Origin of the sequence: Acetobacter ascendens, from assembly GCF_001766235.1 — a bacterium.
GTDB lineage: Bacteria > Pseudomonadota > Alphaproteobacteria > Acetobacterales > Acetobacteraceae > Acetobacter > Acetobacter ascendens.
Map to the genome: position 1 here is coordinate 2,505,599 of NZ_CP015164.1, position 115,343 is coordinate 2,620,941.

A 115,343-nucleotide genomic window follows, 5' to 3' on the forward strand; every position below is an offset into this window, starting at 1 on the left:
TCGCCACCGGCAAAATTTCAGCTTATGGTGAGCGTTCGAGCTATCAGCTTGTTGTAGAGCGGATGGAATATGCGGGCGAAGGCGCTTTGCTGGCCCGTATTGAACGTTTGCGCATCAGGCTGGCGGAAGAAGGGCTGTTTGATACAGCCCGTAAAAAAGCCATCCCGCTTTTGCCGCGCGTGATCGGGGTGGTAACATCACCGCAAGGTGCCGTGCTGCATGATATCTGCACAACCTTGCAAAGGCGTTTCCCGCGGCCTGTGATTGTCTGGCCCGTACCCGTACAGGGTGAAGGGGCAGCAGCCCGCATTGCAGCGGCTATTGATGGTTTTTCTCAGCTTGATGGCCAAGGCGCAGTGCCACGGCCAGATGTGCTGATTGTGGCGCGTGGCGGCGGATCATTAGAAGACCTGATGGCTTTTAATGATGAAGCCGTGGTACGAGCTGCGGCTGCGTGCACAATCCCGCTGATTTCTGCCGTAGGGCACGAAACAGATACAACCCTGATTGATTTTGCATCAGACAGGCGCGCGCCAACACCAACAGCCGCGGCAGAAATGGCCGTGCCAGTGCGCACGGAACTTCTGGCAGATATAGAACATCGCAACGCGCGTGCACTGGGTGCGCTTTCTCGCCTGCTGCAAACCGCACGCTTAAGGCTGGATCGTGCATCTTCTGCCATGCCGGATCTGCCAAGCCTGTTGCAGACAGCGCGTATGCAGTTGGATGACAGAGGCCGACGATTAGATGTTGCCCTGCCCGCTTTGGTGCAGCGGCGGAAAGCCGATCTGGTTGCTATTGAACGCCATATGCCTGCGGTTGAAACCTTATTGGCAGGGCGGCGCACCCGTTTGGCGGTGCTGGCAAACATGTTGCAGGCCAGTATGGCGCATACTTTCCAAAAGCAGGATGCCCGGTTGGGTCGTCTACGGATATCTCCAGCTCCATTGCAGGCATTGGTGCGGGAAAGGCGGACAGCTCTTGCAGGTATTGCTGGGCAGTTGGAAGCTGTTTCTCCCCGCGCTGTGTTGGCCCGTGGGTATGCACTTGTTACGGCGGAGGGGCGGCCAGTTACCAGTGTTGAACAATTACGTGATGGCGAACGTGTAGAACTGACATTCGGTGATGGTGCCCGCCCGGCTGTGATTGGCGATGGCACGCGTCAACCCAAGCAAGGCGTGCTGGAGCTGTAACACGCCGAGTTGAGCTGCAACGCCAATCAGGTTTATGATCTGCCAATATAAATCACGCGGGCGGAGGGGCCCGCGTTGTCAGGAAAGAAGAAAGCGCATGTCCATCCGTTTTTCTGTTGGTGTTGTCAGCCTGTGTTTGGCGGGAGGGCTGCTGGCAGGGTGTGCGCCTCAGCAGGGACATCGCATTCCCCCGCAAAGCTTTGCTCCGGGCCTGACAACAGAGCCATCTGCAACGAATGATAGCCATTTGACCAATGACCCTTCCGCACCGCTGAACACACCACTGTGCGGAACCGCTGCGCGTGAAAATATGGCGATGGGTGTGCAAAATTACCCGCAACCGCTTTCTTCTGGCAATTCTTGCGTGCAGAATGCATGCTTTGATACCCAGACAGGCACCTATATTGCCTCTGACGGTACAAAAAGAGTGTGCCGATAAAGCATGCATGCCTCTTTTCCCGGCGGCAATTTGCTGATAGGAAAAGGGCCACGCTGCGAGAGTGACGGAATTGGTAGACGTAGTCGACTCAAAATCGACCGCCCGAAAGGGCTTAGGGGTTCGAGTCCCCTCTCTCGCACCAGATTTCTTCTCCCCCTATTCTGGCCAAGGTTATGACAGCCGCTTCCTTATCCGTTCTTCCTCGTCCGGCCAGCCGTCCCCTTAATCCGTGCTTTTCTTCTGGCCCGTGCGCAAAGCGGCCGGGTTGGAATGTATCGGCGCTGGCAAATGCGTTGGTGGGGCGCTCGCATCGCTCAGCAGAAGGGCGTGCACGGCTGAAAGAAGTTATTGACCGTTCCTGTGCCATTTTGGGCGTACCAGAAGGTTGGCGTGTAGGTATCGTGCCTGCTTCTGATACCGGTGCGGTGGAAATGGCCTTGTGGTCCATGTTGGGGGAACGCCCGGTAGATGTGCTGGCGTTTGAAAGTTTCTCAGCACTATGGGCGCAAGATATTGTCACTCAGCTTAAGCTGGAAAACACACGGGTTCTGAAAGCCGAATACGGCAGCCTGCCAGATATGGCGCAGGTTGATTGGAACCATGATGTGGTGCTGGCATGGAATGGCACCACCTCTGGCGTGCGTATTCCCTCAGCAGATACCATTCCAGCACAGCATGAGGGGCTGGTGATCTGTGATGCCACCTCTGCTGCGTTTGCAATGGATCTGCCGTGGGATCGGCTGGATGTGGTGACATGGTCTTGGCAGAAAGCTTTGGGGAGTGAAGCCGCCCACGGCATGATCGCCCTTTCTCCCAAGGCTGTGCAGCGGTTGGAAAGTTTTCAGGCACCACGTCCTCTGCCCAAAATCTTCCGCATGACCAACAAGGGTGCTTTGATTGAAGGTATCTTCCGGGGAGATACCATTAACACGCCTTCCATGCTGTGCGTGGAAGATGCGCTAGATAGCCTGAAATGGGCCGAAGGTGCTGGCGGTTTGGAAGGGCTGAAAGCGCGCAGCCAAGCCAATCTGGCTGAAGTAACCATGTGGGTGGAAAAAACGGACTGGGTAGAGTTTCTGGCTCAGAAGCGTGAAGAACGTTCCTCTACAGCTATCTGCCTGCGTATTGTGGCTCCGTGGTTCTTGGCCCTTGAGCGCGAAGGTCAGACCAAAACAGTCAAGAAGATGCTGGCCATTTTGGCAGAAGAAGGCATTGGGTTTGATCTGGCCAGTTACCGTGATGCCCCTGCGGGCCTGCGTATCTGGGGTGGTGCTACGGTAGAAGCAGCAGATGTGCGCGCCTTACTGCCTTGGCTGGATTGGGCTTTTGCGCAGGTCGCACCGCAGTAATTAAAAATTTTTACCGTTACACAGTATAAAAAAGGCGGAGGGGAATTTCCCTCCGCCTTTTTTGTTGGATTGAACCGCGCCTATTAGAACGGTGCGTCAATGTCCACAATATCGATCAACTTGGTGTTGACGAATTCTTTCAGACCAAGGTCAATCAGTTCATGGCCAAAGCCAGAACGCTTCACACCACCAAACGGCAGGTCAGCTTTCACCATTGTCGGGTGGTTGATGTACACCATGCCGGTGTCCATCTTACGGGCCAGTTCAGCAGCTTTTTCTTCGTTCTGAGAGAAGATGGAACCACCCAGGCCGTATGGGGAATCATTGGCGATTTCTACAGCATGGTCTGCGTCTTTCGCGCGGAACAGCATGGTAACCGGGCCAAAGAATTCCCAACGGCGTGCCGGGTTACTTTCATCCAGATCTGTCAGAATAACAGGGCGGAAGAAACAGCCTTTGTTGGGCATTTCCAGCGGAACTTCTTCTGCTTTTGCTCCGTGTGCCACAGCTTCAGAAACCTGCTTTTTCAGGTCTTCCACAGCCCCGCGGGAAGAAAGAGGCGGCATGGTGGTGTTGGGGTCCATCGGATCACCCATACGCAGGGCGCTTACGCCTTTGCGGTACAGCTCTACAAACTTGTCGTAAACACCGTCTTCCACAATCATGCGCTTGGCGTTAACGCACACCTGCCCGCCGTTCCAGTGGCGGCCAAAAACAGCCCATTTGGCGGCTTTTTCAATGTCTGCATCGTTCAGCACGATCAGCGCATCGGAGCCACCCAGTTCCATGGTGCACTTTTTAAGTGCGCCACCGGCTGTAGCCGCAATTTTGGCACCTGCGCCTTCAGAGCCCGTAAGGGCAACACCGCGTACGCGTGGGTCCTGAATAACCGTGGCAAGCTGTGAGTGGGACAGATACAGGTTGATAAAGCCACCTTCTGGCAGCCCGGCGTCCAGCATCAGTTTTTCCATGGCGGCAGCACACTGCGGCACGTTGGAGGCGTGCTTCAGAATAACCGTGTTACCAGCGGAAAGCTGAGGAGAGATAATGCGGGCAACCTGATAGAACGGGAAGTTCCAAGGTTCGATCGCAACAATGATTCCCTGCGGTTCATACACCAGTTTGGCGCGACCTTCCTGCGGGTCTGCTACGGGCAGATCCTGCGGCTGCAGCAGCTTTTCAGCGTTCTTGGCGTAGTATTCGAAAATAGCGGCGGACAGTTCCGTTTCTGCCTGAGCTTCAGCAAAGCGCTTGCCCATTTCAAGGGTCAGCAGCTTGGAATACTCATCCAGATTTTCGCGCAGCAAATCAGCTGCTTTCTGCAGAATGCGTGCACGATCCGCATGGGAGAAGTTTTTCCATTTCTGGAAAGCGGCATCAGCCTTGCCAACCGCTGTTTCAATTTCCGCATCTGTGGCGGTGGGGAATGTCTTCACCTGCTCTTCGGTGAAGGGATTGATTGTTGCATAAGCCATCAGAATAACCCTTCTTTTGTTTCTGAGATTAGGAGTTGCTCAGTTGCGGAAGTCCAGAACCACGCGGCCTTCCACCCGACCGTTCTTGAGCGCATCAAAAATTGCGTTGATGTTATCAATCCGATCCGTTGTGGTGACAGATGTTACCTTCCCTTCCGCAAAGAAGGAAAGAGCTTCAATCATGTCCAGCCGTGTGCCTACTATGGAGCCGCGAATGGTAATGGCATTCATGACCATGTCAAAGATAGAAATTGGGAAATCACCCGGCGGCAGCCCATTTAGCACCAAAGTGCCCCCTGCCCGCACATAACCCATAGCCTGAGAAAATGCTTTGGTGGAAACAGCGGTGATCAATCCACCGTGTACGCCACCAACTTTTTCCTGCATAAATGCTGCCGGATCTGTATTTCTGGCGTTAACAGTGTACGTTGCACCAAGCTTTTTGGCGGTTGCCAGTTTTTCATCATCAATATCTACCGCCACAACATTCAGCCCCATTGCTACGGCGTACTGCACAGCCATCTGGCCTAACCCCCCAACGCCGGAAATGGCAACCCAGTTCCCTGCCCGCGTGTCTGTCATTTTCAGGCCTTTATAAACGGTCAGGCCTGCGCACAGTACAGGAGCAACTTTTACGGGGTCTACGCCTTTGGGAAGATGAGCAATGTAGTTAGGGTCTGCTACCACGTATTCGGCAAAGCAGCCGTTTACGGAATAGCCAGTTTCTTCCTGCTTTGGGCAAAGAGTTTCCCACCCTGCCAGGCAATGTTCACAATGGCCGCAGGCAGAATACAGCCAAGGCACACCAACAACATCGCCTTCCTTCACCCAGTCCACTTCGCTGCCAACCTGTACAACCGTGCCAACGCCTTCATGGCCGGGAATAAATGGTAGATGTGGTTTTTTGGGCCAGTCTCCGCTGGCTGCATGCAAATCTGTATGGCACACGCCGCAGGCAATCATTCTAACCAAAATCTGGGTGGGTTTAATGGTGGGAATGTCCAGTTCTTCAATGGTCAGTGGTTTGCCAAATTCATGAACCACAGCGGCTTTCATTTTTCCGGACATGTTATGCTTCCTTCATTTTACAAACAGATATGAGAAATAAAAAAGGGCGAGGGGTAAGCCTCGCCCTTGTCATGCTCAGGAGCCGCCAAGACTTTTGACAGCTTCAACCATTTTGGAAAGCACGGCCTGTGCATCTCCAAATACCATTGTGCAGTTCTTCTGGAAGAAGAGCGGATTCTGCACGCCAGAATATCCAACGCCTGTACCACGTTTAATGACAAAGACCTGATGCGCCTTGTAAGCATTCAAAATAGGCATGCCATAAATGGGAGAGGATTTATCGGTCAGGGCTTCTGGGTTCACCACATCGTTCGCGCCAATAACCAGCGCAACATCCGTTGTGGCGAAACTATCATTTATGTCATCCATGTCATAAATCATGTCATATGGCACGCCAGCTTCGGCCAGCAGAACGTTCATATGTCCAGGCATACGGCCAGCAACGGGGTGGATGGCAAACTTAACATCTACACCATCGGCAACAAGAATTTTGACAAATTCGTAAAGTTTCTGTTGTGCCTGTGCCACGGCCAGCCCGTAACCGGGAATAATGATCACGCTAGATGCATAACGCATGGTGGTGGCAGCATCTGCTGGATCAACAGAATGCATTTCACCTTGCGGGCCTTTGGCGCTGCTGGTGCTATCACCAAAGTTGCTAAACAACACGTTGGTGAGTGAGCGGTTCATGGCCTTGGCCATCAGCACAGTAAGCAACGTGCCAGCAGACCCTACAACCATGCCTGCAATCATCAGGGCGGGGTTGTTCATCACATACCCTTCAAGCCCAACAGCCAGCCCGGTAAATGCGTTGTAGAGCGAAATAACGACCGGCATATCGGCGCCACCGATAGGCAGTGTCATGCACACGCCAAATAGCAAAGCCGCCAGGAAGAACAGATCCCGCGGGAGTTCCCCCATCGGTGTGGCATACTGCATGACCGTAAGTGCGCCCAACACCAGAGCAATAAGAAACACCCCGGCATTGAAAATGCGCTGACCACCAAAGCGAACAGGCTTTTTCATCCGCCCGTCCAGCTTGGCCCATGCGATAATGGAACCGGTAAGTGAAATACACCCGATAAGCGCACCCAAAACGGTAATGGTGAGGTGCAGGGGGGATGTTGGATCATCGCTTAAAAGTTCTACAGCCGCCAAGCATGCAGCAGAACCACCGCCCATACCGTTAAAAATTGCAACCATCTGCGGCATGGCTGTCATTTGCACAGTACGGCCACGCCAACCAGCCCATGCGCAACCCAGAACCAGAGCCAATACAGCCAGTACCAGATTTACCAGAAGGTGCGGTTTTGCGGCTTCTGTTACGTTAAATAAATTTAGAAAAGTTGCTGTAATAACAAATATCATACCGTAACCGGCTGTAACAATACCAGATACAGCCGTAACGGGGGAGGACATGGCTTTCAGCCCGTAAATAAACAGGCCGGCAGCAATAAGGCCACTTAGGCCCACAATGTATTCAATAAACATTTATTGCTGTTCCTTCTTGGCGGGGACCGGTTTTTGGCTGGGCCGGAACATGGCAAGCATACGGTCTGTTACCACATAGCCACCCATTACGTTGCCTGCGCCTAGAAAAACCCCAATAAAACCAATAATCTGTCCGGAAATGCTGGTTGCATTAAACAACGCATCCAAAGCACCAACAACCACAATACCGTGGATAAAGTTGGAGCCAGACATCAGGGGCGTATGCAGAATGGATGGCACGCGGCTGATCACCACATACCCGGTAAAGGCCGCCAGCATGAAAATGTATAAAGCGATAATAAAGGTCATGGATGTTGCGGTAATCATGATGCTTTCTCCACCGGAGCGCTTTCGATAAACTGTTTGATGGCATCATTGGTTATTGCGCCATCATGCGTAAGGGTGGTGCCTTTAATGACATCATCCGTAAAATCAGGTTTTAGCGCGCCGTCATGCACGACCTGTTCTAAAAGATTGTAAATATTCTTGGCATAAAGCTCACTCGCCTGTGCAGCCAGGCAGGATGGAAGGTTGGTTGGTCCCACCAATGTTACCGGCCCAACTTTAATAATTTCTCCGGCTTTTGTGCCTTCACAGTTTCCACCATTGGGGGCGCCCATATCTACTACAACAGAGCCTTCCTTCATGGCGGCCAACTGGTCTGCATCAATCAGGCGTGGTGCATGTTTGCCGGGAACGGCTGCTGTGGTGATAATCAGATCAGCCTGTGCAATATGTTGGCTGAGTGCAGCACGCACTTTTGTTTTTTCTTCAGGTGTCAGTTCACGGGCGTAGCCACCAGCGCCTCGGGCATCCACGCCGGTATCTACAAAGCGCGCACCAACGGATTCAGCTTCTTCCTTGGTTTCGGGGCGCACATCATAGCCTTCGCACACAGCGCCAAGTCGATGCGCTGTTGCCAAAGCCTGCAAGCCGGCAACACCCAACCCCATTACCAACACACGTGCAGCTCGGAGCGAGCCAACGGCAGTTGTCATCATGGGCAGAATTTTCTGCATATGCACGCAGCCCAGCAGAGGTGCGTAATACCCGGCCAAGGCTGCCTGGCTGGAAAGCGCATCCATGGCCTGTGCCCGGCTGATGCGCGGAATAAGCTCCATGGCAAATGTGGTAATCTTGCCATCGCGCAAAGCTTTGACCAGATCGGGCTGTGTTTTGGCGTAAATGAAAGATACCAGCAGGCTGCCGGGCTTCATTTTTTTCACCGTATCCACGCTGGGTGGCTGCACAGCCAACACAATATCTGCATCTCCCAGAAGTTTCTGCTGATCCGCTTCTGTGGTGACGCCAGCCTGGGTGTATGCTGCATCCGTATAGGTTGCAGCGGCCCCTCCGCCCTGTTCCAGAACCAGTGAGGCTCCAAGTTTGGCAATGCGTTGGGCGACTGATGGAATCATGGCAACCCGTCTTTCATCGGCTGCCGTTTCCTTCAGAATTGCAATTTTAAGTGTCACGGTCTGTTCCAAACTCTGTTGTAAAAGTTGGGCAAAGGTCAGAACAGGTTTTGCATCCTGCCTGAGGCACAAAAGTCATGATACTACGGCGCGCAGGGAGGCTGCAATGATGTGTATCAAAAAATATAGTCATAGTGTTCAAGTAATTTATTGTATTTTTGTTTAGCGCTGGCCTGCCCCTTGTTCCGTATGTCGTGCGCTTAAACGGCTCACCATGGCAGTGGGTTTCTGTTTCGGGTGGGTATCAATGTTTTGGGGTGTGCAGAAAAAAGCCGCGGGGCGTGCAATCACCGGGGCAGCTGCCCGTGGCAGGCAATTCCATTTGGTTGCGTAATGGTCTAGGGTCTGCCGCCATCAGGCCATATATATGGCCGACATATATACAAGATCAAAAGCAGGTGGATTATGGGATATCGGGTTGCTGTTGTAGGCGCGACTGGAGCCGTGGGGCGTGAAATCCTCAAAACACTGGCGGAGCGGGAATTTCCGGTTGATGAAATTGTGGCTCTGGCCTCGCCGCGTTCTGCCGGGCGGGAAGTTTCGTTCGGAGATCAGGTTCTGAAAGTGCAGAACCTTGAAACATTTGATTTCACCGGATGGGACGTTGGACTGTTTTCTCCCGGTGGCTCTGTGTCTGCAAAATATGCACCCATTGCAGCCAAGGCAGGCTGCGTGGTGATCGACAACACCTCTCACTTCCGTATGGATCCGGATGTGCCGCTGGTGGTGCCAGAAGTAAACCCGAACGCCCTTAAGCAGATCAAGCGCAACATTATTGCCAACCCCAACTGCTCTACCATTCAGATGGTAGTGGCACTTAAGCCGCTGCATGATCTGTTCACCCTCAAGCGGGTTGTGGTGTCCACCTACCAGGCGGTTTCCGGTGCAGGTAAGGATGGCATGGATGAACTGTTCGCCCAGACACGCGGCACCTTTGTGAATGACCCACCCAAGATTGAGCAGTTCCAGAAGCAGATCGCCTTCAACTGCATTCCGCAGATTGATGTGTTTATGGATGATGGCGCGACCAAAGAAGAATGGAAGATGCGAGTCGAGACAAAGAAAATTCTCGACCCGGATGTAGACGTGATTGCCACCTGTGTGCGTGTGCCCGTGTTTATTGGTCACTCTGAATCTGTTGTGGCTGAGTTTGAAGAACCCGTTGACATCAAGCGCGCCTACGAAGCCCTGCGTGAAGCAGAAGGCGTTGTGGTGCTGGATAAGCGTGAAGATGGTGGCTACGTGACTCCGATTGACTCGGTGGGTGAAGATGCAACCTACGTTTCACGCCTTCGTGTCGATCCAACAGTTCCCAATGGTCTCGCATTTTGGTGTGTGTCCGATAATCTGCGGAAAGGTGCGGCTTTGAACGCGGTGCAGATTGCCGAAACCATGATTGCTCTCGATCTCCTGCCCAGACACGGTTGAGTGAGAATCCCGCCCCTCTCGGCCTCGTGTTGGTCTGTTGAATTGACCGGCCAGAGGGGTGGGGCGTAGGACAAAAACGATGCAAACGCCGGATCCAGCCGGCGCTACGGGATAGAGACGGGGTACGAGGCAGACAATGCAGGATATCCGCAAGGCCCTCTATGTAGGGAGCCGAAGTGACGGCAGACTTATTCAGCGGCCCATGTCGCCGCATTTACAGGTCTACCGTTATCGCCTTTCCATGGTTCTTTCCATTATGAACCGTATTACGGGCGTTATCGCAACAGCAGGTGCAACACTGGGTGTGTTCTGGCTTGGGGCTGCGGCCAAAGGGCCAAAAGCCTTTGCTACAGCGCGTAAGGTTACGGGCAACCCGCTTGGGCAGCTTGTGCTACTTGGTTGGCTGGCATCTGTTATTTACCACACGGTTGGCGGTATTCGCCATCTGATCTGGGATAGCGGTTACCGGTACGACAAAAAGGAAGTTAACAAGGATGGCCCGGTAGCCGTGGGTGTTACCGCTGGTGTCAGCACTGTTCTGGCGGCTGGCCTTCTGGCTGTTTCCATTTGTCGCAAACGCAGCCGCGCCAAAGCAGGAAAGGTGTCCTGACATGAATGCTTCTGCTCCTCATATTGAAGTCATGCGCTCCCAGCTTGGGCGGGCACGCGGGCTTGGGGCCGGGCATTCCGGTGTAGGCCATTGGTGGGCCGAACGTGTAACGGCAGCTTCTCTGCTTCCACTTTCAACGTGGTTTGTGGTGCAGATGTTCCGCCTTGGCGGCGCAGATCATGCAGAAGTGGTGAAGTGGGGCGGCAAGCCCGTAAACGCGACCATGCTGATTGCCCTGATCATCACCACTTTCTACCATGCTCAGCTTGGGCTGCAGGTCATTGTGGATGATTACGTGCATGGCAAGGCGCATCTGCCTACCCGGCTGCTTGTTAAAATCGGCACCTCCTTGTTGGGGCTGCTGGGCGTAATTGCCGTTATCAAGCTGTTTGTGCGCGGTAGCACTGCCAAATAAGCCGGGCACCGCCTTATAGAATCAAGAGCCTGTGCCGCCAGCGCCCCAAAGCCTGAAGCGCTGTGGCACGAACCTGAAAAGACTGACAGGCCGAACGCAATGGGAGCGCCGTCACGATGAACGCCAATACCTCTCCGTTACGGGGAGCTTACCGAATTGTTGATCACGCTTATGATGTTGTGGTTGTGGGAGCAGGTGGTTCGGGCCTGCGTGCAACGTTGGGAATGGGCGCCGCAGGGCTAAGCACCGCATGCGTTACCAAGGTTTTCCCAACACGTAGCCATACTGTGGCTGCACAGGGGGGCATCGGGGCTTCTCTGGGTAACATGGCCGAAGATAACTGGCGCTGGCACATGTATGACACCGTAAAGGGGTCTGACTGGCTGGGCGATCAGGACGCCATTGAATTTATGTGCCGTGAGGCCGTGCCTGCTGTGCGCGAACTGGAACACTTTGGTGTGCCGTTCTCCCGCACGGAAGATGGCAAGATTTATCAGCGCCCCTTTGGTGGGCATATGAGCGATTATGGCAAGGCGCCTGTGCCACGTGCCTGTGCTGCGGCTGACCGTACCGGCCATGCCATTTTGCACACGCTGTATCAGCAGTGCCTCAAGCACAATGTTGAATTTTTTGTCGAATATTTTGCCATTGATCTCATCATGGATGAGGAAGGTGAATGCCGTGGCGTGATGGCCTGGTGCCAGGATGATGGCACAATCCATCGTTTCAACGCCAAGATGGTTGTGCTGGCTACCGGCGGTTATGGCCGTGCGTACCAGTCCTGCACCTCTGCCCATACCTGTACGGGTGATGGTAACGGTATGGCCATGCGTGCGGGTATTCCTACGCAGGATATGGAATTTGTGCAGTTCCACCCCACCGGCATCTATCCAGCAGGCTGCCTGCTGACAGAAGGCTGCCGTGGTGAAGGTGGTTATCTGACCAACTCCGAAGGCGAACGCTTTATGGAGCGTTATGCGCCAACAGCCAAGGATCTGGCCTCGCGCGATGTGGTTTCTCGCGCCATGACAATCGAGATCAAGGAAGGCCGTGGCTGTGGTCCGAAAAAAGACCACATCATGATGCACCTTGAGCACCTTGGGTCTGATCTTCTGCACCAGCGTTTGCCGGGTATTATTGAAACGGCACGCATCTTTGCCGGTGTGGACGTGACCAAGGAGCCCGTGCCGGTTCTGCCAACCGTGCATTATAATATGGGTGGTATTCCCACCAATATTCATGGTGAAGTGGTGCGCCCAACTCCGGATAACCCGGATGCAGTTGTGCCGGGCTTGATGGCTGTGGGTGAAGCGGCTTGTGTTTCCGTGCATGGTGCAAACCGTCTGGGCACAAACTCTCTGCTGGATCTTATCGTGTTTGGCCGTGCTGCCTCCCGTCGTGCTGCGGAAGTGGTGAAGCCAACAGACTTTACCCGTCCGCTACCTGCTGGTGCTGGTGAAGCTGCGCTGGATCGGCTGGACCGGCTGCGTTACGCCAAGGGTGGCACCAAGGTTTCTGCCCTGCGTGAGCGTTTGCAGCGCGATATGCAAACACATGCTGCTGTGTTCCGTACGCAGGAAAGCCTGCAGGAAGGCGTGGACAAGATTCGCGATATCTGGACCGGCGTGAGCGATATCTCTGTGGCAGATTCCTCCCTGATCTGGAACAGCGATCTGATGGAAGCGCTGGAGTTTGAAAACCTGCTGGCAAACGCCACTGTCACGCTGGAAAGCGGCCTAGCGCGGCATGAAAGCCGTGGGGCACACGCGCGGGATGATTATCCTAACCGTGATGACAAGGAATGGCTCAAGCATTCCGTATCGTGGCTGGATGACAAGGGCGGCGTGAAGCTGACCTACCGTCCGGTGCATATGAAGACCCTGACCGATGATGTGCAGGTCTTCCCACCCAAAAAGCGCGTTTACTGATTTATCGGAACGAACGGGCGATAAAGGGAGGCGAACATGGTTGAACTCAGACTGCCGCGCAATAGCACGATCGGGAAAGGTAAAACCTTTCCCGCACCAGCCGGTGCAAAAAATGTCAGAACATTCCGGATTTACCGCTGGACCCCGGATGATGACAAAAATCCGGTTATTGATAGCTACGAACTTGATCTGGATACCATCGGGCCAATGGTGCTGGATGCCATCATCCACATCAAGAACGAAGTGGACCCCACACTGACATTCCGACGCTCCTGCCGTGAAGGGATTTGTGGGTCCTGCGCCATGAATATTGATGGGGAAAACACGCTTGCGTGCCTGAAACCCATCAAGGACATCAAAGGCGATGTGCGCATCTATCCGCTGCCGCATATGCCAATTGTAAAAGATCTGGTGTCCAATCTGGATGGTGCTTATGCGCAGTTGCGCTCCATCCAGCCTTGGATGCAGGCAGACAGTGCTCCTCCGCCAGATTCCGAACGGAAACAGAGCATTGAGGAGCGTGCCAAGCTGGACGGGATGTGGGAATGCATTCTGTGCTTCTGCTGCACAACGTCTTGCCCATCCTATTGGTGGAATGGTGACAAGTATTTAGGCCCAGCCGTTCTTCTGGCAGCGTATCGGTGGATTGCCGATAGCCGTGATGAACATACAGGTGACCGTTTGGATGGGTTGGAAGATACCTTCAAGCTGTATGCGTGCCGTACGATTATGAACTGCACCCAGACATGCCCGAAGGGTCTGAACCCGGCCAAGGCTATTGGGCGTATCAAGGAGCTGCAACTGGAACGCAAAGTCTGATTTTTCGCGTTTCCAGGTAGTAGACTTACAAAAAACCCGGTATGGCTTTGCCCTGCCGGGTTTTTTGTAACCTAAGCGAAGATAGCCCATCTTCCCGGCCTTCTGCATTGACGGCAGCGGAGGAAGGTGAAACATGAAGCCTGCTAGAAGACGATCTGTTTGGTAGTGAGGTTTTTCGTGTTTGACGGCCATCTTTCTTCATCATCTGGCCGTGCGCGGGCCTGGACTGACAGCCTGTTTGTAGATCACGCCATTTTTCGCCTGATGTGGACCAACTTCCACGCGGTTATTCCAGGCAAAGTATATCGGTGTAATCACCCAACTCCAGCGCGTTTGAAAAGAGCCATGGAGCGGTTGGGCTTGCGTACATTGGTGAACTTACGTGGGCATAGAAAATGCGGGTCTGATGCTCTTTCCCGCAATGCTGCACGCGGCCTTGGTTTGCACCATGTAGATATGGCGTTTGAAAGCCGTGGTGCGCCCCATAAGGACAGAATTCTACGTTTTGCAGATATGTACCAAAAGCTAGATTTTCCAATACTGATGCATTGTAAATCGGGCGCAGACCGCGCCGGTTTGGCATCTGGGTTGGTTGTGTTGTTTGAGGGAGGGTCTGCCCAACAGGCGCTTAAGGAACTATCTTGGAAATACGGACATTTCCGGAGTTCTCGCACAGGTATTCTGGATGCGTTTTTCCTGCATTATCAGGCGGAGGGAGAAGGCCGCATGCCTTTTCTTGAGTGGGTGCGGAATGAATATGATGAGCACGCTTTAAAAGAAGAGTTTGTAGCAAATAAGCTGTCTTCTTTTCTGACAGATCAGGTTTTGCGGCGCGAATAGGCGCTGCAAAAAAGATTACGGCTCCCATAATTCTTTTTGATGATAAGGCCATGATCTCACCATGGTTCCTCATAAACCTGTGCCTGTTCTGGCCGTTGTAGCTGCACTGCTTTCATGGGCATGTGCGTATCCTGTTGTGCGGCTGGCAATTCCGTTTTTTGCGCCAGTTCCGTTAGCTGCCGCCCGTTATATGGTGGCGGCATGCCTTGTTATATGTTGGTTGTGTGTAAAGCGCCCGCAGTTGCCACGGCTAAAGGATCTTCCACGCTTTCTGGTATGTGGCGGCATTGGCATTGCGCTTTACAACATTCTTTTCAATACAGGTGAGCAGACAGTTTCTGCTGGTGCGGCCAGCCTGTTGTTGAATACAGCTCCTTTTTTAGCCGCTATTGCCGCTGTTCTGTTTTTAAATGAACGCCTGACACGATGGGGGTGGCTAGGTTCTCTCATCAGTTTTACTGGTGTGGTGATTATTGGCAGCGGCCAACCCGGTGGCCTAGGTTTTGGTTCTGGCACCACAGTTATGCTGGCAGCGGCCTTATGTTCTGCAACTTACTATCTGCTCCAACGGCCTTTGGTAACGCGCTACGGTGCGCTGGTGACCACAGCCTATATTTTGCTGATTGGCGCCTGCTTGCTGTTACCGTGGCTCCCCAGCGCCGTAAGTACGCATAATGGTTGGCAAGCTTGGGCGTTGGTTGGGGTGTTAGGGGTATTCCCGTCTATTTTGGGGTATGGCGCTTGGGCGCATGTCGTGGGGCAGGTGGGGGTCGCTCGTTCTTCTGGGCTGTTATATTTGCTCTCTACTACAACGCTTTTGCTGGCATTTGTATTGGTGAGAGAAGTGCCAAATGCGCGCACTCTTATTGGTGGATGTATTGTTATGGTTGGCGTTGGGTTGATGCAAATGTATGGGCACCCACGCCCACAGTTAAAAACCGAAAAGACAGCATAAAAAAACCACTCCAGACACAAAATCTGGAGTGGTTTTGCAAGAACAGGTTTTAAAACAAAGTTGTGTTCTAAAACCCTATAAAACCGTGCTTAGATTGGCAGGGTTTTTTCCAGCGTCGTGCTGATAGCTGTTAGGCCGGGAAGTACCTTCCCTTCCAGCCATTCCAGAAAAGCTCCACCTGCGGTCGAAACATAAGACATTTTATGCAGAACACCTGCATGACGGAGGGCGGAAACAGTATCCCCACCACCGGCTACGGTTTTCAGTTTGCCTTCCTGCGTTAGCTGGGCTGCGGCCTGAGCTACAGCATTAGTGCCTTCATCGAACGGTGGCAGTTCAAACACGCCCAAAGGCCCGTTCCAGACCAGCGTTTTCAAACCAGACAGTTTGCTTTGCAGCAATTTTACGGTTTCTGGGCCAACGTCCAGAGCCATCCAGCCATCAGGAATACTCGTTACCGGAACAACCTGTGTAGGAGCTCCTGCAATAAAATCTTCCGAAATTACAACATCTACTGGAAGGACCAGATCGCAGTTTTTGGCTTGGGCCTGTTCCATAATCGTACGTGCTGTATCCAGCATGTCTTTTTCGATCAGGGATTTGCCAACCTGTAAGCCCTTGGCAGCCAGAAACGTATTGGCCATGGCGCCGCCAATAGCCAGCATGTCCACCTTCGCCAGCATGTTTTCAAGCAGCTGAAGTTTGGTGGAAATTTTTGCACCGCCCACAATAGCCCCTACAGGCCGTTCCGGGTTTTCTAGCGCAGCGTACAGGGCTTCCAGTTCCGCTTGCATCAATCGGCCACCATAAGATGGCAGATGGGCTGCAACGCCAGCGGTAGAAGCATGTGCACGGTGCGCGGCAGAAAAGGCATCGTTCACATACACGTCGCCAAGGCTGGCAAGAGCAGCGGATAAGCCTGCATCGTTCTTTTCTTCACCCGGCTGGAAACGCGTGTTTTCCAGCAACAGGATGTCTCCATCCTGCATAGAGCGTGCAGCGGCTTCTGCATCCGGGCCGATGCAATCATGCGCAAAACTGACAGGCCGCCCCAAAGCTGTAGCCAGAGCTGTAGCGATGGGCTGGAGCGACAGATCAGGCACCACCTTGCCTTTTGGCCGGTCAAAATGGCTCAGCAGGATAACCCGCCCGCCTTTTTCAGCCAATTCACGAATGGTGGGCACAACACGTTCAATACGTGTTTCATCTGTAACCTTCCCGTCCTTCATAGGTACGTTCAGGTCTACACGCAGCAGAATACGTTTGCCCTTGGGGTCAAGCGTATCCAGCGTGCTGAAGGGAAGTTCCGCCATTACAAGCTTCCGAACAGGGCTGCTGTATCAGACATACGGTTGGAGAAGCCCCATTCGTTATCGTACCAAGAGCAGACACGAACAAGCTTGCCGCCATCTACCAAAGCTGTCTGTGTGGCATCGAATGTTGAAGAGGCCAGCGCATGGTTGAAATCAGAGCTGACAAGAGGCGCATCAGAATAAGCCAGAGCGTTTTTCATTTTGCCGGAGTCTACAACGGCCTTGATGGCGTTGTTGACTTCTTCAACTGAAGTCGGTGCCTTTTTGGGCACGAAGTCCAGAGACACAATGGAAACATTAGCGGTGGGAACACGAATAGCCGTACCATCCAGCTTACCCTTAAGCTGTGGCAGAACCAAGCCAACAGCGCGCGCGGCACCTGTGGAGGTCGGGATCATGTTCAGGCCAGCAGCGCGGGCGCGGCGTAGATCCTTGTGCAGTGTATCCACTGTGCGCTGATCACCCGTGTAGGAATGAATGGTGACCATGTAGCCACGTTCAATTCCAAAGGTATCTTCCAGCACTTTAGCCATTGGGGCCAAACAGTTGGTAGTGCAGGAGGCGTTGGAGATCACGGTCATGTCCGGCGTCAGCACATCTTGGTTCACACCATAAACAATGGTGGCATCCACATCTGTAGCTGGCGCAGAAACAATTACCTTACGGGCGCCAGCCGTTAGCAAAGGCTGCGCTTTTTCCTTGGAGGTAAACAGGCCCGTGCATTCCATAGCCACGTCAACGCCCTGGAAAGGCACCTTGGAGGGATCACGTTCCGCAGAAACGGTAATGGGGTCCCATGTGCGACCGTTGGAAGTGACAATAATCTTGTTGCCATCCACCCGGATATCGGCAGGCAGGCGACCATGCACGCTGTCATAGCTTAGCAGATGAGCATTGGCTTCTACGCTGCCCAGATCATTGATAGCTACCGGCACAACATCGGTGCGTCCGCTCTCAATAATGCCGCGCAGCACAAGGCGGCCGATGCGTCCGAAGCCATTGATAGCGATTTTGACTGCCATGGTTTTCTTTCTCCGTTCTGTCGTTCTGTGATCTTGTGCGATCTTCTTATTGTTACAACGGCTCCCGCTCTTGCTGGCGGGAGGTAGGTGAGGGCGCCTGAAGGAACCTTTCTTCTACGGCGCCGGATGCACGCAAGTGTTTTAGAACCCGCGTACAAATCGCTCCGGCAGTAATGCCAAAACGTTCATACACCGCGTTGGCAGGGGCGGATACGCCAAAATCATCCATACCAACGAAAAATCCTTGGCTGCCCAGCCAGCGTTCCCATCCAAAACCCGATGCAGCTTCAATACCCACACGCAATACATCTGTGCCCAGAATAGCTGTTTTGTAAGCTTCGGGTTGGTTAGAAAATACTTCCCAACAGGGAATAGAAACCACCGCGGCCTGTACGCCGTGCTGCCGTAAAAGCTGCTGTGTTTCCAATGCAATGCTAACTTCAGGACCAGACGCCATAAGAGTGACATGCCGCGTGTTGCTGCCATGCAGAATGTACCCCCCACGGGCAGCAGAACCCTGCATAGGCACAGCATAGGAATGTTCGGGCGGGTTGGGGCAAAGCATGATAACAGCCGGCCCAGATTGCCAACGGATGGCTGCCTCCCAACAGGCAAAGGCTTCCTGCGCATTTGCTGGCCGAAAAACGGCCAAATGGGGCATAGCGCGTAGGCTGGCAAGTTGTTCCACAGGTTGCCAGCTTGCTCCATCATGGCTGAGAGCGAGCCCATCATCTGTTAAAAGATAGATAATTTTCTGGCGCATCAGTGCGGCCATGCGTAGCGCTGCACGCATACGGTCCACTGTAATCATGCTGGCAATGCCACAGGGCAAAATGCCACCATGCAAGGACATGCCATTCAACATTCCGGCCATGCCATGTTCCTGAATATTACAAGGCCAGTCTGGTTGGATGTGCGCTGCGGTAGATGTGCGCGGTAATGCAGATGTAGCCGTTAAGACTGTAAGTTCCGGGAGAAGGGCCGCAAGCGTATGCAGGCTGGTAATGGCGGCTTGTTGGGTGGAAGCCTGATGTGTGGGCTGCATGGCACGGCGGCAAAGTCTGCTCCAGTCCTCCATTAACAAGCTGGGTAATGTATTGGCAGTTTCACGCTCAAAAGCGGTGCGTTGGCGATGTCTGGCTAGCCGTTTGAGCCATGAACGGTATGTTGTGGCTCCGCGCCGGGCTGTTGGGCTCCACGGGCCTGTAAGTTCCTCTTCTGGCGATAGGCAAGGTTGTGGCCGGAAGGTTTGTGGGCTTTCAGGCAGCATACAGGCAATAAGCGTTGGTTTTTTAGCCCGCAAGGTGGCCGCCAGAGCGCCATTAATGGCGCTTAATTGCGATGCATCCACTTTGCGGATGCTCCACCCAGATGCGCTGAAACGTGCCAGAGAGTTTGCAAATTCGGTTCTATCTGCCCCCGGCGTAGGGGTAACCAGAACGGCCAGTTGAGTCAGCCCAAAACGCCCGGCAAGTTGTGCAGCTTCCATGGCAACGCCGGTTGCCAAATCCCCATCACGCGCCAGTACCCATGTGCGGTGGTTTACCAATGAACGCCCATAGCGCTTTGCCAGCAGATGTTCTGCAAGCGCCATACCAGCCGCAGCCGCAATGCCTTGGCCAGCGGGGCCGGGGGCAGTTTCTACGCCCGGATGCACCCCATATTCCAAGGGGGACTCGGAAAACGCATAAGTGCCGCTAAGGTGCAGCATGCCCTGCAATAAGGGATACAAGGTGGCGGAGGGCACAACAAACCTGTCCCGGTCGGGCCAATCAGGATGTGCTGGATCAAAACGCAGCACGCGGCACCATAGTGCCGTAACAGGCAGGCAAAGTGTTTGAAGCAACGCCAAATGTGTAGAATTTCTAGCTCTACCAAGCAGCAAGCGGGCTGCCGCACATAGGCGCAGCACAACAGTATCCTGCGCAGATAGGGCTGCCGCAGAAGGGGCGAATGTATGCTCTGTGAATGTGGCCTGTGCCATTGGAAAGAGAGTGTGGAACGAATTTTTGCTGCTGAAAAGGGTATGAAAAAGCCCAAAGGGCTTGCACCCGGTGCAGGAGAGCGCGAAAGAAACAGAAATGGCCCTGTAAAGCCATGTTGAATTGCCATTACACGTTCTGGTGGAGAACTGTCCTGTTATGCTGCCCGTTTCCCGAGTTACAGAAAAAGGGTCTTTTCTCCGTGTTGTTGTCGCGGGGTGTGTGCTGGTTGGCATGACAGGCTGCAAGCTGGTTGACCAAAAAACCTTCAACCCAAGCGCGGGCGTTGCGCCCAAGCCGTATATTCCGCCACCGCCGCCGGGGCCGCCGCCTGTGCCGCCATTGATTGAACTGGCAGCAGGCACCCCTGCATCGCAGTGGGAAGCACCAGTTGATCAGATTACGCGCCTTGCCCTTAGCCGTAAACCTGATGTTCTGTTTGTTGTCAGATGTCTGGTGCCGCCACAGGCCAATGCAGATGCGGAACAATCTTCCCTGATGAACTTGGTGCAGGGTGATGGTCGTGCTGTATTGCAAGAAATGATTAACGCTGGGGCATCGGAAGCACAGGTGGAAATGTCCGCTATGCCGGATTCTTCCGTGACGAAACCAGTTGTGCGGGTGTATGTGCGTTAAGGCAGCACTATATACACAAATGTGTGAACACACAGGCCAGACGGCCGATGGGTACGCGCCATGCCCCGACCGTTTCTGACGAGAAGCGAGGAGAAAGTTAGCGTGGGAGCGATAAAAAACGCCCGCCATCCTTTTTATGATCACTGCCATCAGGCTCTAGATCAGATCAAACATCAGGGGCGTTACAGAACCTTTACGCCATTGGCCCGTCAGGCAGAGCGCTTTCCTTTGTATGAAGAGGCCGTGCGCGATCTGCCGCAAGGGCGTGAAGTTATTGTATGGTCAACAAATGATTATTTGGGCATGGGCGTTGTGCCGGAGGTGCAGGACGCTGCTATCGCCGCCATTCGGGAACACGGAGCTGGCGCAGGCGGTACGCGTAATATTGCAGGCACAAGCCCGCTGCATACGCAGTTGGAAGCAGAACTGGCTTCCTTACACGGTAAGGAAGCCGGGCTGCTGTTTATTTCTGGCTATGTGTCCAACCAGGCCAGCCTGCAAACCATTCTGACATCCATGCCAGGTTGGATCTGTTTTTCAGACCGGCTGAATCATGCATCCATGATTGCGGGCATTAAAGGTGCACGCGGGTCTCAGACAGTCATTTACGAACATAATGACCTAAAAGATCTGGAAGAAAAACTGGCTGCAGCGCCAAAAGATGCGCCCAAATTGATTGCGTTTGAGAGCGTTTATTCCATGGACGGTGATATTTCCGATATTGCCGGAACCTGTGCGCTTGCCCGTAAATATAATGCACTAACCTATCTGGATGAGGTGCATGCCGTGGGCCTGTACGGTCAGGAAGGCGGTGGTGTTTCCCAGCGCGATGGTGTGGCCGATCAGGTTGATATTATCGAAGGTACACTGGCCAAGGGCTTTGGTGTGCATGGCGGTTACATTACGGCTTCTGCTGAAATTGTAGATTTCCTGCGTTCTACGGCTTCCGGCTTCATTTTCACCACAGCGCTGCCGCCACCGGTTGTGGCAGGAGCACTTGCCAGTGTGCGCAAGGTGCGTGCGGAAAATTGGCGGCGTGAGTCCATTTTTGAGCGTGTGAATACATTCCGCCATCGTCTGCGGGCTGCGGGTGTGCCATTCACCATGACGCCAAGCCATATTGTACCTATTCCCATTGGGGATGCAGAGCGTTGCAAGCGTATCTGCCGCCGCTTGCTGACTGAGTATGGTCACTATGCAACACCCATCAATTACCCGACTGTGCCGCAGGGTACGGAGCGCCTGCGTCTTACACCGGGGCCGTTTCACACGGATGAGATGATGGATGATCTGATTAATGCATTGAGTGTGTTGCTGCGCGAAGAAGGCGTTATGCCAGCCCGTCAGGCAGCCTGTTCGGCTGCATAAGAAAAGCCATTACGGCGGGGGAGGCAAAAGCCTACCCCCGCCGTAACAGGTTTTAGTGGCTGCTTTTTAGCTTTTCCACAGCGGCTTTGAGTTCGGATAGAGAAACTGCGCCGGGGATAATGGCCTGATCTCCAATAATGAAGGTGGGCGTTCCTTCCAGATTGATGGAGCGCGCCAGAGCAACATTTTTTGCCAGTGCTGTAGTGACGGCTGAGCTTTTCATGTCCTTCACCAGCTTGTCTGTATCCAGCCCTGCCTGACGTGCAGCATTCCGGATTCGATCCATCCCGGGTGCAGAAGAATCCGCCATCAGGATTTTCTGGAACGGAATGTATTTGCCCTGCAAGCCAGCGGCCATAATGGCTTGTGCATCCAGTGTGCTGTTTGGCCCTAAAACAGGAATAACCTTTTCTACCAGTCTCAGGTCTGGTTCTGCGGCAACAAGTGCATCTAGATCATCCAGAACCTTACGGCAGTAGGGGCAGCGAGGGTCATAAAACTCCACTACATTTAGGGTGCCCTGAGGGTTCCCAAGCACCACATCAGTAGAGCTCCCACCAAAAAGTGGTTTGTTATGGCGTACCAAGTCTAGCGCAGAGGCATTTTTCTGTGCTGCGGCTTGGTTTTGCAGGGAGGCAATTGCATCCGACAGAATAGAGGGGTCGGTTTTCAGGGCGTTGCGCGTGATGTTTACAATTTCGGCGCGCTGGGCAGGTGTAAAGCTGCTGTCTGCTGCACGTACTGGCGCGGAGTCCGCACAAAACAGAGCGGCGGCCAATGTGCCAGCGCCCACTGTAAGGCGGAAGAAAGATTTCAGATTCTGCATGGTGTCCTTGTCCATAAACTGGAATGGTATGGCACGTGCGGTCATTACGGCAAGGTTGGGCTGTTGCTGCCCGCCGTAAAGCAGGTTAATCCAGAGAGATACCATCCAGACGACTGCCCGCCGGACGGGCCCAGTAGTGGAGAAAGCAAGGCGTGGCCGCCCGTTCTATTATTCCCCGTTTTACGCGGTTTAAAACCGTGCTTTCTGGTTCTCGCAAGCGCGCGGGGGCTTTGGCTCTTGCGCTTACTTCTGTTTTGCCTGCCTGTAGTTCTGGCGGCCATATCGCACAGCCTGTGGAAACAGGATTTGTGGGAGAGGTTGTGGCGGATGAACCGCAGGCTGTTTTGGTGGGGCGCGATGTTCTGGCCAAAGGAGGCAATGCGGCAGATGCTGCGGCAGCCCTTGGGCTAGCTCTTTCTGTTACGCTGCCTTCCCGAGCCTCTTTAGGCGGTGGCGGTGCCTGTCTGGCATGGAAGCCGGGTGATAGTGCGGGGCAAGCTTTTGTATTTCTGCCCAGAGCCGGGTTGAATGATGCCGGTGCTGATCGTCCCGCTTCTGCTCCCATGCTGGCGCGTGGGCTGTATTTAATGCAGCTGCGCTACGGGAGTGTGGATTTTGCTGATCTGTTGTTGCCCGCTCGTAATCTGGCTTCCCGTGGGATGCCGGTAGGTGGGTTGTTGGCATCAGACCTTGCTGCTGTGCAGGCTCCTTTGCTGGCAGATGAAAAAACCCGGGCCATTTTTGGGAATGCCAACGGTAACGTGCTGGTAGCGGATGACGTGATGGTGCAGACACGTCTGGCAGGTGCGCTGGAGCGGATGCGCATTGCTGGTGTGGGCGATCTTTATGCCGGTGCGCTGGGCCAGACATTTGCTGATGCCGCACGTGCTGCCGGTGCTGGACTTACAACATTGGATTTACGCGCGGCTGTTCCCGTGGCGGCGCAGCCGCTAACGGCACGTGTTGATGGTATTGATATCAGCTTTCTGTCACCACCTGCAGATGGTGGGTTCGGTATGGCTGCGGCGTACCTTTCCAATGTTGGGCAAAATGGTGGCCGCGTAAGGGCGGAAACGGCTGTATCTGGTTGGCGTGCCCGGCAGGGTGCAAAAGGAGCAGCTACCAGTATTGCGGATGCACAGGCTCTTCTGAATTCTGGCCATATTCCCGCTGGATCTGTTCTGCCGGCTCTACCTGCTTCTACCTCTTTTGTGGTGACGGATAGACAGGGTGAATCTGTCAGTTGTGCGTTCACCATGAACAATCTGTTTGGCACCGGGCGTATTGCAGGCTCCACAGGCATTATGCTGGGGGCTTCCCCCGTGCGGAAACCTTTGCCTCTGCTACCAGTTGCTATTGCGCATCGTGGTAACCAGTTTCAGGCTGCGGCTACGGCATCTGGGCAAAATGTGGCTGCGGATACAGCGGCAGTTGCGTTGCAGGCTGCAATAGCCGGTAGCCGTCCACAGGTTACCAACGGTGTGGGACGTGCCAATTTTGTGTCTTGCCCAGCCGGTTTACCGGGGGATGGCAGCAAATGCTTTGGTTGGACTGACCCCAGAGGGTTCGGACTGGCTCTTTCTTCTGATCATGGGAAAAAGAGCTGATAATTTTCAGAATCTTAAAAGATGGCAAATGAATCTCATACTGCCATCTTGAAAAGTTGCCAATTTGTTCTTAATAGAACAGACAGAGATCGCAACATTAGCAAACAGTTTCTATAAAGTGGTTCCCCGGTACATTCGTTGCTGCCGCAGGGGCTTTATGGCAGAAATTGAACGCATAATCTTTCGTGTATGGTGCGTTATGCACATTTAAGGGCCTTACGTACATCTGGCAGTCCGGCCCACAGGAAGGGAATGGTAAAAATGGATAAGGCAAAGGCTCTGGAAGGCGCGCTGGGACAGATTGAACGTGCTTTTGGCAAAGGTTCTGTCATGCGCTTGGGGCAGCGGCCCAAAGTAGAGGCAGATGTTATTCCTACTGGTTCCCTTGGGCTGGATATTGCGCTCGGAATTGGCGGGTTGCCCCGTGGCCGTGTGGTAGAAATTTACGGGCCAGAAAGCTCTGGTAAAACCACACTTGCGTTGCATGCCATTGCAGAAGCACAAAAACGTGGTGGTACCAGTGCTTTTATTGATGCCGAGCACGCGCTGGACCCCGGTTATGCCAAAAAACTGGGTGTGGACGTAGATAACCTGCTGATCAGCCAGCCAGATGCTGGTGAACAGGCGCTGGAAATTGCAGATACACTTGTACGATCCGGTGCTATTGATGTGCTGGTGGTAGATAGTGTTGCAGCACTGGTGCCGCGCGCAGAATTGGAAGGGGATATGGGCGATAGCCATGTTGGCCTTCATGCGCGTTTGATGAGCCAGGCCCTGCGTAAGCTTACGGGCACGGTGGCGCGCTCCAATACTCTGATGATCTTCCTGAACCAGATCCGCCTGAAAATTGGCGTGATGTTTGGCAACCCGGAAACAACTACAGGTGGTAACGCCCTGAAGTTCTATTCTTCCGTACGTATGGATATTCGCCGCATTGGGTCCATTAAAGATAAGGATGAGGCAACAGGTAACCAGACGCGCGTAAAAGTTGTTAAAAACAAGATGGCGCCGCCTTTCCGTCAGGTAGAGTTTGATATCATGTACGGTGAAGGTATCAGTAAGGTGGGCGAACTGATTGACCTTGGCGTAAAAGCCGGCGTTGTTGAAAAATCTGGCTCATGGTTTTCATACGATAGCCAGCGTATTGGGCAGGGGCGTGAAAATGCCAAACAGTTCCTGCGTGACCATCCAGAAATGGCTGCGGATATCGAACGCCGCGTGCGTGAACACGCAGGCGTTGTTGCAGAGGCCATGATGGTGGCGCCAGAACACCATGAAGGTGACTAAAGTTCTTTAGCTTATAGCGCGGTAGAGCAGGCGGGCTTGTGCATCATAAGATGCCAGCACCGCCTGTTCTGCTTTGTTGGTAGGTGCATCCGTAAAGCCAGCTTTTTGCCAAAAGCCAATAGCATGGCGGGTGGATGTTAGTAAAAGAAGATGCAGCTTATGCTTGCGCGCAATGTGCTCGGCTAATAACAAAGCCTGCTGCGCAAACCCCCGGCCCCGTACTGTTGGGGAAAGGGCAAGATCATGAATGTACCAGCTATCTGCTTTATCAGGCAGAGCATGCAGTAATGTATTTAATGGTGGGGAAACAAGGCCTTGCCACGGATGGCTTATCAAGTAGCCAAGTACTTCTTTATCCCGCACAAGAGAAAAGCAGCCATCAGGTGCAAGTTTTAGGCGTTCTTCAAAAACGGCTAGATCTTCCATGTAATCAGGATGAGCGCGGGCAGTTAATGTCATAACACCGGCAAGATCATCTGGTGTCATGGAACGCCAAGTGGTATCTGCGCTGGGAGTCATATAGAATTTCCGTTTTTTCCTTATACAGTTATTCAACTCAAAGGCTGGTAACTGGAAAAGTGGGTAGGCATGACGGCACGAGTAAGACTGACATTGCGGCTGGATGCAGATGGTAAGCCTGCGTTGGGGCACGGTAAGATACATCTTCTGGAAAAGTTGGAAGAAACAGGCTCCATTTCAGCGGCAGGGCGTGCCATGGGCATGTCTTACCGTCGTACATGGCTGTTGGTAGATAATCTGAACCAGCTTTTTAAGGAACCTCTGGTTATCACGCGGCCCGGTGGTGGCGGTGGAGCGTTTCTAACGCCCACAGGCAAAACTGTTGTTACACTGTACCGTCAGATTGAAGATAAGGCTGCACAGGCAGCCCGTTCCGATATAGCGGAACTGGAAAGTTTATTGTCTGCTTGCCCACAAAAAACCTCACCAGAATGAGATGGGGCTATTCAGAACAATGAAAAAACCATCCCATAAAATTTAGCAAAAGAGCGGGAGACAGACGTGTCAGCAAATGTGCAGCGACGTGATGTAATCAAGGCAGGGGCAGGTGCTACTCTGGCTTCGCTGGTAGGAGGTGCCATTGGGCGGGCACATGCCGAAGGGCTGGTAAGTGCTACAGGTGCATTTGATGATAACACAGTTGCGCAGATTGCTCGCAGGTTGGCAAATGGACCTTACAAGGGACCAGATCAGACCTTACCAAAGGCACTCTCAAATCTGAACTTTGATCAGTTCCGGAGCATTGCCTACCGTCCAGACCGTGCTTTATGGACCGGCGATAATTTGGGTTTTGATGTGGAATTTTATCCGCGTGGTTTTTTATACAAGCCGCGGATCGAAATTTACGAAGTGCAAAATGGGCAGGCTGCTGCTGTCCCTTACTCTCCAGACTTGTTTACGTATGCAGATCCTTCTTTGCGGGTAGATGATAATCTGGGTTTTGCAGGTTTGCGCCTGCGTGCCCCTATTAATACCCCCGGTGTGATTGAAGAGTTCTGTGTTTTTCTTGGGGCATCGTATTTCCGTGCAGTGGGGAAAGATCAGATTTATGGGCTTTCAGCACGCGGCTTTGCCGATGGCACGGGTGACCCTAAAGGCGAGGAATTTGCCCTTTTCCGTGCCTTCTGGTTGGAGAAGCCTCAGCCAGGCGTGCAGTCTGTTGTTATACATGCACTGCTAGATAGCCCATCTCTTACAGGGGCTTTTCGTTTCACCATCCGTCCTGGTGAGAGCACGGTTTTTGATGTGCTATCCACATTATTCCCACGTACCAAAATAGAACAATCTGGCATCGCGCCACTTACGGGCATGTTCTATTTTGATGGGAATGATCGCAACCACATTGATGATTGGCGCCCCGCGGCACATGATAGCGAAGCCTTGCAAATGTGGACAGGGGCAGACCAACAGCTTTATCGCCCATTGCGCAACCCGCTTGATCTCCAGTTTTCAACGTTTTCCGATACCTCTCCGCGCGGTTTCGGCCTGATGCAGCGCAGACGTTCTTTTCATGATTATGAAGACCTGTCCTTACATTATGAAAAGCGCCCCTCCCTGTGGATTGAGCCCATTGGAGATTGGGGTTCCGGCTGGGTAGATCTGGTGGAAATTCCTACACCTAATGAAGTAAACGATAATATTGTTGCCTTCTGGCGGCCTAAGGAACCCTTGCAGGCAGGCAAGGAATATAGCTTCACCTATCGCATGTACTGGGGATGGGATGCGCCTTTCCCCACCCCACTGGCGCGTATTGGAGCCACACGTGTTGGTGCTGTGGTGGATGATAAGACCGCACGCTTCTTTGCCATAGATTTTGTGGGGGCACCTTTTGAGCATCTGCCAAAGGACACGCATTTTCACGTTTCTCCCCAAGCATCTGCGGGCACAATTCGCAATGTTGTTGTAGAGCCAAATCCGGAAATCAACGGTTGGCGTACAACATTTGAGTTTGTGCCGGGTGATGCCAAGGTGGCAGATCTAAGCTGTGCGTTGGAAACGGATGCAGGGCCAGTATCTGAACAGTGGCTGTACCGATGGACGCCGTAAACATGCCGGATTCTACACAAATGTTTCGTGCTCTCCCTTCAGAATCTCCGTTGGATATGCCAGTGCAGGATTTTCATGCTGCACCCAATATGGCAGGGCGTGGCCGCACGCCCGTTACCTCTCCACGGAATATTGTGCTGCGTCGGCTGGCAGTTATTGGATCAGCGCTGCTGCTGACGGCCTATGGGGCATGGCGCACGCATAAAGTGATGGATGAAGCAGGTGTTTCCACCTTGGGTGTGATCATGCTGCTGCTGTTTATTGCTCTGTTTATGTGGATTGCGCTGGCATTTACATCTTCTATTGCGGGCTTCTGTTCTCTGGTTGCGCATGGGGGGCTGGGGTTAGGTATCAGCAAGTCTGGTCCTCTGCCTCAGCTTACACGGCGGAACGCTGTTTTGCTGCCCACGTATAATGAGCCTCCTCGCCGCGTTATGGCGGGGTTGAAAGCCATTTACGACAGTTTGCAGGAAACGGGAGAGCTGTCTGCGTTCGATTTTTTTATTTTATCGGATACAACCAACCCAGATGTGTGGGTAGAGGAAGAAGTCGCATTTCTAGCACTGCGTGAAGAAACTGGCGGATACGATCATATCTTTTACCGTCGCCGCCATAACAATGTGGAGCGTAAGGCCGGAAACCTAGGGGAATGGGTACGCCGCTTTGGCGGAGCGTATGACCATATGGTTACGTTGGACGCAGACTCCGTTATGTCTGGTGCAACGCTGGTGCGTATGGCCGCAGCAATGGAGCGTAACCCGGGCGTAGGGCTGATACAGACACTTCCAGTTATTACTGGTGGCACAACGCTTTTTGCGCGTTTACAACAATTTGCAGGCCGTGTGTATGGGCCAGTTATTGCGTACGGTATTGCATGGTGGCATGGCTCAGAAGGAAATTACTGGGGCCATAATGCTATTATCCGCACACGTGCTTTTGCTGAACAGGCAGGCATGCCACATGTGCCGGGTAAACCACCTTTTGGCGGGCATATTTTGAGCCATGACTTTGTGGAAGCTGCTCTGATGCGCCGCGGAGGATGGGGCATTCATATGGTGCCAGCGCTTGATGGCTCTTACGAGGAAAGCCCACCATCTCTTACCGATGTTGCCATTCGTGATAGGCGTTGGTGCCAAGGCAACCTTCAACACGTCAAGGTTCTGCCAACAAAGGGGCTGCATTGGATTAGCCGGATGCATATGATTGTTGGCATTGGGGCTTATGTAACATCCCCTTTGTGGCTTGTGTTTTTGCTAACTGGTATTTTAATTTCCCTTCAGGCGCATTTTGAACGGCCTGAATATTTTGGTGAAACAAAACTTCTATACCCACACTGGCCACATGTTGACCCAGTGCAGGCGAAGTATGTGTTCATTGGCACCATGATTGTGCTGTTGGCACCAAAACTTCTTGCTTATATCGCGTTGTTGCTAGATAGGGAAAATTGCAAAGGGTGTGGCGGCGCCATACGTGCAGCAGGTTCCATATTGGTGGAAACGCTGATTGGTGGTTTGATTGCACCAATTGCTATGCTGATTCAAACGCTCGGTGTATTCTCTATTCTCACAGGCCATGATTCCGGCTGGAATGCACAGCGGCGAGATGACGGCGGTGTGCCATTTATGGATATTGTCCGCCAATATGGACGCTTTACCATTTTTGGTTTGTTATTAGGTGCTGGAGCATGGGTTGTTTCCCCCTCTCTTTTCTTCTGGATGACACCTGTTTTGTTGGGTCTGGTTTTTTCCATTCCTCTGGTGGCTTTTACCAGCAGCCGTAATGTTGGTCTGGATTTTCGTAAAGCTGGCCTTCTTTTGGTACCCGAAGAAACCAACATGCCGGATGTTCTTAAAAAAGTAGAGCAAGACCGCGAAAGTGATGAAGCTTCGGATCTTCCAGAAGACGCTTTGCGCGCTTTGCGGGCAGATGTAGGGCTGGCGCAGGCACATATGGCTATGCTGCCACCAGAACGTAAAGCAGGCGATCCTATCAATGTGGATCAGTTGGTTGGTTTGGTAAAACTTTCAGAATCCCACACGGTTTCTGAAGTTGAGCACAAGCTTACAGTCAAAGAAAAAGCTGCAGTGCTTGGTACACGCAAAGGCGTGGAAAGCGTTCTGCAACTTTCAGAGTAAATCTGGTGGATAAGACGGGAAGAAAAACAAAAATTCTTCCCCTCTTTTTTAATGAATACGCTGGCCGCCTACCCATACTTCCTGCACATGCAGGTTAGAATCCATCACAACAAAATCAGCACGTTTTCCGGCCTCTAATGTGCCGCGGTCATGCAGTCCCAGATAGTTTGCCGGATTGCGCGTTAAAAGCGCTACAGCTTCGTGCAATAGTGTTCCGGTATTTACGGCATTACGCAGTGCGACATCCAACGTCAGCACACTTCCTGCAAGGCTACCATTTGGCAAGCGTGCTGTGCCATTTTCTACAATCACGTCCTGCCCACCAAGTTGGCTTGGGCCATCTGGTAACCCAGCGGCACGCATGGCATCGGTTACAAAAACAAGCCGATCCGGCATTACGCGTTGAGCCAATTGAAATGTTGCTGGATGAATATGGTGTGTATCAAAAATCATCTCAGCGTAGGCATCGCTGCACATCAAGGCGGTAACAGGGCCGGGGCGTCGGCTTTCAATAGGGGGCATGGCGTTAAAGAGATGCGTGCCACCAGCCATGCCACCAGCTTTGCAAATATGACAAATAGCCTGGTGGGCTTGTTCATAACTGGCAACAGTGTGGCCAAGGCTTACGCGCACGCCTGATTTGGCAAAACTTTTCATGGCAGTTTGTGCATGGGGTAGCTCTGGTGCCAATGTCACCACGCGCACGCAGTTTGTGGCAAGAACTTCTGAAACTTTATCTGGTGTTGGTGGGATATTAAAAGGGGGCTGCGCGCCAAGTTTATGGGGGCTAACAAAAGGTCCTTCCAGATGTGCACCATGTATCATGGGGCCATTTGAAATTTGCTGCCCAGTAACTTCAGCAATCGCTTGCAGTGTGTTGATAACATCCGGCCAAGGGCTGGTGATTGTTGTAGGTAACAATGTTGTCGTGCCATGTCGGGCATGAAACCTGCTGAGTATATGAATGGCTTCTACGCCATCCATTGTGTCTGCGCCGTTGCCTCCGTGGATATGTCCGTCAATAAACCCAGGGAGAATATAGCGGTTCATTTCATGTTTAGTGGGCACGATATGCTGGATTGTGGTTTCGAAATTTATCGTTCCACTTACAACTGTATTTGGAAGAACAAGATTTCCAGAAAGTTCGGTCATATCAGTTAGCCATTAGAAGTTTGTGTTATGGTGTATTTTTGAAAAACGTAAAATAAATAAAGAAATTATAAAATAGCATATGCAAGACAATGTGGAAAATGCGGCCTGAAACCCTATAATGGATTTTAGCCACACAAAGCATTGCGGTAAAATACCACCCCCACAATACGCCATAACCAGCAACGCAGATACAAAAGAGGTTTTATTTTGAGTGGAATTTAAAACGGTTGGAAAAAGAGATGGGAATATCATTGAATTTGAAAATCCAAGAAGTGCAATGCATGCAACAGATACGTATCCATCCATCATATATGCTAGAAAGCTTAGAGCAAAACCTGTGAGGCAGGGAAGTAGAAGAGCGCGTTCTTGAGACAAAATGCGCGGTACACATACCAACCCTACCAGATACCCACAAAGCATACAAACAAGGGTAGCAGATGTAAAAAAACTTGATATTTCTAATGGAATATCAAATCCGGATGCATAAGTTCCAATAGCGTCTCCCGCCAGAACCTCTACGCCAACGTAAAGAAACATGGCCATTACACCAAACCATAAAGTTGGGTTTGATTTTGTAGGTATGCTTGTTTCTGTGCGGCTTGAATCTGATATTTTTATATCCGGTAGATTTGAAAATTTTATATACAAAGTCGTTAAAGCCAAAAGCGCAGTCATTCCTATATATGGCCAGTAAATTGTAGAAATGAATTGTTTTTGTAAAAGAGGATTGCTGTGTGTAAGGGGCAATTGTCCAATGTGTGGCATGGCAAATCCCGCCAAAGCAACAGGAGCTAAAATGCCTCCAACTTTGTTACAAATACCCATAATCGCAATGCGTTGTGCAGCGCGATCGGTCGGACCTAAAAAGCTTATATAAGGGTTTACGGCAACCTGCAGAAGCGCCAACCCACTACCTAGAATTAAAAATCCACATAATGCTCCATGATAGGATGATTCTTTCATAAATTGGCCTGTAACAATCATGCCTACTGTCATAATACTTAGGGCATATATGAGGCTTTGCCGCAGACCTTGTTTTGTTACAATTTTACCGGCCGGGATGCCGAATAAAAAATAGGAAATATAAAAAACAAAAGGAACTAAAAATGCACTTATATCATCAAGAGAAAATGCAATTTTTACAAAAGATATAAGGGGGCCATTCAGCCACGTTACAAAACCAATTATAAAAAATAATATTGCAACCAGAATAAGGGGTAGCCAGCCATAAGGCCCTGCCGGGCAAGAAACAGCGCGCCATAAGGTGCGATTGTGCATGCAGGGCCAAGCCTTTCTGGGTTTTCAGCAAAATCAGTTTGCAGAATCAGGCAGGCTGTCAATTTTCTCACAGGTATGTGCCAGTTCAGCAGAAGGGTTTGGCGCTTCACACAGGCGCTGCACATCTGGTGCGCACATTTCTATGGAATTTTCAAAATCAGATTCCAGCACATCCTCTGCAATAGCCAGATCCTGATCATGAGACCGGGCCTCTTCAGCTTTGAGCATATCCTGCGTTTTATGCAGTTCTTTGAGTGCATCAATACAAGCTGGGCTAGCTGCTTCTGGTTTAAAGTGTAGGACGGCCAGCTCTTTTTGCAGTTGTGCATTGGGCACGTTTGTACGGGGCGGCGGATCATCATCTGCACGCGCAACTGCGGAGGCAGCAAGAGAGCCCATAAAAAAGAGGGATGCCAAAGTAAGAGGCCGAAAAAGCGGAGTGGAAGGGCGGAATAAAAACACGCGCAAAACTCTCTTAATACACAGGTCTGTGCTTCTGGGGTGTTCTGTTTTTAGCCTGTTCATGGCCAGAAGGTAAAGCAACGGGCTTTGGTGGCTACTACACAGGGTTGGCATGCGCACCGATTTAGTGTTATGTAAAAAGCGGAAAGTCGGCAGTGGACGGATACCTTGCCAACCCGGTCAGATCCGGAAGGAAGCAGCCATGGTAAGTTTCATCCGGGTCATTGTTCGGCTTTCCACCCGTTATTTTCCGCCAATGCGGCACGTGTTTCGCATATAAAACAAGGCGTGAACTTTTTCTTCGGGCAAGGCATGAGCGACAAAATAGACGCGCAGCTTCCTCAGGATGAGGGACTCCCCAATCCTGAAATGGAAGGCCCCGGTCTGTTTGGTGATGAGCCAGCCCAGCAGGCACCAGAACAGTTCCCCCAAACGCAGGATCAGGCAGCATCACCTTACAGGGTGCTGGCCCGTAAATATCGCCCTACTACATTTGATGATCTGATTGGCCAGGAAGCCATGGTGCGTACGCTGCGTAATGCGTTTGCGCTAGGGCGGGTGGCGCATGCGTTTATGTTTACTGGCGTGCGTGGGGTGGGTAAAACCACCACGGCCCGTATTATTGCGCGCGCCCTTAATTGCATTGGGCCAGATGGTAAGGGTGGCCCAACGGCAGATCCATGCGGTGTGTGTGCAAACTGCGTAGCCATTCTAAATGACCGCCACCCGGATGTGCTGGAAATGGATGCCGCTTCCCGCACTGGTGTGGATGATGTGCGCGAGATTATAGAAGCCACGCGCTTCCGCCCCATGCAGGGGCGTATGAAGGTTTTTATTATTGACGAAGTGCATATGCTTTCACGCAATGCCTTCAATGCGCTGCTTAAAACGCTGGAAGAGCCGCCAGCACAAGTTACGTTTATTTTTGCCACCACAGAATTGCGGAAGGTGCCAGTAACGGTGCTTTCGCGGTGTCAGCGGTTTGATTTGCGTCGTGTTCCGCAATCTGAATTGGTGGGATTGTTTTCCCGCATTGCAGAAAAAGAACATGTAAGCCTGTCATCAGATGCACTGGCATTGGTGGCGCGAGCTGCTGATGGCTCGGTGCGTGATGGGCTTTCCTTATTGGATCAGGCCATTGCACAGGGTACCGGTCAAACAGATGCAGATGGCGTAATTGGTGCCACAGTTATCAGTGACATGCTGGGTTTAGCGGATCGGGAAGTGATGTTCGATCTGCTAGAAGCTGTGCTGACAGGTAAGCCAGAGCGGGCCTTGGCGTTGCTGGATGCTGCATACGCACGTGGTGCAGACCCCGGCCTTGTGTTGGGGGATATGCTGGAGCTGGTGCACACAGTTTCCCGACTGCGCGCCGTGCCCAGTCTGCGCGATTCGGCTGATATGCCAGAAGCCGAGCGTGTACGTGGCACGCATATGGCAGATACCTTTACTGTGCCAGTGCTTATGCGGGCGTGGCAGATGCTGGTAAAAGGGATGCAGGAAGTAGAAGCTGCATCTGATAGGCGCGCTGCCGCAGATATGGTGTTGATTCGCCTATGCTATGTGGCAGATCTGCCATCTCCAGAAGATTTAATAAAACGCCTTTCTGGGGCAGGAAATTCGGCAGGGCAGGGGGGAGCACCTTCAAACGCTGGCGGCAGTTCCGAAGGTGCATCGGCTGGTGCAATCTCTGCATTACCTACATCATCTGCTTCTGTAGGGCATCAGCCACCGCCTTTGCGTATGGTCAGTGGTGGGCAAAGCGTTACTGCTGCCGTGCCAGTAGTTGCCCCAGTGCCTACGCCATCTGTTGAGCCACAAGCGCCACCTCATCCGCGCACATGGCGAGAAGCTGTGGCTTTGGTGAAGGATCAGAAAGAAGCCATCTTGCATGGGCAGCTTCGGCATGCAGCGCATCTGGTGTCCTTTGCGCCGGGGCATATTGTGTTGCGGTTTGAACAGCACGTGCCCGCTGGTGCCGCGCAAGAACTGCGTAAAGTGTTGGATCGCGCCACGGGTATGTCTTGGCGGGTGGGGCTTTCGGAAGAAGAAGGCGAACCCACGCTGGATGCACAAGGGGCTGAGATTATCCAGTTTCGGCGTAAGGAAGCCGAAGCCCATCCACTGGTAAAGGCCATTCTCACGTTTTTCCCGGATGCAGAACTGGGAGAAGTGCGCGATCACGTTTTGGATGATTACGGCCTGCCACCAGAAGAACCTGTGCCCGAGCTGCTTTTTGCTCCGTTGGATGCAGAGTTTCTGGATGATGATGAACGGCCCTATGATCCGGGCATGTCTCCAGACTGACTCCGGTGAGCAGGTAATGCACGCCCCTCAGGCTGTGTGGTGTGACATATAGCAACAGACTGCCAGCGACAGGACAGTTTGAGAATAAAGGGATAGTTGATGAAAAATCTTGCCTCATTGATGAAGCAAGCCACGCAGATGCAGTCCAAAATGGAGGCAATGCAGAGCACGCTGGAAGCCATGAACATTGAAGGTTCAGCCGGTGCCGGCATGGTGCAGGTTGTGCTGAGCGGTAAGGGAGACATGCGCTCCATTAAAATTGATCCCAAGCTGGCAGATCCGGAAGAAATGGAAATGCTGCAAGATCTAATTGTGGCCGCTTGTGCAGATGCCCGCAAAAAGCTGGATGAAAAAGCCGCAGAAGAAATGCAGAAAGTGACCGGTGGCCTGAATCTGCCGCCAGGCATGAAACTGCCGTTCTGATACAGCGGGACGGGTAGCAGAATTGTCCGGTATGGGTGGGCAGGAAATAGAGCAGCTTATCCGGCTTTTGGGCCGGTTGCCGGGGTTTGGCCCGCGTTCTGCGCGCAGGGTTGCGCTGTATTTGCTCAAAGAGCCGCAAACCCGGCTTGCGCCTTTGGCGCGCGCAATGGAACGGGCAGGCAATGCCATAAAAACCTGCTCATCCTGCGGTAATCTGGATACAATAGATCCATGTCATATCTGCTCTGATCCTTTGCGAGATCAGGGGTTGATCTGTGTGGTGGAAACAATGGGTGATTTGTGGGCGCTGGAACGTGCAGGTGTACACCGTGGCGTGTATCAGGTTCTAGGTGGCACACTCTCTCCGCTAGCGGGAATTGGGCCAGAAGATCTGGACGTAGCTCCGCTGTTTGAAAAGCTGAACAAAGGCACAGTGCGCGAAATTATTCTGGCATTAGGTGCAACGGTGGAAGGTGCTACCACTATGCATTGGCTGATGGATCAGCTTGCGCCTTATGGTGGTGTAACTGTCAGCCGTGTTGCGCAAGGCGTGCCCATGGGCGGGGCGCTGGATGTGCTGGATGATGGCACTTTGGCTGCTGCACTTGGCGCCCGGCGCCCAGCATGACGATAAAGGAGGCAGATACAATGCCACTGGATGGTTTTCCTATTTCGGCGACCATTCCCCGTCGTGCATTGGTGACGGGCGGAGGGGCACGGCTTGGGCGTGCTATAGCTTTAGGGTTGGCGCAGGCTGGGTTTGATGTGGCAATTCACTATCGCTCAGGCCAAGAAGATGCGCAGGAAACAGCCGCCGCTATTAACGCATGCGGGCAGAAAAGTTGCCTGTTGCAAGCTGATCTGGCGCGCGAAGAAGGGGTGGAGCCTCTGGTGGAACAGGCCTCGGCTGCCTTGGGTGGGCCGCTGGGTGTTCTGGTCAACAATGCCTCTACGTTCGAGCGGGATGAATGGCATAATGCCACGCGTGAAAGCTGGATGGCGCATCTTAAACCCAACCTGCGCGCTCCATTTGTGTTGATGCAGCATTTTGCCAAGGCACTGCCAGAAACAGCGCAAGGCATGGTGCTGAATATGCTGGATGAGCGCGTGTGGTCTCTTACGCCGCATTTTGTCAGTTATACGGTGTCTAAAAGCGCTTTGTGGACGTTAACGCAAACAATGGCGCTGGCTCTGGCCCCTAAGGGCATACGGGTAAATGCCATAGGTCCTGGGCCAGCATTGCCAAGTACGCGGCAGACAGAAGAACAATTTGCCCGGCAATGTGCATCTGTGCCTTTGGGGCATGGTACATCACCGCAAGAAGTTGCGCGCGCTGCGCTGGCGCTGTTGGCTTTACCCTCTGTAACAGGGCAGATGCTGGCATTGGATGGTGGGCAGCATTTACAATGGTCTCCGGCGTTGCCTGCCGGTGCTGTATTGGAAGAATAGAAAATGGCTGTTTTTGCTCCATGGGCGGATCAGCCGCCTTTGCGCCGTCTGTTTATCCGCAACATGATTCTGGATGCCAATATCGGCGTTTTCCCGCATGAACAGGGGGTATCGCAACGTATTCGTGTATCCGTTTCGTTTGGGGTGGATGACCGTACAGATCTGGAAATTGGCGCGGATGATCTGAGCCGCACAGTTTCCTATGAGCAGGTGGTCGTGCTGGTACGCCAGATTGTGGCAGAGGGGCACGTAAGGCTGGTGGAAACATTGGCAGAACGTATTGCTGCCGGTGTGCTGGCAGATAACCGCGTAAAGGTTGTGCGGGTACGGATTGAAAAGTTGGATGTTTTTGAAGAAATCGAAGCCGTAGGGGTGGAAATAGAAAGACGCTCAACATCTGCGTAAAAAATTGATGAGATCTTCATAAAAAAAGCCCGCCTTTGGCGGGCTTTTTCTTTGCTGTGTTTATTGCAGCAGATCAGGAATCGTGCTCATCCGAATCGGTGCTGACATCAATATCGGAGCTGATGTCATCATCATCATCGTCATCCAGATCGGCGGTATCTTCCAGCACGTCATCGGCATCTGTATCCGCATCTGTATCCAGATCAATATCGTCTTCACTGGGTTTTTTGGCGGGAGCTGCCGTTACCGGTGTGCTGGACAGGGTGTCAGAATTCCGGCGCAAACGGGGCACCAGTGGGGGCTGTTCCGTGCCACATTTGGGGCATACGGCAGGAGTGCGGTTTAGATCATAAAAATGGGCACCGCAGGAGACGCAGACGCGTTTGGTGCCGAGATCGGGCTGAGACATCTTGCTACCTGTCGATCCTGAGCAGTCAGATTGGGGGGCACAGATGCCCCGGAAAGAAGGATGACCCCTTCCCGCAACGCGGGGTGGAATCGAACCAGACTATAAGGCGACGCCAAATGCCATTGTGTTTTGTGTTCTGTCAAACCCGACTTGCAGAACAAATGCATTTTCTGGCAGCAGAAAGCAGTTTTTATGGTTTCTGGCGGATTGACTTGCCGCCCCACACGCCGGAATGAACAAGGTATGACACAGCAGACCACATCTTCCACCCGTCCGTTACGGGTTTCTCGCGCTCCAGCTTCTCTTTCCGGCTCCATCCGGGTGCCGGGAGATAAGTCTATCAGCCATCGTGCCCTCATGTTTGCCGCCCTTGCTAAAGGGACCACGCATATTTCCGGCCTGTTGGAAGGTGAGGATGTGTTGTGCACAGCCGCAGCCATGCGTGCTTTAGGGGCAGATGCCGTGCAGGAAGGTCCGGGCCAGTGGCGCGTAAGCGGGCCAGGTGTTGGCCAGTTGAAAGAACCGGATAACGTGCTGGATATGGGTAATTCAGGCACAGCCGCCCGTTTGCTGTCCGGCATTTTGGCTAGCCACGGCATGACATCTGTGATGACGGGCGATGCCAGCCTCCGTCGCAGGCCCATGAAGCGCGTTATGGACCCGTTAGCCGGAACCGGGGCGACATTTCTTGCGCGTGAGGGCGGCCGTTTACCTATGGCTATTCGTGGCTTGGCAGACCCCAAGCCGCTTGATTATCGTCTTCCCGTTGCTTCTGCGCAGGTTAAATCTGCCGTATTGCTGGCTGGGTTGAATGCGGTTGGGGAAACGCGTGTAGAAGAACCAGTTGCCACGCGGGACCATACTGAAAACATGCTGCGCCATTTTGGAGCAGAAGTTTCCGTAGAAAAAACATCTGATGGCGGCCGGATTATTTGTTTGCAGGGGCGCCCCAATCTTGTAGCGCGTGATGTTGCTGTGCCGGGGGACCCCTCATCCGCCGCTTTCCCGCTTGTTGCAGCATTGTTGGTGGCTGGGTCTGACATCACCATTTTCGGTGTAGGTCTCAATCCGTTGCGGACAGGTCTGTTTACCACATTGCAGGAAATGGGTGCGCAGCTTGAAATTCTGAATGCACGCACAGAAGGTGGAGAACCCGTAGGGGATTTGCGTGTGCGTGCCTCTGCTCTCAAAGGCATAGAAGTGCCGCCAGAACGTGCGCCTTCCATGATTGATGAATACCCGGTGCTGGCTGTTGCAGCGGCCTTTGCCTCTGGCGTTTCACGCTTTTGCGGGGTTGAAGAGCTGCGGGTGAAAGAAAGCGACCGGCTGGCCGCAACCGTAGCGCTGCTAGAAAACAACGGTGTCCGCACCGTTGTGGAAGGGAATGATATGGTTGTGTACGGCACGGCTGGTCATATTCCCGGTGGCGGCAAGGTTGAAACCCACATGGATCACCGTCTGGCCATGAGCGCTTCTGTAATGGGACTTGCCGCCGAAAAGCCTGTGGAAATTGATGATACCTCTTTTATCGAAACCAGTTTTCCGCAGTATTTGGATCTGATGAACAGCATTGGTGCGGGGTTTGTAGCATGACACGAGGTGGCCCAGTTATTGCAGTGGATGGCCCTGCTGCGGCAGGTAAAGGCACGTTGGCGCGTAAATTGGCGGAAGCTTTGCACCTGCCATATCTGGACACAGGCTTGCTGTACCGGGCGGTAGGGCGCTTGGCGTTGGATGCAGGGCAGGATCCGGCTTCTCCGGCGCAGGAATTTGCCTCCCGTTTGCTGCCTGCAGATTTGGAAAGACCAGATTTACGCATCCCCGTGGTGGCGCAAGCCGCCAGCAAGGTAGCGGCACAGCCAGAAGTGCGCGCTGCTTTGGTGGAAACGCAGCGTCGGTTCGCGCAGGCAAAAGGGGCTGTGCTGGATGGGCGAGATATTGGCACCGCCATTTTTCCGGATGCAGACGTAAAGCTGTTTATTACAGCATCCCCTAGCACACGGGCTTTGCGCCGTTTCTTGCAGCTTGGAGGTGACCGGAATGCTCCTGATGCGCCAACCCGGATAGCAGAACTTGAAGATTCCTTACGTGCGCGGGATGATGCCGATGCCGGGCGGGCATCAGCCCCCATGCTTGTAGCGGATGACGCATATGTGATCGAAACAGATATGCTTGAAGCAGATGCTGTTTTGGCAAAAGCATTGCAGATTGTACGAGAACGACTCGCTGGAATTTCAGAATAAAAATTCTGCGGAATTGTGTTAGAGTGGTTATGTAATGCCGTTTTTCTGGCAGTTTTCAGGCTGTGCACGGGTGGTTTGTATTGACAAGCGGCCTGTACACAGTGTCTGTGCATGATCAAACACTGCGTACCATGCAGGTTTGTTTTTATTTTGATTTGAGGCTTGGCAAAAAGGCTACAGGGGATGGCCCCTATAGACATGCCAAGTAAGCCGTGCCGCACGATGCGGGGCGCAGGAATAGCTTGTTTGCCCATTGCAAGCAGGCCCAAGGTTAACAGTTACACATGGCTTCAGCCACAACCCAAACTGCGGATCACTTCCGCGGTGAAGATTTTGCCTCCCTTCTGGATGAAACCCTTGGCCGGGATTCGGGCTTTGATGGCTCCGTTGTTCGTGGCCGCGTTGTTCGTCTGACCGATGATTACGCTATTGTTGATGTCGGCTTGAAAAGCGAAGGCCGCGTTGCTCTGCGTGAATTTGCACCTCCGGGTGTAAAGCCGGAAGTTAAGCCTGGCGATATCGTTGAACTGTATGTTGAACGGTATGAAGATCGCGATGGCAGCATCGTGCTTTCCCGTGAAAAAGCACGCCGTGAAGAAGCTTGGACAAGCCTGGAAAAGGCTTTCGAAGCCAATCAGCGCGTCAACGGCACCATTTATGGCCGTGTGAAGGGTGGCTTCACGGTTGATCTGGGTGGCGCCATGGCGTTCCTGCCTGGCAGCCAGGTAGATATCCGCCCTGTGCGTGATGTCAGCCCGCTGATGGGTGTGCCCCAGCCGTTCCAGATTCTGAAAATGGATCGCGCTCGTGGCAACATCGTTGTGTCCCGTCGTGCCGTTCTGGAAGAAACGCGTGCTGAACAGCGCAGCGAACTGATCCAGGGCCTGACGGAAGGCATGATTCTGGATGGTGTGGTCAAGAACATCACCGACTACGGTGCGTTCGTTGATCTGGGCGGCGTTGATGGCCTTCTGCATGTGACCGACATTGCATGGAAGCGCATCAACCATCCGTCCGAAGCTCTGCAGATCGGCCAGCCAGTGCGCGTGCAGGTTATCCGCTTCAACCCGGAAACGCAGCGTATCTCCCTTGGCATGAAGCAGCTTGAAGCTGATCCGTGGGAAAATGTTGCCCTGAAGTACCCGCCGGGTGCGCGCTTCACGGGCCGCGTGACCAACATCACCGATTACGGCGCATTTGTTGAGCTGGAACCGGGCGTTGAAGGTCTGGTGCACGTGTCTGAAATGTCCTGGACGAAAAAGAATGTCCATCCGGGCAAGATCGTCGCGACCTCTCAGGAAGTGGACGTGATGGTTCTGGATGTGGACAGCACCAAGCGCCGCATTTCTCTGGGCCTCAAGCAGGTTCAGCGCAACCCGTGGGAGCAGTTCGCGGAAGAGCACAAAGTTGGCTCCACCGTAGAAGGCGAAATCCGCAACATCACCGAGTTCGGTCTGTTCATCGGTCTGTCTGCAGACATCGACGGCATGGTTCACATGTCCGACCTGTCTTGGGACGAACCAGGCGAAGAAGCCATGAAGCACTACGAAAAGGGCCAGGTTGTCAAAGCCAAGGTTCTGGATGTGGATGTGGAAAAAGAACGTATCTCTCTGGGCATTAAGCAGCTTCAGGAAGATCCGGCAGCCGATGCGCTTGCTAGTGTTCAGAAGGGCTCCATCGTAACCTGCACCGTGACCGCTGTTCAGACGAACGGTATCGAAGTGAAGGTTGATGATGTTCTGACCGGCTTCATCCGTCGCGCTGAACTGGCCCGTGATAAGGCAGAACAGCGTCCGGAACGCTTTGCTGTTGGCGAACGTGTGGATGCGAAGATCATCTCTGTTGATCGTGCAGCCCGCAAGCTGGCCCTGACCATTAAGGGTCGCGAAGTGGAAGAAGATAAGCAGGCCATCAACGAATACGGCTCTGCTGATAGCGGCGCTTCCCTGGGTGATATCCTGGGTGCAGCTATCCGTCGTCGTAACACAGACGGCGAAGACTAATTGTTCAGCCATAAAGGGGCGGGTTGACTGCTTCTTTATGTTTTTTGAGCATTACGTTTTAAGAAAATGGCGTCGGTTTCCGGCGCCATTTTTTGTGTTGCGCTGTGTTGTGATGGAAGGTTTGGCTAGAAAACACCCGGATATCTGCCAATCTGTGCCACACTGTGTTTCAGATTCACCAAAGAACTGGAGACACAACGGAATGGTGCACCGGAACATAACGCTGAATCAGAAATCACGTAGCCCAACACTTGCGCGTCGGCATCTGCTTGTGGCTGGGGCTGCGGGGTTAGGTCTAGTGCTTGCTAAATCTGCGCGTGCCGTACCGAATGCTATTGTGCAAACCGGGGAGCATGGGGATCAGGGCTATGAATCTGCAGGCTCATTCGAGATTGTGGCAGAGTTTTATGGGCCGGGACCATCGAGCATTGTAGTAACGGATAATGGGCGCGTTTTTATAGGTTTTCCGCGGCACGCTATTAACCATAAAGGAGCCACGCTGGCGGAATTGGTAAACGGCCATCTTGTTCCGTGGCCAAGTGCCGCGTTGAGCATGCCATCAGATGCTCCTCCGGCAGAACGTCTACTTTCTATTCATGGCATGACACAGGATACGCGCGGTTTTATCTGGGCGATTGATGATGGCAAATTGGCTGGCTTACCTTTGCAGCCGGGTGCTGCAAAAATTGTCTGCTTTGATCCTACCACCAATAAATTGGTGCGTTCTATCGTTCTAAAATCACCAGCTTTGCTGCCTGACAGCCATATGAATGATTTACGGGTGGATCTTACGCATGGGGCGGAAGGGAGCGTTTATGTGGCCGATAGCTCCTTCGGTCATAGCCCAGCTTTGGTGGTAGTGGATATCGCCACAGGCCAGCAACGGCGTGTGTTGAGCAAACACCCCTCTACACAGGCGGAAGCAGGTTTTATGGCTGTAGTGGAAGGGATACCGCTCAAATATGATCCGGTGCAAAAACCCAAATTTGTTACCGGCGGGGTGGATGGTATTACCTTAAGCCCAGATTCCAGCCGTGTATTTTATGCACCTCTTACCAGTCGCCGTTTGTACAGCCTACCTACGGCTTTGTTGTCAGATATGTCTGCAACAGAAAGTGCGTTGGCGGCTGCCATAAAGGATGAAGGAGAAAAAGGTGTGGCGGATGGTCTGGCAACAGATGCTCAGGGACGCATTTACACCACCAATTTTGAGCATGACGCTATTTTCCGCCGCAATACTGATGGTTCTATGGAACTCATGGTGCATGACCCGCGGATTCTTTCTCCAGACGGTATTTTTTGCACGCAAAGCCATGTGTATTGCACGCTGGGGCAGTGGAATAGGCTTGCTGGCTTTCATGATGGCAAAGATGAACGCCAACCGCCCTATTTGCTAATTCGTTTTCCCATTCAGGGGCCACCTGTCAGCTCCGCAGAACCGGCAGGTGGGGAGTCTGGGTTTTAGCTCAGGCACGCGTTTTTAAAGGCGTCAAAGGCGCGGGCGCGGTGGCTGATGGCATTTTTTTCCGCATCAGCCATTTCAGCAAATGTGCGGGTTTCGCCTTCAGGGGCAAAAATCGGATCATATCCGTGGCCCTGCGTGCCCCGTGGCGGCCATACAACCTGGCCATTTATGCGGCCTTCAAAGCTTTCCGTGCGGCCATCAGGCAGAGCCAGACACAGTACGCAAATAAACCATGCGTTGCGTTCGCCTTGCCCAATTTCTTTTTCAATACGCGCCATGGCACCGGCAAAATCTTTGTTCGGGCCAGCCCAGCGCGCAGAATAAATGCCGGGTGCGCCATCCAGCGCTGCCACACATAGCCCAGAATCATCGGCCAGTGCGGGCAGGTTGGCTGCTTTGGCTGCGGCTAACGCCTTAATGGCGGCATTGCCCGCAAAAGTGGCGGCTGTTTCTTCTGGCTCTGGCAGGTTTAGCTCACCAGCAGAAACAACCTTAATGCCAAAATCAGCCAGCAGCGTGGCAAATTCTGCCAGCTTGCCTGCATTGTGCGTGGCAAGCACAAGGGTGCTGCCACGTTCTGGTTTTATGGAGTTCATATGCGCTTTTTTTCCACCGCTTCTACCGCAGCCATCTGAGCCTCAAACAGCTCGGTCACACCTTTGCGTGCCAGTGCGAACAGGTTGTCAAAGGCATCTTCCGTAAACGGTGCGCTTTCGGCTGTGCCCTGAATTTCTACAATGCGACGGTCTGCTGTCAGCACAAAGTTGGTATCAGCAGAAGCGGAGCTGTCTTCTACGTAATCCAGATCCAGCACGGCCCCTTCTGTTGTTAGCCCGCAGGAAACGGCAGCAACCTGCCCGCGTAGCGGCAGCCGAGGCAGCACATTGGTGGCCACCAGTTTACCAAGGGCTAAACGTAAAGCCACCCATGCGCCTGTAATGGAAGCGCAGCGTGTGCCGCCATCAGCGTTCAACACGTCACAATCTAGCGTAATGCTCATTTCACCCAGAGCGTCCAGATCCGTTACTGCGCGGAGGGAGCGGCCAATAAGGCGCTGGATTTCCTGCGTGCGGCCAGACTGCTTGCCTTTAGCTGCTTCACGGTTGCCGCGTGTGTGGGTAGCGCGGGGCAGCATGCCGTATTCAGCCGTAACCCAGCCTGTGCCTTTGCCACGCAAAAAAGGTGGCACGCGGTTTTCTACACTGGCAGTACACAGCACTTCCGTACCGCCAACGCGAATAAGGGCAGAGCCTTCAGCATGATGGGCAAAGCCGGTTTCAATGGTAATGGGGCGCATCTGGTCTGGCTGGCGGCCTGAAGGGCGCATGGAAAGCTCCTTGGTACAATTAAGATGTCTGGCGCGAATGGTGCGCTTTTGTCGGCAGTAAAACTGCACGAATAAGGTATATAAAGGCTATCCGGGATTTATGGATATGCGAAGGAGCCCTTGTGTCATGAAGCGTGGTTTGCTGCCAGTAAAAGCTGCTCTGCCTCCGGGGCTGAATGCGCGGTCTGCGGCTATTCTGCGTGAAGTGGTGGAAGAATATGTGGCGAGCGGAGAACCTGTTGGCTCTCGCACTTTGTCTGATAGGTTGGGGTTGCCGCTTTCTCCGGCCACAATACGCAACATTATGGCATCCCTTACAGAAGCAGGCCTGCTGTTTTCTCCCCATACATCTGCCGGGCGGTTGCCTACAGAAAAAGGATTGCGGCTGTTTGTAGATGGCCTGTTACAGTTTGGCGCGCTCTCGGAAGAAGATCAGCGGGTTATTGGTCAATCTCTGGAAGCCAAGGGGAGATCACTGCAAGATACGCTCACAGAGGCTTCTTCGCTTTTGGCGGGGATGTCCGATGCGGCTGGGTTGGTGGTGGCTCCTAAAGGAGACGGCGGCATCAAGCATATCGAGTTTGTGGCGTTAGGCAGTAATCGCGCATTGGTTATTCTGGTGGGTGCAGATGGACATGTTGAAAACCGCGTTATTGAAACACCTCCCGGTATGCCGCCTTCCGCTTTGGTGGAGGCCGCAAACTATCTGAATGCACGGGCCATGGGGGCATCTCTGCCAGATTTGCGCACGCGCGTAAGTTCTGAAATGACGGAAGACCGCAGCATTTTGAACGGGCTCACAGCAGAGGTGGTGGAAAGCGGCCTTGCCATTTGGGATGGTGGCGGAGATGGGCTGGGCGGCACCCTGATTGTACGCGGGCAATCCCGTTTATTGGCCGACGTAGATGGGCAGGACAGGCTGCTGGCCATTCAAACACTGTTTGACCGGCTGGAAGCGCAGGAAACCATGTTGCGCCTACTGGAATTGGTAGAGAACTCAGAAGGTGTGCGTATTTTTATTGGTGCAGAAAGTGGGTTGTTTGGGGCTACGGGTATGTCTGTTGTTATGGCGCCAGCGCGTAATGAGGCAAACCGGATAGTAGGGGCTATAGGGGTTATTGGCCCCACCCGTATCAATTACGGGCGTATTGTGCCGGTGGTTGATTATACCGCCCGCCTGCTGGGTGAAATGCTAGGTTAGCCACTGTTTGTATATGTGGTCGGAATTCGGCCATGATTTTTATTACAATGCGCAAACAGGGCAGACGATTATGTATGAGAATGGTAAAGGGCCTGTATGACAAGCGCTCCGTCTTCTGGTGATCCGGGTTCATCTTCTAGCCATTCTCAGGGCAGGTCTCCGCAAAATCGCAGGCCCGATCTGCGCCGCCCACGCTTTCGCCAATGGCGGAAGGTGCTTGGGGCAACGGCTGCGTCGGCGTTGGTCGGCACTACGGGTGCAGTGGTTTTGCTGTGGTCTCAATACGAAGGGATTGTGGCGGATCTGCCAACGGTAGAGGGTTTACGCTCTTATCAGCCGCCAGTTATGAGCCGCCTTTACGCGGGAGATGATCAGCTTATTGCCGAACTGGCGAATGAGCGGCGTATTTTTGTGCCCATCAGTGCTGTGCCCGATAAGGTGAAAAGTGCCTTTGTGGCCGCAGAAGACCAGAAATTCTGGACGCATAAAGGGGTGGACCCCGTTGCCATTGCACGCGCTGGCCTTACGGATTTAACGCGCGGCAAAGGCAAGCGGCCTATTGGGGCGTCTACCATCACGCAGCAGGTGGCGCGTATCATGCTGTTGGGCAGTAATGCCGTATCCTTCAGGCGTAAAGCCAAGGAAGCCTTTTTGGCCATGCGGGTGGAGCAGGTTCTGCCCAAAGACAAGATTCTGGAAATCTATCTGAACGAAATTTATCTGGGCAGCGGCGCATATGGCATTGCCGCAGCATCTCAGACCTATTTCAACAAGCCGCTTGATCAGCTGGATGATGCAGAAGCCGCGTTTTTGGCGGCGCTGCCCAAATCTCCCACCAATTACAACCCTGTACGTTTCCCAGATGCTGCCAGAGGGCGTAGAAACTGGGTGCTGGAGCGCATGGCCGATATTGGGGCCATTACGCACGATGCTGCGCGCGTAGCAGAAGCCCAGCCGCTAACCACCCGTAGCTTTACGCGCCCAGGCCCGGCACTCGGGGCCGAATGGTTTGCGGAAGAAGTGCGTCGCGAACTGATGGAGCGCTATGGTCAGGACGTAACCATGCAGGGTGGGCTGGATGTTCACACCAGCTTGGATCTGCCGCTCCAGCGCAATGCTCAGGATATTCTGCGCCAAGAGTTGATGGCGTATGATCGCGCACATCGTGGCTGGCGTGGTCCAGTGCATCATCTCTCCGATATTGGGTCATCCTCCTCTACAGCAGAATGGGTGCAGGCCTTACAGGGCGTACCCGTACCTGCTGGCATGCTTGACCAATGGCGTTTGGCTGTTGTGCTGGACGCAAAGGGGCAGGTGGGCTGGCTTGAAGGCAGCGTGGTGCGGCGAAACAATGCCACCCAAAGCGGGGGTGAACCCCGTACAGGCGTGGTGCAGGGCAAGGATATGGCATGGGCACGACGCTTTAAGCCATTGCGCGCCGGTGATGTGATAATGGTGCAACCACAGGCCGAAGGTGGCCATGTTGCCCTTATGCAGGTGCCTGTGGTGGAAGGCGCTATTGTGACCATGAATGCACGCACGGGCCGGGTTCTGGCTCTTGTGGGGGGATGGTCTTTTCAGGCTTCGCAGTTTGATCGCGCAACACAAGCGCTGCGTCAGCCTGGGTCTTCCTTCAAGCCATTTGTTTATCTGGATGCCATGGAGCAGGGGATTTCCCCTTCCCAGAAGTTTGATGATTCTCCCGTTTCTTACGGAGCATGGCACCCGAATAACTATGAAAAAGATTTCTGGGGTCCGACCACTCTGCATGATGCCCTACGTGAATCGCGCAATCTGGTTACTATTCGTTTGGCGGCCCATCTGGGCATGAAAACCGTAGCGGATATGGCCACCAACCTTGGGTTGGTGGATTCTATGCCGCATGTGCTCCCCGCGGCACTGGGGGCTGTAGAAACCACCGTGCTGAAGGAAGCCGGAGCCTATGCCTCGCTCGCGGCAGGTGGGCGTAAGGTAACGCCAACACTGGTGGATGATGTGCAGGACCGGGAAGGGCACGTTATCTGGCGGCCGGAGGGGCTGGCGTTGACCACAGTTTCCTCTGCACAATCTAATGGTGGACAGACGACAGACCAACCTGCAGCTGATGCAGTGTTCCCGGATGCACCATCGGATCAGAAATCTGGGGATACAGGAAAAGCTGCACCTGCCGCTGCACCTGTGGAGCAACCTATTGTCATGCCAGGGCAGAATGATGCGCCTGCCTTGCATGATAGTCGGCAGCAGGTGGCATCCGCCCAGAGTGCGTTCCAGATTACCACCATGTTGCAGGATGTTATCCGGCGCGGCACAGGCATGCGGGCTGGAACAGGCATAGATGTGCCTATCGCGGGCAAAACCGGTACCAGCCAGAATTTTAATGATGCATGGTTTGCTGGATACACCCCAGATCTCGTAACCGTTGTGTGGATAGGGTTTGATACGCCTCAATCCCTTGGTAAAAACGAAACAGGCGGTGCTATTGCTGGCCCCTTGTGGAACAAGGTGATGAAAACCGCCTTGGATGGGTACCCACGGCAGGATTTTGTGCCGCCTGTGGGCATTACTCTCGTGCAATATGATACGGGTAGGGGCGTGGCCATAGATGCCTTTAAGGAAGGGCAGGTGCCGGGGCTGAGCGCAAACCTTTCAAGCAACGTAAACCCACAGGAACTTACAGCCGCAGATACAGGTGCTGAAAACATGCCTGATTCTGAAAGCGATATGGCTGCCGAAGGTTCTGGGGGCGGCCAATCAGGAGAACACGCGCCTTCCGGCAATGGTGGTTCGTCTGGTTCTGCGGCGCCTTCTGCACCAGCCGGGGGTGACATTGGTATGGGTGGCCTTTATTGAGGGCCAACACCACATTGTCTTTTTTGACATGATAGAAAAATATGGAGAATCGGCCTAATGTCTGCCGAGACTGAAGCCCTTAACGACCAGATCAAGCAGTCAGTGGCACTGCTGAGGAGGCATCTTTAACTGGGATGTCGCCCAGGAAAGACTCGCTGAACTGAACAATCGGGCAGAAGACCCCGATCTGTGGAATGATTCAGACGCTGCGCAAAAAATGATGCGTGAGCGCACCCTTCTGGCCAACCAGATTGAAGGTGTGGAAGCGCTTGAAACCAATGTGCGCGACACCAGCGAACTGATTGAACTGGCAGAAGCCGAAGGGGATGCAGATTTGGTGGCCGAAGGTATGGCCACGCTGCGTGATCTGGCGGAAGAAGCCAAACGACGTGAAACAGAAAGCCTGCTTTCTGGTGAAGCAGACAGTAATGATTGCTATCTGGAAGTGAACGCAGGTGCCGGGGGTACGGAAGCGCAGGATTGGACAGAAATGCTGCTGCGCATGTACACCCGCTGGGCAGAGGCGCATGGCTACAAGGTCACGCTGATGGAAAGCTCGGAAGGTGAGCAGGCAGGTCTGAAATCTGCTACTATTCAGGTTTCCGGCCCTAATGCCTATGGCTGGCTGAAAACAGAAGCGGGCGTACATCGCTTGGTGCGTATCTCACCATTTGATGCCGCAGCACGTCGTCAGACATCTTTTGCGTCTGTTTGGGTGTATCCCGTTATTGATGATTCCATTGAAATCGAAATCAATGACGCAGACCTGAAAGTAGATACCTTTAGGGCATCTGGTGCTGGTGGGCAGCATGTTAACAAAACGGATTCCGCTATCCGTATTACGCATATGCCCACGGGCATTGTGGTAGCCTGCCAGACAGACCGCTCCCAGCATCGTAACCGTGCAACGGCCATGCAGATGCTACGTGCGCGTTTGTATGAAGCAGAGTTGCAGAAGCGCGAAGCCGAAGCCGCGGCGGCAGAAGCTGCCAAAACGGATATCGGTTGGGGGCATCAGATCCGCTCTTACGTGCTTGCGCCTTACCAGATGGTAAAGGATTTGCGCACAGGGGTAGAAACCGGCAACCCGGATGCGGTGTTGGATGGTGATTTGGATGCCTTTATGGCAGCCGCACTTGCTATGCGCGTAGGGGCAACGCGATCAGAGGCCAGTGCTTCTGCCCAGTAAGAGTTTATTTCTGAATCGAAATAAAAATACAGGAAAGCAGGCTCCATTTTGGGCCTGCTTTTTTGTTGTGATGAAAGGCGGAATTAAACAGAAAAAACGCCGATAGAGCCGAGAAAACTCGGCTTTAGAGAGATTTTGTTCTCACGCCAGAACAGATTGTCTTTATGAAAGAAAATGTGAAATTAGCAGAACATTCTTGACAGAAAGCCTATCTAATTGCCCAATCGAAAGTCGGAAAAGGTTACCTGTATGGCAGAACAGCAATCTGTTATTGTCATGGCAGCGTAAATAGGCTCCGGTAACGCCCTGTGTATCAAGGGTAAGGCAAGAGCATCTGTTGGGATGCAGGGTGACAAAGGAGGACGTGCAAATATGAATGACTACGAGCAACAGCCGGGCTCGGTGAGATATACGTTCCGGGTAGGGGCTGTTGTCGGTGTTGTTGCCCTGTTGGTGGTTGTCGCGCTGCATCTTCTGGGCGTACTGGGGTTGATGTACGGTATGGGCACCACGGCAAGTGTTCCTGTTACACATCCGCCTATCAAAACAGTTATGTTGCCACCCCCGCCGCCTCCTCCGCCACCGCCTCCTCCGCCACCCCCGCCGCCGGTTATGGCAGTGCCTCCTCCGCCATATATTCCGCCGCCCAAGATCAAGGTGCCGCCGCCGCCTAAGCCGCCCATCAAGCATGTGGCCAAGGCTCCGCCCAAGCACCCAACGCCGCCGCAAACCAAAACGGCTGCAGCGCCTCCGGCAACATCTGCCCCCAGTAGTGCAGCTGCCGCAGGAGATGGCACGACAGACGCACCAGATACGTCTGCGGGTTCTGCACCTTTAAACAATGTGCAGCCGGTCTATCCGCCAGAAATGGAGGAAGAGAACATTGAAGGTCGCGTTACATTGATTTGCGATGTGGAAGCTTCTGGCATGACCAGCAATTGCCATGTGCAGTCAGTTTCTGGCGGTCAGGCCTTTGCTCAGTCTGCATTGGATTACGTGCATAAGGCTCGCTATCGCCCGGCTTCGCGTAATGGCGCTCCGGTGAAGGAACTGCACAAGGTCTATGTCATTCGCTTTAGGCTAGATGACTAAAACGGGGTCAGTTTTTCATACTGGCCAGTAGTACAAATTACGGATTGCCCGATCTGTTTACATAACACGAAAGTAGATCGGGCCCTGATGATGAGGATTATGAGGAAGATGACCAGACTGCCCCGTTCTTTTGTGTCAGGTCTTGCGGCTCCGGCTCTGGCGCTGCTGATGAGCACTGCAGCCCCTGTGGCAGCCTTTGCGCAGGATGCGGTCGCCACAGCGCCTGCAGCTACGGCGCCCGCCCCTGATGCGGCGCCATCTTCCGCGCCGGCTCCCGCAGTCACACCGGATGCAGCCCCCACAGCCAGCGCTCCGGCTGAACAGGCCCCACCTGCGGCAGACACCAAGGAAGAAGCCAATCCCTACGGTCTGGGCGCCCTGTGGTCCAATGGGGATATCATTGCCCGCGGCGTGCTGCTGATCATGCTCACCATGTCTTTGGGCACATGGTATATCATGATCACCAAGTTTATCGAGCAGGCCCGCCTGTTTGCCGCCGCCAAGGAAGCCACCAAAAGCTTCTGGACCAAGCACAGCATTCAGGAAGGGGCTTCCGCTCTGACCTCCACCTCTCCGTTCCGCTACATCGCCGATACCGGCATTGTGGCTGCCGAGCACCATGAAGGCACGATGCAGGAAAGCATCGACCTGCATAGCTGGACGGGCATGTCCATCCAGCGCGCGGTGAACAACATCCAAAACAGCCTGCAAAAGGGTCTGGCGTTTCTGGGCACCGTGGGGTCCACCTCTCCGTTCATCGGTCTGTTCGGCACGGTGTGGGGGATCTACCATGCGCTAACAGCTATCGGTATTGCCGGTCAGGCCTCCATCGACAAAGTGGCCGGACCTGTGGGTGAATCCCTGATCATGACAGCCATTGGTCTGGCCACCGCTGTGCCAGCCGTTCTGGGTTACAACCTGCTGGTGCGCCGCAACAAGACAGCCATGGATCTGGTGCGAGACTTTGCCTCTGACCTGCAGTCCATCCTCATCGGGGGTGTGCGTCATGGGGCCGCTGTGGACCAGATTGTGGTGCGTCCGGATAACTCCCCCACCACAGCCACTGTATCCAACCGCATCGGGTAATCAATCAGGTCAAGGCAAGGAGAGCGCTTATGGGCATGCAGATTGGCGATAGTGGCGGGGAAGACGACGTCGTCTCCGCCATCAACACCACACCGCTTGTGGATGTGATGCTGGTGCTGCTGATCATCTTCCTGATCACCATTCCGGTGGCCACACATACCGTCAAGGTGCAACTGCCCAAGGACATGAACCAGCCCACCCAGACCAAGCTGAGCAATGTGGTTTTGGCCGTTACGGCGGATGGACAGACCTTCTGGGATGAAACGCCGATCAAGGACCGGGCCGATCTTTTGGCCCGGCTGGAGAAGGCGGCGGTGCAAAAGCCGCAGCCGCAGATCCAGATCCGCGGAGATGTGACCACACGCTATGAGAGTGTGGGCCGTCTGGTGGCCACGTGTCAGGAAGCAGGCATCAGCCATATCGATTTCATTACGGAAAAGCCGAAATAGGCAGGGGCGGGTGGCGCAGCACGCCACCCCATCCTGTGGGGGAGAGCACAGACCATGGGCATGAATGTTGGCTCTGAGAGCACAACGGAAGATGAAGGCATTGTAGACATCAACACCACGCCACTGATTGACGTGATGCTGGTGCTGCTGATCATGCTGATCATCACCATCCCGTTGCAGACGCAGGCGGTCTCGATTGATCTGCCACAGGGTAATCCACCGCCCAGCACGGAAGAAACTCCTGTGGTGACGCTGGTTGTGGACTTTGACAACTCGCTGACTTGGAACGGTCAGCCCATCAATGGTGAGGCCGATCTGCAGGCGCATCTGCGTGAGATCGCAAGCGGGCCCGAGGCCTCCCGGCCAGAATTCCATCTCCAGCCCAACCGTCTGGCAGACTATAAAACCGTCGTTCACGTCATGGCCGATGCACAGCGCCTCGGCGTTACAAAACTCGGAATCGTCGGGCAGGAACAGTTCGCTGACGGTAAGTGAGGATTTTTGAGAATGGCTTCTCGTTTTTTACGTACCCTTTTTTGTGCAACAACAGCATGGGTTGTTATGCAGCCAGTTGCACATGCGGCAGATGAACTTGGCCAACAGGTTGGGACAGAACTGGAAGCCGCGCAGTCTGCTCTGGCGACACATAATTATGCCAAGGCGATGGACGCAGTAAACGCTGCAGATGCCGTAAAAGGCAAAACAGATTACGAAGATTATACCATTGCGCAGATGCGTGCGGCTGTGGCCACACAGGCAGGCAATCTTTCTGCCGCAACAGCGGCCTATGATAAGCTAATTGCTTCCCCCCGCACGCCGCAGGCCATGAAAAATCAGATGCTAAAGTCTGAAGCAACCATGGCTTACACTGCCAAGGATTACCCTAAAGCTATTGCCAATATTCAGCGTTATCTGAAGGTCGCTGGTTCTGATCCTCAGATGGAAACATTGCTGGCGCAATCCTACTATCTGCAGAAGGATTACCCGAACACCATCAAGGTGGTGAAGCAGCAGGCTGATGCAGCCATAAAGGCTGGCAAAACACCCACAGAATCTGAACTGCAAATGCTTGCGGCCAGTGCGACAGCACTAAAAGATTCTGCAGCTACAACGCATGCTTATGTGTTGTTGGCGACCTATTATCCCAAAAAGGAATACTGGGCGCTATTGCTGCATGAGCTGGTGGTGAACACTAAAATTCCGGCATCCTTGCAGTTGGATGTTTATCGTATCCGTTTGGCTGTTGGGGATGTTTCCCAAGCGCGTGATTTTATGGATATGACGGAAATTGCGGTACAGCAGAATACACCGCAACTGGCGCTGGACCTGATGAACCAAGGCTATCAATCGGGCGTGTTAGGGCAGGGGGCTGAAGCTCCTCGTCAGGCCCGTTTGAAGGCCATGGTTGAAAAGGCTGTAGCTTCCAAAAAGGCTTCTATTGCAGCAGATGAACAGGCTGCTGTTTCTGCCAGCAATGGGAATGATTTGCTGACCGTTGGGTACAATTACGTTACTTTCGGGCAGGCTGATAAAGGGCTGCAGCTTATGCAGCAAGCTATGAGCAAGGGCGTAAGTGACGTGAATATTGCGCGCCTGCACTTGGGGCTGGCAGAGCTTTATGCGGGCCATAAGGATCAGGCTCTGGCTGCTTTGCGCAGTGTTGAAGGAGATAACGGTGCGCATGATATTGCGCAGCTTTGGATCCTGCGTGTGACGCAGCCTTCCAGTGCTCAATAATTTAAGACCGCAAAACTATATAAAAAAAGGCCGCTCTGATATTGAGAGCGGCCTTTTTTATAAGCAACAAAACTGCGGTACCGGAAGCATCAGATAAGATCTTTGTTGGCGTCTTCTTCTTCCTCATCGTCAACAGAATCACGATGAACCCATGTTGAAAGCAGTAGCCCAAACCCCAGCATAACATTCAGCATGGCGGAGCCACCGTAAGAGACCAACGGCAAAGGCACCCCCCCTACGGGGATAGCGCCCATCACCATGGAAAGATTAACCAAGCAGTAGAAAAAGAAGTTCATGCTGATGCCAAGGGCAATCAGGCGCCCAAAGCGGTTACGGCAGCGGATAGCCATGATCATGCCGCCCAGAATAATTATGAGTAGCAGGCCAATCACAGCGGCAGCACCAGCAAAGCCCCATTCTTCAGCAATCATTGTAAAAATGAAGTCTGTTTGCTTTTCGGGTAGAAAGTTTAATTGCCCTTGTGACCCATGCAGATAGCCCTGCCCCCACATACCGCCGGAACCAAGTGCAATTTTGGATTGGATAATATTGTAGCCTGCTCCCAACGGATCATTTTCAGGGTGCAAAAAGGTGGTTATGCGCGCGCGCTGGTAATCATGCAGATGGTTGTATGCAAACTTGATAAGCGAAGGGACAGGAAGCAAAAGCAGCACGATTTGCCAAAGTCGCATTCCGGCAGCAAAAAATAACGATGCTCCAATGCCGCCAATAATGACGGCAGTACCAAGGTTAGGTTCCTTTAGAACAAGACCAACAGGCACTAGCACGATAAGGGCTGGCGGTATTAACCATAAAGGGTTGCCCATACGGGCATAGCTTATACGAGAAAACCATGCAGAAAGTGCCAAAACCAGCGCAATTTTGGCGAATTCCGACGGTTGAACCTGTAATCCACCTATAATCAACCAACGTTCTGCGCCTTTGCCCACATGGCCCATGCGTAACACGGCCACCAGTAGGATAAGCGAGAGCACATACATAGGTGCCGCTGCGTGAATAAGCATACGTGGGGGCAGCATGGCGATGGTAATCATCATCACCAAACCCACAGCAAAGCGTGCAGCTTGCGGGGCAGCAAACGGGTAGGGCGTGCCGCCACCAGCAGAATAGAGTGTTACATACCCAACGCCAGCCAATGTGCAGATCAGCAAAATGTACAACCAGCTGATACGCCATAGCTTGGACATAAGGCGAAAGCTGGGTTCTGCTCTGAGCAGCCGTTTATGAAACTTCATGGATCACTTATCAGGCTGCTTGCATCAGCTACGCTTTCTGGTGGCGGTGTGGTGTGTGTTACCGGATCACGCAGCAGAGTATCGCGCATGATGGTGCGGGCCAGAGGGGCGGCAGCATCTGCGCCTGCGTTTCCGTGTTCGATTACAACAGAAACAGCATATCGTGGAGAATCATACGGGGCAAAGCAGATAAACAACGCATGCGGCCGATACTCCCAAGGCAGATTGGCAGAGTTAAAATGCCCGCTTTCACGCAATGCGCGTGAAACACGCCGCACCTGCGCTGAACCCGTTTTGCCAGCCATGGTAATGCCGGGCAGATCCAGCCGCGCCTTGGGGGCCGTTCCGTGGGGTTCGTTAATAACGGCAAACATACCAGAGCGCAGGGCTGCCAGATATCTGTCTGGCATATCAAGGGTAGGCCAATGGTCTGGCTGTACTTGCTTGCCGATTTCCCCGTTAATGGCACGCACAAGATGGGGCTGTACGGCCCGGCCAGAGGCAATGCGGGCTGTATAGGTTGCCAGTTGCAAGGGCGTAACTTGTACAAACCCCTGCCCAATGCCGCTTACAATTGTATCTCCGCCGTTCCAATGGTGGTGATGAGCCTGCCGCCATGCTGGTGTGGGAATAAGGCCGGTGCGCGTGTGGGGCAGTTCAATATCCAACTGCGTGCCAAGGCCAAATTTATGTGCTGTGGCCGCAATACGTTCCATGCCGATACGGCGCGCGACTTCATAAAAATAAACGTCGCAGGAATATTTTAGCGCCAAATGCAGATCAACAGATCCATGCCCCCACCGAGACCAACAGTGAAAGCGTGTGCCACCTACATCCAAATGACCAGGGCAGAAAAAACGATCTGTGGGGGAAACAAGACCAGATTCCAAAGCTGCCATTGCAACGGCAGGTTTGAAAGTGGAGCCGGGCGGATACACCCCCGCTACAGCTTTGTTGATAAGGGGGGTGCGTTGGTTGTTTGTCCATTCAATCCACTGCGCGTGGCTTACGCCGCTATCAAACAGTGAAGGATCAAACGAAGGCGTACTGACCATGGCGAGCACTTCGCCATTCTGGCAGTCCATCACCACGGCAGAGGCTGTTTGATCTCCTATGGCGTTCAGCACTTTTTGCTGGAGTGCACGATCTATGGTCAGGCTGATTTCTTCACCAGGAACGCCTTCTTCGCGGTTCAGCTCAGACATCACACGCCCAACAGCGTTGACCTCCATTTCCACAGATCCAGCCGTGCCGCGAAGATTGTCATCCTGACTTTGCTCAATACCCGCGCGTCCTACGCGCATCCCCGGCAGGGCCAACAAAGCAGAGCGGGCCACATCTTTTTCATTGGGCGGAGCTACGTAACCGATAATGTGGGCGAGCAATTCACCTTCTGGATAAACGCGGCGTGTGCCTACATCAATCAACACACCGGGGAGAGAAGGTGCGTTGAGTTCAATACGCGCCATTTCATCCCATGAGAGGAAATCTCGCAGCATGACGGGCACGAAGCGCCGCTGATGCCGCATTTCACGCGCGATTCGTGTGCGGTCACGTTCATCTAGCGGAATAATGCTGGAAAACCGTTCAATCGTGCCCGTAACATCTGTGGTTTCTTCGGGCATCAAAAGGGCGCGCCAGTTTTCCTTGTTATTGGCAAGGGCAACGCCGTAGCGATCTACAATACGCCCGCGAGGCGGCGCCAAAAGGCGCTTGCTGATACGGTTTTTGGCAGCCATACGGGCATAATGGTCACCATCTTCTATCTGGATTTTATACAGGCGGCGGCCAAGCTCTCCCAAAGCCACAGTCTGAACAGCCATAAACAGCAGCGCCCGGCGTGTAAAAACGCCGCGGGCGGGGTCTTTCTGTTCACGAACAGGTAGAAAACGCCGGTTTTCTTTCTTGCGCTTCTTCAGCCACATAAGAAGCTTTCATGCCTGTTCATGCGGATTCCTTTTCATCCAGAATATGCAGGAACCATGAGAAGATGGCGGAAAGCAACGGATAAACCCCTATGCACAGTAGTGCTTCAAAAAAGGCAGGCGCCGGATCAAGGCCATGCAGCCGGAACAAACATGCCAATGCCCACTGCAAGAAAGAAGCGGCTCCACCTATCAGACCATAAAGGAACCATACTACTAAAAAATTCATGCGCATGAGCCCAAACCGGGCATAGGTGCTGATTCCGTAAACCAGAAGCAGAATAAATGAGCTTACGCCCAAAGGCGTAAAGCCAACCAAATCCATAAACAGGCCAAGCAAGAACGGTGCCAGAGCAGGCATGCCCGTAGGTCGCCAAACAGACCAGAAAAATACCGAGCCAATAACAATGGCAGAAAGCAGCTCGGCAGAACCGGGAATGGCAAGGGGGGCCGAAAAAAAGATAATAACCAGAACAATAAAAGCAGATGGCAGCAGATGGCGTGCTGTGCGATCCAGCTTCTGACCGAGCGTTAGGCGCGGTTCAAGATCTGGGTCCCATGATGGGGGTGAGGGATCGGACATTAGGTTACCCTTCCTGTCCTTGTCCCAGAAGTGTCTTGAATGGCAGTGCTAATGGCCGATGCGGGCGGGTAAGTGGCACATGGCCCGGTGCATCAGGCGGTTCAATTTCAGATTGCCCAAAATCAAACACACGCAGCATGGTCAGTTTATCCAGTTGCACAAAGGGCTGCACAACCGGTTGCCCGGGGTGCAGGTAATGTACCGTGCCAATAGGTAACCCCATGGGAAAGGCACCTGCCTGATCACTGGTAACAACACGCTCCCCTTCAATGGGGCGTGAATCCTGCGGATAATACATCAACCTTGGCATGGGGGAGTTGTCGCCTGCCATTATGGCCGTGGCATGGCTGGATTCCAGCTCAATGGGTAAGCGGCTGGCAATATCGGTTATTAACAAGACGCGCGCTGCATGAGGGCCAACTTCGGTAACCCGCCCTGCCAGGCCATTTGTTGCCAAAGCCACATTGCCAACATGCACACCACTGGTGGTGCCAGCTACAAGCAACACAGCGCGGGCATACATACCGCCACTATCTGCCACTACCCGGCCTGTTACAAAGGCAGGGGTGGGTTCTGGCACCCAGTGCAGCTCTGTTTTTAGGTTATCATTTTCCCGCGCGAGGGAGACGGCTACATCATACCAACGGCGCAGCTTAGCGTTTTCGGTTTGAAGTTTAGCGTTTTCTTCGGCCAAATGCCGGGCGTCTTTTACGCCTTGCACAAGGTGGCTAACATCTGTTTGCGTATGGGCAATAAGCCCCCATAAAGGGGCCAGGGCATCTGCTACATACATACGAGCCGTATCAGCCAGCCTTCTATCAGCTTGCCCCGCAATAATAATCCCAACAGACAATAGCAGCAGCACTGGCAAAACCAGTTTGCCAAGAGCTTGTCTTACCTGGATGGAAACCGGGATCATGAAAGCCGGGAACCCCTATCAGAGGGAAGGAAAGCGGAAGGCATGACCGTTTGCGTTCTGGCGCCGGATTACAGCCAGATAGCTGGTGCCTTGGGTTAATACATTGTTGTGAGCACGTTGCGTAGACGTTTCATTTCTTCCAAGGCACGTCCTGTGCCCAAAGCCACGCAGGAAAGTGCATCTTCAGCTACTGTAACTGGCAGGCCTGTTGCAAGGCGGAGCACATCACTCAACCGGTAGAGCAACGCACCACCGCCGGTAAGAACAATGCCTTTATCAACAATATCGGCAGCAAGTTCTGGGGGCGTGTTTTCCAGTGCAGTTGTTACGGCATCCACAATCTGGCTTACGGGCTCCATAAGGCTTTCTGCAATTTGGGCTTGTGAAACCTGCACTTCACGCGGGACACCGTTAATTAGATCACGCCCTTTAACATCTTGCCATGGGCCGTTCTCATACGGTTCATCCGGCATCATGGCGGAGCCAAGGCTGATTTTGATACGTTCTGCTGAGCTTTCACCAATCAGCAAGCTGTGGGTACGGCGAATATAGGAGATAATGGCTTCATCCATTTTATCTCCGCCCACGCGCACGGAACGTGCATACACAATACCGCCAAGGGAGATTACGGCCACTTCTGTGGTGCCGCCGCCAATATCTACAATCATGCTGCCAGAAGGTTCTGTAACTGGCAGGCCAGCACCTATGGCAGCGGCCATGGGTTCTTCAATCAGGAACACACGCCGGGCACCGGCGCTTTCTGCGCTTTCCTGAATGGCGCGGCGTTCCACGGCAGTGGAGCCGGAGGGCACACACACGATAATCTGAGGGCTGGCAAAGGCGCGGCGATTATGAACCTTGCGGATGAAATGTTTGATCATTTCTTCCGCCACTTCAAAATCAGCAATCACGCCATCACGCATGGGGCGAATGGCCGTAATATTGCCCGGTGTACGGCCAACCATTTGCTTGGCTTCTTCCCCTACGGCAAGAAGCTGCTTTTTTCCTCGTATATCTGCAATAGCCACAACAGAGGGTTCGTTCAGAACGATACCCCGTCCTTTTACGTAAACAAGGGTGTTGGCAGTACCCAGGTCAATAGCCATGTCGGCAGACATGAGACCGAGCAGACGAGAAAACATCCAGGACTCCTGGTTGAAGCGGGCACCATACAACAGAGGACGAGAAAGCCGGACACGCTAACCCGTCCCTGCTGCTTTGGAAATATGTGAGCAGGAATTACCGGTGCGTAACGAGGCAGACAAGACCTTCCGTCAAGAAACTGACATATAATGTCAAGGTAAGGTCTGTCTGCCCGGTTTTGCAGGAGGGCCAGAAAAGTTTTTTCAGGCTGTTAGGGCTTCTGGTTCCGTCCGTGCCCGTTTAACCAGCAGCTTGTTCAGTGCATGTACATAAGCGCGTACGGCAGAAACAACCGTATCGGCATCTGCACCCTGGCCATCTACCATTTTGCCTGCTTCTTCCAGACGCACGGTTGTGCGAGCCTGTGCATCCGTGCCTTCTGTGACAGCACCTACAGAGAACAGGGCCAGACGTGCTTCATGCGGAAAGGCCTTGCGCAGCGCATTAAAAGCGGCATCCACAGGGCCATTGCCTGTAGCTCTGGCTTCAATGGTTTTACCATCTACGCTCAGTTCCAGATCAACTTCGGATGGTTGGCCAGAAATGGATTTCAGGCTCAGCGCACCAAAGCGGATGCGGTCATGGTCACGGGCTTCATCATCCACCAGCGCGATGATGTCATCATCGTACACAACCTTTTTACGGTCAGCCAGATCCTTAAAGCGGGTAAAGGCTTCGTTCAGGCGTGCTTCATCCATGCCTTCATAACCCAACACCTTCAGCTTATCGCGGAAGGCGGCGCGCCCGGAATGCTTGCCCATAACGAGGGAAGAACGCGTCCAACCTACGCTTTCGGGGGTCATGATTTCATAAGTGGCAGCGTTTTTCAGTACGCCATCCTGATGAATACCGCTTTCATGTGCAAAGGCGTTACGGCCTACAATGGCCTTGTTAGGTTGCACATCAAAGCTGGTGATAGTGGCCAGCATACGCGAAACCTTCAGCAGACCTTCTGTATGGATGCCAGTGGTGAAGGGGTATTGGTCATGCCGTGTGCGCAGCGCCATAACAATTTCTTCCAGCGCGGCATTACCTGCACGTTCGCCAATACCATTGATGGTGCATTCCACTTGCCGTGCACCACCACGGATAGAAGCCAGCGTATTGGCAACAGCCAACCCCAGATCATTATGGTTATGGGCAGAGAAGATTACCTGATCTGCACCCGGCACGCGCTGGCGCAGCATGGAAAAGATTTTTTCCATGTCTTCTGGTGTGGCGTAACCAACCGTATCAGGAATGTTGATGGTAGTGGCGCCAGCTTTAATGGCGGCTTCTACGCAACGGCACAGAAAATCCGGTTCTGTGCGGGAGCCATCTTCAGCAGACCATTCCACGTCATCTGTTAGATTACGGGCAGCAGCGTTGCCGGAGGTAATCAGTTCCAGAACAGTTTCCGGTTCCATCCGCAGCTTGTAATTCATGTGCAGTGGAGAGGTGGAAATAAAGTTGTGGATACGCTTGCGTTCTGCTGGGGTCAGAGCTTCTCCCGCAGCAGCAATATCCTTGGCACCGCCGCTACGCGCCAGTGCGCAGATAACGGAACCTTTGGTGTTTTTGGCAATCTCGTTAACGGATTCGAAATCACCTTTAGAAGCAACAGGAAAGCCCGCTTCAATTACATCCACGCCCAGATTGGCCAGCGCTTCTGCCATGCGGAGTTTTTCTGCCAGGTTCATGGAAAAACCGGGAGATTGCTCGCCATCACGCAGGGTGGTGTCAAACACAATCACGCGGTCTGGCGTCATGCGGCCAAAAGACGGATGATTGAAGCTGGTGGTATCAGCAGACATGGAATTCTTCCTGAAAAAGTCTGGTCTGGAACAAGAATAGAGGGGCTGTGCCATATTCTGCCCGTTTATGCACGGGCGCTCTTTTTGTTCTCCCCTGGGCGTGGCAGCGCTTGGCCACCTGGCTCGCTCAGGGGCAGATTAGTCGAAGGAGAAGGTCCAGACGGAGGGCCACGCCGCCCGCACCCGCTAATTTGCGGGTCTGCAGGGAATCGGACGTGAACCACTCGGAATTCATGCGCAGCACCATATCGTCCAGTTTTTCAAACGCAACACTAAAACGTTCTTAAATGCTCACTCAGGCCACAGCCTTGGTGCCGCGTAAGCAATGCAGCACATACAGCATAACGCCAAGCAACACGGCGGCAAAGGTTTGGTGCACAGCACCAGCCCATACAGGCACCACCAACAGCAGGGTGGTAACGCCAAGCGCGTACTGAATAACCACGGCCCATCCCAAAAGAATAAAGGCGTTATGTGCTTTGGAACCCAGGTCCGTTGCTTTTAGGCCAACAAGCAACACAGCGCCTATGCTCAGGGCTGTAAGGGTGGCCAGAAGGCGATGGTCAAACTGCACAGCCGCTTTATTGATGAACCAGTTCATCCAGAAAGGGGAAAGCTGGGCGTAATCAGTCGGGATCAAATGCCCATCCATCAGCGGGAAGGTGTTGAACAGGAACCCTGCATGTGTGCCAGCCGTAAACCCACCAGCAATAATTGTGGTGCAGAGCAGCACGATGGTGAAGCAAGCCAACCGCTTGGCTAAACGTGCAGCAGAAGAGGCAGCATGACGTTCAGGCGTAGGCCAGCGAATAGAAAATGCCGTCCACAAAATGGCACCATAAAGCAGTAGGGCTGCACTCAGGTGCAGCACCAGCCGTACTGGTTCTACCGCTGTGCTGTTGGGGCGGAAGCCAGAGGCCACCATAAACCACCCAATAGCACCCTGCAGCGCACCTAGAATAAAAAAGATGAACAAGCGCAGGGCTAGCCGGCGCGTAATCATGCCTCTTACAACAAACCAGATCAGGGGGAGCAGAAGCACCAGACCCATCAAGCGGCCCCAGAAGCGGTGAATCCATTCTGCCCAGAAAATTCTCTGGAATCCTTCCAGTCCAAACCCTTCATGCTGAAGGTGATACTGTGGAATGGTTTGATAAAGCGCGAATAACCTTTCCCACTCAGCGTGGGAAAGAGGTGGGATAAAGCCGCTTACGGGCTGCCAATCCATAATGGAAAGGCCAGAACCCGTTAGGCGCGTTACACCGCCAATGGCGATCATGCCCAGCAGCATGAAGCAAAGCAGAAACAGCCAGCCTGAAATGAGTTTGCGATGGGCGGGTGTCATGTCTGTCTGGGGGGGTGATGAGGTGGGCATGGCAGCCTTTGGCGCTGTGGGTTAAATTTCTGTATTGGGTTTACAGCCAGCTTGCGGGCTGCTGCAAGAAGATGGTACCGCTGGGCTGGATGGAACAGCATATTCGTCCTCCCTCTCGGCCTTCTGTATCGCTTTTGCGTCCGCTGCTCATGCTGCTTGTATTGGTGGTGGGGGCTGTTGGCTTGCGGCATGTGCCAGCACTCCACAGCATGCTGCATGGTACGGATGTACTGCGCCAAGGCGCATGGGGCCGTATGGTGTTTTTATCTGGTGCTGTTTTGTGGTGCGGGTTTGGGCTGCCACGCCAAGTGGCCGGATTTGCAGCCGGATTGGCTTATGGATTGTGGGAAGGCCTTGCACTTATCACCATAGCCTCCACATGGGGGTGCTTGGCCGGGTTTTTCTGGGCCAGATGGGGCGGGCGTGCATGGGCACGGCAGAAATTGGGGCAACGTTTTGCCCAAATGGACGCATTTCTGACACGTCAGCCGTTTTCTAGTATTCTTACCTTGCGGCTGCTGCCCGTGGGGTCTGCGTTACTGCTGAACCTTTTAGGGGGCATTTCAGGCATGGATGTGCTGCCGTTTTTTACAGCAACCCTTCTGGGCGGTATTCCGCAGAACCTTGTTGCCGTTTTGTTGGGGGCAGGGGTTCAGGTGGGTACTTTCTGGCAGTATGCAGCAGGTGGCGCTTTATTTGTGCTTTCTGGCGCAATTGGGGTGTGGTTATGGCGGCATGCACGTATAGCCCGGCAGGTTTCCTGATCCATATATGGTCTGGTTGCTGCTGAGATGTCAGGAATTAAGGGCTGATTCTGCGCCCGTTGTAAAATAAGAGGCGCGGGCCTTCGGGCTGTTGCCTGTATTTTTTACCAGACACTTTTCTTTTTCCTTCTGTTTTTGTTTGTTTTTTGGAGTGCTGCTTATGGCTTCTCCCTCTGCTGTGCGGGATGCCGGAACGTCTTTTATTGGTGGGCGCATCCCGATGTGGATGCCGGTACTTTTAGGGTTCCTGACAGCCGTTGGACCTATTTCGACAGATATCTATCTGCCGGCTTTTCCGGCCATGGAGCAGACCTTCCATACAAGTGCTGGCAATGTGCAGTTTACATTGTCCATCTGGTTTGTAGGGCTGGCTATCGGGCAGATTACTGTAGGCCCTTTGTCCGATAGGTTTGGGCGGCGTAGGCCCATGCTTATAGGCAATGCTTTGTATGCCGTGGCTTCTGCCGTGTGTGCATTTGCGCCAGATATCACCACGTTTTCCATTGCGCGGTTTGTGGCCTCCGTTGGAGCATCTGCCAGTCTGGTTATCCCCACCGCCTGCGTGCGCGATATGGTGCCGGATCGTAATGCCGGGGCACGTATGATGTCTCAGTTGGTCATGGTCATGGGTGTTGTGCCTATTCTGGCACCCATGCTGGGCGGTCTGGTTGTTGAGTTTGTTTCCTGGCGGATTATCTTTTGGGCTTCTGCGGCCTATGGTGCGATATGTGTGGCGCTGATTTTGTTCGTGTTGCCAGAAACTCTTCCGTATGACCGGCGCGTGACTCTTTCTCCGTTTACGCTTGTATCACGTTACGTCACCCTAATTCGGGATCGGGCCTTTGCCAGCCATGCGCTGATAACAGCTTTTTCCACCTTCATGTCCTTTAGTTATCTTACGGCAGCTCCGTTTGTGTTTGTACAACTTTTCCACTTTTCACCGTTGCATTTTTCCATGCTGTTCGGGTTCTTTGCCGTGTTCATGATTGGGGCTTCCCAAGTGAACGGATTGCTGGTGGGGCGTATTGATTCCGGTAAGCTGCTGCTGGGCGCTATTTGCCTTTCCGTTACCGGGGGGATTCTGCTGGTGGCAGTCAGTTTGTGGAGCGCTTGGTACGCACCTCCGGCATGGCACCCATATGAAGTATGGTTGGTTATTGCGGCCATGCTGCTGGCACTTGCTCCTACGGGTATTATTTTTCCCAATGCCATGATGGGGGCTTTGGCAGACCATCCTTCTCTTGCCGGGGCGGCTTCTGCTCTGGCGGGCACGCTGCAATATGTGCTTGGCGCCGTAGCCGGTGTTCTGGTTGGACAATTTTCGGCTGTATCTGCAATTCCTATGGCAGGATGCATGTGTTGTGGTGCTATTCTGATGTTCTTGGCGGGTCTGCTGCGTCCTCATCGACAGAATGTGAACTAAAAACTGAACAAAAAGCGGTTATGCCCGCTCTGCTCTTGACGGCGACAGGGCTGCGGCCCAGTCCAGATGAAAAGATGGGGTTAGGGAAGGGAGCGTGCATAACATGCCACGGCATCCAGCAAGACGGGCCCATATTCTGGCGCTTATTGGCGCCGGGCTGCTGATTGTAACTTTTGGCACAATGGGAATTGAGCTGGGCAATGAAATGGCCCGGCATGGTAATCTGGACCGTCAGAGCACAGCGGCAGGCAATTATTTGCGCGGGCTGCACCATGCCACCAGTGATGCCCGCATATGCCATTATGCATGGATGGCCGAACATAGGCCGCAAGATAGTAGTTGTTATGTTCAGGCCATTCAGCAGCTTTCAGATGCGCGGCGTGGGTTCGAATCCTTTCGTGTAGTGCAACTGCGTGAAGGTGGTGGCCGCGTAGAACCACTGCAAAGCGTATGGCAGCAGCTTGAAACCATAAGCGCATGGCCACATTCGCCAGAGGGCACTCCCGCCGGAGGGGCGCAACTTCTGGCAGATCTTGATCAAAACCTTTCCATTCTCAGCCGAGCCAGCACGCTGGATCAGGCCGATCGTGTTGCCAACATGCTGCGCAATACAAGCTGGCAGCGGCGCTTGGCGTTGCTAGGGATTCTTACCGGTGTTTTCAGCCTTGTTTCCGCAGGCTGGGTGCTGGATCGTTCTTCCTTGGCGGCAGCGCGGGCAGAGGCTTCATCGCGTGATCTGGCGTTGCGTTTGCGGGCAACGCTGGACAGTTTGAGCCTTGGTGTGGCTGTGTTTGGTGCTGATGGCCATTTGTGGCACTGGAACGAACAACTGGCTATGGCGCTCGGTTTGGAAAAGAGTTTTTTCAAACCCGGCCTGTCTTACAATGATTTAAGCGCAGTGCTGGTGGTAGATGGTGTACCGCTGCTTGAACCTTTGGAACATGTTGAAACCAGCTTGGCCAAAGGCCAGCCCGCTCCCCCAGTGGTGGTGGAGTGCAAAGGTATTAACGGCGCAGATCTGGAATTGTGCCGCACATTATTTTTTGCCCCAGATGGTGCAGCAGAACGGCGTGGGTTTGTGCTGACAGCAGCAGATATCACCATGCGCTTGCGCAGTGAGCGCGCATTGGGTGAGGCGCAAAAGCTGCGCGCGCTGGGGCAGTTTACCGCAGGCATTGCCCATGATTTCAAAAATCTTCTCACCGTTATTTTAGGGAATCTGGAGCTTGCGGCCGAGCATGATCTACCCGACCAAGTAGAACAGCGGCAGGAGTATCTGTCTGCCGCCACGCATGCGGGCCATAGGTCTGAAGCTCTTACAAGCCAGCTTCTTTCTTTTATGCGCAGGCAGCAAACTGGTGTGCCAGACTGTTTTGATCTGGCTGATCTGTTTTCCCTGCTGGATGGTCTGTTGGCGCGCGTGATCGGCCCCAGAATTGTGGTGGAATGTGCTGATATTTCCGGCGTGTGGCCTGTGCGGGCCGACCCAGCACAGCTTGAAAGTGCGGTGCTCAATCTGGCTATCAATGCGCGCGATGCCATGCCCTCCGGTGGTCGGCTGCGCATTGCTGCCCGTAATGTCACATTCTCCGTCAACGCAGATCTGATGAGTCTGCCAGTTGAGGAAGGCCGTAACATGCGTGTGGTGTCAGATCCGACACCGCTGCCTGCGGGAGATTGGGTGCGGCTAGATGTGATTGATAGCGGCAGTGGTATGACGCGTGATGTGTTGGACCATCTGTTTGAACCGTTTTTTACCACCAAACGCGAGGGAGCAGGCACAGGGCTTGGTATGGCTATGGTTCTGGCTTTTTCTCAACAGGTAAAGGGGCGCGTTGTGGCGGCAACAGGCAGCGGCAGCGGAACAGAAGTTTCCTTGTGGTTGCCCAAGGCGGCTGCGCTTTCTGCCGTACAGGTTTTGCAGCCAGCGGTGCTGCCTAAAATAAGCAAACCAGCGCCATCACAGGCTTTGCAGGTGCTGGTGGTGGAAGACGATGCAGCTATCCGCGATATTGTTGTGACCATTCTGAGTATGGCTGGTCATCGTGTGTTGGAAGCAGGAGATGGCGAGCAGGCTTTTGATGTGGCAGCGGCTGCCGAAGGGCCGCTTGATTTGCTGGTAACCGATATTCAACTACCCGGCCCGCTAGATGGGCTAACCCTCTCACGCGTGCTGGTTGAACGGTATCCTGAACTGGCTGTCGTCTATATGTCTGGAGATCTTACAGCGGATTCCAAACTGCCTGAAGGCGGTGTGGCAAATGCGCGGCTATTGGCCAAGCCCTTTCGTCGAGATGGCTTGATGGAAGTGGTAACGGCAGCACTAAGTGCACGTACCGGAGCATAAGCAGACCATAAGGGAAAAGCCGCCATACCTTGCAGAACCGGCGCATGCAGGATAGAGCGGGCGCCGGATTGCCCGAACGTGTTCTTCTTTTTGGCAGGATACAAGGCAGAAGTAACAGAGGGTCAGCCTTGGGCTGGCACGCAGGAAGGATTATTAAGGCCATGACGGCACATGAGGAAATCGACCTCAAGCGCTTTATCCGGCACGTTCCCGATTTTCCTAAACCGGGCATTCTATTTTACGATATTTCCACCCTTATGCGGAATCCGGATGCTTGGCAGTTGGCCATGGGGCGTTTGGCACGGCAGGTGGCGCCGCTTAAGCCAGATCTGTTGGCAGCCGTTGAATCCCGCGGGTTTTTAACAGCTGCGCCGCTGGCAGATCGCTTGGGCTGTGGGCTGCTGATGCTGCGTAAATGTGGCAAACTGCCGGGTGAAACCATTTCCCACACGTATGATCTGGAATACGGCAGTGATACGCTGGAAATTCAGGCAGATGCCATCCAGCCCGGCCAGCGCGTAGTGGTTATGGATGATCTGCTGGCAACCGGCGGCACCTTGGCTGCTTCTGTAGCACTGCTGCGCAAAGCAGGGGCCAATGTGGTAGGTGCTTCTGTTATGGTAGAACTAACCAGCTTGGGCGGACGTAATAAAGTGGATGCACCTGTTTCCACTCTATTAACCTACAAAGAATAAGCACTTTTCAATATTCATATGTTCTGTTTGCACATCTGGGTGCAGAACAGAACATATGAGGTGTGAATACGCTTTTCTGCCATGTTGGGGTAAGAGAAGATGTATGGCACGTTGTTTCCCCATTAGCACCTCAGGTTTGGCCGCGTGAAAAGCATGACGCTTTCCTTGGGGCAGCTTTGGCGGTCGGTCTCTGTTATTGTCCGGCAGGCGCTTGTTGGCGGCGGCCCTCCGCGCAAGCTCGACCATTTGCGTTGGTTGTTTGCGCCCAATCTGCTTTCTTTTGGGTATGCGCTTCGCACCACCATTTCATCCTTAATCGCTCTTGGCATTGCCTTGTGGTGGGAATTGGGGAGCCCGCAATGGGCTGCTCTTACCGTGTGGATGGTGGCACAGGGCACGCGTGGTAAATCTATTGCCAAGGCGCGTTGGCATATGTTCGGCATGGTGGTGGGCACAATATGTGCCATCGTGCTGGTGGCCAGCATGCCGCAATCGCCATTGCTGTATATCTTTTTTGTGGCGCTAGGAATTGGCACTTTCTGTTTTATAGGCACATTGTTGCCAGGCCCAGCAGCCATGACCAATTACCGTATTCACGGTATGCGGGCCTCTGGCTTTACATACGTTATTATTGCGTTGGATGGCATTGTTGCGCCCGATCATATTTTTCAGATCGCAATGGCGCGTGCCACATACATTACGCTTGGTATTGTGGTGGAAACCACCATTTCTTCTCTCTTCCAATATCAGTTAGGACTGCGGGCCAGAACGCGGCTGGCAACTAACTTTGTGCAGGCCCTTAAAGGGGCCGTACCTGCAATTTTGCGCCTGTTGCAGGGAGATAGACGAGCGGTGGCAAATTCTCCGGGTGTGTTTTCCACCCTTATTGCGCTGAGCGATCAAGTTGAATTTGCTGAAATTGAAATGGGGAAACACCAGCACGAAGGTGATCATGCCCGAGCTGCTCTGGCAGCCATTACAGTGTTGCTGTCACGCGGGTTGGATTTAGGCGCGCTGCTAGAGGTACCGCATAGTCAGGGTGCGGAGTATCAGAATACAGCCAAGCAGGTGAGCGCTTTTTTGCAAGTCCTGCCAGACAGGCTGGATAATGACCAGCCTATTGAGCCAGTTTTGCGGGATCTCACGTCTTTACGGGCAACCTGCCGACAACTGGCCGCTGGTTGCCTCGAAAAAGAAATGGAAGCCGCCACACATCCTCCAATGGATGTGAATCAGGAGGAAGTGCTCGCTCGCCAAGGGCAACTGTTGCATAAGCTCGATACCATGTTGGAAGAACTGTATCTGGCTATTGAGCAGTTTGAAATGAGCCGCAATCCGCAACCGCATGATCACTTCCGCTATCCCATGAAGTCTTACCGAGACTGGCGGATGGCGTTTACCAATAGTTTGCGGGCCTCCGTCACCATCTTTCTGGCTGGTGTTATATGGATTACCACCGCGTGGCCTGATGGCCTTACGTTTATTATGTTTGTGGGTATTGTGTGTGCGCTGTTCTCTACTTTGGAGCAGCCAGCGCTTGCCACGCAGGCGTTCTTGCATGGCACTGTGTGTGTAATTGGTATGAGCGCACTGCTTGATCTGTGGGTAATGGCACAGCCTACAATTTATGAAATGATGGCTATGTGTCTGGCTGTGCCCATGTTGGTGGGTGGGTTAGCCTTTGCGTGGCCTCCGCTGGTGCTTGCGGCAGTCGCTTACAATCTGTTTTTACCTATTCTGGTGGGGCCAATCAATCAGGGGCGGATGGATGAAATTATGTATTTCAATACCGTCATGCCGCTGTTGTTGGCCATGATGTTCTGCATGTGGATGTACCGTGTGTTTCTGCCATATGATCCAGATGGTTTGCGGTGGGATATGCGTGTGAACATTTTGCGTGGCTTGCGCCGTTTGGCAGGGCAACGCAGAGCGCCTGCGGTAACGGAAATTATTGGGCGCAGTGTAGACGGGTTTGTACGCCTTTCCACCATGGCAACAGATGATGGCAACACCTATGTGCTGGAACGGTATTTAAGTGGCGTGCTATCTAGCATGACCATTGCGCTGAACGTGCTGCGGTTACGTACCGTTCTGGCAAAGAATATTCTGCCGCCAGAAGCGCAAAAAGCCATAGAGGTTATGATGGAACGCATGCAGCGTTTTACAGGTCGATATGGTGGACAATATGGTCGGACTGCGCGGGCAACACATATAGCGGTAGAATATTTGTTGAACTGCGAGGAAACCGAAGCAAATCTTTCGGTGCGTGAAGAAATGCTGCGGGCGTTAGCCAGTCTGCAGGTCATAGAAACAGAACTGGCAGAGAACCGAGCGTTCTTTGATGCGTCTTCTCCATATCTGGATAAAGCATTTACCTAAACCAGATGGGTCAAAAACAGGCTCTGATATTAAGGTAAAGCATTGCAGGAGAGTGTTTCATTGTTGCAGTCAGACATCAAAATCGAACAGAATAAACAGGCGCGTACCCTGTTGCGCAGCATGTTTGATGCAGCGGTTGCCGCGGCAGATCCTTTTAAAGTGTTGGCAGAATATTTGCCGGAAAAACCCAAAGGCCGCTGTATTGTTGTAGGGGCTGGCAAGGCATCCGCCGCTATGGCTGCCGCGTTAGAGGCCGCATGGCCAGATGTACCTTTGCAGGGTGTTGTGGTCACGCGGGATGCGCACGCTGTTCCAACGTGCCATATTACGATTCTGGAGGCATCGCACCCCGTGCCAGATGCACGGAGCGAACAGGCTGCGCATGATATCTTGCAGGCCGTAAAAGGGTTGGGGCCAGATGATCTTGTTATTGCCCTGATATCTGGCGGAGGGTCTGCGCTGCTAGCTTTGCCGGCAGAGGGCATTACTCTGGCAGAAAAGCAGAATATTGGCCGCCAACTTTTGCATTCTGGCGCCGCAATTTCTGAAATGAATACAGTGCGTAAGCACTTATCTGGCATTAAAGGCGGTAAGCTGGCTTTGGCAGCAGCGCCTGCGCAAGTGGTTACACTTGTTATTAGTGATGTACCCGGAGATGACCCAGCAATTATTGCCAGCGGCCCCACGGTGCTGGATGCAACAACACCTCAAGATGCTTTGCGCATTCTCAATAAATATAATTTAGACGTGCCAGATACTGTTCGCCATGTTCTGGAGAAAAACACCGCTGCATCTTCACCCCAGCATTTTGCTAACGCAGACAATCGGGTTGAAATGATAGCAACCCCTTTTATGGCGTTACAGGCAGCGGCCGAGGTGGCGCGCGCTGCAGGCGTAACCCCTTTAATTTTAGGGGACGCGCTGGAAGGTGAAAGCAGCGTAATGGGCGTGATGATGAGTGGCATTGCCCGTTCTGTTCAGGCGCATGATGTGCCCGTACGTGCTCCGGCTGTTTTGCTAAGTGGTGGTGAAACAACAGTAAGTATTCGCGCAGGCACAAAGCCGGGAAAGGGGGGGCGGAATACAGAATTTCTGCTTTCCTGCGCACTGGCCTTAAATGGTCAGGCAGCTATATGGGGTTTGGCGGGGGATACTGATGGCATTGATGGCACGGAAGATGCCGCTGGTGCCATATTTACCCCGAATACATTAGCCCGAGGCCTGCAAAATGGTGTGGCTGCTGAAGAATTTCTAAAACAGCATGATAGCTACAGTTTTTTTGAAAAACTGGATGACCTTATCAAAACAGGCCCAACGTTAACGAATGTGAATGATGTGCGCCTACTTTTGGTGCTTTAAGTCTGTTTAATCAGCAAGTGCACGGGCCACTTCGTGCCGCAGGGCAGGAATAATCTTTTCCTGAAACATGGGAGTTTTACGCTCCCATGCCCCGGTGCGCCATGATGGGTGTGGCAAAGGGAAATATTGCGGTAGAAAATCCTGAAAATGCTCTGTCCGCTCGTATACTTTGCCTTTTCCCAAAACGTAATTCTGAGCGTAAGACCCTACCAAAAGTGTTAGCCGAAGGTTCGGCAGCAAAGCCAGAATACGTTCACGCCATAAGTTGGCACATTCCGGTGGTGGTGGACGATCGCCACCTTTAGGCAACACGCCCGGATAACAAAGCGCCATAGGTAAAATGGCAACACGGTTGGAATCATAAAAAACGTCTCGGCTCATACCAAGCCAACCTCGCAGGCGATCTCCCGATGCATCGTTAAAAGAAATCCCTGTTTCATGCACGCGTGTGCCCGGCGCTTGCCCGGCAATAAGTAAACGCGCGTGAGGGGAAACATGCAAAACGGGCCGTGGGCCTAATGGTAATTTATGTGCACAGGCCGTGCATTTCCTGATTTCCTGCACCAAACAGTTGAGTTGTGTTTCCACCTCACTGCTTTCTGCAGAATTTGGGCCGCACCATTCCAATTTTGTCTGGGTAGGAATCATTCTGCTTAAATATGTGGGGATGAACTGCTCACTCACAATGCAAATAATATAAAAAAAGCGCTGCAGTGTTGCCACTACAGCGCTTTGTAACCAGCCCCATAAAGCAGAGGCTAGTTATTTAGGCAGAAGCTTTACTGTGCTTCATCCACACCTGCATGTGTCTGCGGTGCGAAGGTCCAGCCAGCACCGTAAGGCTGCGGCATGAAGAGGCCCCATGTAGCGGATTCTTCAGTTGCATTAGCCCAGCCCGGTGTTGGCAGCGGCGTATGATCCAGGCGGAGTTTCTGGATATCTGCTGCTGTTGTGTTAGCCGGTGCACGGTTACCCCATGCAGAACGGATGAAGTTTACAACATCTGCAATCTGCTGGTCAGACAGGATGTTTTTGTAATCCGGCATGGCCACAGCAGAAGGTGCCCAGTTGGTGGGGGGCAGAACGCCACCATCAACAACAATATGAGCAACAGATGTTGGGTTGTCGGAAACAACAACCGGGTTACCAGCCAGCGGCGGGAACATACGGGCTACACCACCACCATCGTTACGATGGCAGATAGCGCACTGTTCCACATATGTTTTTGCACCAGCATTGCCGGAGAAGTTGTTGGAATCCAGCATCTGAGCGGTAGAAGCATCGTAGCTGTAATCACCACGTGCAGGCGGAACCGGCGGCAGGGATTTAATGTATTTCACCATGGCGTGCAGATCTGCATCGGTGAAGTACTGGGTGCTCCAGCCAACCACGTCTGCCATGCCACCAAAGGCTGCGGAGTGATCGGTACGACCGGATTTCAGGAACAGGAACAGGTCTTCATCAGACCAGCGGCCAAGGCCCAGAACCGGATCATTACGCAGGCTTGGGGCAATCCAGTTGTCGATTACGCCACCGCCGCCAAGGAAGTCTGGACCGCCAGATGCATCCAGAGCTTTTTCCTGCATACCAAAGCCGCGCGATGTATGACATGCACCACAGTGGCCAGGGCCGGTTACAAGGTATTCACCACGTGCAATTTCAGCATCCGTGCCGGGGGCCGGTGTGAAATCCTTGGGAGTCGGTGCAAATACAGAGCGCCAGATGGACAGCGGCCAACGCATGGACATTGGCCAAGAAATATCAGTTGGATGATTTTTCTGAGCAATCGGCTGCACGCCATGCATGAAGTATGCGTACAGAGCCTTCATGTCATCCTGCGTCATACGGGCGAAGGATGGGTAGGGCATTGCTGGATACAGCGTAGCGCCATCCTTACGCACGCCATGGCGCACGGCTTCATCAAACTCTTTAAATGTGTAGGTGCCAATCCCGTAAGTGGGGTCTGGCGTGATGTTGGTGGAGTAAATTGTGCCGATGGGGGTCTTAATAGAAAGACCACCAGCATATTTCTGACCGTTTAGGGATGTATGGCAAGCCACACAGTCCCCCAGACGAGCAACGTACTCGCCCTTCTTGATCAGATCTTCATCAGCGTTCTGTGCATGCGCCAGGGACGTTCCCGCAAGAAGCCCGACAGCGACTGCCCCCAGGGCAGCTTTTAGCCTGTTAATCATCATTTTTACCACTTATCGCCTGTGTGCTGAATGACGTCGTAACTCTGCCGAGGCATTAGGGGTTAATGCCAAGTGTCGGGTTTTCGGGAATATTCTTGTCATTCTTCCGAGCATCCACTTCACGCTGATACGTGTCGTTTGCCCGTTTGATCAGATACTGACGGATAGCTTCAATTTCATCCGGCGTCATGCTGGTGTCAAAGCGATCCATCCCGTAAGCCGTCAGCGCACCGCGACCAACCACGTTGTAGAAAGCATCCTGGTGGCGGATAGCACCGGCCCAACGCAGATCAGGCAGCATGCCTGCACCTTCGCCGTTATCACCATGGCAGGTCTGGCAGTAGGTCTGATACTGGAAGTAACCGTTATCAACGACCTTCTGGTCATACTGTGCGGGTGGTTTTACGGGCAGGAAGCCGCGGTTGTTCAGAGCCGGCAGCTTGGCTTTGCCATCCAGAGAGAACGCAGCAATGTAGGAGTGGTTAACTGTCCAGCCAGAAGTACGGCCCACACCACCCATGGAAATTGGGTAGATGCCACCCCATCCCACTTCAACAGCAACATACTGCTTGCCGTTGACGCTATAGGTCATAGGCGGAGCGATAATGCCGCTCTGTGCGTCAAACTTGTAAAGGTCGCTACCATTCGTGGCGTCATAGGCGTGGAATTCACCATTGGCCAAGCCCTGGAACAGAAGATCACCGCCAGTAGCCAGAACGCCGCCGTTCCACGGACCTTTGTGGTCAATCTTCCAGACTGTTTCCATCTTGACCGGATCCCATGCCAGCAGCCAGCCGTGCAGATCCTTGATGTAAGCCGTACGGGCTTCAGGTGTGTCAGGCAGACCGTTCTTGGTCATGTCCAGACCAACATTCCAGGAATCCGCGTGAGGCTTAAAGCCACCAACCTGATTTTTGTAACCAAACGGAATCTGATGAGCTGGGATATAGACCAGGTGCGTTTTGGGGCTATAGGCCATAGCCATAAAGTTATGCGCACCCAATGGGCCCGGGATACCGTACCAGAATTTGCCGTTCAGGGTGTACAGACCATCCGGATTGTAGATCGGGCGACCTGTCAGCGGGTCCAGACCATTGGCCCAGTTCTGGTAAACGTAGTTTTTGCCGGACAGGAATTCACCGGTCTTGGCATCCAGAACGTAGAAGAAGCCGTTTTTAGGTGCATGCACGATCACGTGGCGCATTTCGCCGTTTACTGGCATATCCAGTGTCATGATCTGCTGAACCGAGGTGTAATCCCACTGATCCATTGGGGTTGCCTGGAAGTGCCAGACATATTCACCGGTTTCAGGCTTCAGTGCGACAATGCTGCCTAGGAACAGGTTGGAACCAATGCCTTCGGAACGGTACTTATAGTTCCAAGGGGATCCGTTACCAACAGCCAGATAGATCAGGTCACTAACCGGATCATAAACCAGAGAATCCCATACGGTGCCACCGCCACCTTGGCGTACCCAAGCGCCTTTAGGGCCCCAGGTTTTATAGGCTTTGCTCATCAGAATATTATCTGATGCAGCATGGTCAGGTTCATTCTTGTTGTTCGGAACGGTGTAGAAGCGCCATTTCAGCTTGCCGGTTTCCGCATCAAAAGCAGAAACAAAGCCACGGGCACCAAATTCGGCACCACCGTTACCAATCAGCACCAGGCCTTTTGCTACGCGTACCGCGCCATCCACTGTGTAGGAGCGCTGCTTGCCCAGAGAGGCATCGGCTGGGATGGTATTAACTTCCCAAACCTTTTTACCGGTTTTTGCATCGGCAGCAACCAGACGGCCATCAAACGTGCCCCAGAAAACCTTGCCGTTCCAATAGCCTGCACCACGGTTAACCGTATCACAGCAGCCTTTGTCAGCAATGTTGCCTGGCACTTTGGGGTCATACTGCCAAAGCAGCTTACCTGTGGCAGCGTCCAGCGCTTCCATTTTGGACCAGTTGGTTGTGGCATACATAATGCCATCAACAACGAGCGGGGTTGCTTCCTGACCGCGGTTGGTATCCAGCGTGTAGTACCAAGCCAGCTTAAGATCACCCACGTTGGAGCGGTTGATCTGATCTAGGGGGCTATAGCGCTGTTCGCTGTAAGTGCGACCATAAGAAAGCCAGTTTTCGGGGTGATCATCTGCATGGATGATAGCTTCCCCCGTATTACCCTGACCGTCAGCGCGGGCAGGGACTGCCGCGTAAGGCAAAGCAGCGGCACAGATTGTTCCGGCCGCGAGAATTCCTAGCAGTGAACGTCTCTTGGCGGAGGCGGGGCGGGTCATGCGTTCATGTCCTCGACTATTATATACGGTGAGGAAAAAGATAGCCGGCAGGCCGGTTTCTCACACAACAGCCAAGGGGAACGCTGTCTGTCAATCACGGGGAAGGAATAGCAGCTTCCATTCTGGGAGATAATTTCCCGTGCTTACAGGCCTGTAGAGCAGGAAATTATGCTCACAATCAGGTTATGAAAAGCGCTTACAGTTCTTGTTATAACAAGGGTGAGGGCTCTATGCAACTTGGTGTAAACGCATAATCAGCCAGAAGTTCCATATCTGTCGTTTCACGATTTTTCCAAGAACTGAACAGGGTGAATTCATAAACCTCTTCTTCTGGTGCGCGCAGGCTATGGTGTATGCGTAACCAGTTATGGACGTCTTCTGGTGCAACAGTTGAGATCGTGGCGAGTGACACGCTGAGTGGGTGGCAGGTGCGCTTTACCTTCAAGCCTGCCTGCTGGGCCTGACGCCTGATTTTCACGGAAAGGTGATCGCACACAGCAGATAGAATCTTGGCCGTGAGAATGATTCGTTCACCTTGCTGCACAACGTCCAACCCAGAGTGAACAAGTGTTGCCGGGGTTGAGGTCTGGATAGAGAGCAATCCCGCATCCAGATTTTCCATAATGTCTGGATCAGAGGTTTCTCCCACGATTACCAAAGGAAGAAACAAGAAGGGTTCGGGTTCCCATTCTCGGTTGGGGAAGAAGGTCTGAATTTGCTGGAAGAACTCCAGCATTGGGGCGGGAAGACGGATCCCGGCAATCAAAAACATACTGGTATTTTATTCCTTGGGTTGTGAGAGCCGATTTGTGGGGGGAATGCGTTATATTAAGGGGTGAAAATCAGGCGGGAATAAAGCGCCCTGTTTTTGACCTGATTCTTTGTAACCCTTGACGACAGGGCAGGGCAGCCACAAGTATTAAGCAAAGCCGGCCTGTCCGGACAAGGAGAGTTAAACACCATGTCGTTTAGTCACGACTACCGATCCCCCGCTACGCCCGCAGATTGGAATGCTCAGGCAGCCAATCTGGATGCTGGGCTGCGAGCCTATATGCTGCGCGTTTATAACTGGATGGCATCCGGCCTGCTGCTTACCGGTATAGTGGCATATGTTATTGCCAACACAAGTTTGAGCCATCTGTTTTTTCAGGTGATACAGGTGCCGGGTGGCTTGGTGCCGCGCCCAACATTGTTGGGTGATGTTGCTATGCTTTCGCCGTTGGCATTTGTGCTGGTGATGTCTTTTGGGTTGAACAGGCTTTCCCTGCAGGGGGCGCAAGCACTATTCTGGGCGTTCTGTGCCACCATGGGCGCTAGTATGGCCAATATCTTTGTTATTTATACAGATACATCCATTGTCCGGGTGTTTCTGGTAACGGCCTGTATGTTTGCGGCAACGTCTTTGTGGGGATATGTTACCAAGGCCAATCTGTTGCGTTTCAGCTCTTTTCTGATGATGGGGTTGTTTGGGTTACTGATTGCAGGCTTGGTGAACCTGTTTCTGAAGAGTCCGGCTTTATACTATGTATACAGCATTGTAGGCGTCTTCATCTTCACGGCGTTCAGCGCGTTTGATGCTCAGCGTATTCGGGTTACCTATCCGCAGCTTGCTGCGTATGAAGGCCCTGAAATGACGGTCAAGCGCAGCGTATATGATGCGTTGAGCCTGTACCTGAACTTCATCAACCTTTTCCAGTTTCTTCTACAGTTTATGGGCGCAAGAAACTCCAACGATTAATTTTATAGGAGTCGGAATGGGGTGTATGCCCTGTTGGCATTCTAGAAAAGAAAACCCAGCCTCTCAGAGGGCTGGGTTTTTTTGTATGGGAAGGTATGCCCTGAATGAATGGCGGTATGTTTGTCTGGAATGCGTACCAAAACAGGCCGTTATCTTGATTCAAGATTCTGTAACGAAAACGTGAGATAAAATTTTTTCGTGTAACGGCATGAAATCGAAAGTTAAATTTGATTTTGTAGAAAAACATAGAAACATTTAGAAATATTTCGTGAAGTTGTTTGCCTCTGTTTTTATCACACCAGAGTACCCATGCCGCACCGCCATATCAGCTAACCTGATTATGACGAAAGGCTGATGGAACTTTTCCGACATTTGAGAATCTACGCTTTAGGAATAAAGTGTCCGTAAGGTGTTTTCGCGCTCCGTTCATTCTGTCACCAGCATGATGTGCCGTGTTCCTTATGTTTATGAAGGAAGTAATGGCATGGCATGTGTTTGTGGTAGGTGGGGAATGTTGAAACGCGGTTTTTCTTGCTGTTGTCAGGCTTCTATGGCAGCAGAACAAAGAGTCTTAGTGAGGCTAATTTGATGTCAGAACCAAGAGGCGTGCGATGAAAAACAAGTTACTGGCGAGAGTGGCGCGATTGGGCGGCCTATCGTCAGCATTGCTGCTTGCCGGGTGTGAACTTGATGTTCTCGACCCGAAAGGCCCGGTTGGTGAAGGGGTTAAAACCCTAATTGCCACCTCCTCAGTCGCAATGCTGATTGTTGTGATTCCGACCATCCTGCTGACGCTTCTGTTTGCCTGGCAGTATCGCCAGTCTAACACGAGCGCCGAGTATCTGCCGAAGTGGTGCCACTCCAATAAAATTGAAGTGATTATTTGGGGCGTGCCTTCCCTGATTATCCTCTTCCTGGCAGTGATTACCTATCAGACCAGTCATTCTCTGGATCCGTACAAGCCACTTGAAGCAGAAGCAAATACCAAGCCTCTGCACGTTGAAGTGGTGGCTCTGGACTGGAAATGGCTGTTCATCTACCCAGAACAGGGTATTGCAACGGTCAATCAGCTGGCCATTCCGGTCAACACCCCGATTGACTTCAACATCACCTCTGATTCCGTGATGAATTCCTTCTTCATCCCGCGTCTTGGTTCCATGATCTACGCAATGGCAGGCATGCAGACCCAGCTTCATTTGCTGGCGAGCGAACCAGGCGACTATCTGGGTGAATCTGCCAACTATAGTGGCCGTGGCTTTTCTGACATGAAATTCCACACGCTTGCTGTAAGCGGTGATGAATTCAATGCCTGGGTTGAAAAGGTGAAGTCTTCTTCCGAGCAGCTGGATAGCCAGACCTATCCAAAACTTGCTGCACCAAGCGAAGCGAACCCCGTCGAGTATTTCGCGCATGTTGAACCCGGCATGTTCAACACGATCGTTGCCAAGTACAACAATGGCATGGTCATGGACAAAAGCACTGGCAAGATGATCCAGGTGCAGCAGTCTGCGATGTCCGACATGAATATGAAGGAATAGGATCTATGCTAGGGAGACTATCGCTCTCGGCCATCCCGTTGGATGTGCCGATCCTGGTAGGGACGTTCATCGGCGTTGTCATTGTCGGTGTCGCGGTACTGGGACTTATTACGTATTACGGTAAGTGGGGCTACCTCTGGAAAGAGTGGTTCACTTCTGTCGATCACAAGCGTCTAGCCGTGATGTATATCATCTTGGCACTGGTCGCTCTTTTCCGTGGTTTTGCTGACGCTATCATGATGCGTACTCAGCTCGCGCTGGCGTATGCAGGTAACCCAGGCTATCTACCACCACACCATTACGATCAGATCTTCTCCGCTCACGGAACGATCATGATCTTCTTCCTGGCCATGGCGTTCATGACCGGTCTGTTCAACTTCATCGTGCCTCTGCAAATTGGTGCGCGTGACGTTGCTTTCCCGTTCCTGAACAACCTGAGCTTCTGGATGACGGCTGCTGCGTTTATCCTGGTGAACGTTTCTCTGTTCATTGGTGAATTCTCGCAGTGCGGCTGGCTGGCATATCCGCCTCTGTCCGAAAATCAGTTCAGCCCTGGCGTTGGTGTTGATTACTACATCTGGGCCGTTCAGATTTCCGGTGTAGGCACGCTGCTGACCGGTGTGAACTTCTTTGTAACCATCGTGAAGATGCGCGCTCCGGGCATGACCTGGATGAAAATGCCTGTTTTCACCTGGACAGCTTTCTGTGCTTCCATCCTGATCATGGTGGCCTTCCCTGTTCTGACGGTTGCTGTTGCTCTGCTGGGTCTGGACCGTTACTTCGGGATGCACTTCTTCACCAATGATGGTGGGGGCAACCAGATGTTGTACCTGAACTTGATTTGGGCTTGGGGTCATCCGGAAGTTTACATTCTTGTTATTCCTGCCTTCGGTGTGTTTTCGGAAGTTGTTCCTGCATTTTCCGGCAAGCCGCTGTTTGGTTACAGCACCATGGTTTATGCAACCTGCTCCATCATGGTTCTGTCCTTCATGGTATGGGTTCATCACTTCTTTACAATGGGCGCTGGTCCGAACGTGAATGCCTTCTTTGGTATCGCGACCATGATCATCTCCATTCCTACTGGTGTTAAGCTGTTTAACTGGCTGTTCACCATGTATAAGGGCCGCATCCAGTTCCATGCTTGCATGTACTGGGCAGTTGGCTTCATGATCACCTTCACCATCGGTGGTATGACTGGCGTTATGCTGGCTATCCCAGGTGCTGACTTTGTTCTGCATAACTCCCTGTTCCTGATTGCCCACTTCCATAATACTATTATTGGTGGTGTGTATTTCGGTTACATCTGTGGCATGAACTTCTGGTTCCCGAAGGTGATGGGCTTCAAGCTGGACGAAACTTGGGGCAAGCGCGCTTTCTGGTTCTGGTTTGTTGGCTTCTATTGCGCATTCGTACCGCTCTACATCGTCGGTTTCGAAGGCATGACCCGTCGTCTGAACCACTACGACAACCCGGCATGGCATCCGTGGATGCTGGTTGCTGAAGTTGGTGCAGTGCTGGTTATGCTTGGTATCGCTTGCCAGCTTACACAGCTGTATGTTTCCATCCGTGACCGTAACCTGCCGCAGAACCGCGACGTGACCGGTGACCCATGGAATGGCCGTACGCTGGAATGGTCCACGTCTTCCCCGCCGCCGGTATACAACTTTGCTATCGTTCCTCATGTGCACGAACTCGATGCGTTCATGCATGATAAGGAAAATGGTATTGATACCCGTCAGGCTGGTGCTCAGTACGAAGCAATTCACATGCCCAAGAACACCTCTTTGGGTCTGGCTTGTGGTATCTTCTCCCTGATCTTCGGTTTTGCTGCGGTTTGGTATATCTGGTGGCTGGCTGCTATTGGTCTTGTTGGTGTTATCGGTTCGGTAATTGCCCGCAGCGCTGATAAGGATATCGATTACTATATCCCTGCCGATGAGGTTGCCCGGATTGAAAACGAGCACACCCGTAAACTGATGGCACAGGCAGCTGAATAATATGGCACAGAACACAACTGTTCAGACCGCAGGCCACGACGAACATCACCACGAATCTCCGGTGGTGTTCGGGTTCTGGGTCTATCTGATGACGGACTGCATCATCTTCGGCACGCTTTTTGCCGTGTTTGCAGTTCTGCGTAACCAGTTTAACGGTGGCCCAACCGGCCACGAACTGTTCGAATTTGGTGGGCTTGGGCTGGAAACAGCCCTCCTGCTGGTTTCGTCCATCACTTATGGGTTCGGCATGATTGCTGCCCATAAGAGCCAGGTTTCCAAGGTTATCCTTTGGCTTGGCGTTACCTTCCTGCTGGGCCTTGGCTTTGTGGGGCTGGAACTGCGTGAATTTGCGCACATGATCGCAGAAGGCGCCGGTCCGGATCGCAGTGCATTCCTGTCTGCGTTCTTTACGCTGGTGTCTACTCACGGTCTGCATGTCACGTGTGGTCTGATCTGGATTGTTACCCTGATCGTTCAGCTGATGGGTACGACTGAAATTCCGGAACGTATGATGAATAAGCTCACTTGCCTGAGCCTGTTCTGGCACTTTCTGGATATCGTCTGGATCTGCGTTTTCACCTATGTCTATCTGGCGAGCATGATCTGATGAGCAATCCGCATACATCCTCCTCAGGCGAGAGCCACGGTAGCGTATCTTCTTACATTATCGGGTTTGTTCTTGCCGTTGTCCTGACGGTGCTGTCGTTTGGTGTGGTGATGAGCCATAGCCTCTCGCCAGCCGGCACTCTGGCTGCTGTTTCAGCTCTCGCTCTGGTTCAGGTTCTGGTGCATCTGCACTACTTCCTGCACATGGGTGGAGATTCCGAACAGCGTTGGAACAACATGTGCTTTGTTTTCACCGTTGCATTCGTGGCCATTCTGATTGTTGGTTCGGTGTTCGTTATGAACAACACCGCACTGCATATGATGTCCCGCTAATATGGTGAGGTTTCTACCGCCGCTTTAAGTGGCGGTGGGAAAGCAAGCTGAAAAAAGCCCCTGTAGCTATTATGGCTACAGGGGCTTTTTTATTGGTTATTTGCTGGCGTGCCATGAAGGATCATCTGCACATCATGCAGGTTCTTGGGAGGCATAGGCATCCACGGCAAAGCGTGAGGGCTGAGGGCTTGGGCACAAAAAAAATGGTGCCAGCCAGAGGCCGACACCATTTTTCCAAACCTAAGTAAATAAAAGGTTCTCAGTCTTTCTGCGGATTGGGGGAAAGCAGCTCTGTTTTGTTAGGCTTGTCTTTCCATTCTTCCGCATCAGCCGGGGGCGTGCCCTTGCGCGTAATGTTCGGCCACTGTGTGGCGTATTTTGCGTTGATTTCTGCCCACGCTGCTGCACGGTCGTCGCTATCAGGGAAAATGGCTTCGGCGGGGCATTCAGGCTCACACACGCCGCAGTCAATGCATTCATCTGGGTTGATGACCAGAAAGTTTTCACCAGCGTAGAAGCAGTCAACGGGGCAGACTTCCACACAGTCCATGAATTTGCAGCGGATGCAGTTTTCAGTGACCACGTAGGTCATTGCCATCTCCGAAAATATCTGGCGGTGGAGGAGGGGCTCTCACCGCGTGGGGTCAGATGGCAGTACCATTATATAGAAGCCTGCCACCAAGGATGGCGCAGATATGAGGCGCTTTTGGCCTAATGGCAACCCGCCTGTGCAAGGTGGGCAGCTTTCTTTTTACAACAGGGCTAGGGTTGGTGGTGTTGCCGAAGCGTTGCCAGCGCAGCAAAGGGACTGTTGTGATTATATTTTTCTGGCTGAACTCTACCTGTACGCTTTTTTGAGTGTTTCCGATTTTTTACAGTTTTCTGGGGGATAATCAGAAAAGGAGCAGGTGGCCCAGCGTGTGTATCCGGTAAAACTTGGGGTTTTTGCACGTGCAGCCCAAGACTACGCAAAATGCCCGGAAGAAGGGCCTTTTTTACACCCAACCGAGAGGCAAAGAAATTCGGAATCTGTCGTGATCCGCGTGAAATCAGAGAAACAGATTCAGCATACAGCGCAGAGGCAATATCGAGTCGGATCAAGGTGCCTTCAGAAATAATCCATCCAAGCTGCATAAGGAGGGATTTCTGAGGTGCTGTCAGCAAAGCAGGCAAAGGGGCAGAAACAGCTCCCGTACGTGGCAGCTCTGGCAAAACAATACCGGAGTGTAAGCTTAACAAAAGTGCACGCAAGGCCATGGAGCTAGGGCGCATTATTTTACTACAAAACACAGTATTTTTTTGCTGGGCAATGTGAAGGCGCTTCAGCATATGTCTGGCAGATGCTGGCAAGGCAGAAAGGTGCGGTACCTCTGCTACGCCACCGTTTTCTACCAGCATATGCACCATGCCACGGAGTAACGGTTGATCAGCAACTGCTTTTTCAGCCCGAAAGAGTGGTGCCAGCTCTTTGCGGATGTATGCATTAACAAAGGTAGCCAGTCGTTGCCGGATTTTTTCTTTTTGGCCGGGTTCCAGAAACTCTGCCTCGCGCACTTCAATAACTGGGTGCAGCACATCTGTTCCGGATTGCAAACACGCAATAATATCTTCCTGCCAATTAAGCGCACCACTTTGCAGGTTCAGCGTTATTTCCGTGTCTGGTGCTTGCAGGAACTGAGAAACCCGATAGGGAATCTGGTTACGTGCCGCTCTGCGGGCCGCTTTGAGAATAAGTTTCTGGTCAGACTGCGCAGTTTCGGGGTCTGGGGTAAAGCTGAAGCCTCGCATATGGCCCACAGCATGCCCCTCTACACTTACTTCACCCGTGCGGGTAATGGCGGAAAGCAAAGGGGTGGTGTCTGCTTCTTCCAGGCGCCGTGCCAAGCTTGCTGCACGTTTATCTACAAAGCGCGTTGTTAGGCGTTCATGTAATACGTCAGAAAGAGCGTCTTCCAGCCTTAGGGTATGGTTACGCCAATGTGCGGCATTTTCTACCCAATTCGGCCTGGCGGAAACGTAGGACCAAGTGCGGATGCCCATAAGACGCTGCATCAGAACATCAATATCCCCCTCGAGCTGCTCCAGATTAGCAAGGCGGGATTTCATCCAAGCAGAAGGGAGGTGCCCTTTTTGGGCAAGTAGAGTGAAAATCTGCTCACACAGCCGGATGTGGCTGTCTTCTCCCAGTTTGCGAAAATCTGGAATCTGGCACACTTCCCACAATAGCTGGGTGCGTGCAGGTGTGTGGGCCAGTTTTTGCACCGTGGCATTCTGCATTAGTGCAGACAGTGCCAATAGATCGGATGCAGGGGCCGCAGATTTCAGGCACCTATCAGGAGGCTTTTGGCAAAGACTGGCATAGAGTGTGCTGGGAGATGTAAAATTGAGCTTGCTGTTCCGCCACCATAAAAATGGCAGGGGCTCGAAATGGTGGGTTTCAATGGCCTCCACCATGCCTTCAGGAAAAGGCGGGCATTCCCCGGTTGTGCCAAAAGTGCCGTCCTGCGTGCCTCGGCCTGCGCGGCCCGCAATTTGTGCGGCTTCTGCTGAGGTGAGAAGCCGGTTTCTGTATCCATCAAATTTGCAGATATTGGCAAAGGCAATGTGCCGAATATCCATATTCAGCCCCATGCCAATGGCATCGGTTGCTACCAGATAATCCACTTCTCTATTTTGGTAGAGAGCCACCTGCGCATTACGGGTGCGGGGAGAAAGCTGACCCATAACAACGGCACATCCACCCCGTTTGCGGCGGATAAGTTCTGCAATGGCGTAAACTTCGGCCATGGAAAAAGCCACAATGGCCGTGCGTGCCGATAAACGGGACAGGCGCATATGCCCCGTATATGTCAGATCGGAAAGGCGCGGGCGTGTGTCTATTTCTATGTCGCGGATCAGGGTTTTCAGCAGCGGCGCAATGGTTTCTGCGCCCAGAAAAAGTGTTTCAGACTGCCCGCGCGCATTTAAAAGCCGATCTGTAAAAACATGGCCGCGTTCAGGGTCCGCACAAAGCTGAATTTCATCTACAGCTACAAATTCCACCTTACGGTCAGATGGCATGGCCTCTACCGTGCAGGAAAACCAGCGTGCCTGCGGTGGGATGATTTTTTCTTCGCCTGTAATCAGCCCAACAGAGCGCACGCCTTTAAGCTTAACCATGCGTTCGTAATTTTCACGCGCAAGCAGCCGCAGCGGAAAGCCGATCATACCGGAGGAATGGGCCAGCATCCGTTCTAACGCCAGATGTGTTTTTCCGGTGTTGGTGGGGCCCAGAATGGCCCGCACGGGAGCATCGTCCGGCATAGATGCGTGATGAGCGGCAGCAGCCATACGGCGGGAAGAAACCATCATGCAAACATCGTCTGCCGCCGCGTGTGGAAAAGCAAGCCATCAGATGCCATTATCCTTACAGACGGAAATATGCTGGCAGGCAATTTGCCTGAAAGCGAAGGGAGAAATGTCATGCCTGTTCGTGAAACCGATTGTCTGGTTGTGTCCCGCCGAGGAAGCAAGGTGCGCACTGTTCATGCCGTTCGCCCTTCGGATCAAACGGTTTTGGGTTCATGGATAGGGGAACAGGCAGCTACTTTTGCAGAAAGCTGTGGCTTTAAGGCGCGTCCCGGCCAACTGGTTATGGTGCCCGATATAAATGGTGCGCCAACAGCATTGTTTGGAGTGCCAGAAAAAGGGGGGGTGGCCCCATTTGTTTTCGGGGCTTTGGCACAAGATCTGCCATCAGGAGACTGGCGGGTGGAAGCGCCGGATGACATCGCGCGGCATGATATTATTTTGGGCTTCTGCCTTGGAGCTTATCAATATGGGCTGAAATCTGCATCCGCCAAAAAACCAACAACACGGTTGGTGGTCACGGCGGAGGAACGTGCAAGCGTGGCATCGGAAATGGCGCGTTCTATCTGGCTCGCGCGTGATCTGATCAATACGCCTGCCAATCTTCTGGGGCCATCTGATCTGGCACGTGCCGCCAAAACAGTGCTCAAGGAATTTGGCGCGCATGTGGATGTTATAAAGGGCGCTGCGCTAGATAAAGCCTACCCTTTGTTGGCGCATGTAGGAAATGGCTCAGACCGCGGCCCACGCGTGGTGGTGGCGCAGTGGCATGGCAGCACGGCAGATAAAAAAGCGCCGCTAATTTCTTTGGTAGGTAAGGGCGTTTGTTTTGATAGCGGGGGGTATGATCTTAAACCCTCCAGCGGCATGCTACGCATGAAAAAGGATATGGGTGGAGCGGCAACTGTTCTGGCTCTTGCGCGCCTGATTATGACGCAGGATTTACCCGTAAGGTTGGAAGTGCGGCTGGGTTGTGTGGAAAACAGCGTTTCCGGGCATGCTATGCGCCCATTGGATGTAGTGCGCAGCCGTTCTGGTCTTACGGTGGAAATTGGCAATACAGATGCAGAAGGCCGTCTGGTTTTGTGTGACTTACTGCACGAAGCGGGAGAGCAGAAACCCGATCTGCTGCTTGATGTCGCAACCCTAACAGGAGCTGCGCGTGTGGCTCTGGGGCCGGATTTACCTGCCCTGCTATGTAATGACGAGGCCATTTCCAAGGTGTTTCTGGAAGCGGGGCAGAAGGAAGCAGACCCCATGTGGCGTTTGCCTTTGTGGCAAGGATACCGGGAGTGGCTAGGAAGTTCTGTTGCAGATATCAGTAATATTTCATCAAGACCTATGGCAGGCGCGATTACTGCCGGTTTATTTCTTGAACGATTTGTAAATCCAGATCAGCGCTGGGTGCATATCGACAGTTATGCCTGGAATGACAATTCTCGTCCAGGACGGCCAAAAGGTGGGGATTCTCCTGGGGTTCGGGCCGTTTTTAAAGCCATTACGAACCTTTTTTGTGAAGAACAAAACGCCGCTGCCACAAAGGTGTCATAAAAGAAGAGACAATATGTTTTCATTAATACTTTAAAAGAGTCGTTTCGCCTCCTATATGAAATCCCAAGGGGATTCGTTCCGTAACAGGAAGCGGGAATATGTCGCTTTATCTTGAGAGACCGAGATAAGCGTGCAGCAAAAGGAAAGTGAAGCTTATGCCTCAGGCAGCAGAAAAAACAGAGGATCTGGCTAAAACCCTGCGGGACACTATTGTGTCTTTGGTGCGTGGAGATGCTCCAGATCTGTCCGCTCGCCAATTGGCAGTGTTTTTGACATGCTATCTGGATGAAACCGGCCATACCGTGCGTGGTTTGGCTGCCAGCCTGAATGTTTCCAAGCCGGCTATTACCCGCGCTTTGGACCGGCTGAGTGAACTGGATCTGGCACGCCGTAAGGTAGATCCGCTGGATCGCCGTTCAGTACTGGTGCAGCGTACACCTAAAGGTGCTGCTTATCTGAAGGAAATTCGCACCATTATGGGCGAAACCGTAGAAAGCGCAGCACGTAAAGCCCAACGTTCTGCAGAGCGTGAACCAGTGGCGCGTCGTGTGCGCCGTGTGATGGCCGTCTGAGTTTTTGCTGGTTCTGCCAGTTTGAAACTTTTGTAAGTAGTAAACGTTTTTTCTTCACGGTTTTCTGAAAAATCAGCCTGCTGTTTTATATATAAAACAGCAGGCTGATTTTTCAGTCTGACCAACAAGAAGAAAGGAACGTTTCATGCGATTTTCTTCATTTTTTGCCGTAGCTGCGCTTACGGCATCAGCCAGCTTTATTCCTGTTGCTCATGCTGAAGATGCCATGGGCATACCTACTGCTACAGTTACTATCACGGCGCGATCAGCAGATCTTGGCGTAGGCTATACATGGGGTGGTGGTAGGCTGCGTTACGGCGGCAAAACTTATAAGTTTTCCATTACCGGGGGCACAATTGCTGCCGTTGGTTATTCCAAAATCGAAGGAAAAGGTACCGTTTATAATCTGCATCGTTTGTCAGATTTTAATGGTACCTATGGCGCTGCTCATGGTGAAGCAACGCTGGGTCAAGGCTTAGGTGGCGCCGTTCTGGAAAACAAGAATGGTGTGCGTATCAAAATCGAAACCATTTCTCAGGGCGCACGGCTTGCTGGTTCTGCACAGGGTCTGACGCTGACGTTGGGGAAATAACAGTTGTTTTTACCACGCGCCAACAGGGTGTTGGTGCGTGCGTAAAACGGCAAAGCCTGTCCATGCAAGTTGGGGCACGCATATAAGTATAAAAGCGGTTACGCTTCCTGCCATTATAGGCATTGGAGCTACAAAGCAGCTCACGATCATTCCCCAAACCGTGAAGGTCCATTCCATAAAGGAAATGACGGGGGCATATATGCCGCTCCGGTGTAACACCTGATATAAATGGCCACGATGTGCCTGCACCAAGGAATGTCTGGCCAGTTTGCGGCGGATCAGCGTAAAAATAACATCATAAATCAATGGAAACAGAAGCGCAGGCCCTACAACCCATCCAGAGGGTAGTGGAGAATGTGCTGCAGCATACAGGGCAGCAGCGCCGGCCAGTAGTCCACACCCTTGGCTTCCTACATCGCCTAGAAAAATACGTGCATTAGGGAAATTGAAAGGCAGAAAACCTGCCAGACAAAAAACCATGAGCAATGCAGGCCAGCGTAAGGCTGGTACACCCAGATAAGTGGCAGCTCCGGCTATGCATAGTGCTGCAACGCATAAACAGCCAGAAATCAGCCCGTTTAATCCATCCATAAAGTTGACGGCGTTGGTGATGAATATCAGCCATAATACAGAAAGAACGGCCCCGATAACCGGTGTGGGCCAAGGCAGAGCAATGCCTCCAGCCACAATGATGCAGGCCGCAGCACATTGTGCCGCAAATTTAATGGCTGGGGACCACTGATAAATATCATCCAGCCACGAAACGGCACATAATAACAGAGTAGCAGCGGCCAACGTGCAGGATGGTAGAGAAAGAAGTGGCTGACCGATAACGTACATAAGAACGGGTAAAACGCCTGCAAAAGCAAGCATTACACCTATGCCGCCCCCTTTTGGGGTGGGCGTATCGTGGGCGCTGCGATGCCCCGGCGTATCCATAACGGCAAGCCCGATCATGCCCCGCACAATGCAGGCGGAAAGAATACAGGCACCTAACAGGCAAAAAATTGCCACACAGGAAAAAGAAAAAGACATGAAAAGACAGTCGTCCGGTTGAGCTGCTTCTAGGATGGCAGGTGCTACGCTATAGGTGCAAGATAATGGCATCACAACACTCTCAGCCCCTGCACCGTAATCCGCGTCTGCGCCCTGTAAACAGGATAGCCGTAAATATCCTGCTAGATGGCGTATTGGCGGCACTTGCTGCACCTCTGGCGCGATGGCTGGCGGCCCCGCAAGATGGATTGTTGCACCCACTCTGGTTTCTGGCCGGGGGGGCTATCACGCTGCTTGTCAGTGGGTTGCCATTCCGTATGCCACAACAGTATTGGCGGTTTTCCGGCGTTTCAGATCTTCTGGGCATTGCTGGAGCTTCTATTGCCAGTTCTGTGCTGTTTTCGTGCGGGCTTGTGGCGGTGGGCTTTCCGCTACCTAGTCTGACTTTTCCTATTATTTATGCGCTGGTTTTGCTGGTGATGTTGGGCGGGCTGCGAGTTGGTTACCGCTTGGCGCACAGAATAGCTCTCCGCCGCGCCAATTTGCGGCGCGTGGTGCTGATAGGAGCAGATACAGTTGCTGATCTGTATTTGCGTGCGTTGGAGCGTAACCCAGAGGCCGGAATTCGTGTTGTCGGGCTTGTAGCTTTGGGTACACATCAAGCGGGCCGACGCATCCATAACGTGCCCATTTTGGGGCATGTGGAAGATATTGGAGTTATTTTAGATCGGCTGGCAAAAAACAATATGCTGCCCGAATCCTTGGTGGTGACTGATCCCTCTTTCCGTGGTCGTGCCCTGACAAATGTGCTGGATGCAGCGGCCGTGCACGGTATCTCAGTATTGCGCACGCCTGCTTTAACAGATCTTACCCCGGCCGAACGTGTGCAATTGCGGCCTGTGCCGCTGGAAGACCTTCTCAATCGTCCTCAGGTGCCATTGGACCGAGAAGGTATGGAACGACTGGTGGGTAACCGTAATGTTCTGGTTACGGGGGCTGGTGGCACCATTGGTTCAGAACTGGTGCGCCAAATTGCTTTGCTTGGCCCCAAACGTCTGATTCTGCTTGATCACGGTGAGTTCGAATTGTGGCAGATAGACGTGGAACTGGCAGACTGTGCTCCACATGTGCCGCGTGAAGTGGTGGTGGCCGATGTGCGAGATGAAGCACGGTTAGATGAGGTGATGGCCCGTTTCCGCCCAGAACTGGTGTTTCATGCCGCAGCTCTGAAGCATGTGCCAATTGTGGAAGCAAATCCGGCAGAAGGGTTGCTGACCAACGTGCATGGTACGCGTGTTGTGGCCGATACGGCATCTCGCCACGGAGCGCAGGCTATGGTGGTGATTTCAACAGACAAGGCGGTGAATCCTTCTAGCTTGATGGGCGCATCCAAGCGTGCGGCAGAGATGTACTGTCAGGCGCTGGATGTGCGTGCCCGTGCATCAGGCCAGCCGGATGCCATGCGGTGTGTTACGGTGCGTTTTGGCAATGTGCTGGGGTCTACTGGCTCTGTTGTCCCGTTGTTTCGCCGGCAGCTAGAACGCGGTGGCCCGCTTACAGTTACACACCCGGAAATGCGCCGGTATTTCATGACAGTGCCAGAAGCCGTGGGGCTTGTGCTGCAAGCCAGTGTGCGGGGCATGCGCCATACCGATGGTTCAGGCACCGATGATCTGCTGCGTCATGGTGGTATTTTTGTGCTGGATATGGGTGAGCCCGTTCGTATTGTAGACTTGGCTCGGCAGATGATCCGTATGGCCGGTTTGCGCCCTGATGAGGATGTAACCATCCGTTTTACAGGCTTAAGACCCGGTGAAAAACTGTATGAAGAATTGTTTCATGGTCGGGAGGCCCCAGTGCCAACCGATGAACCCGGCTTGCTAATGGCAACGCCTCGGCTTGTTGATCTGGAGCAGATACGCCAAGCGGTGGACCAGATTACGGCCTATGCGCGAGAAGGTGATGTGCAGGCTGCTTTGCGTATTCTGGCATTGCTGGTGCCGGAATTCGATCATAACCCAGCAGGAGAGGTGCGTGCCCTGGCGCCGGAATCTGCGGCGTCTGGTGCTATGGCTGCGGGTGTTGTACACAGCGGACAGGCGCAGGCCGATGGCAATGAGCAGGTGGCATTATGAACAGTTCACAAAACAGGCCTATCGCTTTTCTTGATCTCGCAGCCCAGCAAAAACGGCTGGAACCCGCATTGCGGCAGAGGCTGGAGGCTGTTCTAGCGCATTGCCGCTTTGTAATGGGGCCAGAAGTGCTGGAACTGGAACAGCGCTTGGCCCAGTGGTGCGGGGCGCAGGAATGCGTGGGTGTTTCCTCTGGCACAGATGCCTTGCAAATTGTGATGATGGGGGAACAAATTGGTCGGGGTGATGCTGTGTTCCTGCCAGCGTTTACCTACACCGCCACGGCAGAAGTGCCTTTAGTGCTGGATGCCACGCCTGTTTTTGTGGATGTTGACCCAAACACTTTCCAGATTGATCCAGAGCATTTGCGCAGCCGTATTCGTGCTGTGCGAGAAGCGGGTAAATTGAAGCCACGCGCTATTGTTGGGGTAGATCTGTTTGGCCAGCCTGCACCGTGGGCGGATTTACGTGCCATTGCGCAGGAAGAAGATCTTTTCCTGTTGGCTGATTGCGCACAGTCCTTTGGGGCAAAGCTGCATGGTGCGCCCTTGGGGCGGGAGGCCACAGCAACAACACTTTCTTTCTTTCCGTCCAAGCCTTTGGGGGGATACGGAGATGGCGGCGCTATTTTAACGGATGACCCGGAACGCGCAGCTCTCTATCGGTCCCTGCGTACGCATGGCGAAGGCACAACTCGGTATGAGGTTTTGCGCACTGGCATGAACGGGCGTCTGGATACCCTGCAAGCCGCTGTGCTGTTGGCCAAGCTGGATGGTTTTGCACGAGAATTGACACGGCGTGAGGAAATTGCCTGCCAGTATGATGCAGGTCTAAAAGACGTGGTGCAGGTGCCTGCGCGCGTGCCAGATAGCCAGAGCGCATGGGCCATTTATTCTGTATTGCTGAAAAACAGCGCCGAGCGTGAGCAAATGCAGGCCCGCCTGAAAGAACAAGGGGTGCCTTCAGCCATTTACTATCCGCTGCCGCTGCATAAACAGCCAGCCTACCGGGATCATCATGATGGTATGGCGCTGCCTGTTTCTGAAGATATGGCACAGCGGATTCTGGCGCTGCCAATCCACCCGGAACTGACTGATGAAGAAGTGGCCCGCGTTATTGCTGCGGTGCGCGGGTAAGAGAAAGATACAGATAATGCGGAAAGAGACGGCTTTTATTATTGGCTTTTTTATTTTTACGCTCAGTACGGCAGCGCTGATCTGGAAAGTGGCTCTGCCTAACCTGAAGCCGGTTTCCTTTCCGCAAGTGGCCAGCGGCTCTTTGGATGTTGGCCCCATGCACCGCACACGTGCCCTAAGCCCAGATGAAGTAAAAGCGGTGAATGACTGGTTTAAGGATAACAAAGGTGGCTGGGGGCCGCTTACGCGTACGCCGCCATCATCGGGTGATGCCCGCATGGTGCTGAATGATGCCCAAGGTAAGGAAGCCCTAGTGCTTACGCTCTGGACAGGTATTAGTGCTGCGGATTGGAATTCCACCGTGTTTGTTGAAAACCCGGATGGCTCACAGGTGCATTACAGGTCGTTTTCCAACAAAGAGTTTGCACCTTTGCGGATGATGGTTGACCGCTACCCCTATAAACGGTCCAGTTTCCCCTGATTTTTAAAAGCGTATAGCGCCACAAAAACAAAACCCCTTCCATCAATACGGTGGAAGGGGTTTTTTCTATGCGCTGAATAGCTGGACAGGAAGGTTAGTCTGCGGGCCTGTCTGTTGCATCAAAACGGAAAGGCTCACCAATGGCCTGATCTGCCAATGTACCTTCCCACATCACTTGGTTGCCACGGATAATGGTGCCAACAGGGCGGCCTGTAATGGTGTTTCCCGTAAAAGGAGACCATCCGCAGCGTGAGGCCAACCATTCTTCCTTGATCGTCCACTGGGCTTTCAGATCCACAATCGTGAAGTCTGCATCATACCCAACGGCAATGCGGCCTTTACGCACCAAGCCAAACAGACGCTGCGGGCCAGCGGATGTTAAATCCACCAAGCGGCGCAGTGTTAGCCGGTGGTGCGCAACATGGTTGAGCATCAGGGGCAGAAGTGTTTGCACGCCCGGCATACCGGAGGGCGAGGCCGGGTAAGTGCGGGCCTTGGCTTCCTTGCTATGGGGCGCATGGTCAGACCCAATGACATCTGGCAAGCCTTGGGATACCCAATGCCACAGACCATCACGGTGCGCGCCAGAACGGATAGGCGGGTTCATCTGCGCAAATGTACCAAGGCGGGCGTAAGCTTCTTCCCCCGCCAGTGTCAGATGCTGAGGAGTGACTTCACAGCTTGCCACATCGCGGTGCTGGGCAATAAGGGCCAGTTCTGCGGGGGTGGTGATGTGCAGCACATGTACACGTCGCCCGGTTTTGCGGGCCAAATGCAGCACGCGAGTGGTAGCCCGTAGGGCTGTTTCATCATCCCGCCAAACAGGATGGGATGAAGGATCGCCCTCAATCCGTTCCCCCATGCGTTCTTTCAGGCGGGTTTCATCTTCAGCATGAATGGCAACACGACGCCGTCCAGATTTCAGCACGCGTTCCAGCATACTGTCTTCCGAAACCAGCAGGCTGCCGGTGGAAGAGCCCATGAACACCTTAATACCTGCTGTGCCCGGTAGTTTTTCCAGTTCACCGCATTGGTCGGCATTATCAACAGTGGCGCCTACGTAAAAGGCGTGTTCGCACCACATGCGGCCTTTTGCACGGGCCAGCTTGTCTGCCACCGCTTCTGGCGTAGAGGTGGTGGGTTTGGTGTTGGGCATTTCAAACACACCCGTTACCCCACCTAGCACAGCGGCACGGCTACCGGATTCGAGGTTTTCATTTTCCTCGGCGCCCGGTTCACGGAAATGAACCTGCGTATCTATAACGCCCGGCAGAATGGTTAGGCCCGTGCAGTCTATGGTGCGGGCGGCATCAGCTTGCCCACCAATAGCGGCAATGGTGCCATTTTTAACGTAAACCGTGGTTTCCACTGTGCCATCAGGCAGTACAACAGAACCACCTTTTAATGCCAGATCAAAGGGGCCGCGCTGGTCGCCAATAAAAGGGGCAGAAGGTGCCATAGGGAATTATCCTTCAGCTTTCGGGGTTTCCCGCGTGCGGGTACGCATGGTCACCAGCTCTTCAGCCGATGTGGGGTGAATACCGATTGTGCGGTCAAAATCTGCTTTTGTCAGTTCGGCCGTTACAGCAATGGCAACGCCCTGAAGCATTTCTGGTGCGTCATCCCCCAGAATATGCACACCCACAACTTTCTGGCTTTTTTGGTCCACAACCAGCTTCATGACTGTTTTACGTGTGCGGCCGGTTAGAGTGTGCCGCATGGGGGTAAAGCGTGTGAAATAGATATCCACCACGCCATTTCGGGTAGCTTCCTGCTCTGTCAGCCCAACGGTTGCCAATGGGGGGGAGAAGAAAACAGCCTTGGGGGTTGTGGCGTAGCACCATTGGCGGGCTGGGCCTTTGCCAAACAGGCGGTCTGCCAGATTATGGCCCTCCGCAATGGCAACGGGGGTGAGGTTAATACGGTCTGTGACATCCCCAATAGCGTAAACACCCGGCTGGGCTGTCTCACTATTGGTATCAACCTTGATGCGCCCATTATCTGCGGTGGTGATGGCTGTGTTTTCCAGCCCAAGCGCATCAATTTTAGGGCGACGGCCTGTTGCCATAAACACGCAATCTGTGTGCAGGTGCTGGCCATTATCCAACGTTACCACAAGGTCTGTGCTGTTTCTGGTAATAGCGGTGCAGCAGGTGTGGCGGTGCTGGGTAATGCCGCGTGCATCAATGGCTTCTGCTGTGGCGTTGCGCATTTCTTCATCAAAACCGCGCAAGGGCAAATCACGGCGGTACACCAGATCTACCTTGGAGCCCAAGCCTGCAAAAATACCGGCAAATTCCAACCCAATGTACCCACTGCCAATAATAACCACCCGTTCTGGCCGTTGCGGCAGATGGAATGCCTCATCAGAGGTAATTGCTAATTCTGCGCCGGGAATATCAGGTTTTACGGGTGTGGAACCGGTGGCAATAACAATGCGTTCTGCCGTAATGGTGCGGGGGGCTTCATCCGGCGCAAGGGGGGAAGGTTCAATGCGGACGGTATGTCCATCTACAAACCGGGCATGGCCGGTTAAGAGCGTAATACCGGCTTTTTCCAGCATGGAAACATAAATGCCGTTCAGACGGGTAATTTCCCGGTCCTTGGCGGCCATCAGCTTGCCCCAGTCATGCGTGCCGCGGGTAGAGGTCCAGCCAAAGCCGTGGCTGTCATCTACCATATCGCCGTATTCACTGGCCTGTACCATAAGCTTTTTGGGCACACAGCCCAAATTTACACAGGTACCACCCCAGTGTCGGCTTTCTGCAATGGCAACGCGCGCACCATGGCTAGCCGCAATGCGCGAGCACCGTACGCCGCCGGAGCCCGCCCCAATAACCAGAAGATCAAAATCATAGCTCATGGGGCGTACTCCTTTTAATAATGTGTCTTAAGCGGCGGTGCTGGGCATAAAAACGCGTGCCTTATCGTTCGGCAAACGCTTTTTCCACCACGTATGCGCCCGGGGTGGACATGTTGCCTTCATCAAACCCACGCGCACGCAACAGGGCTTCCGTATCAGCCAGCATTTCCGGGGAACCGCAGATCATGACGCGGTCGTGTTCGGGATCAAGTTCAGGAATGTTCAGATCCTTGAAGATCTTGCCCGATTCAATCAGCTTGGTGATGCGTTCTGTTACGGCAAAGTCTTCACGCGTAACGGCTGGGTAGTACAGCAGCTTTTCCTTGATTTCTTCACCAAGGAATTCGTGTTCCGGCAGTTCGTGACGGATGTGGTTGGAATATGCCAGTTCGCCAGACAGACGCACGGTGTGTGTCAGGATAACGTGGTCATACCGTTCGTAGCATTCCGGATCCTTGATCAGGCTCATGAACGGGGCCAGCCCTGTGCCGGTGGACAGGAAATACAGGTTCCGGCCGGGGCGCAGGTTATCCAGCAGCAATGTGCCAGTTGGTTTGCGACCGATCAGCACCGTATCACCCACCTTTACGTGGCGCAGGCGGGATGTCAGCGGGCCGTTAGGCACTGCAATGGAAAGAAATTCCATTTCATCAGCATAGTTAGGGGATGCAATGGAATAGGCGCGTAGCAGGGGCTTACCGTCTACTTCAATCCCGATCATGGCAAACTGGCCGTTTTCAAAGCGCAGGCCGGGGTCACGGGTGGTGGTGAAGCTGAACAGGCGGTCCGTCCAGTGATGAACGGTCAGAACCTTGGCAGGGTAAAGGTGCCCGTATTCCTTGGTTGGCGGGGCCAGATGCCACACGCCTTCCTGTCCATCAACAGGCAGCAGGCCGCTGGGCACTTCAGAGGCAGACATCCGTGGCAGGATATCGTTTTCAAGCATGGTTTCAGACATGGACCGCTATGTACTCCGCTTGTAGCAGATCAGAACAATGTGCCTTTGCATGGTAGATACAAAAGCACCGTGAATTTCTTGCTGGCGGCGTTTTTAGAAGGGTGAGGCGCCTAATGCCAGTGTAAATTCATCACACAACGTGTTCGCGCAACACGTAACTGGCTGAAAACCGCCTGCCGCTTCTGTCTGCTGGGTAGGTTAGGGGCGCCACAATGGCCAAATCGGACCGTAGGGGCAAGGCAGGTTTCTGATTTATTTTGCATGAAGTATGCTGCCAAGGCATTGTTCCGGCCCGCAGGATGACGCAAGAGAGAAAGCATGACGTCAGACAGCTCTGCTTCTCCAGCTCGTCAGGCCCTTGCCTGCGCTGTAGCCCGCACCACAATTGCCCCAGAGGCCAAGGAAGAACACGAAGTTCTTCGCCGCCTTGCCCGTAATCTTGAACCCGGCGCTTATGAAGTGCCGGATGAAACCTATCTTCAGGTTTTGTGCCAGGTGCGGCGCAAGCGCTGGATTTCCCGCTTGCTGGATAAAACACGCCGCAGCGGGCGTATCTGGATCAGCCGGGAAGAAATAGAAGAAGCCGTTTCTGGCATTACAGACCCGCAGGCTGGTGATCAGGAGCTGGAGCGCGCACTGGCACCTGTGGCCGAGTCTCGCCTGCGTGGCTATGCTTCAACGCCCAGAGCAGTGTTTGAGACGGTACAGGCCGATCTGGTGGATACAGGGCGGGTGCTTTCTCCAGATCAGACAGACCTGCTACTTATGGCTATTGCTGTAGCGTTTGGCCTGCCAGAGGGAGACCCGTTTCTTGAGACAGCCCGGCGGGAGGAAGCCCGCAGGCAGCAGACCGCCAGTAAAATAGAACAGACAGCCCGCCAGAAGCGAGACAAGGAAGAAGCGCAACTGCGGGAATGGGAAGAAAGTCTTGTTCCTTTTGCTGAAGTGCCGCGTCTGCTGCGCTGCTCCCAACGTGAGGCTTTGCGCTGGATTGCAGAGAACCGTTTGCCAGTTGCCAGAAAGGTGCGCGAATCCGGCGGGCGTGAACGGTGGGAGTTTGACCCTGCCGCATTGGTGGCCTTGCGTGGCAAGTTGGGAGAATGGCGGAAAGATAATGGCCGTGGGGCAGAAGCTGGTGGTCCCAAAACGGCACCGGATATGGGCCGTAAGGTTGCCAATTCCGTTATTGCCCGTGTGGCTGCGTTAGACCGATATGCTGCGCATTTTCGTACAGCACGTGCGCTTAACCGGCAGATCACCCTTGTTACAGGGCCAACCAATAGCGGCAAATCCTATACGGCGCTGAATGCGCTGGCACAGGCCGAAAGTGGCTTGGCTCTGGCTCCGTTGCGGTTGCTTGCGCATGAATTTCGGGAAGCACTGGCTTCCAGAGGTGTTGAGGCATCTCTTTCTACGGGTGAAGAACGGATTGTGGTGCCGGGCAGCAAGCATCTGGCTGCAACGGTGGAGATGTGCCCGTTTTACAGCCCTGTAGATGTAGCTGTTATTGATGAAGCCCAGATGCTGTTTGATACAGACCGTGGCGCCGCATGGACAGCCGCCATTATGGGTGCGCCTGCACGACACTTATATGTATTGGGTGCGCCAGACTGTATTCCCATGGTGCGGCGTATTGCCGAATTGTGCGGTGACCCACTGGATGAAATTTCTCTGGAACGCAAAAGCCCACTACGTGCAGCATCGCACCCTGTGCGATTGGCAGATCTGGGCGCAGGGGATGCGCTGATTGCGTTTTCGCGCAGGGAGGTTCTGGATTTACGCGCAGCTCTGCTTCAGCATGGCAAACGTGTGGCCGTGGTGTATGGGGCGTTAAGCCCGGAGGTGCGGCGTGCAGAAGCACAGCGTTTTAATGATGGAGAGGCAGATATTCTGGTGGCCACAGATGCCATTGGCATGGGGCTTAACCTTTCCATCAAACGCGTGGTGTTTGCGGCCCTGAAAAAATATGATGGCCGCCAAACGCGGGATTTAACCGTGCAGGAAGTAAAGCAGATTGGCGGGCGTGCAGGCCGTTTTGGCAAGCACGAAACCGGCGTTGTTGCTGTTCTTGCTGGTGCAGGCAGCCCAACCTTTATTCGTCGGCAGTTGGAAGCAGATCCTGAACAGCCCGATGATTTGCGGCCATATGTGCAGCCCGATGCCGATATCGTAAAAGCTGTGGCAGCGGAGATTGGCTCTCAGAGTTTGTACGGTGTTCTTTCACGTATTCATCGTGCCGTGCTGCGTAAGGATGACCCGAATTATCGGTTGTCAGATATGGAGCAGGCTTTCGCCATTGCCTCTGCTCTGGAAGGGGTAGAAGGGCTGGATCTGACAACACGCTGGTCTTACGCCATGTGCCCGGTGGATGACCGAGATAATGGAATCCGCCGTTTGGTGGGGTGGGCGGCAGACCATGCTGCTGGGCGCCGTGTGCTTCCACCGGGAACAGGCCGTTTGCCCCCAAGTGAGCGGGCAGGGCGTGAAGAACTGGAACGTGCTGAAAAACGGCACAAGCGTTTGGTAGCATGGCGTTGGCTGGCGCTACGTTTCCCCGAAATTTACCCAGATCGGGAAGAAGCAGAAGACACCACGCGCAGGCTGAATGACTGGATTGAAAGCGTATTACGGCAGCAGAGCCGTACACGCCGTTCGTCCCGTTTCTGAATACAATTAAAGGTAGTGTCTGGTTTATGAGACACTACCTTTTTTATAAGGCGTTACCAGCTTGTGCCGGTCAGCCTTTCAGAAACATCCCATAGGCGAGCGGCAGTGCTGCCCTTGCGCGCAGTAGGAGGAATATGGGCTGGCCCGGGTGGGCCACGCCTTTCCTGGTGCCCTTGCGGGCCGTAATAATCCCCATCTCGGGCTGTGGGGGAAAGTGCTGCATATAAAATAGGTTCAGCCCCATGCGCGGCTGATTGACCCATAACGCGCAGAATCATGCCGCCCAAAAACTGCTCAATACGTCCTAGGGGGGCGGGTAGACTAGCGGCCTGCCCATTGGCAATAATGGATGTGCTGGCCCAGCCGGGATGTGCAGCGCGTGCGTGCACATTCCATCCCTGTTCGCCAGCCCGGCGCGCTAATTCCATGGCAAAAAGTAGGTTGGCAAGCTTGCTTTGCTGATATGCTCCAAAAGGACTGTAGCGATAGCGGGATTGCAGATCATCAAATTGAATATGGCCCTTACAGGCCGCCAAACTGGCCACACTTACCACAACACCGCCGCCCGGAGCGTTTTCTAGTAAATGTCGCAAATGGGCTGTCAGGGCAAAATGCCCGAGATGATTCACGCCAAACTGAAGTTCAAAACCGTTTTTGGTTTCCTTGCGGCGTGTCGGAGCCATAACGCCTGCGTTGTTGACCAGTAGATTCAGCCGGTCTGTATATTTTGTAGCAGTGGTTGCACATTCCGCGACAGACTGGAGCGAAGAAAGATCCAGCGGCAAAGGGATAATCTGTGCCGTTGGGCATTCCGCTTTGATGCGGGAGATAGCTTCACGTCCACGCTCTGCGTGTCTTACGGGCAGCAATAAACGTGCGCCTCTATGCGCAAGCCCCAAAGCAACCTGAAAACCCAGCCCACTGTTGCCACCGGTTACAAGGGCAACTTGCCCTTTCAGATCCGGTTGGTTGTGATGAACACGCCATGCTCTACGTCCTGTCATGAGGGAAGAACTTTCAGACGTTCATCCTGCTCGGCTGCTTTCATGGCTTCCTCCGTCAGACGTTTTTCATTGCGCTTGATGAATATGAACAAAGACCCGATCACAATACAGGCCACCGCCCCAAAGGCGATAGCCAGCGGCCCGGAAAGCCGAAGGATCTCATTTCCCAGCAGATAAGCAACAAGTGTATAGCCACCCGCCCAGAATATGCCCCCAAGTGCGTTATGGAACAAAAACGTATGCCACGGCATATGGTTCGCTCCGGCCAGCAGGGCTACAAACATACGCAGCACAGCAATAAACCGGCCAAAAAACACAACCGGACCGCCATGTTTGAGAAAAACGTAGCGCCCCAGCAAAAGGCGCTGAGATGTTAGGCCAATTTTGGGGCCATATTTCTGCAGCATTCTCAGCCCAACAAGATGGCCAATCAGATAGCCAAAATTGTCGCCCATAATGGCACCTAGCACGCCGGCTAGTGCTACGCCCTCAATATGCAGCTTGTGCGTTGTGGCACAAAACAGCGCTCCGGTAATAAGCAGGCTTTCTGCTGGTAGCGGAAACCCCATGCTTTCTAGCATTACCACAACCCCTACCACCCCATAACCATATTGGGCGAAAAGGCTGCTGAGGTAATCTACCGAAAAGAAATTGTGCAAAGAGTGTAACAGAACAGAATATCCAATTTAGACAGAGCACGAGACTGCTCACGGCAGAAACCGTTCAGGTTCTGTTGTGTCAAGCATTCTGCGTAAAAGCGTATGTTAGAATGCTTAACACGTGCGGTGTCCGGGTGCATGTTTTTCTGGATGCAACTGCCGGAATGGTAAAAAATACCAGTATGAATAACACACCCTCTCTTTCTTCTTCTGTAACGCCAATGCCGTGTGGCGCATGGCCTTCCCCTGTTACGCCGGATCTGGTGGCAGGAAAGACACTGTCATTTTCCGAGGTTCGGGCTGTAGAAAATACCGTTTTCTGGCTGGAACGGCGGCCAGCAGAGTCAGGTCGCTCTGTGCTGATGCGTTGGACGCAGGCAGAGGGCACTTCTGAAGCACTGGAGCCAGATATAGATGTGGCAACCCGTGTGCATGAGTATGGTGGCGGCGCCTACGCGGTAAAAAGCGGCTGCATTGCCTATTCCGATAAACGCACAGGAATGGTGTGGCTGCGTAGGGAAGCAGAAATTTCGGCAGTTTTTATGGCCGGAGAAGTTGGCTTGCGGTTTGCCGATCTGCGGTTTGATGTGAATTCCGAAACGGTGCTGGCCGTGCGGGAAGATCACCGAGACGTAGGAGAAGCCAAAACGGCACTGGTGGCGTTGCACGTTCAGGGCAACAAAGCGGGCATTGTGCTTAAGGTTGGCGCAGATTTTTATGCTGCTCCGGCTTTTTCACCAGATGGGGAATGGCTGGCGTGGGTTGAGTGGGATCACCCCAACATGCCGTGGGATGCCACACGCCTGTGCCTTGCCCGTGTCCAGCGAAATGCTTCGGGCGAAATCTCCGGTATTAAAGATGCACGCGTGCTGGCGGGCGAACAAACAAGCGAATCGCTTATAGAGCCACGTTGGACCTCTGATGGAAAATTGCTGGTTCTGTCTGATCGTGCAGGAAGCTGGACCATATGGAACGTCAACTGGCAGGAAAATAGCCCGACCTTATCTCGTTATCCTGTTCCAGAAGGGGAAGTAGGGCAGCCAGCATGGGTGTTTGGGCAGAGTAGTTACCAGCTACTTAAAAATGAGGGCTGTCTGGTTTTGGCCGTTACGCAGGGCCAAGCAACATGCTGGATAAAACCGGATCGTACATCTGAGTATCGAATTTTCCATGCCAAGCCAGATCAATGCCCGGTTTCCTTGGCAGATGGCCGTTTTGCTTGGTTGCAAGCGCCGCCAGATGCTTTGCCTTCTGTTGTGGTGGGCACGCCAGAGAAAGGGGCTGAGGTTGTTTTGCAGCGTTCATCGACAGAACAACTGGATGTTGCAGATATTTCGATACCCGAATCGATTCGTTTTTTAGTGGATGGAGAAGATGGCTTGTGGGGCCATGCCTTTTTTTATCCCCCAACCAACCGTCATGCATCTGTGCCACAGGGTGAACGCCCCCCTATGATTGTACAGGTGCATGGAGGGCCCACAGCACGAGCGCAGGAAGGATTATCTTTTAAAATCCAGTGGTGGACGTCTCGCGGCTTTGCGGTGCTGGATGTGAATTATGGTGGCTCTACCGGATTCGGACGTGCGTGGCGGAATCGTCTAAAAGGCCAGTGGGGTGTGGTGGATGTAGCAGATTGTCTGTCTGCCTGTCGTGCCGTTGTAGAATCGGGGCGGGTAGACCCGAATCGTATCGCCATCCGTGGTTCCAGTGCAGGTGGTATGACTGTGCTGGTAGCGTTGGCTGTCTCAGATATATTTGCGGCGGGTGTGAGCCTGTATGGCGTAACCGATCTGCGGGCCTTGGCGCAGGAAACACATAAATTTGAAGCACGCTATCTGGATGGTCTGATTGGCCCATGGCCAGAAGCTGAGGCACTATATCTACAGCGCTCTCCAATTTCCGTTGCCGATCAGATTCGTGCGCCTGTGCTGCTGTTGCAGGGAATGGACGATAAAGTTGTGCCGCCAGAACAGGCCTATTCCATGGCTGATGCCTTAAAAGCCGTTGGAACGCCGGTGACTTTACGAGAATTTGAAGGGGAAGGGCACGGCTTCCGCAAGGAAGCGACTATTCGTGCGGCCTGTGCAGAAGAATTAGCTTTTTACGCCAAGGTGTTTGGATTTGCTGCGCAGGGCTAAGCGTGGAAATAAAAAAGGCTGAAGGAGTAAATGTCCCTCAGCCTTTTTTAGGGTTTAGTCTGTATAGCGTGGTTTGTAAGTCAGGTTTTCAATCCACGCCCGAATGTCTTTGGGGCGTTCCACCGTTGCAGCGTTTTTATCAAAAATAAACTCCGCAATGCGTGTGGCGGAGGTGATGGACACTTCCAGAATATCGCTTTGTGGTGGGAACAACCGGCCCCGTTCACGCGCTGCCGGATCTACCTGATCTGCCAGAGCCTGTGCGGCTTCAATCACCATTTCATCTGTAATCAGTTTAGGGCAAGTGGCATACACAGCCAGCCCCAAAGCCGGGAAGATGTAGAAGTTATTGGCCTGTCCCGGATAGAATGTACGGTCATTATACATCACTTCTGGGTACTGTAGGCCCGCAGCAAAGAGTGCGCGGCCTTTAGACCATTCATAGGCCTGTTCAGCCGTGCATTCCCCATTTTTCTGCGGCAGAGAAAGCGGGAAAATAATGGGGCGTTCGTTCAGCTTGCTCATTTCTTCCACCACTTCTTGGGTGAAAGAACCGCCAGCGGTGGAAACACCAATCAGCACTGTGGGTTTAACAGTTTTGATCATGCCCAGCAGATCGCGTGAAGGTGGGAGATCCTTGGCGAAACGTTCTTGTTCGGGCAGCAGATCAGAGCGGGAGGTTTCTAAAAGACCGTTCACGTCCATCAACGTAATGCGGTCGATAGCTTCCTGCTCAGATAGCCCTTCCTGTTTCAAGGCAGAAACAAGCATATCGGCAGTACCAATGCCTGAGGAACCTGCCCCCAAAAACAAGAAGCGTTGCTGGGTTAGCGATTCGTTCTTGATTTTTAGTGCAGTAATCAGACCAGCCAAGGTAACTGCTGCGGTGCCTTGAATATCATCATTATAGCACAGCACACGGTCATGATATTTTTTGAGGTAGCGTAGGGCATCTGTGCCCTTCCAATCCTCAAAATGGATACAGCTTTGCGGAAAGACTTCCTGCACGGCCTCAATAAATTCTTCTACAAAAGAATCGAGTTCTTCTATCGGGGGTGGTTCACGCCGCAGGCCCAGATACAGAGGGTCAGCTCTTAGGGCGCTGTTTGTGGTGCCAATATCAAGCTGCACCGGCAGAAGCGAATCGGGGGGCACTGCACCGCAAGCCGTGTACAGATCCAGTTTGCCAATAGGGATACCCATGCCGTTTACGCCAATATCACCCAACCCAAGAATACGGCCGCCTGTGGTCACACACATGAAGCGCACATTATCCATAGGCCAGTTGTGCAGCACGTCCTTAATACGGCCACGCATATCCAAACTGATATACATGCCGCGGGGGCGGCGATAGATGTGGCTGAATTGCTGGCATACGGCGGCCAGTGTGGGCGCGTATACAATCGGCACGAATCGGGCCGGGTTAGACATCAAAACCTTGTAAAACAGGGTTTCGTTCTGATCGCGTAGGCCACTAAGATAGATGTAGCGTTCCAGATTGCTGGGTTTGGCCTCAAGATGGCGGTGGATACGTTCTACCTGCCTATCTAGGTTTTCAACCTGTGTGGGTAATAGTCCTTCCAGCCCATAAAGGCGGCGCTCTTCCTCGGTAAACGCCGTGCCCTTGTTCAGGTGCGCATTATTAAGAAGGGCCATTCCTCGCAGTTGGGGCGTGGAAGCAGAGGGCATGATAACTCCATGAGTTGTGAGGCCAAGGGCGGGATTACAGCGGTTTTTTATGCAGAGGGGAAGAGTGCAAACAGCAAGTCTGGGTTAAGGCAATAAAAAAGGCGGCACCAAGGCCGCCTTTGAGTTCTTTCGGATAGAAAAGCTGATTTTACAGCTTTTCCACCTGATTGTATTCCAGATCTACCGGTGTAGAACGCCCGAAAATAGAGACGCTCACTTTCAAGCGGCCTTTTTCTTCGTCCACTTCTTCAATCACACCATTGAAGGATGTGAATGGACCATCCGCCACACGAATCTGCTCACCCACTTCAAACGAAACGGCAGAGCGAGGATGTTGCACACCTTCTTCTGTCTGCTTGATAATGCGTTCAGCTTCAGCAGCAGAAATGGGGGTGGGGCGATTTCTGGTTCCAAGAAAACCCGTAACCTTTGGGGTATCCTTGACCAGATGCCATGTTTCGTCGGTCATTTCCATTTTGACGAGCACGTAACCGGGGAAGAACTTGCGTTCCGTATTCACCTTCTGGCCACGACGCACTTCAATGACTTCCTCAGAAGGCACCAAAATTTCATCAATATGGTCGCTCAGTCCCTTCTGTTCCGCTTCTTCGCGGATGTGCTGGGCAATTTTCTTTTCGAAGCCCGAATAGACGTGAACCACATACCAGCGCTTGGCCATGTCGTTAGCCTCCCAGCCCGAAAAGTTGACGCACACCGAGACCGATCAGCTGGTCAACAAAAAAGAAAAAGATGGATGCCATGCCTGCCATGGCCAAAACGGCGCCCGTGGTTACCAAGGTAGCACGGCGGGTGGGCCATGTGACCCGTTCCGCCTCGGCACGCACATCATGCAGGAACTTACCGGGACTGAACGACACGAACCACCCTTTCTACACTGCACGAAAACCGGATATTTTCCGGCGGCAGTCCTGAATACACCACACATTCCGCACAGGATTTCCGCGTTGAAACTTAGAAAAACAAAGCGGAAACTACGGCGCAGAACCTGCAATCTTGAACCTGGCAGGGGTGGAGGGTCTCGAACCCACAACCTCCGGTTTTGGAGACCGGCGCTCTAGCCAATTGAGCTACACCCCTACAGCCTGTCTGCCGTAGCTGGATCAATGCTATAACGGATAACCGTCAGCCTGACCAGCCACTTAACAGCAGCCTTTGCAGGTGGCGGAAGAAAATATGTTGCGGGCTTAAAGTCAAGAGGCAAACAACAAATGCCTGCCCTTTTTTAGCAGAAGATTAAAAATTTCATCTTCAAACTTGCAAAATATCATCTTTGCAGTTAGTGGCAGAAATATATGGAGTATGCGGGCATAGCATAGTGGTAATGCAGTAGCCTTCCAAGCTACTGAGGAGGGTTCGATTCCCTCTGTCCGCTCCATAATTTACCTTCCCCAAAAATTTTAAGCAGACCAAAATCCTGCATCCCATCAGTGGATGGTGGGGTGAGTTTTTTATTACGCATCTGGCGTCTTTTTGTGTTTCGTGGTTTGTGGTGGTTTATAGCCTGTTTTTGCACGCTTTTGGTGGTGCAAACGGGTGTGGAAATAAAAATGGCGCGTCAGGGATGTTGCGTGGGGCTGATGAGCATGCTAGAGGCCGCGCCGATGGTTGCGTGCTGTAAAACCTTTAACGGATAAGCTGCGGCACCGTCAGAGTTTGTTAGTGTGGAATGCCGGCGCGCACAGAAGGAAAGAACCAAAAGAGTGGTGGCCTCGGGCGTAACGACAGCACAACCGGTTGCTTTTGCTTCCAATGGTCTTGAAGGCCGTTATGCAACGGCGCTTTATGATCTTGCAGCCGAACAGCGCCAGTTGGATGCAGTGCTTGATGAAGGTGCCGCTCTTGCGCGCCTGATTGATGAAAGTGCGCCTTTGCGCACGGTCCTGGAAGACAGGCGTCTTGATATTCTTGTATCTCGCAAAGCCGTTTTGGCTGTGCTTGAGGCGCAGGGGTTCGGGCAGACTCTTCGTAATTTTGTAGGTGTTGTGGCTGATAACCGCCGCCTGTCTGTTTTGCGCCGGATTCTGGCTGCGCTTGATGCGCTGGCCGTTTCCCGCCGGGGTGAAGTGGTGGCAGAAGTTGCCAGCGCTTATCCGCTTACGCCTGAGCAGCGTGCCCAAGTGCAGGCACGGCTGGCGGAAGCTGGATACTCCCGTATCAATATTCGCGAGCGTGTCGATTCCTCCCTCCTCGGCGGTTTGGTCGTGCGGGTGGGGGCAAAGCTTTATGACGCCAGCCTTAAGACTCGCCTGTTTCGTTTGCATTACGCCATGAAGGGAGCCGCGTGATGGAAATCCGTCCCGCAGAGATTTCGGATATCCTCAAGCAGCAGATTGCCTCGTTCGATAAGGAATCTGATGTTGTCGAAACCGGCACGGTTCTGTCTGTCGGAGACGGTATTGCCCGTGTGTTCGGCCTACAGAATGTAATGTCAGGCGAACTGGTGGACTTTCCGACCGCCGGTCAGAAGGGCATGGCCCTGAACCTGGAAAGCGATAACGTCGGTATCGTTATTTTCGGTGATGACACCAATATCCGTGAAGGTGATACCGTCACCCGTTCCGGTATGGTGGTGAGCGTTCCCGTTGGTAAGGGCCTGCTAGGCCGCGTTGTTGACGGTCTGGGTAACCCGATTGACGGTAAAGGCCCGCTGACAGACGTTGAACTGCGCCGCGCTGAAGTGAAGGCGCCGGGCATTATGCCACGTCAGTCCGTGCATGAACCCATGCAGACTGGCATTAAAGCCATTGACGCTCTCGTGCCGGTTGGTCGCGGTCAGCGTGAACTGGTGATTGGTGACCGTCAGACCGGTAAAACCACCATTCTGACAGACACTATCCTTGCCCAGAAAACCGTGAACGATGAAGGTGACGACAAAAAGTCACTTTACTGCATTTACGTTGCTATTGGTCAGAAGCGTTCCACGGTTGCACAGCTTGTGCGTCTGTTGGAAGAAAAAGGCGCGATGAAATACTCCATCGTCGTTGCCGCTACCGCATCTGATCCAGCTCCGCTGCAGTATCTGGCACCTTATGCCGCTTGCGCAATGGGTGAATACTTCCGCGATAACGGCATGCATGCCCTGATCTGCTACGATGATCTTTCCAAGCAGGCTGTGGCTTACCGCCAGATGTCCTTGTTGCTGCGTCGTCCGCCAGGTCGTGAAGCTTATCCGGGTGACGTGTTCTTCCTGCATTCCCGTTTGCTGGAACGCGCTGCGAAGATGTCTGATGAATATGGCGCTGGTTCGCTCACGGCTCTGCCTGTTATTGAAACACAGGCTGGTGACGTTTCCGCCTATATTCCCACAAACGTTATTTCCATTACAGATGGTCAGATCTTCCTTGAAACCGACCTCTTCTATCGCGGTATTCGTCCTGCGGTAAACGTGGGTGGTTCTGTGTCTCGTGTGGGTTCTGCCGCACAGATCAAAGCCATGAAGCAGGTTGCAGGTAAGATTAAGCTGGAACTAGCGCAGTATCGTGAAATGGCTGCGTTCTCCCAGTTTGCATCTGACCTTGATCCGGCAACCCAAAAGATGCTGGCACGTGGTGCCCGTCTGGTTGAGTTGCTGAAGCAGAGCCAGTCTTCTCCACTTACCGTTGAAGAACAGGTTGTTGTGCTCTTTGCCGGCACCCGTGGTTTTGTTGATGGTATTGCTGTCGATAAGGTTGTGAGTTGGGAACGTGCGTTGCTGAACGATGTGCGCAGCGCAGGTAAAGATATTCTGGATACCATTAAAAAGGAAAAGGCCATTTCCAAAGATTTGGAAGCGCGCCTGACAGAATACCTGACAACCTTCAACCGCAACTTTGCCGGCTAAGAGGGTAGAATCGTCCAATGGCTTCCCTGAAGGAACTCCGCGCGCGTATCGGAAGTATCAAATCGACACGGAAGATCACGAGCGCCATGAAAATGGTGGCGGCTGCCAAGCTGCGGCGGGCTCAGGCTAGTGCGGAAGCCGCACGTCCCTATGCAGCAGCCATGCGCCGTATGCTAGGTGAGCTTGCTGCTGCAACAAAAGGTGAGGACGGTGGTCCGCGCCTTTTGGCAGGCACAGGTCAGGATAAAGTGCATCTGTTGGTGCCTTTGACCAGTGACCGTGGGCTTTGTGGCGGTTTTAACTCCAATGTGCATCGCTTAACAGTGCAGACAATCCGTCGTCTTCAGTCTGAAGGCAAAACGGTAAAGTTGCTACCTGTTGGTCGCCGCGCGTTTAACTTCTTTTCTCGTGATTATGCTGATCTTATCATTGATAAGGTTATTGGCGTTAGCGGTAAGGAAGTACCTTTTTCTGCTGCCAGCAATCTGGGTGAAAAAATCAACACCCTGCTGGAAGCGGGAGAAATTGATGTCTGTGCCCTTGTGTTCAACAAGTTTCAAAACGCGATGACACAGGTGCCGACATGTCAGCAGCTGGTGCCCATGGTTATGGATGAGGCAGAAGAAAAACCTGCTGCGGCATCTAATGATGTGGCTCTGTATGAATTTGAACCAGATGAAGCAACGCTGCTGGAAATGCTGCTGCCGCGCAATCTGCAGGTTCAGATTTATGCTTCGCTGCTTGAAACCGCAGCGGGCGAAAACGGTGCCCGTATGACGGCAATGGATAACGCTACGCGTAATGCTGGCCGTTCCATTGATAGTCTGAGCAAGGTTTATAACAGAACCCGCCAGACAAACATTACTAACGGATTGATCGAAATCATTTCGGGCGCACAGGCTGTCTGAGCCCGCTCGTTTGCCCCGCAGGAGCTGACCCATGTCGGATACCACAACCCAGACCCAGGCCCCTGCGGCCACGAAGACCAATGCAGTTGGCCGCATTACCGAGATTAAGGGCCCGGTTGTTGACGTGCAGTTCGAAGGTGAACTGCCTAAAATTCTGAATGCCTTGCACGTCAAGCTTGGTGATCAGACACTGGTGCTGGAAGTTGCCCAGGAAATTGGTGAGCACGAAGTGCGCTGCATTGCCATGGACAGCACAGACGGTTTGGTCCGTGGTGCAGAAGTGGCTGATACAGGCGCACAGATTACTGTGCCGGTTGGTCCGGAAACACTTGGCCGTATCCTGAACGTTATTGGTGAGCCGATTGACGAAAAAGGTCCTATCCCGACCTCTCGTCGTGCCCCTATTCACCGTCAGGCACCTTCCTTCGAAGATCAGGCTGCCGCATCAGAAATCCTGATGACCGGTATTAAGGTTGTTGATCTGCTTTGCCCCTACCTTAAAGGTGGTAAGATCGGCCTGTTCGGTGGTGCCGGTGTGGGCAAGACCGTTATTATTCAGGAACTGATTAACAATATCGCAAAGGCGCACGGTGGTGTGTCTGTATTTGCTGGTGTTGGTGAACGTACCCGTGAAGGGAACGACCTGTATTACGAAATGCAGGATGCTGGCGTTATTAAGCTGGGTGAAAACGGTTCTACCGAAGGCTCCAAAGTGGCGCTTGTGTTCGGGCAAATGAACGAACCGCCGGGTGCACGTGCTCGTGTTGCTCTGACGGGTCTGACACTGGCTGAATATTTCCGTGACGAAGAAAATCAGGACGTTCTGTTCTTCGTTGATAACATTTTCCGCTTTACGCAGGCTGGTTCGGAAGTGTCCGCTCTGCTGGGTCGTATTCCTTCTGCTGTGGGTTATCAGCCTACGCTGGCTACGGAAATGGGTGCACTGCAGGAACGTATTACGTCCACCAAAAAGGGTTCCATTACGTCTGTGCAGGCCGTGTACGTGCCAGCCGATGACTTGACTGACCCCGCTCCAGCCGCAACTTTTGCCCACTTGGATGCAACTACGGTTCTTAACCGTTCAATTGCAGAAATGGGTATTTACCCTGCTGTGGATCCGCTGGATTCCACATCACGTGCTCTGGACCCGCAGATTGTTGGTCAGGAACATTACGATGTGGCTTGTGAAGTGCAGCGTATTCTGCAGACCTACAAATCTTTGCAGGACATCATCGCCATTCTGGGTATGGATGAACTGTCTGAAGACGATAAGCTGGTCGTGGCACGCGCCCGTCGTATCCAGCGCTTCCTGTCTCAGCCGTTCCATGTGGCAGAAGTATTTACAGGTGCACCGGGTAAGCTGGTTTCCGTGGCTGATACTGTGCGTTCCTTTAAAGCCATCTGTGCTGGTGAATATGACGATCTGCCAGAAGCTGCCTTCTACATGGTAGGTTCTATCGAAGACGTTGTTGCCAAAGCAGAAAAAATGAGAGAGTCGGTTTAATAACCGACTTCGGGAAGGAGCGCATTCATGCCGATCCAGATTGAGATAATCAGTCCTGAAAAGGTTCTGGTGTCGCGTGAAGTAGATATGGCTGTTCTGCCTGGTATGGAAGGTGATATTGCCGCCATGCCAGAACGGGCACCCATGATGCTTCTTCTGCGTGGTGGTATTGTTGCCCTGTATGAAGGGGATACAGTGAAGGATCGCTACTTTGTTGGCGGTGGCTTTGCAGACATTACTCCCACACGCTGCACCGTACTGGCTGACAAGGCTGTGCCGGTAAGCGAAATTTCTATCGATAATGCGACAGCTCAGCTGGAGGCATTGTCTGAAGCTTGGGATCAGGCAGATAAAACGGATACAACCCGTTTGAGCGTGCTGCAGGATCAAATTCAGGCTGTACGTGCTGAAATCGAGGCAGGCTCTCCTGCTAGCTAAGATTGTTGGAAATGTTATAAAAAAAGCCACCTATATGGTGGCTTTTTTTATGCCTAATTAGCCGCGCCCACGATAGGTGGGCACATCTTGTTCAGGAACCCATACGCCAGCAGGTGGTTCACCCGTTTGCCAGAATACATCAATGGGAATGCCACCGCGAGGATACCAGTAAGCACCTATTCTCAGCCAGCGGGGTGCTAACCTTTCAACAAGAGTATTTGCAATCTGGATGGAGCAAGCTTCATGGAAAGCGCCGTGGTTACGAAAGCTGGTTAGATACAGTTTGAGTGATTTGCTTTCTACAATCCATTTATCCGGCACATAATCAATAACAATATGCGCAAAGTCCGGCTGGCCGGTAATGGGGCAAAGCGACGTAAATTCTGGAGCAGTAAAGCGTACCAGATAGTGTTTGTCTGGATAAGGGGCAGGCACGCGTTCCAGAATGGCTTCTTCTGGGCTTTGTGGGGCAGCAACTTGCTTTCCAAGCTGGGTCAACTGGTCGCGGCCATCATCGGTTGAGGTCATTTTGTGCTCCTGCACATGTGGTTTTTTGCAGATGTTCCGCGAGTTGGCTTGTTCGTCAAGTTTCACGTGTAACGTTTGGTCACTTCTTTTTCTAACGGTCTGGATGTAAGAAGAAAAACATGGCCAGATCAGCAACACCTGAATTCCCTCCCGCGCGCCTTATTTCCTCTACTCAGGAGTTAGAGGCGGCTCTTGCACCCTTTCATAACGAAAGCTTCGTAACGGTTGATACGGAGTTTATGCGGGAGCAAACATACTGGCCAGAACTCTGTCTGGTTCAGATTGGCGCGACTCATGATATCGTGCTGATAGATGCGCTGGCTGAAGGTATTGATCTTACTCCGCTGAAAAATCTTTTTGCAGATACGTCGGTGCTGAAGGTATTTCATGCTGCTCGGCAGGATCTGGAAATTTTTCTGCATCTGTTTGATGCGTTGCCAACACCCCTTTTTGATACACAAGTTGCGGCAATGGTTGCCGGTTTTGGGGATCAGGTAGGGTATGACAGTCTGGTTGGTTCTTTAACCGGACATATGATTGATAAAAGCCATCGCTTTACAGATTGGTCTGTGCGTCCTCTATCTCCAGCCCAGCTTACATATGCTGCGGGGGATGTTACGTGGCTGCGGTTGGTTTATGAGCGGCTTGTTAAAAAACTGGAGCAGGAACAGCGTCTGGATTGGGTTGCGGCTGAAATGGCCGAGCTGGAAGATCCCGCTACATTTCGCCCTGACCCAGAAAAACAGTGGGAGCGTTTGCGCGCGCGCACCAACAATCGGCGTATGCTTGCTGTCTTGCGTGCTATTGCCGCCTTGCGCGAACGTGAAGCCCAGCGCGTAAATGTTCCGCGCCAACGGCTTGTAAAAGATGAAAGCCTGCTGGAAATTGCGGCAACGACTCCGGCAACATCCGAAGCTTTAACCCGTGTTCGCGGTGTTTCTCGTGGGTTGGCAGAAGGACGCACAGGGCAGGCTTTGTTGCAAGCTATCAAGCAGGCGCAGGCTTTGCCAGATTCGGAACTGCCACGTTCTCCACGTAACAAGAGCAAGGATACACCAAGGCCTTCTGCATCGTTGGTGGCATTGTTGAAGGTGCTTTTAACATCTTGCTGTGAAAAGCATGATGTAGCGCCGCGCTTGGTGGCATCAACAGACGATCTGGATGCCTTGGCGCTTGATCCTTCTCAGCCACATGCTGTGTTGGCTGGGTGGCGGCGTAAGGTGTTTGGTGAAACAGCACAGGCTTTGTGTGAAGGAAAAATAGCACTTTGCGTAAAGTCTGGCCGCGTTGTGGCTATTCCACAGAATACGGATGTACCTTCTGCTTAATAAAAGCAGAAGGTACGAAGCTGTTAGGCTTAAAAGCCCATTTCTTCCCAGAGGTTGGAAAGTGGGCGTGCGCCGTAGTGTGAGATAATTTCAGAAGCCGCGACTGAAGCCAGACGGCCACATTCTGGCAATGTCCGGCCAGATGTCAGGCCTGCCATAAAGCCGGCAGCGTAGGCATCCCCAGCCCCTGTTGTATCCACGACCTGAGTTGGTACAGGGGCAACCTTGGTCATTTGTCCATCATGTAGCACAACACTTCCTAAGCCGGAGCGTGTGAGTGCTGCAAAGGTTGTGTCTTGTGCGGTATGGCGTGCGGCAATGTCAAAGTTTTCTGTTTCGTACAGAGCGCAGATTTCATCCTCATTGGCAAAGAGAATGTCCACATGGCCCTTCACCAGATCTAAAAAAGCCTGACGGTGACGACCAACGCAGAATGGGTCTGAAAGAGAAAGAGCTACTTTGCGCCCAGCTGCGTGCGCCAGAGCTGCTGCACGGCGGAATGCTTCTTGCGCATGCGGTGGATCAAACAGATACCCTTCCAGATACACAATGCTGGAGTCTGCAATCATGTCTGGCAGTACATCTTCTGGCGTAAAACAGGTGCA

The 115,343-nt window shown here is 53.0% G+C and carries 100 protein-coding genes, 3 tRNA genes and 1 other RNA gene (2 of these 104 running past the window's edge); 63 read left to right on the plus strand and 41 right to left on the minus strand.

All coding sequences use genetic code 11. The annotated features are described in order from the left end of the window. From xseA to A4S02_RS12315, 4 genes are all read left to right on the plus strand, one after another. Positions 1 to 1,193 carry the 3' portion of an exodeoxyribonuclease VII large subunit gene (xseA, locus tag A4S02_RS12300; RefSeq protein WP_070323945.1) on the plus strand. Its footprint begins 262 nt before the window's first position, so only the last 1,193 of its 1,455 coding nucleotides appear in the window; its start codon lies off the left edge, out of view; the stop codon is at positions 1,191 to 1,193. Between the two features lie 97 nt (positions 1,194 to 1,290). Then, positions 1,291 to 1,632 carry a hypothetical protein gene (locus A4S02_RS12305; protein ID WP_003623232.1) on the plus strand — a complete coding sequence of 114 codons (342 nt, stop codon included), beginning with the start codon at positions 1,291 to 1,293 and terminating at the stop codon, positions 1,630 to 1,632. A gap of 55 nt (positions 1,633 to 1,687) precedes the next feature. After that, a tRNA-Leu gene (locus A4S02_RS12310) sits at positions 1,688 to 1,774 on the plus strand. A gap of 31 nt (positions 1,775 to 1,805) precedes the next feature. Then, positions 1,806 to 2,981: a phosphoserine transaminase gene (locus A4S02_RS12315; protein WP_070323946.1), complete on the plus strand. Its 1,176-nt coding sequence runs from the start codon at positions 1,806 to 1,808 to the stop codon at positions 2,979 to 2,981. 83 nt (positions 2,982 to 3,064) lie between these two features. Here the strand turns inward: A4S02_RS12315 and A4S02_RS12320 are convergent, their stop codons facing one another. The 5 genes from A4S02_RS12320 to A4S02_RS12340 form a co-directional block, all read right to left on the minus strand. Further along, entirely contained in the window at positions 3,065 to 4,456 is a 1,392-nt protein-coding gene (locus A4S02_RS12320) for an NAD-dependent succinate-semialdehyde dehydrogenase (protein WP_070323947.1), read from the minus strand. Positions 4,457 to 4,495: 39 nt separating this feature from the next. Continuing rightward, positions 4,496 to 5,524, minus strand: a complete 1,029-nt coding sequence (adhP, locus tag A4S02_RS12325) for an alcohol dehydrogenase AdhP (protein ID WP_070323948.1) — start codon at positions 5,522 to 5,524, stop codon at positions 4,496 to 4,498. Positions 5,525 to 5,599: 75 nt separating this feature from the next. Beyond that, complete coding sequence (locus A4S02_RS12330; protein ID WP_070323949.1) at positions 5,600 to 7,015, minus strand: NAD(P)(+) transhydrogenase (Re/Si-specific) subunit beta; 1,416 nt, start codon at positions 7,013 to 7,015, stop codon at positions 5,600 to 5,602. After that, positions 7,016 to 7,342, minus strand: a complete 327-nt coding sequence (locus tag A4S02_RS12335) for an NAD(P) transhydrogenase subunit alpha (protein ID WP_070323950.1) — start codon at positions 7,340 to 7,342, stop codon at positions 7,016 to 7,018. It abuts the gene before it with no gap. After that, positions 7,339 to 8,490, minus strand: a complete 1,152-nt coding sequence (locus A4S02_RS12340) for an NAD(P) transhydrogenase subunit alpha (protein WP_070323951.1) — start codon at positions 8,488 to 8,490, stop codon at positions 7,339 to 7,341. The genes A4S02_RS12335 and A4S02_RS12340 overlap by 4 nt, the downstream gene beginning before the upstream one ends. Before the next feature lie 405 nt (positions 8,491 to 8,895). Here A4S02_RS12340 and A4S02_RS12345 point away from each other — a divergent pair, with 405 nt between their 5' ends. From A4S02_RS12345 to A4S02_RS12375, 7 genes are all read left to right on the plus strand, one after another. After that, complete coding sequence (locus tag A4S02_RS12345) at positions 8,896 to 9,918, plus strand: aspartate-semialdehyde dehydrogenase (RefSeq protein WP_003624937.1); 1,023 nt, start codon at positions 8,896 to 8,898, stop codon at positions 9,916 to 9,918. 136 nt (positions 9,919 to 10,054) lie between these two features. Continuing rightward, positions 10,055 to 10,528: a succinate dehydrogenase, cytochrome b556 subunit gene (sdhC, locus tag A4S02_RS12350; RefSeq protein ID WP_012812271.1), complete on the plus strand. Its 474-nt coding sequence runs from the start codon at positions 10,055 to 10,057 to the stop codon at positions 10,526 to 10,528. Position 10,529: 1 nt separating this feature from the next. Beyond that, positions 10,530 to 10,943, plus strand: a complete 414-nt coding sequence (gene sdhD / locus A4S02_RS12355; protein ID WP_019089027.1) for a succinate dehydrogenase, hydrophobic membrane anchor protein — start codon at positions 10,530 to 10,532, stop codon at positions 10,941 to 10,943. A gap of 116 nt (positions 10,944 to 11,059) precedes the next feature. After that, positions 11,060 to 12,871: a succinate dehydrogenase flavoprotein subunit gene (sdhA, locus tag A4S02_RS12360; protein ID WP_070323952.1), complete on the plus strand. Its 1,812-nt coding sequence runs from the start codon at positions 11,060 to 11,062 to the stop codon at positions 12,869 to 12,871. Positions 12,872 to 12,907: 36 nt separating this feature from the next. Then, the gene (locus tag A4S02_RS12365) at positions 12,908 to 13,690 is read left to right on the plus strand and encodes a succinate dehydrogenase iron-sulfur subunit (RefSeq protein WP_006116624.1); all 783 of its coding nucleotides are present in this window, start codon (positions 12,908 to 12,910) and stop codon (positions 13,688 to 13,690) included. A 177-nt stretch (positions 13,691 to 13,867) separates the two neighbouring features. Then, positions 13,868 to 14,530, plus strand: coding sequence for a tyrosine-protein phosphatase (locus A4S02_RS12370; RefSeq protein ID WP_070323953.1), 663 nt, complete (start codon positions 13,868 to 13,870; stop codon positions 14,528 to 14,530). Positions 14,531 to 14,591: 61 nt separating this feature from the next. After that, on the plus strand, positions 14,592 to 15,485 hold the full coding sequence (locus tag A4S02_RS12375) for a DMT family transporter (RefSeq protein ID WP_070323954.1): 894 nt from the start codon (positions 14,592 to 14,594) through the stop codon (positions 15,483 to 15,485). A gap of 89 nt (positions 15,486 to 15,574) precedes the next feature. Here A4S02_RS12375 and A4S02_RS12380 read toward each other — a convergent pair whose 3' ends face one another. The 3 genes from A4S02_RS12380 to A4S02_RS12390 are packed head-to-tail and all read right to left on the minus strand — an operon-like array spanning position 15,575 to position 19,804. Then, positions 15,575 to 16,798: a phosphoglycerate kinase gene (locus tag A4S02_RS12380; protein ID WP_019089023.1), complete on the minus strand. Its 1,224-nt coding sequence runs from the start codon at positions 16,796 to 16,798 to the stop codon at positions 15,575 to 15,577. Next, positions 16,798 to 17,820 (minus strand): type I glyceraldehyde-3-phosphate dehydrogenase, encoded by a 1,023-nt coding sequence (gap, locus tag A4S02_RS12385; protein WP_019089022.1) that lies wholly within the window; start codon positions 17,818 to 17,820, stop codon positions 16,798 to 16,800. Before gap ends, A4S02_RS12380 begins: the two co-directional genes overlap by 1 nt. Positions 17,821 to 17,872: 52 nt before the next feature. Continuing rightward, on the minus strand, positions 17,873 to 19,804 hold the full coding sequence (locus A4S02_RS12390; protein WP_070323955.1) for a transketolase-like TK C-terminal-containing protein: 1,932 nt from the start codon (positions 19,802 to 19,804) through the stop codon (positions 17,873 to 17,875). 157 nt (positions 19,805 to 19,961) lie between these two features. Between A4S02_RS12390 and A4S02_RS12395 the strand changes: the two genes are divergently transcribed. Continuing rightward, positions 19,962 to 20,438: a hypothetical protein gene (locus A4S02_RS12395; RefSeq protein ID WP_019089020.1), complete on the plus strand. Its 477-nt coding sequence runs from the start codon at positions 19,962 to 19,964 to the stop codon at positions 20,436 to 20,438. 60 nt (positions 20,439 to 20,498) lie between these two features. Next, positions 20,499 to 21,806 (plus strand): 5-aminolevulinate synthase, encoded by a 1,308-nt coding sequence (hemA, locus tag A4S02_RS12400; RefSeq protein ID WP_019089019.1) that lies wholly within the window; start codon positions 20,499 to 20,501, stop codon positions 21,804 to 21,806. 52 nt (positions 21,807 to 21,858) lie between these two features. Here hemA and A4S02_RS12405 read toward each other — a convergent pair whose 3' ends face one another. After that, positions 21,859 to 22,737, minus strand: a complete 879-nt coding sequence (locus A4S02_RS12405) for a DsbA family protein (RefSeq protein WP_070323956.1) — start codon at positions 22,735 to 22,737, stop codon at positions 21,859 to 21,861. Positions 22,738 to 22,784: 47 nt separating this feature from the next. Here A4S02_RS12405 and A4S02_RS12410 point away from each other — a divergent pair, with 47 nt between their 5' ends. Both A4S02_RS12410 and recA read left to right on the plus strand, forming a co-directional pair. Continuing rightward, on the plus strand, positions 22,785 to 24,239 hold the full coding sequence (locus A4S02_RS12410; protein WP_070323957.1) for a gamma-glutamyltransferase: 1,455 nt from the start codon (positions 22,785 to 22,787) through the stop codon (positions 24,237 to 24,239). Between the two features lie 261 nt (positions 24,240 to 24,500). After that, positions 24,501 to 25,526: a recombinase RecA gene (gene recA / locus A4S02_RS12415; protein WP_322852839.1), complete on the plus strand. Its 1,026-nt coding sequence runs from the start codon at positions 24,501 to 24,503 to the stop codon at positions 25,524 to 25,526. Positions 25,527 to 25,532: 6 nt separating this feature from the next. On the opposite strand, the gene A4S02_RS12420 is transcribed toward recA, so the two are convergent. After that, positions 25,533 to 26,045: a GNAT family N-acetyltransferase gene (locus A4S02_RS12420; protein WP_070323959.1), complete on the minus strand. Its 513-nt coding sequence runs from the start codon at positions 26,043 to 26,045 to the stop codon at positions 25,533 to 25,535. A 69-nt stretch (positions 26,046 to 26,114) separates the two neighbouring features. Here A4S02_RS12420 and A4S02_RS12425 point away from each other — a divergent pair, with 69 nt between their 5' ends. From A4S02_RS12425 to mdoH, 3 genes are all read left to right on the plus strand, one after another. Continuing rightward, a complete protein-coding gene (locus A4S02_RS12425) occupies positions 26,115 to 26,480 on the plus strand; it encodes a winged helix-turn-helix domain-containing protein (protein ID WP_019089015.1) in 366 nt (121 codons plus the stop codon). Positions 26,481 to 26,546: 66 nt separating this feature from the next. Next, positions 26,547 to 28,091 carry a glucan biosynthesis protein gene (locus tag A4S02_RS12430; protein WP_070323960.1) on the plus strand — a complete coding sequence of 515 codons (1,545 nt, stop codon included), beginning with the start codon at positions 26,547 to 26,549 and terminating at the stop codon, positions 28,089 to 28,091. Between the two features lie 2 nt (positions 28,092 to 28,093). Beyond that, a complete protein-coding gene (mdoH, locus tag A4S02_RS12435; protein WP_208858889.1) occupies positions 28,094 to 30,226 on the plus strand; it encodes a glucans biosynthesis glucosyltransferase MdoH in 2,133 nt (710 codons plus the stop codon). Between the two features lie 48 nt (positions 30,227 to 30,274). On the opposite strand, the gene nagA is transcribed toward mdoH, so the two are convergent. Genes nagA through A4S02_RS12450 form a run of 3 tightly spaced genes read right to left on the minus strand, consistent with a single transcriptional unit; the run spans position 30,275 to position 33,232 of the window. Continuing rightward, positions 30,275 to 31,378 carry an N-acetylglucosamine-6-phosphate deacetylase gene (gene nagA / locus A4S02_RS12440; protein WP_070323962.1) on the minus strand — a complete coding sequence of 368 codons (1,104 nt, stop codon included), beginning with the start codon at positions 31,376 to 31,378 and terminating at the stop codon, positions 30,275 to 30,277. A 12-nt stretch (positions 31,379 to 31,390) separates the two neighbouring features. Continuing rightward, the gene (gene gluP, locus A4S02_RS12445; protein ID WP_070323963.1) at positions 31,391 to 32,656 is read right to left on the minus strand and encodes a glucose/galactose MFS transporter; all 1,266 of its coding nucleotides are present in this window, start codon (positions 32,654 to 32,656) and stop codon (positions 31,391 to 31,393) included. 33 nt (positions 32,657 to 32,689) lie between these two features. Further along, on the minus strand, positions 32,690 to 33,232 hold the full coding sequence (locus tag A4S02_RS12450; protein ID WP_026019344.1) for a hypothetical protein: 543 nt from the start codon (positions 33,230 to 33,232) through the stop codon (positions 32,690 to 32,692). Between the two features lie 29 nt (positions 33,233 to 33,261). Between A4S02_RS12450 and ffs the strand changes: the two genes are divergently transcribed. The 6 genes from ffs to folB all read left to right on the plus strand — a co-directional run bounded on the left by ffs (position 33,262) and on the right by folB (position 37,702). Continuing rightward, positions 33,262 to 33,359: signal recognition particle sRNA small type (ffs, locus tag A4S02_RS12455), an RNA gene on the plus strand. A 71-nt stretch (positions 33,360 to 33,430) separates the two neighbouring features. Beyond that, entirely contained in the window at positions 33,431 to 35,425 is a 1,995-nt protein-coding gene (locus tag A4S02_RS12460; RefSeq protein WP_070324270.1) for a DNA polymerase III subunit gamma/tau, read from the plus strand. 99 nt (positions 35,426 to 35,524) lie between these two features. After that, positions 35,525 to 35,848, plus strand: coding sequence for a YbaB/EbfC family nucleoid-associated protein (locus A4S02_RS12465; RefSeq protein WP_003624890.1), 324 nt, complete (start codon positions 35,525 to 35,527; stop codon positions 35,846 to 35,848). A 31-nt stretch (positions 35,849 to 35,879) separates the two neighbouring features. After that, a complete protein-coding gene (recR, locus tag A4S02_RS12470) occupies positions 35,880 to 36,476 on the plus strand; it encodes a recombination mediator RecR (RefSeq protein WP_070323964.1) in 597 nt (198 codons plus the stop codon). Positions 36,477 to 36,496: 20 nt separating this feature from the next. After that, positions 36,497 to 37,297 (plus strand): SDR family oxidoreductase, encoded by an 801-nt coding sequence (locus tag A4S02_RS12475; RefSeq protein WP_082246838.1) that lies wholly within the window; start codon positions 36,497 to 36,499, stop codon positions 37,295 to 37,297. 3 nt (positions 37,298 to 37,300) lie between these two features. Continuing rightward, positions 37,301 to 37,702: a dihydroneopterin aldolase gene (folB, locus tag A4S02_RS12480; protein ID WP_019089006.1), complete on the plus strand. Its 402-nt coding sequence runs from the start codon at positions 37,301 to 37,303 to the stop codon at positions 37,700 to 37,702. Between the two features lie 73 nt (positions 37,703 to 37,775). Here folB and A4S02_RS12485 read toward each other — a convergent pair whose 3' ends face one another. Next, positions 37,776 to 38,111 (minus strand): FYDLN acid domain-containing protein, encoded by a 336-nt coding sequence (locus A4S02_RS12485; RefSeq protein ID WP_019089005.1) that lies wholly within the window; start codon positions 38,109 to 38,111, stop codon positions 37,776 to 37,778. A 192-nt stretch (positions 38,112 to 38,303) separates the two neighbouring features. Here A4S02_RS12485 and aroA point away from each other — a divergent pair, with 192 nt between their 5' ends. The 4 genes from aroA (at position 38,304) to A4S02_RS12510 (ending at position 43,822) form a co-directional block, all read left to right on the plus strand. Then, complete coding sequence (gene aroA / locus A4S02_RS12490) at positions 38,304 to 39,704, plus strand: 3-phosphoshikimate 1-carboxyvinyltransferase (protein ID WP_082246876.1); 1,401 nt, start codon at positions 38,304 to 38,306, stop codon at positions 39,702 to 39,704. Beyond that, the gene (cmk, locus tag A4S02_RS12495) at positions 39,701 to 40,354 is read left to right on the plus strand and encodes a (d)CMP kinase (protein WP_070323967.1); all 654 of its coding nucleotides are present in this window, start codon (positions 39,701 to 39,703) and stop codon (positions 40,352 to 40,354) included. Before aroA ends, cmk begins: the two co-directional genes overlap by 4 nt. A gap of 284 nt (positions 40,355 to 40,638) precedes the next feature. Then, the gene (gene rpsA / locus A4S02_RS12500; RefSeq protein ID WP_070323968.1) at positions 40,639 to 42,357 is read left to right on the plus strand and encodes a 30S ribosomal protein S1; all 1,719 of its coding nucleotides are present in this window, start codon (positions 40,639 to 40,641) and stop codon (positions 42,355 to 42,357) included. Between the two features lie 112 nt (positions 42,358 to 42,469). Continuing rightward, positions 42,470 to 43,822: an L-dopachrome tautomerase-related protein gene (locus A4S02_RS12510; protein ID WP_099046904.1), complete on the plus strand. Its 1,353-nt coding sequence runs from the start codon at positions 42,470 to 42,472 to the stop codon at positions 43,820 to 43,822. Here A4S02_RS12510 and rdgB read toward each other — a convergent pair. Beyond that, the gene (gene rdgB / locus A4S02_RS12515; RefSeq protein WP_070323970.1) at positions 43,819 to 44,418 is read right to left on the minus strand and encodes an RdgB/HAM1 family non-canonical purine NTP pyrophosphatase; all 600 of its coding nucleotides are present in this window, start codon (positions 44,416 to 44,418) and stop codon (positions 43,819 to 43,821) included. The genes A4S02_RS12510 and rdgB overlap by 4 nt on opposite strands. Then, the gene (gene rph, locus A4S02_RS12520) at positions 44,415 to 45,149 is read right to left on the minus strand and encodes a ribonuclease PH (protein ID WP_019088998.1); all 735 of its coding nucleotides are present in this window, start codon (positions 45,147 to 45,149) and stop codon (positions 44,415 to 44,417) included. Before rph ends, rdgB begins: the two co-directional genes overlap by 4 nt. Before the next feature lie 100 nt (positions 45,150 to 45,249). On the opposite strand from rph, the gene hrcA reads away from it, so the two are divergent. From hrcA to A4S02_RS12560, 8 genes are all read left to right on the plus strand, one after another. Beyond that, positions 45,250 to 46,350, plus strand: a complete 1,101-nt coding sequence (gene hrcA / locus A4S02_RS12525) for a heat-inducible transcriptional repressor HrcA (protein WP_019088997.1) — start codon at positions 45,250 to 45,252, stop codon at positions 46,348 to 46,350. 96 nt (positions 46,351 to 46,446) lie between these two features. Further along, positions 46,447 to 49,200, plus strand: a complete 2,754-nt coding sequence (locus A4S02_RS12530; protein WP_070323971.1) for a penicillin-binding protein 1A — start codon at positions 46,447 to 46,449, stop codon at positions 49,198 to 49,200. Between the two features lie 57 nt (positions 49,201 to 49,257). Next, positions 49,258 to 50,389, plus strand: a protein-coding gene (gene prfB / locus A4S02_RS12535) for a peptide chain release factor 2 (RefSeq protein WP_096884278.1) whose coding sequence is annotated in 2 segments (ribosomal slippage) — positions 49,258 to 49,326 and positions 49,328 to 50,389 — 1,131 coding nt in all. Because the reading frame shifts where the segments join, the coding sequence is not laid out codon by codon here. Positions 50,390 to 50,731: 342 nt separating this feature from the next. Next, positions 50,732 to 51,481: an energy transducer TonB gene (locus tag A4S02_RS12540; protein ID WP_082246839.1), complete on the plus strand. Its 750-nt coding sequence runs from the start codon at positions 50,732 to 50,734 to the stop codon at positions 51,479 to 51,481. Between the two features lie 108 nt (positions 51,482 to 51,589). Beyond that, positions 51,590 to 52,567, plus strand: coding sequence for a MotA/TolQ/ExbB proton channel family protein (locus A4S02_RS12545; RefSeq protein WP_082246749.1), 978 nt, complete (start codon positions 51,590 to 51,592; stop codon positions 52,565 to 52,567). A gap of 29 nt (positions 52,568 to 52,596) precedes the next feature. Continuing rightward, entirely contained in the window at positions 52,597 to 53,016 is a 420-nt protein-coding gene (locus tag A4S02_RS12550) for an ExbD/TolR family protein (RefSeq protein WP_019089631.1), read from the plus strand. 54 nt (positions 53,017 to 53,070) lie between these two features. Beyond that, on the plus strand, positions 53,071 to 53,511 hold the full coding sequence (locus A4S02_RS12555; protein ID WP_019089632.1) for an ExbD/TolR family protein: 441 nt from the start codon (positions 53,071 to 53,073) through the stop codon (positions 53,509 to 53,511). Between the two features lie 12 nt (positions 53,512 to 53,523). Further along, on the plus strand, positions 53,524 to 54,753 hold the full coding sequence (locus A4S02_RS12560) for a tetratricopeptide repeat protein (RefSeq protein ID WP_070323972.1): 1,230 nt from the start codon (positions 53,524 to 53,526) through the stop codon (positions 54,751 to 54,753). 89 nt (positions 54,754 to 54,842) lie between these two features. Here the strand turns inward: A4S02_RS12560 and rodA are convergent, their stop codons facing one another. From rodA to A4S02_RS12595, 7 genes are all read right to left on the minus strand, one after another. Beyond that, the gene (rodA, locus tag A4S02_RS12565; RefSeq protein WP_070323973.1) at positions 54,843 to 56,009 is read right to left on the minus strand and encodes a rod shape-determining protein RodA; all 1,167 of its coding nucleotides are present in this window, start codon (positions 56,007 to 56,009) and stop codon (positions 54,843 to 54,845) included. Then, the gene (gene mrdA / locus A4S02_RS12570; protein WP_070323974.1) at positions 56,006 to 57,934 is read right to left on the minus strand and encodes a penicillin-binding protein 2; all 1,929 of its coding nucleotides are present in this window, start codon (positions 57,932 to 57,934) and stop codon (positions 56,006 to 56,008) included. The genes rodA and mrdA overlap by 4 nt, the downstream gene beginning before the upstream one ends. 19 nt (positions 57,935 to 57,953) lie before the next feature. Beyond that, complete coding sequence (locus A4S02_RS12575) at positions 57,954 to 58,517, minus strand: rod shape-determining protein MreD (RefSeq protein WP_070323975.1); 564 nt, start codon at positions 58,515 to 58,517, stop codon at positions 57,954 to 57,956. A 4-nt stretch (positions 58,518 to 58,521) separates the two neighbouring features. After that, complete coding sequence (gene mreC, locus A4S02_RS12580) at positions 58,522 to 59,436, minus strand: rod shape-determining protein MreC (RefSeq protein ID WP_003629848.1); 915 nt, start codon at positions 59,434 to 59,436, stop codon at positions 58,522 to 58,524. A gap of 95 nt (positions 59,437 to 59,531) precedes the next feature. Then, on the minus strand, positions 59,532 to 60,578 hold the full coding sequence (locus tag A4S02_RS12585; protein ID WP_003629847.1) for a rod shape-determining protein: 1,047 nt from the start codon (positions 60,576 to 60,578) through the stop codon (positions 59,532 to 59,534). 204 nt (positions 60,579 to 60,782) lie between these two features. Further along, positions 60,783 to 62,372, minus strand: a complete 1,590-nt coding sequence (locus A4S02_RS12590) for a 2-isopropylmalate synthase (protein ID WP_070323976.1) — start codon at positions 62,370 to 62,372, stop codon at positions 60,783 to 60,785. Positions 62,373 to 62,667: 295 nt separating this feature from the next. Continuing rightward, positions 62,668 to 63,717: a COX15/CtaA family protein gene (locus A4S02_RS12595; RefSeq protein ID WP_019087764.1), complete on the minus strand. Its 1,050-nt coding sequence runs from the start codon at positions 63,715 to 63,717 to the stop codon at positions 62,668 to 62,670. Between the two features lie 14 nt (positions 63,718 to 63,731). On the opposite strand from A4S02_RS12595, the gene A4S02_RS12600 reads away from it, so the two are divergent. From A4S02_RS12600 to A4S02_RS12625, 6 genes are all read left to right on the plus strand, one after another. Continuing rightward, entirely contained in the window at positions 63,732 to 64,511 is a 780-nt protein-coding gene (locus A4S02_RS12600) for a TVP38/TMEM64 family protein (protein ID WP_070323977.1), read from the plus strand. Between the two features lie 160 nt (positions 64,512 to 64,671). Continuing rightward, positions 64,672 to 65,934, plus strand: coding sequence for a multidrug effflux MFS transporter (locus A4S02_RS12605; RefSeq protein WP_070324272.1), 1,263 nt, complete (start codon positions 64,672 to 64,674; stop codon positions 65,932 to 65,934). A 103-nt stretch (positions 65,935 to 66,037) separates the two neighbouring features. Further along, positions 66,038 to 68,281, plus strand: coding sequence for an ATP-binding protein (locus A4S02_RS12610; protein ID WP_070323978.1), 2,244 nt, complete (start codon positions 66,038 to 66,040; stop codon positions 68,279 to 68,281). A 161-nt stretch (positions 68,282 to 68,442) separates the two neighbouring features. After that, the gene (locus tag A4S02_RS12615; protein ID WP_003629841.1) at positions 68,443 to 68,976 is read left to right on the plus strand and encodes an adenine phosphoribosyltransferase; all 534 of its coding nucleotides are present in this window, start codon (positions 68,443 to 68,445) and stop codon (positions 68,974 to 68,976) included. A 144-nt stretch (positions 68,977 to 69,120) separates the two neighbouring features. Next, positions 69,121 to 71,355, plus strand: a complete 2,235-nt coding sequence (locus A4S02_RS12620) for an FUSC family protein (RefSeq protein WP_070323979.1) — start codon at positions 69,121 to 69,123, stop codon at positions 71,353 to 71,355. A gap of 63 nt (positions 71,356 to 71,418) precedes the next feature. Then, positions 71,419 to 72,714 (plus strand): glycerate kinase type-2 family protein, encoded by a 1,296-nt coding sequence (locus tag A4S02_RS12625; RefSeq protein ID WP_070324273.1) that lies wholly within the window; start codon positions 71,419 to 71,421, stop codon positions 72,712 to 72,714. A gap of 6 nt (positions 72,715 to 72,720) precedes the next feature. Here A4S02_RS12625 and A4S02_RS12630 read toward each other — a convergent pair whose 3' ends face one another. The 4 genes from A4S02_RS12630 to A4S02_RS12645 form a co-directional block, all read right to left on the minus strand. Continuing rightward, the gene (locus tag A4S02_RS12630; protein WP_204251360.1) at positions 72,721 to 73,362 is read right to left on the minus strand and encodes a uracil-DNA glycosylase family protein; all 642 of its coding nucleotides are present in this window, start codon (positions 73,360 to 73,362) and stop codon (positions 72,721 to 72,723) included. 131 nt (positions 73,363 to 73,493) lie between these two features. After that, on the minus strand, positions 73,494 to 74,912 hold the full coding sequence (locus A4S02_RS12635) for a cytochrome c (RefSeq protein ID WP_019087772.1): 1,419 nt from the start codon (positions 74,910 to 74,912) through the stop codon (positions 73,494 to 73,496). Positions 74,913 to 74,964: 52 nt separating this feature from the next. Beyond that, entirely contained in the window at positions 74,965 to 77,193 is a 2,229-nt protein-coding gene (locus A4S02_RS12640) for a PQQ-dependent dehydrogenase, methanol/ethanol family (RefSeq protein ID WP_019087773.1), read from the minus strand. 208 nt (positions 77,194 to 77,401) lie between these two features. After that, on the minus strand, positions 77,402 to 77,965 hold the full coding sequence (locus A4S02_RS12645; protein ID WP_019087774.1) for a hypothetical protein: 564 nt from the start codon (positions 77,963 to 77,965) through the stop codon (positions 77,402 to 77,404). A gap of 189 nt (positions 77,966 to 78,154) precedes the next feature. Between A4S02_RS12645 and A4S02_RS12650 the strand changes: the two genes are divergently transcribed. The 5 genes from A4S02_RS12650 (at position 78,155) to cyoD (ending at position 83,405) form a co-directional block, all read left to right on the plus strand. Beyond that, complete coding sequence (locus A4S02_RS12650) at positions 78,155 to 78,931, plus strand: Bax inhibitor-1/YccA family protein (protein ID WP_070323980.1); 777 nt, start codon at positions 78,155 to 78,157, stop codon at positions 78,929 to 78,931. 611 nt (positions 78,932 to 79,542) lie between these two features. Beyond that, positions 79,543 to 80,469, plus strand: coding sequence for a ubiquinol oxidase subunit II (gene cyoA / locus A4S02_RS12655; protein WP_070323981.1), 927 nt, complete (start codon positions 79,543 to 79,545; stop codon positions 80,467 to 80,469). Between the two features lie 5 nt (positions 80,470 to 80,474). After that, a complete protein-coding gene (gene cyoB / locus A4S02_RS12660; RefSeq protein ID WP_070323982.1) occupies positions 80,475 to 82,466 on the plus strand; it encodes a cytochrome o ubiquinol oxidase subunit I in 1,992 nt (663 codons plus the stop codon). A gap of 1 nt (position 82,467) precedes the next feature. Then, a complete protein-coding gene (gene cyoC / locus A4S02_RS12665) occupies positions 82,468 to 83,073 on the plus strand; it encodes a cytochrome o ubiquinol oxidase subunit III (RefSeq protein WP_006116681.1) in 606 nt (201 codons plus the stop codon). Then, positions 83,073 to 83,405: a cytochrome o ubiquinol oxidase subunit IV gene (cyoD, locus tag A4S02_RS12670; RefSeq protein ID WP_070323983.1), complete on the plus strand. Its 333-nt coding sequence runs from the start codon at positions 83,073 to 83,075 to the stop codon at positions 83,403 to 83,405. Before cyoC ends, cyoD begins: the two co-directional genes overlap by 1 nt. Positions 83,406 to 83,664: 259 nt before the next feature. Here the strand turns inward: cyoD and fdxA are convergent, their stop codons facing one another. Both fdxA and A4S02_RS12680 read right to left on the minus strand, forming a co-directional pair. Further along, the gene (gene fdxA / locus A4S02_RS12675) at positions 83,665 to 83,997 is read right to left on the minus strand and encodes a ferredoxin FdxA (RefSeq protein ID WP_012812302.1); all 333 of its coding nucleotides are present in this window, start codon (positions 83,995 to 83,997) and stop codon (positions 83,665 to 83,667) included. Positions 83,998 to 84,167: 170 nt separating this feature from the next. After that, positions 84,168 to 86,708: a helicase-related protein gene (locus A4S02_RS12680; protein WP_208858945.1), complete on the minus strand. Its 2,541-nt coding sequence runs from the start codon at positions 86,706 to 86,708 to the stop codon at positions 84,168 to 84,170. A 9-nt stretch (positions 86,709 to 86,717) separates the two neighbouring features. Between A4S02_RS12680 and A4S02_RS12685 the strand changes: the two genes are divergently transcribed. From A4S02_RS12685 to A4S02_RS12695, 3 genes are all read left to right on the plus strand, one after another. Beyond that, positions 86,718 to 88,304, plus strand: coding sequence for a leucyl aminopeptidase family protein (locus tag A4S02_RS12685; RefSeq protein ID WP_082246877.1), 1,587 nt, complete (start codon positions 86,718 to 86,720; stop codon positions 88,302 to 88,304). A 155-nt stretch (positions 88,305 to 88,459) separates the two neighbouring features. Continuing rightward, entirely contained in the window at positions 88,460 to 88,876 is a 417-nt protein-coding gene (locus A4S02_RS12690; protein ID WP_070323985.1) for a MarR family transcriptional regulator, read from the plus strand. Between the two features lie 145 nt (positions 88,877 to 89,021). Next, positions 89,022 to 89,468 (plus strand): hypothetical protein, encoded by a 447-nt coding sequence (locus A4S02_RS12695; RefSeq protein ID WP_070323986.1) that lies wholly within the window; start codon positions 89,022 to 89,024, stop codon positions 89,466 to 89,468. 9 nt (positions 89,469 to 89,477) lie between these two features. Here A4S02_RS12695 and A4S02_RS12700 read toward each other — a convergent pair whose 3' ends face one another. After that, positions 89,478 to 90,575 carry an MraY family glycosyltransferase gene (locus A4S02_RS12700; RefSeq protein ID WP_070323987.1) on the minus strand — a complete coding sequence of 366 codons (1,098 nt, stop codon included), beginning with the start codon at positions 90,573 to 90,575 and terminating at the stop codon, positions 89,478 to 89,480. Between A4S02_RS12700 and A4S02_RS12705 the strand changes: the two genes are divergently transcribed. Genes A4S02_RS12705 through A4S02_RS12715 form a run of 3 tightly spaced genes read left to right on the plus strand, consistent with a single transcriptional unit; the run spans position 90,569 to position 94,213 of the window. Beyond that, a complete protein-coding gene (locus A4S02_RS12705; RefSeq protein ID WP_019087783.1) occupies positions 90,569 to 92,599 on the plus strand; it encodes a polysaccharide biosynthesis protein in 2,031 nt (676 codons plus the stop codon). The genes A4S02_RS12700 and A4S02_RS12705 overlap by 7 nt on opposite strands. After that, a complete protein-coding gene (locus tag A4S02_RS12710; RefSeq protein ID WP_070323988.1) occupies positions 92,596 to 93,732 on the plus strand; it encodes a DegT/DnrJ/EryC1/StrS family aminotransferase in 1,137 nt (378 codons plus the stop codon). Before A4S02_RS12705 ends, A4S02_RS12710 begins: the two co-directional genes overlap by 4 nt. A gap of 16 nt (positions 93,733 to 93,748) precedes the next feature. Continuing rightward, positions 93,749 to 94,213 (plus strand): hypothetical protein, encoded by a 465-nt coding sequence (locus A4S02_RS12715; protein WP_019087785.1) that lies wholly within the window; start codon positions 93,749 to 93,751, stop codon positions 94,211 to 94,213. Between the two features lie 94 nt (positions 94,214 to 94,307). On the opposite strand, the gene A4S02_RS12720 is transcribed toward A4S02_RS12715, so the two are convergent. The 3 genes from A4S02_RS12720 to A4S02_RS12730 all read right to left on the minus strand — a co-directional run bounded on the left by A4S02_RS12720 (position 94,308) and on the right by A4S02_RS12730 (position 98,034). Beyond that, positions 94,308 to 95,672, minus strand: coding sequence for a dihydroorotase (locus tag A4S02_RS12720; RefSeq protein WP_070323989.1), 1,365 nt, complete (start codon positions 95,670 to 95,672; stop codon positions 94,308 to 94,310). 6 nt (positions 95,673 to 95,678) lie between these two features. After that, positions 95,679 to 97,076 (minus strand): glutathione-disulfide reductase, encoded by a 1,398-nt coding sequence (gene gorA, locus A4S02_RS12725; protein ID WP_070323990.1) that lies wholly within the window; start codon positions 97,074 to 97,076, stop codon positions 95,679 to 95,681. Positions 97,077 to 97,137: 61 nt separating this feature from the next. Then, positions 97,138 to 98,034, minus strand: a complete 897-nt coding sequence (locus A4S02_RS12730; protein WP_050819007.1) for a ferredoxin--NADP reductase — start codon at positions 98,032 to 98,034, stop codon at positions 97,138 to 97,140. A gap of 318 nt (positions 98,035 to 98,352) precedes the next feature. Between A4S02_RS12730 and A4S02_RS12735 the strand changes: the two genes are divergently transcribed. Next, on the plus strand, positions 98,353 to 100,701 hold the full coding sequence (locus A4S02_RS12735; RefSeq protein WP_070323991.1) for a helicase-related protein: 2,349 nt from the start codon (positions 98,353 to 98,355) through the stop codon (positions 100,699 to 100,701). Positions 100,702 to 100,754: 53 nt separating this feature from the next. On the opposite strand, the gene A4S02_RS12740 is transcribed toward A4S02_RS12735, so the two are convergent. Further along, positions 100,755 to 101,705, minus strand: coding sequence for an SDR family oxidoreductase (locus A4S02_RS12740; RefSeq protein WP_070323992.1), 951 nt, complete (start codon positions 101,703 to 101,705; stop codon positions 100,755 to 100,757). Further along, positions 101,702 to 102,364 carry a DedA family protein gene (locus tag A4S02_RS12745; RefSeq protein WP_019087791.1) on the minus strand — a complete coding sequence of 221 codons (663 nt, stop codon included), beginning with the start codon at positions 102,362 to 102,364 and terminating at the stop codon, positions 101,702 to 101,704. The genes A4S02_RS12740 and A4S02_RS12745 overlap by 4 nt, the downstream gene beginning before the upstream one ends. 110 nt (positions 102,365 to 102,474) lie before the next feature. Between A4S02_RS12745 and A4S02_RS12750 the strand changes: the two genes are divergently transcribed. Further along, complete coding sequence (locus A4S02_RS12750) at positions 102,475 to 104,502, plus strand: S9 family peptidase (RefSeq protein ID WP_070323993.1); 2,028 nt, start codon at positions 102,475 to 102,477, stop codon at positions 104,500 to 104,502. Between the two features lie 54 nt (positions 104,503 to 104,556). On the opposite strand, the gene A4S02_RS12755 is transcribed toward A4S02_RS12750, so the two are convergent. From A4S02_RS12755 to A4S02_RS12770, 4 genes are all read right to left on the minus strand, one after another. Next, positions 104,557 to 106,191 (minus strand): NAD-dependent malic enzyme, encoded by a 1,635-nt coding sequence (locus A4S02_RS12755; RefSeq protein ID WP_019087793.1) that lies wholly within the window; start codon positions 106,189 to 106,191, stop codon positions 104,557 to 104,559. A gap of 148 nt (positions 106,192 to 106,339) precedes the next feature. After that, on the minus strand, positions 106,340 to 106,870 hold the full coding sequence (gene nusG, locus A4S02_RS12760) for a transcription termination/antitermination protein NusG (RefSeq protein ID WP_003629802.1): 531 nt from the start codon (positions 106,868 to 106,870) through the stop codon (positions 106,340 to 106,342). Between the two features lie 4 nt (positions 106,871 to 106,874). Next, positions 106,875 to 107,069, minus strand: a complete 195-nt coding sequence (gene secE / locus A4S02_RS12765; protein ID WP_003629800.1) for a preprotein translocase subunit SecE — start codon at positions 107,067 to 107,069, stop codon at positions 106,875 to 106,877. A gap of 143 nt (positions 107,070 to 107,212) precedes the next feature. Continuing rightward, a tRNA-Trp gene (locus A4S02_RS12770) sits at positions 107,213 to 107,289 on the minus strand. A gap of 224 nt (positions 107,290 to 107,513) precedes the next feature. On the opposite strand from A4S02_RS12770, the gene A4S02_RS12775 reads away from it, so the two are divergent. The 7 genes from A4S02_RS12775 to atpC all read left to right on the plus strand — a co-directional run bounded on the left by A4S02_RS12775 (position 107,514) and on the right by atpC (position 112,882). Next, a tRNA-Gly gene (locus A4S02_RS12775) sits at positions 107,514 to 107,587 on the plus strand. A gap of 64 nt (positions 107,588 to 107,651) precedes the next feature. Next, a complete protein-coding gene (locus A4S02_RS12780; RefSeq protein WP_208858890.1) occupies positions 107,652 to 107,846 on the plus strand; it encodes a hypothetical protein in 195 nt (64 codons plus the stop codon). Between the two features lie 27 nt (positions 107,847 to 107,873). Continuing rightward, positions 107,874 to 108,497, plus strand: a complete 624-nt coding sequence (gene atpH, locus A4S02_RS12785) for an ATP synthase F1 subunit delta (protein ID WP_408736034.1) — start codon at positions 107,874 to 107,876, stop codon at positions 108,495 to 108,497. Further along, the gene (gene atpA, locus A4S02_RS12790; RefSeq protein WP_003629794.1) at positions 108,497 to 110,032 is read left to right on the plus strand and encodes a F0F1 ATP synthase subunit alpha; all 1,536 of its coding nucleotides are present in this window, start codon (positions 108,497 to 108,499) and stop codon (positions 110,030 to 110,032) included. The genes atpH and atpA overlap by 1 nt, the downstream gene beginning before the upstream one ends. A 17-nt stretch (positions 110,033 to 110,049) precedes the next feature. Next, positions 110,050 to 110,940 (plus strand): F0F1 ATP synthase subunit gamma, encoded by an 891-nt coding sequence (locus A4S02_RS12795; protein ID WP_070323995.1) that lies wholly within the window; start codon positions 110,050 to 110,052, stop codon positions 110,938 to 110,940. Between the two features lie 31 nt (positions 110,941 to 110,971). Beyond that, a complete protein-coding gene (gene atpD, locus A4S02_RS12800; RefSeq protein ID WP_019087797.1) occupies positions 110,972 to 112,444 on the plus strand; it encodes a F0F1 ATP synthase subunit beta in 1,473 nt (490 codons plus the stop codon). 27 nt (positions 112,445 to 112,471) lie between these two features. Then, positions 112,472 to 112,882 (plus strand): ATP synthase F1 subunit epsilon, encoded by a 411-nt coding sequence (gene atpC, locus A4S02_RS12805; RefSeq protein ID WP_019087798.1) that lies wholly within the window; start codon positions 112,472 to 112,474, stop codon positions 112,880 to 112,882. Between the two features lie 57 nt (positions 112,883 to 112,939). On the opposite strand, the gene queF is transcribed toward atpC, so the two are convergent. Next, a complete protein-coding gene (gene queF, locus A4S02_RS12810) occupies positions 112,940 to 113,410 on the minus strand; it encodes a preQ(1) synthase (protein WP_026019179.1) in 471 nt (156 codons plus the stop codon). 119 nt (positions 113,411 to 113,529) lie between these two features. Here queF and rnd point away from each other — a divergent pair, with 119 nt between their 5' ends. Next, complete coding sequence (rnd, locus tag A4S02_RS12815) at positions 113,530 to 114,738, plus strand: ribonuclease D (protein ID WP_070323996.1); 1,209 nt, start codon at positions 113,530 to 113,532, stop codon at positions 114,736 to 114,738. 29 nt (positions 114,739 to 114,767) lie between these two features. Here the strand turns inward: rnd and A4S02_RS12820 are convergent, their stop codons facing one another. Next, a protein-coding gene (locus tag A4S02_RS12820; protein ID WP_070323997.1) for an adenosine kinase crosses the window boundary here: on the minus strand, positions 114,768 to 115,343 show its 3' portion. The gene runs 423 nt beyond the window's last position; only the last 576 of its 999 coding nucleotides appear in the window; the start codon falls outside the window, past its right edge; it ends in the stop codon at positions 114,768 to 114,770.

What these genes read in the sequence shown, in the direction of transcription:
- A4S02_RS12650 (WP_070323980.1), top strand. Translation starts at nt 78,155, where the DNA reads ATGTCGTTTAGTCACGACTACCGATCCCCCGCTACGCCCGCAGATTGG.
- A4S02_RS12510 (WP_099046904.1), top strand. Translation starts at nt 42,470, where the DNA reads ATGGAAGGTTTGGCTAGAAAACACCCGGATATCTGCCAATCTGTGCCA.
- A4S02_RS12555 (WP_019089632.1), top strand. Translation starts at nt 53,071, where the DNA reads ATGGGCATGAATGTTGGCTCTGAGAGCACAACGGAAGATGAAGGCATT.
- A4S02_RS12315 (WP_070323946.1), top strand. Translation starts at nt 1,806, where the DNA reads ATGACAGCCGCTTCCTTATCCGTTCTTCCTCGTCCGGCCAGCCGTCCC.
- A4S02_RS12605 (WP_070324272.1), top strand. Translation starts at nt 64,672, where the DNA reads ATGGCTTCTCCCTCTGCTGTGCGGGATGCCGGAACGTCTTTTATTGGT.
- A4S02_RS12475 (WP_082246838.1), top strand. Translation starts at nt 36,497, where the DNA reads ATGCCACTGGATGGTTTTCCTATTTCGGCGACCATTCCCCGTCGTGCA.
- A4S02_RS12730 (WP_050819007.1), bottom strand. Translation starts at nt 98,034, where the DNA reads ATGTCTGAAACCATGCTTGAAAACGATATCCTGCCACGGATGTCTGCC.
- mdoH (WP_208858889.1), top strand. Translation starts at nt 28,094, where the DNA reads ATGCCGGATTCTACACAAATGTTTCGTGCTCTCCCTTCAGAATCTCCG.
- fdxA (WP_012812302.1), bottom strand. Translation starts at nt 83,997, where the DNA reads ATGACCTACGTGGTCACTGAAAACTGCATCCGCTGCAAATTCATGGAC.
- rph (WP_019088998.1), bottom strand. Translation starts at nt 45,149, where the DNA reads ATGCGCCCTTCAGGCCGCCAGCCAGACCAGATGCGCCCCATTACCATT.
- cmk (WP_070323967.1), top strand. Translation starts at nt 39,701, where the DNA reads ATGACACGAGGTGGCCCAGTTATTGCAGTGGATGGCCCTGCTGCGGCA.
- sdhC (WP_012812271.1), top strand. Translation starts at nt 10,055, where the DNA reads ATGCAGGATATCCGCAAGGCCCTCTATGTAGGGAGCCGAAGTGACGGC.
- A4S02_RS12645 (WP_019087774.1), bottom strand. Translation starts at nt 77,965, where the DNA reads ATGTTTTTGATTGCCGGGATCCGTCTTCCCGCCCCAATGCTGGAGTTC.
- A4S02_RS12615 (WP_003629841.1), top strand. Translation starts at nt 68,443, where the DNA reads ATGACGGCACATGAGGAAATCGACCTCAAGCGCTTTATCCGGCACGTT.
- A4S02_RS12720 (WP_070323989.1), bottom strand. Translation starts at nt 95,672, where the DNA reads ATGGCACCTTCTGCCCCTTTTATTGGCGACCAGCGCGGCCCCTTTGAT.
- atpA (WP_003629794.1), top strand. Translation starts at nt 108,497, where the DNA reads ATGGAAATCCGTCCCGCAGAGATTTCGGATATCCTCAAGCAGCAGATT.
- hemA (WP_019089019.1), top strand. Translation starts at nt 20,499, where the DNA reads ATGCCCCGACCGTTTCTGACGAGAAGCGAGGAGAAAGTTAGCGTGGGA.
- A4S02_RS12680 (WP_208858945.1), bottom strand. Translation starts at nt 86,708, where the DNA reads ATGCCGGACGATGCTCCCGTGCGGGCCATTCTGGGCCCCACCAACACC.
- hrcA (WP_019088997.1), top strand. Translation starts at nt 45,250, where the DNA reads ATGGATATGCGAAGGAGCCCTTGTGTCATGAAGCGTGGTTTGCTGCCA.
- A4S02_RS12635 (WP_019087772.1), bottom strand. Translation starts at nt 74,912, where the DNA reads ATGATGATTAACAGGCTAAAAGCTGCCCTGGGGGCAGTCGCTGTCGGG.
- A4S02_RS12715 (WP_019087785.1), top strand. Translation starts at nt 93,749, where the DNA reads ATGCGGAAAGAGACGGCTTTTATTATTGGCTTTTTTATTTTTACGCTC.
- A4S02_RS12365 (WP_006116624.1), top strand. Translation starts at nt 12,908, where the DNA reads ATGGTTGAACTCAGACTGCCGCGCAATAGCACGATCGGGAAAGGTAAA.
- nagA (WP_070323962.1), bottom strand. Translation starts at nt 31,378, where the DNA reads ATGACCGAACTTTCTGGAAATCTTGTTCTTCCAAATACAGTTGTAAGT.
- A4S02_RS12405 (WP_070323956.1), bottom strand. Translation starts at nt 22,737, where the DNA reads ATGGTATCTCTCTGGATTAACCTGCTTTACGGCGGGCAGCAACAGCCC.
- A4S02_RS12550 (WP_019089631.1), top strand. Translation starts at nt 52,597, where the DNA reads ATGGGCATGCAGATTGGCGATAGTGGCGGGGAAGACGACGTCGTCTCC.
- A4S02_RS12425 (WP_019089015.1), top strand. Translation starts at nt 26,115, where the DNA reads ATGACGGCACGAGTAAGACTGACATTGCGGCTGGATGCAGATGGTAAG.
- mreC (WP_003629848.1), bottom strand. Translation starts at nt 59,436, where the DNA reads ATGATCCCGGTTTCCATCCAGGTAAGACAAGCTCTTGGCAAACTGGTT.
- rnd (WP_070323996.1), top strand. Translation starts at nt 113,530, where the DNA reads ATGGCCAGATCAGCAACACCTGAATTCCCTCCCGCGCGCCTTATTTCC.
- A4S02_RS12755 (WP_019087793.1), bottom strand. Translation starts at nt 106,191, where the DNA reads ATGCCCTCTGCTTCCACGCCCCAACTGCGAGGAATGGCCCTTCTTAAT.
- A4S02_RS12420 (WP_070323959.1), bottom strand. Translation starts at nt 26,045, where the DNA reads ATGACTCCCAGCGCAGATACCACTTGGCGTTCCATGACACCAGATGAT.
- cyoB (WP_070323982.1), top strand. Translation starts at nt 80,475, where the DNA reads ATGCTAGGGAGACTATCGCTCTCGGCCATCCCGTTGGATGTGCCGATC.
- sdhD (WP_019089027.1), top strand. Translation starts at nt 10,530, where the DNA reads ATGAATGCTTCTGCTCCTCATATTGAAGTCATGCGCTCCCAGCTTGGG.
- A4S02_RS12610 (WP_070323978.1), top strand. Translation starts at nt 66,038, where the DNA reads ATGCCACGGCATCCAGCAAGACGGGCCCATATTCTGGCGCTTATTGGC.
- A4S02_RS12465 (WP_003624890.1), top strand. Translation starts at nt 35,525, where the DNA reads ATGAAAAATCTTGCCTCATTGATGAAGCAAGCCACGCAGATGCAGTCC.
- A4S02_RS12560 (WP_070323972.1), top strand. Translation starts at nt 53,524, where the DNA reads ATGGCTTCTCGTTTTTTACGTACCCTTTTTTGTGCAACAACAGCATGG.
- A4S02_RS12530 (WP_070323971.1), top strand. Translation starts at nt 46,447, where the DNA reads ATGACAAGCGCTCCGTCTTCTGGTGATCCGGGTTCATCTTCTAGCCAT.
- cyoD (WP_070323983.1), top strand. Translation starts at nt 83,073, where the DNA reads ATGAGCAATCCGCATACATCCTCCTCAGGCGAGAGCCACGGTAGCGTA.
- atpD (WP_019087797.1), top strand. Translation starts at nt 110,972, where the DNA reads ATGTCGGATACCACAACCCAGACCCAGGCCCCTGCGGCCACGAAGACC.
- A4S02_RS12335 (WP_070323950.1), bottom strand. Translation starts at nt 7,342, where the DNA reads ATGATTACCGCAACATCCATGACCTTTATTATCGCTTTATACATTTTC.
- A4S02_RS12380 (WP_019089023.1), bottom strand. Translation starts at nt 16,798, where the DNA reads ATGGCGGAACTTCCCTTCAGCACGCTGGATACGCTTGACCCCAAGGGC.
- A4S02_RS12395 (WP_019089020.1), top strand. Translation starts at nt 19,962, where the DNA reads ATGCTGCCCGTTTCCCGAGTTACAGAAAAAGGGTCTTTTCTCCGTGTT.
- gluP (WP_070323963.1), bottom strand. Translation starts at nt 32,656, where the DNA reads ATGCACAATCGCACCTTATGGCGCGCTGTTTCTTGCCCGGCAGGGCCT.
- A4S02_RS12630 (WP_204251360.1), bottom strand. Translation starts at nt 73,362, where the DNA reads ATGATTCCTACCCAGACAAAATTGGAATGGTGCGGCCCAAATTCTGCA.
- A4S02_RS12460 (WP_070324270.1), top strand. Translation starts at nt 33,431, where the DNA reads ATGAGCGACAAAATAGACGCGCAGCTTCCTCAGGATGAGGGACTCCCC.
- rdgB (WP_070323970.1), bottom strand. Translation starts at nt 44,418, where the DNA reads ATGAACTCCATAAAACCAGAACGTGGCAGCACCCTTGTGCTTGCCACG.
- A4S02_RS12320 (WP_070323947.1), bottom strand. Translation starts at nt 4,456, where the DNA reads ATGGCTTATGCAACAATCAATCCCTTCACCGAAGAGCAGGTGAAGACA.
- A4S02_RS12695 (WP_070323986.1), top strand. Translation starts at nt 89,022, where the DNA reads ATGCGATTTTCTTCATTTTTTGCCGTAGCTGCGCTTACGGCATCAGCC.
- A4S02_RS12735 (WP_070323991.1), top strand. Translation starts at nt 98,353, where the DNA reads ATGACGTCAGACAGCTCTGCTTCTCCAGCTCGTCAGGCCCTTGCCTGC.
- recA (WP_322852839.1), top strand. Translation starts at nt 24,501, where the DNA reads ATGGATAAGGCAAAGGCTCTGGAAGGCGCGCTGGGACAGATTGAACGT.
- gorA (WP_070323990.1), bottom strand. Translation starts at nt 97,076, where the DNA reads ATGAGCTATGATTTTGATCTTCTGGTTATTGGGGCGGGCTCCGGCGGC.
- A4S02_RS12750 (WP_070323993.1), top strand. Translation starts at nt 102,475, where the DNA reads ATGCTTAACACGTGCGGTGTCCGGGTGCATGTTTTTCTGGATGCAACT.
- A4S02_RS12575 (WP_070323975.1), bottom strand. Translation starts at nt 58,517, where the DNA reads ATGTCCGATCCCTCACCCCCATCATGGGACCCAGATCTTGAACCGCGC.
- recR (WP_070323964.1), top strand. Translation starts at nt 35,880, where the DNA reads ATGGGTGGGCAGGAAATAGAGCAGCTTATCCGGCTTTTGGGCCGGTTG.
- A4S02_RS12590 (WP_070323976.1), bottom strand. Translation starts at nt 62,372, where the DNA reads ATGTCTGCTGATACCACCAGCTTCAATCATCCGTCTTTTGGCCGCATG.
- A4S02_RS12305 (WP_003623232.1), top strand. Translation starts at nt 1,291, where the DNA reads ATGTCCATCCGTTTTTCTGTTGGTGTTGTCAGCCTGTGTTTGGCGGGA.
- A4S02_RS12595 (WP_019087764.1), bottom strand. Translation starts at nt 63,717, where the DNA reads ATGACACCCGCCCATCGCAAACTCATTTCAGGCTGGCTGTTTCTGCTT.
- A4S02_RS12700 (WP_070323987.1), bottom strand. Translation starts at nt 90,575, where the DNA reads ATGCCATTATCTTGCACCTATAGCGTAGCACCTGCCATCCTAGAAGCA.
- A4S02_RS12345 (WP_003624937.1), top strand. Translation starts at nt 8,896, where the DNA reads ATGGGATATCGGGTTGCTGTTGTAGGCGCGACTGGAGCCGTGGGGCGT.
- adhP (WP_070323948.1), bottom strand. Translation starts at nt 5,524, where the DNA reads ATGTCCGGAAAAATGAAAGCCGCTGTGGTTCATGAATTTGGCAAACCA.
- mrdA (WP_070323974.1), bottom strand. Translation starts at nt 57,934, where the DNA reads ATGTGGCTGAAGAAGCGCAAGAAAGAAAACCGGCGTTTTCTACCTGTT.
- A4S02_RS12705 (WP_019087783.1), top strand. Translation starts at nt 90,569, where the DNA reads ATGGCATCACAACACTCTCAGCCCCTGCACCGTAATCCGCGTCTGCGC.
- sdhA (WP_070323952.1), top strand. Translation starts at nt 11,060, where the DNA reads ATGAACGCCAATACCTCTCCGTTACGGGGAGCTTACCGAATTGTTGAT.
- queF (WP_026019179.1), bottom strand. Translation starts at nt 113,410, where the DNA reads ATGACCTCAACCGATGATGGCCGCGACCAGTTGACCCAGCTTGGAAAG.
- A4S02_RS12450 (WP_026019344.1), bottom strand. Translation starts at nt 33,232, where the DNA reads ATGCCAACCCTGTGTAGTAGCCACCAAAGCCCGTTGCTTTACCTTCTG.
- A4S02_RS12740 (WP_070323992.1), bottom strand. Translation starts at nt 101,705, where the DNA reads ATGACAGGACGTAGAGCATGGCGTGTTCATCACAACCAACCGGATCTG.
- rodA (WP_070323973.1), bottom strand. Translation starts at nt 56,009, where the DNA reads ATGAAGTTTCATAAACGGCTGCTCAGAGCAGAACCCAGCTTTCGCCTT.
- A4S02_RS12710 (WP_070323988.1), top strand. Translation starts at nt 92,596, where the DNA reads ATGAACAGTTCACAAAACAGGCCTATCGCTTTTCTTGATCTCGCAGCC.
- A4S02_RS12685 (WP_082246877.1), top strand. Translation starts at nt 86,718, where the DNA reads ATGAGCGGCAGCAGCCATACGGCGGGAAGAAACCATCATGCAAACATC.
- aroA (WP_082246876.1), top strand. Translation starts at nt 38,304, where the DNA reads ATGGTTTCTGGCGGATTGACTTGCCGCCCCACACGCCGGAATGAACAA.
- A4S02_RS12545 (WP_082246749.1), top strand. Translation starts at nt 51,590, where the DNA reads ATGACCAGACTGCCCCGTTCTTTTGTGTCAGGTCTTGCGGCTCCGGCT.
- A4S02_RS12540 (WP_082246839.1), top strand. Translation starts at nt 50,732, where the DNA reads ATGCAGGGTGACAAAGGAGGACGTGCAAATATGAATGACTACGAGCAA.
- atpC (WP_019087798.1), top strand. Translation starts at nt 112,472, where the DNA reads ATGCCGATCCAGATTGAGATAATCAGTCCTGAAAAGGTTCTGGTGTCG.
- A4S02_RS12330 (WP_070323949.1), bottom strand. Translation starts at nt 7,015, where the DNA reads ATGTTTATTGAATACATTGTGGGCCTAAGTGGCCTTATTGCTGCCGGC.
- rpsA (WP_070323968.1), top strand. Translation starts at nt 40,639, where the DNA reads ATGGCTTCAGCCACAACCCAAACTGCGGATCACTTCCGCGGTGAAGAT.
- A4S02_RS12390 (WP_070323955.1), bottom strand. Translation starts at nt 19,804, where the DNA reads ATGGCACAGGCCACATTCACAGAGCATACATTCGCCCCTTCTGCGGCA.
- cyoC (WP_006116681.1), top strand. Translation starts at nt 82,468, where the DNA reads ATGGCACAGAACACAACTGTTCAGACCGCAGGCCACGACGAACATCAC.
- A4S02_RS12795 (WP_070323995.1), top strand. Translation starts at nt 110,050, where the DNA reads ATGGCTTCCCTGAAGGAACTCCGCGCGCGTATCGGAAGTATCAAATCG.
- A4S02_RS12375 (WP_070323954.1), top strand. Translation starts at nt 14,592, where the DNA reads ATGGTTCCTCATAAACCTGTGCCTGTTCTGGCCGTTGTAGCTGCACTG.
- gap (WP_019089022.1), bottom strand. Translation starts at nt 17,820, where the DNA reads ATGGCAGTCAAAATCGCTATCAATGGCTTCGGACGCATCGGCCGCCTT.
- A4S02_RS12640 (WP_019087773.1), bottom strand. Translation starts at nt 77,193, where the DNA reads ATGACCCGCCCCGCCTCCGCCAAGAGACGTTCACTGCTAGGAATTCTC.
- A4S02_RS12485 (WP_019089005.1), bottom strand. Translation starts at nt 38,111, where the DNA reads ATGTCTCAGCCCGATCTCGGCACCAAACGCGTCTGCGTCTCCTGCGGT.
- A4S02_RS12585 (WP_003629847.1), bottom strand. Translation starts at nt 60,578, where the DNA reads ATGTTTTCTCGTCTGCTCGGTCTCATGTCTGCCGACATGGCTATTGAC.
- nusG (WP_003629802.1), bottom strand. Translation starts at nt 106,870, where the DNA reads ATGGCCAAGCGCTGGTATGTGGTTCACGTCTATTCGGGCTTCGAAAAG.
- A4S02_RS12690 (WP_070323985.1), top strand. Translation starts at nt 88,460, where the DNA reads ATGCCTCAGGCAGCAGAAAAAACAGAGGATCTGGCTAAAACCCTGCGG.
- cyoA (WP_070323981.1), top strand. Translation starts at nt 79,543, where the DNA reads ATGAAAAACAAGTTACTGGCGAGAGTGGCGCGATTGGGCGGCCTATCG.
- folB (WP_019089006.1), top strand. Translation starts at nt 37,301, where the DNA reads ATGGCTGTTTTTGCTCCATGGGCGGATCAGCCGCCTTTGCGCCGTCTG.